Source organism: Streptomyces sp. TLI_053 (genome assembly GCF_900105395.1).
GTDB lineage: Bacteria > Actinomycetota > Actinomycetes > Streptomycetales > Streptomycetaceae > Kitasatospora.
The window spans coordinates 9679906-9795248 of sequence record NZ_LT629775.1 but is presented as its reverse complement, the minus strand read 5'-3'; the positions used below and the strand labels follow the sequence as shown (position 1 = coordinate 9795248).

Below are 115343 nucleotides of genomic sequence, written 5' to 3'. Positions count from 1 at the left end.
CGCTGGTTCCACGGGGTCCGAAGGGCGAGCTGCCACGAGACCGTCTCCAGACCGGCTTTGCCCGGCCAGCAGCCGCCGTACCTCGGTCCCAGTCCAGACCTCGCGCTGGGCGGCCATTCGCCGCCACGCCACGGTCCTCCGTTCTCCGGGCCGAGGACTGTCGTCGTCCTTCGATAGGTGGGCAGCTGGAAGACGGTGGGCCAGTGCGCGTTGGCCTCGAAGAACGCCTTCAGCGGCGGCACGAGGTGGATGCGGGCGTTGTCCCAGACCAGCCAGACCGGCGTGTTCACCCCACCGCTGGGCAGCTTCTCAACCGCCAGGCGGATGACGGTGCCCTCGATGACCGGCAGCTCGTCAGCGTGCTCCAGCCAGGCCCCGCGCCGAGTGAGCCGCGGGTGGAGCCGATCCCAGGCCCGGACGATGGCCGTGCTGTAGAGGCAGGCGCCGGTGACGGTCACCGCCTACTCCTCGCCCCAGGTGGCGGGGTCGCCGAGGACGAACTCACCGCCGTGCTTTCGACGAACAGCTGCTCGCCTTCGCCGTCCCACGGCAGACTGTCGCAGCGGCGGCATAACCATCGGCTGGAGATGCGGAGCTCCGTCAGAACGGAGGTTCGCTGGACCAGGTACCACTCCATTGACCGGTCGGACGAGGGTCGTGCTGCTGGAGAAGTTCCACGGCGTGGTCGGTCATGTAGAGGCTGATGAAGTAGCCAGCCATGTCACTGCGGTTGGCCGGGAGGTGCCGGTCAAGGAGACCGATGGCCTCTTCGGTGCGGCCTGCGTCGTGCAGCACCCGGGCGATGTGCTCGGCGGCGTACGCGCTGTCGCCTTCGGGGTGGGCCGATGCCTGCTGGAGCGCCGCGTCGGGCCCGGAGCTGGCGGCGATCAGCGGCAGGCGGATCCAGAACAGGTCCCACTCTTCCTCACCGCCCCGGGCGGCCTTGAGAGCATCGAGGTGCGCCAGGCCGTCCTGCGGCCTGCCCTGATCGAGGCAGAGACCGGCCAGTGTGTGGAGGATCCAGTCGTCGCCGGGGCGGACATCGGCCTGGGCACGCATCACGGCGACCGCCTCGCCGCCACGTCCGTGCCGGGCCAGGAGCTGCGCGAGGTCGTACGCCGCGTTCGGGCCGCCCGCCACGGCCCCGTCCGCCCGCCGGTAGAGCGCGACCGCGCCTTCGACGTCACCGCGTTCCTCCAGCACCTCGGCCAGGCGCTGAGTGGCGTGCCCGTGGACGTCGGTGGCCGCGTACTCGCGCAGTTCGTCGAGCCGGCCGTGCCGGGCCAGCAGGTCGGCGAGCTGGTCACGGCCGTTGACGGAGGTGATGTGCCGCGTGTGCAGCACGGCGATCGCTTCATCGGTGCGGCCTTGGCGCTCCCGGATCCGGGCAAGCAGACCGAGTGCGGCATCGGCGTCCAGGACGCCGCGGCAACACCACGGGGAATCGCAGCGGTGGTCGGCCGGAATGTGCCCGAACAGCAGGCGGGCGGCTTCTTCGTCCAGGCCGGCGAGCTCGGCGACGTCGACCAGGGCGGTGGCAAGGACCCAGTCCTCGACCCCGGGTCGCAACAGCTGATACGCCTCCGCGGCACCCCCGTGCCGGGCCAGCAGGCGTGCGAAGAACTCCAGCGCCTGTCCCCCGGCCGCCGCGTACGGGCGAGCCAGCGCGATCGCCTCCGACGCCCGGCCCCAGCTCTCGAACAGCTCCGCCTGGACCCGAGTGGCCGGCCACCAACCGGTGGCGACGTACGGAGCCAACACCGCCAGCGCCTCGTCCCGCTGGCCACGCTCGCCAAGAACCCGGGCCCACGCCCGCGCGCAGAACCACTCACCCTGACCGGCTTGCAACGCCACCTCGTGTTCGTGGCCTCGTTCCAGGATCTGCATGACGAACTCGGGCGGGATACAGCCGGACAGAGTCCTGGCCTGACGATCAAGATCAGCAGCGTCCACGGCACCGCACCCTAGACCCCACCACCGACGAGCGGCCTAGAATCGGCACACCGCACGGCCAACACGGCGTACCGCTTGCCCCCTGGCTTCCTGAGATGTCTTCTCCGAATCCGCAGGTGTCCCAGCGGCGGACGAAGGTCGGGACCATCGCCTCACCCCGGTGGATCGCTCCCCGTTCCAGGAGGCAGCGCCCCACCTTCCGCCTCCCGCCCCGGTGCCGGAACCCGTCGCCCCCTGGGCCCCGGCGGCCGGCCGTTCTCCGCCCCCGTCACACCCGACACCGCGCCCGACTGAACGCCCGACGCCCTGCTTCCCAGACCCCGTGCCCGCCCCTTTGGACCGCGTGGGCCAGAACCGCTGCTCAGCCCCCGATGTTGTAGACGGCGTTGTCGAGCCGGGCCTGTACCTCCGGGGGAAGGGGAGGCGTCCGGTAGGCAGGGTCACCGGACTTCGCGGTCTTGGGCCCGTCGTCCTCCGTACTGACCGTGGACAGCCGCTGCACTTCGGTCACCTCATGATCGTGGATCTCCCAAATGGTGTGCCCGGCTCCCACGGCGTCGCCCTCGGTGCGGAACCACATCCAGTCGACCCGCAGAACGCCGCCGTACAAGGCGAGCGCGGTGGTCATCCACTCCACGCTCCGCGGGTCGACCGAGGCCGCCCACCCCTGATCGCCGTGGGGGTGCACCGTGTACTCGAAGTAGGCGGGCCCGCAACCCCCGCGGGCGAGGTCGGGAAGAGGGCCGGAGGCCGGAAGGCGTCCGGAACCGTCGCTGGTCAGGTACTTCTCGCGCGCGGCGCATCCTGGGTCGGAGCACTCGACCTCGGTGTCGGACAGGTGCAGCCACAATGCCACCCTGACGTCCTGGCCCTGCTCGACCAGCAGCGTCAACAGCTTCTGCCGGCACTGTGCGGCCTCGGCGTCCACCTGCTGCCAGTGCCGCGGTTCGTCGTGGGAGAGCTTGTGCAGGTAGTGCCCGACGAGGCGCCAGGCATCATCGACGGTGGGGCAGATGCTGCGGGCCCGGGGCTCGGTCGTCATGGTCCAAAAGTCTAGGGGCAGCCGGGCGGGAACCGGGCCGATCCGCTCAGCGGCCGCAGTGCGTCGCCGTCAGGCCAGCGGCAAGGCGGTCGGTGTGAAGGGCACGGGCGACTTCGTGCTCGCGTCGGACGAACTGCGAAGTCGTGCGGGCCGCACCGAGGAGAACGGGGAGCATGACCAGCCCGAGAAGACGGGTGATGCGCTGGACGACTTGGCCGGGCGGGACGGCGAGCGCGGGGCCCACGACGACGGTGAGCACCAGCACGAGGGTGACCATGGTCCCGAACGCGCCGATCTTCCAGGGCGAGGTGAGGCGGCGGCGAAGCGGCAGCCCCCGGGCAGCGCGCAGGACGTCCTCCTCACCGTGTTCGACCGTCCGGTACCGGGCGGCGGCAACCACCAGGGCCGCGATGGACGCCCTACCTCGCCCGCTGCCGGACCGAAGTCGGCTACGCCGTTCGCTGGTGGCAGTTGCACCGCCGTATCGGCGGGTGGTGGCGCGCCCGGCCTGACCGCGCGGCGGCCCGCCGGCTTCAGCGCGAGGCCGCAGCCGCCGCCTCGTAGATCGGCCACCGCAGTTCACTGTCCGGGGTGTGCAGCCACGCCCACTGGCGTTCGGGGGTGACCGTGACGCCGAAGTCCCAGGGTTCGGGCCGGTCGAGGTCCTCCCACGCGGTCCAGGCGGTCATCAGCTCGTCGCCGATCCGGCGCCCGCCGCCCTGATGGAGCACGGTCGTCCCGTCCCCGACCGCGGAGAACGATGCCCACGAGGAGCGGCCGTCGTGGATCCGGGCGTTGATGCCCTCCTCGTCGCGGCCGGTGGTGATCATCGCGTCCGGTACCGCGACCCGCAGGGCGAAGCGCAGGTTCCAGTCGCCTTCGATCGGTGCGAGGTCGCGGTCGATCCTGTGCTCGCTGGCGGCCGGACCGTCACCGCGTACCGCGTTGTACCCGGCCCGTCCGGCCGTCGGCGGCGCAGGTGCGGTGCGGTCCGCCATGAACTGGGCCATCCCCTGCACCCAGCCGGACGCCGAAAGCCCGTCGGCGGCGACGGTCAGGGCGAGGTGCACGAGCCGGCCCCACGGGCAGACGATCCGCCCGCCCGGCGCGGTCGCCTCGACCCACGTCCACGGCACCCGCTCGACCGCGCCACGCTGCGAGCCCGTATGCGCGCTCGTCGGCCACGAGCTCTGCCCATGAGCACAGCACGATCTCGTGCGACCCGATGCGAAACCGCAGCCGGTCGTCGATGACGAGTTCGCCAACACCCAGCCCGCGGAACGCGGGCACTCGCCAACCGTCGTCCGTGCACACTATGCCCTGACTCATGCCGACACCGTAGCGGCCTGGCGGACCACTACTCGCCGTGAGGCGAGCGTGGGTGCTCGGAAAACCAGTTCTGTCGGTTCTTCGGGTCCGCGGAGGCCAGCGGCCCGGACAGTGGCTCCGTTCCGATGAGCGCGTCGTGAACGACCCCTGTCATACCGTCGGCGGAGACGTCGGTGGCGGTGATCCTGAGGCTGCAGTGCACGCCGGACATGCTGCCGCTCGTGCAGACGAGATCGCCGACGTGGTTGCGGCCGGCGCCGACGACCCGCTTCGCGTAGCCGGCCGTGTTGCTCCACGCCCCGTCGTAGAACCTTCCGGAGACGCCGGTGACGGTGATGACGGTGGCATCCAGGGCGGTGTCGGCGTCGGTGGCATCTCCGACCACCGCGCCCGCGCCGGTCCTGTAGGTGTCGGAGGTGCCGCAGTGCGAGTCCGTCAGCAGCACCGGCACCTTTCCCCGCCAGGCACCGAAACCGGAGGTGCACCAACCGTTGTCCGGAGTGGTGAGTTCGGCTCCGGCCCTCCACGGGCTGGCGTCGGCGTGCCGGGTCGCCGTGGCCACGGAGGCAGCGGCGGCGGGCCGGGCGGTGACCGGCACCCCGGCCAAAGCGGCTGCCCTTCGCGCCACCTCCCGCGCCACCTCCCGCGCCGGCGCGGCGCCGCGCCGCTCGGCGCCCGCCGGGTAGGTGACGCTCCTTACCCGACCACACCCCGGCCCGGCAGGCCGGCAACGACGTTGCGATCCTCGGACGCCCCGAAGGGCCACCGCCACCTGCCACTCCTGCGCGTCCTGCGCCCGCGAGGCCAGGTTGCGATCCTCGGCCGCCCCGAAGGGCGACCGCCACCCCGCGCCTGTCCCCCGGCCAGCGCAGCCCGTTGCCGTTGCGATCCCTCGGACGCCCCGAAGGGCGACCGCCACCGGTGCCTGCCCGCCGCCTCGGCGACGGCGCCGAGGTTGCGATCCTCGGCCGCCCCAAGGGCGACCGCCACCCGAGGAGGCGGCGCCGCTCCTCGCCGCGGAGGCCGAGTTGCGATCCTCGGCCGCCCCGAAGGGCGACCGCCACCAAGGTCTTCGTGTCCGGGCAGTGCTCGATGTACCAGTTGCGATCCTCGGCCGCCCCGAAGGGCGACCGCCACGACCACGTCGGCGGTCGCGTCGTCCATGTCGTCGGCGTTGCGATCCTCGGCCGCCCCGAAGGGCGACCGCCACGAGGCCGCCTCCGGCACACCGTGGCGGCGGGACGACGTTGCGATCCTCGACCGCCCCGAAGGGCGACCGCCACCTGGGAGGCCGGCCGCGACGCCGCCGACCGGAAGGGTTGCGATCCTCGGCCGCCCCGAAGGGCGACCGCCACCGGCACCGACACCAGCGCGGTGGCCTGGCTCATCGTCGTTGCGATCCTCTGCCGCCCCGAAGGGCGACCGCCACCTGCCCGATCTCCTCGGTGGTCTGGTTGGCGCTGTTGCGATCCTCGGCCGCCCCGAAGGGCGACCGCCACCGGTTCGCACTGGGCACTCTTCGGCTGGGCCTGGCAGTTGCGATCCTCGGCCGCCCCGAAGGGCGACCGCCACTGGTGATCCGCGAGCTCCAGGTGGCCGGGATGCCGGAGTTGCGATCCTCGGCCGCCCCGAAGGGCGACCGCCACACGAGGCGCTCGTGCTCCTCGGTGCGGGTGCAACGGTTGCGATCCTCGGCCGCCCCGAAGGGCGACCGCCACCGCCGGCTCGGTGCGCTGTGCCGAGACGGCCTGGGCGTTGCGATCCTCGGCCGCCCCGAAGGGCGACCGCCACCGCCGGCTCGGTGCGCTGTGCCGGGACGGCCTGGGCGTTGCGATCCTCGGCCGCCCCGAAGGGCGACCGCCACTTCAGACACTGAACGGCAGCGCTGTTCAGACACTGTTGCGATCCTCGGCCGCCCCGAAGGGCGACCGCCACCGCGGGAAACACGTTGAGGCGAGCGGTCCCGACGGGTTGCGATCCTCGGCCGCCCCGAAGGGCGACCGCCACCGGTGCGGGTCGAGGGCTTGGCCTCGCTGAGGCGGTTGCGATCCTCGGCCGCCCCGAAGGGCGACCGCCACGGCACCTGACCAGGTCCGGTCCCGGGTCGCGCACCAAGTGTTCGACTGCCTTCCGCCGACAGACCAGCGCAATTCGGGCATCGTGCTTCGGTGCGATCCGCGTGGCGTGTGTGTACTTCGAGTTCCGAAGTAGGGAGTTGTCACAGGACCAGGTCTTCGCGGTGTGGCTGCACCTGGGCTACCCCCAGCGTCTGAACGTCGTTGAAGCCGTTGTGCGGGAGCCGGTAGATCCTGATGCTGTCGGTGTCCGGGTCGATGGTCTTGCAGATGTCGTTCACGAGGTGCAGGAGATCGACATCGGTGGCGACGATCTCGAAGACCGATTTCTGGACTCGTAGGCCGTGTCCTTCGCAGAGTTTGGCGACCTTCCGAAGTCGGCGACGGCCTTCTGGTGTGGTCGTGTCCACGTCGTAGGTGAGCAGGAGGTCCATCAGGCAGCTGTCCAGGGCAGGTATCCGGGAAGGTCGCCGCGGATATGGCGGGCGAGGATGCGGCACTGGACAACGGGAAGGAGCGCCGTGGGGACCGCTCGTCCTGCGATCGGGTGTTCCCAGGTCTGGGTCTTCCAGTCTTGCCAGGCGGAGAGCACGGCTTTGCGCCCGTCCTCGGTGAGGTTGACGGCTCCGCCAGCGAGGCTTTCGAAGTGGTGGGCCCTGAGCTCTCGGCGGTTGAGAAGGGTTAGCGCGAAGCGGTCTGCCAGGACGGGCCGGAACTCCTCCATCAGATCGAGCGCCAAGGCCGGTTTCGCGGGCCGCAGGCCGTGAAGGAAGCCGATGTAGGGGTCGAGTCCGATCTGCTCGATCGCGCCGTGGACGAGGTTGCGCAGCAGTCCGTAGGTGAAGGACAGGAGGGCGTTGACCGGGTCGGTGGGAGGGCGCCGGCTGCGGTGTGTGAACTCGGGGATGCCGTCCGCGGGACGATGCATGTCGTGGAGTGCGCCGAAGTAGGTCCGGGCGGCGTTGCCTTCGATGCCCATCAGGGTGTCCAGCGAGCTGGCGTTCTTGGTTTCGGCCAGTCCCTCGGCGAGTCTGGCGCCCGCTTCACGGATTCGGGCCTGTGCGGCCGGCTGGGCGTCGCGTGCGGCGCGGAGAAGGATCCAGCGGCTGTTGCGGATCTTTCCCGCAACGGTGTTACGCGCGATCTCGAGCCGTCGCTGCGGATCTGCGTGGGTGCAGTGCTGTTGATGGCGCAGGAGGACGTTGCCTCGAACCGGTCCTTCGAGGCGCGCTTGGAACCGACCGCCTCGGGTCATCCAGGTGACCGGCCGTCCGTCCTGTGCGCAGCGGGTGAGGAGTTTGGTGGAGAGGTTGATGTGGCCGTAGACGACGATGGCGTCGAGACGGCGGAGGGGGAGGGTCTTTCGGCCCCGAGTACCCCGGGGTACTCGGTGCCACGCCCTGGTGTGTCGGGGAGGTGGATGCGTAGGGAGTCCTGGTCGAGGCGTAGGTCGGTGCCTTGGGTTTGGACGTAGAGGGTGTTGAGGAGTTCGGTGGTCATGGGTGTGTGGGTTCTTCGTCGGGGGTGGTGTAGAGGGTGGTGAGGGCCTGCTGGTAGCGGCGGGTGTTGGTAAGGATGGTGGGGATGCAGTTGGTGGCCATGGAGCAGCGTCGGCAGCGGTTGTCGGTTGCGGGTGGCGGTAGTTGGCCGGTGGTGAGCAGGGTACGGATGGCGTGGGTGGTGGTGATGACGCGTTGGTGGAGTTCGGGGGTGATGGTGATGGTGTGGCGTCGGCGGTCGGTGGCGGAGTAGATGGCGGCGTGGGGTACGGGTTGTTGGAACATCTGCTGGAGGCAGATGGCTTGGGCTGCTGCTTGGATGTCGGCGGGGCCGTCTGGGTGGTAGCGGCCTGATTTGTGTTCGATGGGCAGGATGGTGCCGTTGTCGTGGAGTTCGACGGTGTCGCAGGTTCCGGTGAGGCCGTAGCCGTCGTGCCACACGGGTAGGGCGTGGAGGGTGCGGGTTGTGGCGCGGCCTCGGTTGCCCGGGGTGTCGACGCGTTGGTGGAGGAGGGTTCCGCGGGTGGTGGCGGCGTCGTCGGTGAAGGCGTCTTCGAGGACGATGAGTGCGCATTGGCGGGGACAGTAGGTGTAGTGCTCGAGCCAGGAGAGGGCGACTTGGGGTTGGTCGCCGTCTCCTGACTGCGGTTGGGGGTGGTTCATCCGATGAGGCGGGTGAGGGTGACGCCGGCGTCTGTGAGGCCGGTGTCGTCGATATCGATGGGACCGTAGTCGGTGATGTTGCGGGCGGTGGCGTCGTGGAGCTGCTTGATGCGGATGCGGTCGAAGAGGGTGTGGGACGGCAGGCGGCCGAAGGCGTCGCTGTGGGTGAAGACGTAGAGGCCGCGCAGGGCGAGGCTGCCGCGGGCCGCCGCGCGGTCGTGTTCGAACATGATCTGGAAGGCGCGCCAGAACATGTCGAGGTCGTTGCTGGTGACGCCGGTGCGGGCGGCGAGCGGGGCGCTGAAGTGGCCGTTTCCGCGGTAGAGGGCGTAGGGGACGATGTGCTTGGTGCCCATCTCGGTCTCCTTGCCCTTCTTGTCGTCGGTGGGGTTGTTGAAGGCGTCGATGTCTTCCTGTTTGGTGGGGGTGACGCGGGTGATGCCGATCTCCAGGGGGGTGATCGGGTCGATGGAGCGGGAGAAGGTGAGCTGCAGGGGCCCTTGGACGCGGCCGGCGGGCTTCTTGCCGGTACTCATGACGGCGCCGAACATGCGGACGTCGTAGAAGGTCTGGCACATCCAGGTGCGGGCGTCGGCTTGCTGGGTTTTGGCGCCGAGGGCGGTGTAGGCGCGTTCGTGTTGGCTGTTGAGGGCGACGCCGGCTTCGACGTAGATGTCGTATCCGGGTTTGGGGTCGTGCTGGTTGAGCATGGCGACGGTGTTGCGGATCTTGCGTTTGATGGCGACGTCGGTGATGAGGCCCTGGCCGGAGACGGGGTCGGTGCGGGGGCTTCCTCCGGCGTCGGGGTCGCCGTTCGGGTTGCTGTCGGTGGCCTCGATCAGGAACACGAAGTCGTGCTTGCGGTCGGGGTCAAGGTGGTCGTCCGTCATCGGGGTCTCTCCTGGTGGCGTCGGTCGATCTGTGGGGTTCGAATGGATCGTCAGGGTGTGAGGGTGAGGATCTTTTCGCTGTTCTGGGTGGCCTTCGCTGCCTTGGCCGCGGCGCGGGCCTGGTTGTCGGCGGCCCGCTGCTGCTCGTAGCCGATGACGAAGCGGGCCTGCTCGCGTGGCGTCAGGTGGGTGGGCAGGTCGTCGGTGAAGGCGGCGAAGACCTGCGACAGCCGTGCGTCCAGGGCGATGTGGGCTGCCTTCTTGTCGCGGCGCAGGCGCTTGAGGTGAGCGTTGGCTCCGCGGCGTAGGTTCGCCAGGACGGCGGCAGGGGCCGTCATCGCGGTGCCGAAGTACTTGTCGCCGATCGTGGCCTTCACGTCGGGCAGGGCTGCCATTTGGATGGCTTCGAGGACGGCGAATGCTCGCCCGCACAGGTAGGCGGGGTCGGTGCTGGCGGGGTCGAGTTGCGGCATCGGGCGGTCCGTTCGGTCGTGGGAGCGGGCAAGGGCCAGGCGCAGCAGGGCGGTGCGCGGGGCGTCGAGGTGGTGGTCGGCGCGGATGCGCTGAAGGAGGTGCGGGAGGAGACGTGCGGGGGGTGGGGTGCGGCGCAGGGCGGCGTGGAGGAGTTCGCGTTCGATGCCGTGGGGTGCGGTGCCTTTGACGTACTGGGTGCCGTTGTGGCGGCCCGCGGCGAGTGCGAGGTGCCACAGGGGCAGGTAGCGGGTGGTACCGCGCCATCCGTCGAAGACGCCGTGGTCTTCGAACCAGGCTCCGAGGTTGGCCTTGACGGCGTCCAGGGGGACGTCTAGCCATTCCCGGACGACCGTGCGGGCGTTGTTCAGCCCCAGGGTGAGAGCGTAGAAGTCGTTGGCGTCGATACGGGTGGCTTCGGCCGGGTCGGGGTGGTGGTGGAGGGCGTCGATGAGGTGGGCGACGGCGGCCGGGTCGGGGTGGGCGTCGTCGATGAGCTCGATGAGCGGCTGTTCCAGGGGCTCGCGCGTCCACCACAGCAGGACCGAGTCGGGCAGCAAGCGGCGGTGGCTGTCGGCGGCCAGCAGACGGTTGAGGGTGGCCATGGCACGACTTCCGCAGCGGTCACACACGGGGGTGTTGACGAGTCTGATGGCGCCACCGCGGCCCTGGGCCGGCGAGTTGATGCTGACGAGCTGGGACTCGTTGCTGCCGCCGGTCGTGGGGACCGCGCCCTTCTTCACCGGCTCGGGGATCGTCGACAGCAGGTCTCCGGGCTGACCGCAGACCAGGCACAGGTCCGGCTCGGCGCGGCCGGAGCCCTTGCGTTCACGCACGATGCGTGCCCACAGCCGGCGTGCGGAGGCCCTCGTGTGCAGCCACTGGCCGTCCATGAGGACGCCGACCGTGTGCCGGGCTTCCAACTCCTGCGGGACATCGATCCTGCCGATCCCGAGGGTGAGGACGTCCAGCAGTCTTCGGACTGCGGGATCTTCGGGCACCTCGTCGGCCCAGCGGCGCAGCAGGCCCAGGTACTCCTCGTGGCGGCGGCAGGCCTCCGACAGGTCCTTCTCGCTTGGGCCGTCCGCCTCGGCGGCGACGCGTGGCCGGGCGAGGACGAACTCGGCGGTGTCCACCAACAGGAACGGCGGAACCCTCGTGCCGGAGCGCTGCACGTAGGGCACCGGCTCGACGACCGCCTGGCCGCGCGACTTGGCCGGGGGCCGCCGATCGGACAAGGACGGGGCAGCACCGTCCGAGGTGATCACCAGTGCCCAGTCGATCTGCCGGCGCCGGTAGAACTCGGGCGGCAGGTCCGCCATCCGCTCGGCCTGTTCGGTCAGCCTCTGCAGCAGCACCGGATCACTCCTCACCCTCGACGCGCCAGGGCGCCGACGGCATCGCAACCGCACCTGCGGACAGCGGCGTGGCCGGCACCTCCATCACCCCCTGCTCCAACCTCGCCCTGAACCACCGGTAGCGCTCGCCGTTCGGCGTGTAGGCGATCGAGTGCAGCATCACCCCCAGTTCCTCGCTCCGCTCGGCCAGCACCGGCGCCTGCGTCGCCGGTCCGAAAGACGCGCTGAACTCCCGGCACCCCAGGAACGGCTGCGAGAAACAAGCACCGCGGTCCACCCTGCGCCGCAACTGCTCCCGGAACTTCTGCTCCGGCGCACCCGCATGCCCGGCAACCACGATCTGCGCGCGGATCCGGTACGCCACATCCGTCAGAGCCATCGTGTTCCGCTGGTCCCGGTCCTCCTCGACGTCGTAGCGCGCGCCCGGAACTGTTTGGAGCTCCTGAACCTTCTTCGCTGTGACGACCGACTTCACCTCGTTGCGTCGTACCTGCAGCCACCTGATCGGCTTCAACACCTCGATCGCCCGGACCACATAGCGGAACTCGGGCTTCCAGTAGATCGCCTCCAGGACACCCGCCGCGGCCGAAGGCGTCATCACCGGGTAACTGACACGCTCCGACTTCAACTCCGGCCTGGTGAAACACGCGAGCGGCCCCCACACCTCCATCACCAGATCCGGAAACACCCAGCCCCCGTTCCCGCGACGCCGCGCAAGACTGAGCCCCTCCTGCTCCATGGCCCCTCTTCCAGCCATCCCCGCCATCCCTTCAGGCACCAGACATGACGCACCGTCATGCACGATCATCGATCGCGACCATAGGCCGCACCACTGACAATCGAAGGCACCGCGCCGCCTACCGGCATCGGCCTCGGTGACCGAAGTTGAGCAAGCGTGATCGACAGTCAGCAAGAGCATCGCGCGCGACGTTGACAGCTTCGCCATGAAGCAAGGAATCGACCAGCCTTGATCAATTCACCACTCAAGATGATCAGCCCAGGTCTGCAGCTGATCTCTGCAGCTTCATGGAAGAAATCCCCCCACGGCCATGGCAGAACACGAATCCGGTCCCGGGCCTGACCGGGGAGCAGCCGCCACCGAGGATCGCGATGTCGCGATAGCCAGCCGCCCAGGAGGGCAACCACCATGCTGCGCACCCGTTCGGCGTCGCGACCCTCGGCGCCCGCGAAGGCGACCGCCACCACCGAAGCCCTCGCCGAGCACCCCGTCCGGGAGGTTGTTGCGTTCCTCGGCCGCCCGGGAGGGCGATCGGCACGCCGGGGATGATCGTGGTCGCGTTGTCGAGCGACATGGTTGCGATCCTCGGCCGCCCGGGAGGGCGACCGCCACCACGTACGGACCCCGAAGGGGCGATCGACTACCTGTTGCGATCCTCGGCCGGGAGGGCGACCGCCACGATCACCGCACCGTCGATGTGGCGCACGGTGTCGTCGTTGCGATCCTCGGCCGCCCGGGAGGGCGACCGCCACCTGCTGCCGTCGTACTTCGCGCTGCTGGAGCGCGTGTTGCGATCCTCGGCCGCCCGGGAGGGCGACCGCCACGGCTCACCAGCGACAACTGGCAATCCGACGCTAGCCAATGGGGTACTCCAGGGACTCGGATGTACTTAATTCGGACATCTTGCTTCGGCGTGAAGCGTGTATCGTCTGTGCACTTCGGGTTCCGAACTATGTCCGTTTGCTGTCGGCCGACAGCCGTATGGTCCAGGTCATGGGAAATCTGATCGGTATAGAGGACTCAAGCAGCGGCGTGACGCCGCTGTGGGCTCACAGCCGGAACCTATCAGGCCGACGTCATACTCTGGAGGAGCACCTACGCGGATCCGCTATGTTAGCAAGGCAGTTCGCCACTGCCTTCGGAGCCGGCCCGATCGCCGAATACCTGGCGTTGGTGCACGACGTCGGCAAGGGGTCCTGTTCCTGGCAACACGGTCTGCACGCCGCCGAGGCCCGTGGCGGGAAGGTCGGCGTTCCTCACAAGGAGGCCGGCGCGTGGCTGGCTGCGGTGCACGCCGGGCGGCCGTTCGCCGCCGTCGTGCAGGGTCATCACGGTGGCCTTCCCAGGTACCAGGACCTGCAGACGCTCATCGACTCGGTGAAGGCGCGGACTCACAAGGACCGTGCGCTGATCGAGGAAGCGATTGCCTGCGTCGCCGCGGTCGTCCCGGAGATCAAGCCCGCCGGCCGGGTACCGGTGCCGCAGTGGCTCATCGGCCCGGCGGCCCCGGCTACCGTACTTGATCGGGACCTGCTCCTGCGGATGCTGTTCAGCTGTGTCGTGGACGCCGACTTCCTCGACACCAGCGCGCACTTCGCCGATCGGCCGGCCGCAGTCCGCGAGGACCCCGACATGTCCGCTCTCGCCGACCTCTTCGAGAAGCGCCGCCGCCACGCCCTTGCCGCGCGCCCGCCTTCTCCGGTCGACGACATCCGCCGGCGCATCTACGAGCAGGCGGTGGACGCCGCCCCGAACAGGCCCGGCATGTACGTGCTCCATGTGCCGACGGGCGGCGGCAAGACCTTCTCCTCGGCCGGGTTCGCGCTGCACCACGCGGCCGCGAACGGCCTGCGGCGGGTCGTGGTCGCCGTACCCTATGTGAGCATCACCCAGCAGAACGCCCAGGTCTACCGGGCCCTCCTCGATCCCGACGACCAGGACCTTCCCCCAACGGTGCTGGAACACCACAGCTCGGTGGACCTCGATGGCCAGGACGCCCGCCGACAGCGCACCGCAGCCGAAAACTGGGACGCCCCGTTCGTCGTGACGACCACGGTCCAACTCTTCGAATCGCTCTTCTCCTACAAGCCCGCCGCCATGCGCAAACTGCACCGCCTGGCGAAGTCGGTCATGGTCCTGGACGAGGTCCAGGCTCTCCCGGACCATCTTCTCGTCCCGATCCTCAGCGCACTACGCGGGCTGGTCGAGCGCTTCGGCACCACCGTCGTCCTCGTTTCCGCGACCCAGCCGGACTTCTGGTCCCTCGCCCAGCTCCACGGCGTGCCCCGCCGCGAACTCATCGACGACCCCGCCGACCTGTTCACCGCACTGCGCCGCGTCAGCTACGACTGGCGCACCGGCCCGCACGTGACGTGGGAGTCGATGGCCGAGGAGATCGCCCACAGCAGTGGCAACCAGACGCTGACGGTGGTGAACACGACCATGGACGCCGCACGTCTGCACCGCCTCGTGGAAGAGCAGGCGCCCGTGCCGGTCCTGCATTTGTCGACGCGGATGACGGCGGAGCACCGGCGTACGATGATCGAGCGGATCAAGGGAATACTCGCCGCAGGCGAGGCTGTCCATGTCGTGTCGACGCAGCTCATCGAGGCCGGCGTCGACCTCGACTTCCCTCACGTCTTCCGGGCCTGGGCCCCGGCGGAATCCCTCCAGCAAGCCGCCGGACGCTGCAACCGCGACGGCCGCCTGCGGGAAGGCACTGTCGTGGTGTTCCAGGTCCACGATGCGGGCCAGCCCCGCGACAACATCTACGAAGCGGCTCTCAAGGCCACCGCGGCACACATCGGTCCCGGCCTCGCGGAACCCGACGACCTCGACGCCCTCAGCCGCTACTACCAGCTCCGCTACAGCCTCCACGGCAGCAGCCGAACCACCATGGGCGGCGAGATCGACGAACTGCGCGCACGCATGGACTTCCCCGCAGTCGACCAGGCATTCCGGATGATCAACGACGAGTACAACCAGCCCGTCATCGTCATCCGGCAGGAGGCCGACAGAGACGCGATCGAAGCCGACATCGCCGCCCTGCGCTCGCCCTACCCCTGTGGCCCCGAGCCCCTGCGCCGACTGCAACCACACACCGCCTCGATCCCCCGCCACGAGGCCAAGGCCGCACTCGGCACCGCACTCGCCGAACCGGTGATCGGTGACCTCCTGCTCTGGCAAGGCGCCTACCACCCCAGCCGCGGACTGGACCCGTCCGAGAAGGAGGACCCCTCAGCATTCGTCCTGTAAACACAGCGCGCCGATTACGCCGGTGAGGGACCCCATCCGGTGGTCTCTCGAGCGCGCCGCTCTCCGCGATGTCCCCGCACCGCTGGTCTCATCCGAACCCGTCAAGGAGCCCGCAACCCGGGCTCAACCGCTTCAGCCCCTGAGGGGGCCTCGTCTCTCACATCTGTCGGGGCCTGTCGGTTGCACCATCCGGATACCTCTGGCGATACGTCAGATTGCTGACTTCGGCCCGTCAGGGTGAACTGCTCCGAATTGCCTGACGGACGTGTTGTGGCGGCTGTATCCGATGGTGTGTGAGGTATGCGGATGGCGGCGGGCTGACCGCCGAGGGACGGCTGCGCCGGGTCGAACGGCATGTGGCACGTGGCCGTCCCGCTGGCCCGGCTCCTGGTCCGGCACGGACGGGCCCGCGAGGTGATCGCGGTGATGCGCGAGCTCGCCGACTCCCCCGGCGGCGCGGAGGACTGGATCGTCGGCACGCTGTGCTACCTGTATGCCGACCACGGCCGGGCCCACGACGCCCTGGCCTACCTCGATGCTCTGAGGGCACGCCGGGGCGGCGAGGAGGGGTGGGAGTTCTTCGGGACGCGGCTTGCGCTCATGGCCGGACTCGGTCTGGTCGACGAGGCGCTCGAACTGGCCCGGGCGCACCCCGAGGGGTCCACCTGGTACGCGGCCTGGGGCATCTCCGAGGTCCTCGCCGGGGCCGGGCGTACCGAGGAAGCGGTAGCCGTCCTCGAACGCGGCGCGCCCGCCAACGGGACGCTGCTCGCGCGGCACTTCATCGACCTCGGCCGCGTCCAGGACGCGGTCCAGGTCCTGCAACGGCCGCCCGCACCCGCCCAGGATCCGGTCTACGGCGCCGAGCCGCCGTTCTGACGGCTCTTCGGGGACTGTGTGCGGGTCGTCATGGGCCGGGGAAACACGGCTGGGCGGTTGCGCACCCTGCGGGTCCGTCGGAGCGCGGCGAGCACGAGCCGGGTGGTTCAGGCCAGCATGAGCAGGCCGTCCCAGGGGCCTTGCCGGCTGGTCGGCTGGCGGTGGGCGGCCAGGGCAAGGGCGGCCCCGGCGCGGCCGGTGAGGAAGCCGGTGACGGGAGCGGCCTCGTGAAAGGCGATGGTGGTGTGCCGGGCGGCCGTGTCGGCGAGCGGGGCGTGGTCCAGGCGCGTGGCGGCCTGCAGGATTCCCGCGCTGCCGTGGCAGAGTCCGGGCCCGGAAGTGTCCCAGGTGGCGGGCGCCCGGCGGACGAGGGCGTCGAGGGCCCGGCGGGCCGCAGCGGTCAGGGTCGGGTCGGCGAGCGCCCGGCCGCTGTGGTGCAGGGCGGCGGCGATCCCGGGGGCGCCGTAGCACCAGGCGTCACGGCGGCCCGCAGCTGCGGCCAGAAGGTCGCCGGTGGGCGGGCGCGCGAGGTCGTCGCCGCTGACGTACGGAGGCCAGGACGGGCCGGGGGCGGCACGGCTGAGGAGCCAGTGGGCTCCGGTGGCGATGGCCTCCTCCTGGTCGGGCACGGAGACGCCGGCCTGGTGTGCGAGGGCGAGCAGGGTGAGGGGCCCGGCAATGCCGTGCGCGGCGCCGGTGCCTGCTGTGCCGGAAGGCGGCAGGGTGCCGGGGACGGTGAGCGTGTGGTCGTCCGCGGCGACCCACCAGCCGGGGCGGCCCGCGTCACCGGTGGTGGTGATCATGCCGGTGAGGGTGGTGAGGGCGGCGGTCAGCCCCGGCGCGGCCTCCGGGAGGCCGAGCTGCAGGGCGGCGAGGAGCGTGCGGCCGATCCCCGCCAGGCCCTTGATGGTGTCGTAGATACCCCACAGGGTTCCGGGCCGGCCCGCTCGCTTCCGGGTGGCCTGGTGTTCGGCCAGTCCCTGGGCGCGGGCGGAGAGCCAGGCGGCGGCGCGGCCGAGGGCTTCGTGCCGGCGCCGGTCGGCGGGCAGGTGGGCGCTGCCGTGGACGAGGGAGGCGGCCAGGGCGCCGGGGCCGGCGTAGATGCCGTCCGGGCGGGAGCCGGCGACCAGGCTGGCGGCGGCGTCCCAGTGCCGGTCGGCAGCGTCGATCAGCGTGGTGTCCCCGTCGGCCAGGACGGCGAGGAGCAGCGCGGTGCCGGGCAGGCCGTCGGCGAGGGTGGCGGCCGCGCCGGGGGTCAGGTTGGCGGTGACCTGGTCGGGGTCGAGCGCGGCGGCGACGGTCTCCTCGACGAGTAGGCAGGGGTCAGGCATGGCGCAGGAGGTCGGTGGCGAGGGAGCGGGCGAGGTGCTCGCGGCCGGGGTCGGTGCCGAGGAGGCGGTTGGCGTGCAGGTGGATGAGGTCGGAGGCGCACAGGGGTGCCGCCTCGGCGGTGAGGAGGGGACGGTAGGCGCTCAGGGCCTCCAGCAGGGTGTTCCACGGACCGGTGAGTTCGGCGGGGACGGTGGCCGTGCGGCACTCGGCCCGCAGCGCCTCGCGGCGGCGGCGCAGGTCGGCGGTGAGAGGGCGGGGGCGGGCGGCGGTAGGGGTGTTGAGGGTGCGGGCGATGGCGGCAATGGAGTGGGCCGCGAGGACGATCCTCCGGTCGTCGCCGTGGTCGGGGAGGGCGGTTCGGACGAGGGCGGAGTCGGCGGCGAACACCGCCTCGGCCGCGTCGATCGCGCCGGGGCCGCCGTAGCGCTGGGTCTCGCGCCGGTACGGCTCGGCAATGAGGTGGCCGTCGGTCAGGTTCTGGTCGGCCAGCCGGGCGGCGAGGTGGGCGAGTTCCTGCTGGATCTCCGCCAGATGGTCGGGGGTGGCGTGGTAGCGCAGGCGCAGGTGGGGGCCGAGGCCGGGGGTGGTGTAGCGGAGCCAGTAGGACAGCGTGCCCTGGGTGTGCGGGAGCTGGGCGAGGATCGCGTCCTGGTGCCGGAAAGGGGCGGGCAGGGCGAGGGAGAGCCAGGTGCCGCCGTGGGGGGTTGTGTCGGCGGCGCGGGGGCGGGCCGCGGTTCGGGGGTCCAGGAGCTCCGGCTGCGCGACCTCGTGCTGTTGACGCAGGCCGATGACGAGTTCGAGATGGTGGCGGCCGTCCCGGCCGTGCACCGGGGGCCAGCCCGGCAGGACCTCGCTGACGGTGCGGCAGCCGCGGCGGACGCTGCGGCGCAGCAGCTCGCGGTGGCCGGCCTCGCGCAGGTCGACGGGCAGGTGCCGGTCGCTCTCCTCGATCACCACCTGCTGCGGCACCGGCATGGTGGGGCGGGCCAGCCACTCCTCCAGCCGGCTGTGCCAGCGGTCGTGGTGGTCCACCAACGTGTGGAGGTCCTGAGGAAGGAGCCAGCGCTGCGGGGCGAGGACGGTGGAGCGGTAGGTGACGCGCGGGGTGTAGGGGGCGTGGACGGCGGGGCCCCAGGACCAGGGGTGCCAGGGCCGCTCGTCCGCGTGCCCGATCAAGTGCAGGAGCTGGGCGACCGGCGGCAGGAGCGCACGGGTGATCCGACTGAGCAGCACAGGTCGGACCGGGCGGCCGAGCTGCGGCGAGCAGAGGGCGAGGTGGCCGGCCGGGGTCGCGGTGAGGAGCAGGGTGCGGGGGTCGAGGTCCCGGGGGCCGGTGAGGGGCAGGCCCACGGGGATGCGGTACGCCGTTCGCCCGCTCTCCACCGCCAGGGCCCCGGTGGCGGCGGTGAGGGGGCGGCAGACGATCTCTGCCGTCACCGGCCCGTCGTCGGCCTGCGGTTCGGGCGTGAGGTCGGGCAGGTAGCGGGCGAGGCGTCCGGCCGCGGAACCCGCGTCCTGCGCCGCGTGGGTGCCGACCGCCAGCGCGAGACGTCCGGCCTCGTCCTCCCGGACGCGGACGTGGACCTCGGCCGTACGCGGCGGCCTCCCCTCGCCGCGGTGGGCCAGCGCGTCCACCATCGCCTCGGTCAGCTCCACCTCCTGTTCGCCGCGCGCTATCGCCGTGGTGAGCAGCGCGAGGAGGAGCTGGGTGCGGTGGTCCTCCAGGTCGGTGCGGGCGCCGATCGCGTCCTGCGGCCCGGGAGGGCCGATGCCGGTGGCCGGGTCGACGGCCTCCGGGAGCGGGACCATGCGGTGCGGCCCGTACACCTCTCGGAACTTCGCCGACCAATCCTGCAGCGGGACCGTGCGGTGGCCGATGCGCCACAACGTGTCGACTGTCCGCGCCGCCTCCCTTCCCACCGTGGCCGGGAGGCGCAGTTCGGCGTCGGCGATGGTGTCGCAGGTCAGAGGGCGGTCGGTGGTGTGGATCGCGTCGGCGGCCCGGCGGGCGGCGCGCAGGATCGGCAGGCGCTCGGAGGCGCCGGGCCGGTGCCGGTCCGCGTCGGCCAGCAGCGCGCGCAGGCCGAGGACGGCGGCGCGCAGACCCGCCGCCGGCGGGAGCTTCGTGGCGAGATGGCCCAGGGGGTCGTCGGTGAGGTCGACTGGCAGGAGATCGGTCAGGAGCAGGCCGGTGCGGACCAGCGCGGTGATCGCGACCCGCGCAACCGCGGTGTCGGCCCCTGGCCAGCGTTCGAGCGCCGCGCACACGACCGGCCCCGCCGCAGCGCCGCCGGTGCGGCCGCACTCGCGCAGCAGCCAGGTGGAGACCTCGGTTGCCCGGGCCGTTCCCAGCTGCGCCGTACCGTCGGGCCCCGGGTGCTCGGCCTCCAGCACCCGGCCGCGCTGCAGCGCGGCCGGGTTGGCGTACAGGTGCAGGAGGTCGAGGACGTTCGGGAGGTCGAGGGCGCGGTCGGCGACGGCCGCGAGCCAGGCGGGGCTGGGGAGCGTGGCGCAGCGGTGTTCCTCGCCGAGCCGAACGACCGGTTCCCCGGGTGTCAGGTGGGCGGTGGTGGTGGCGGCCCAGACGCCGTTGGGGGTGGTGCGGGTGCGGGCCCGCAGGTCGTAGACGGCCCGGGCCGGCGCGCCGTCGGGTGCGCCGTCGAGGTCCCGGGAGGTGAGGAACAGCCCCTCGGTGAGCAGCCCGCCGGCCTTCGTGCCGTCGGCGGCCAGCAGTGGCAGGCGGGCGAGAGCCACCAGGTCCGACACGAGACGACTACGCACGGACAGCTCCCCCTTGTCGAACGGCCGGGTGAGCGGCACCGGAGCCGCCGGTGCCGCCCACCCGCGTGCTGCTACAGCTGGTCCGGGATCAGACAGCCGCTGGTCGGGCCGGCCGGGGGCGATTCCCCGCAGCCGTCACCGGTGGTGTCGCCCTCGGTGTCCGCGTAGTTCTCGCGCACACCGGTCAGCGGCGTGTTCACCGCGTCGAGCGCGAAGGCGTCCAACAGTTCGGTGCCCATGGTGCGTCCTCCTTCCATCGTCCGGGTGGGGATGGTGCGCCCGGACCGCGCGGGCCCGGGAGTGCGGGTGGCCGTCAGTTCTCCGGCCAGGTCAGGACCATCGCCGCGCCGGGCCGCGCCAGCGCCCGGCCGGGGGCCATGGCGGCGGGGTCGGTGCCCTCGGCGTAGACATGGAGGACAGGGCCGGAGCGTCCCCGGTGGTCCCGGTCCCACTCCCGCAGGCTCTCCACCACGGCCTCGCCCAGGACGCGGTCCTCACCGTGGCAGACGACGCCGTACTCGTACCGGCCGCTCTGCCCCTCGACCGGACGCATCGTCACGTAAGCAGCGGCGGTGGAGCCGGTGTTCCAGGTGAGCGGGGCGCCGCCGGGCAACACCCGCAAGGCGGACTTCTGCGGGTCCGTCAGCAGGGTGCCGTAGATGTCGAGCGCGGTGGCGAGCCACAGGTCGACGACGGGCCTGGTGCCCTCGCTCGCGCCCACCTCGACCCCGGACCAGTGCGGGCTGCCCGCACCTTCGAGGGCCCGGGTCAGCGCCTCGGGGTCGAGCGGCTGGGCGCCGTCCACCCGCACGCGGGCCCCGGGGGTGGGCGCGTACATCCGGGTTGAGCTCGCCGCCTCCCCGCGCATGGCCACGAAACCGCAGGGCAGCCAGCCGCCGCCGCTCCAGTGCCCTTCACCGTCGGGGGTGAGGGCCACGAGGCGGCCCAGTCCGCGCACGCGCAGCGGGACGACGAGCACGCCGTCGGGGGCGAGCTGGTTGAGCCATGCCTGCTCGATCGCGGCGGCCTGCACGGTGACCTCGATCCGGTCATACGGGGCCGCGTCCGGGACGCCGTGGGCACCGTCGCCGGTGAGGACGCGGACGGCATCCTCCAGGCCGGCGGCTTGCAGGCAGCGGCGGGCGCGCTCGGTCACCGCCTTGTCGATGTCGATGCTGGTCACCGCGCCGTCGTCACCGACCAGCCGGTGGAGGAGGGCCGCGTTGTAGCCGCCGGAGCCGACCTCCAGAACGCTGTCGCCTGGGCGCGGGCGCAGGTACTCCAGCATCTGCGCGACCAGCCACGGGGCGCTGAGCGAGCTGAGGAGCCGGCCCTCAGTGTCGCGGTCGGTGGGCTGGTAGTCGTCCGTGTACGCCTCGGCCAACCCGGCGCCCGGGACGAAGAGGTGTCGGGGAGTGGCCCGGAATGCCGCTGCGACCGCTGGCGTGGTGATCCTGCCCGCCCGCTCCAGCTCCGATACCAGGCGCTCGTTCAGCTCACCCGCCTCAGCGGTCTGCTCTTCGGTGACGTCCGGGTCACTGAGGGTGCTCATATGGGGGAGCTTAGACACCGGCAGACCTGCAGGAGGGCGGTTCGCAGAAGACCGGGATGCTCACGCAGACCCTTTCGGCCAGTCGCGCGCATGGTCGGGCGGGTCCGGGCCCAGCTGGCCAGCCGGACTTCGAGCATGAACTGCTCGTCCTCGGCGGTGGGAACGAGTAGGACTTGTCCGGCCGATCTTGTCTGGGGGCAAGGGGAGCGAAGCAATCGATCGATCGGCGCCATGCTGCAATATCTGCGTGATACTTGCCACGGCTGATTGAGCATCAATCTTGGGGGCGGATGTGTGGCACAAGAAACGGGTCGCGGGTACGGGGCTCGCCTTGATCCTGGCACTCACGGCCTGTTCAGGCGGAGGCGGAGGATCGGGCGGTGAAACGGTGACCGGAAGCGCCAGCGCAAGCGTCGGCGGTGCCACCTCTGGCAACGCCAGGCCAGTCGACTCGCCGTTCACTTTGTCCCAACTCAACCAGGCCATCCCGAGCCGACTCGCGGCTCCTGACGGCTGGAGCCTCACAGGGCCGTTCGCCGACGACGGCAGCAAGGCTCAGGACAAGTGTGCTCGTCAACCCCTCCCGAGCTGCGTCGGTATCTCGGCCATCGTGTCGGCAGACCTCGTCAAGAGTGATTCGCGGGGCGACACCAACGCGCACTTCGAGCTCTACGCCTTCGACTCCCTCGACAACGCCAAGGTGCGCATGAAGGAGCAGCTCAAGGACCACAAAGCCCAAGAGGGCAACTCTACGCCGCTGACCATCAGCGTGCCCGGGTCCGATGACGCGTACGCCTACGCTCAAAGCGGCGGATCGGGCGAACGGTTCGAGACAACTGTGTTCCGCGTTGGGACAGTCGTGGTTCTCGTGTTCGCCAGGGGGCTGCCCTCGGATCATGATCTGTCGTCCTTCGCCAGGCTCCAGGCCGAGCGCCTCACGATCGCGGCTGCGGGAAGGAATCCGGACGCGTGATCGGCCCCGGCTGGGTTCCATCCGGTCGATCATGTGACTATCGCTGGGGGTGGTCGTTGGTCTGGGCATGGGGCGGGGTGATCTGACTGATGCGGAGTGGGAACGGCTGCGACCGTTCCTGCCTGTCAGTAACAGACGTTGTGGTCGGTGGCGGGACCATCGGCAGGTGATCGACACCACCGGCTGATTCGAACATGTGGTGGAACGAGGGTATGGCCGTGTCCACCCGTATGGGTGAAGCGTTGCGGCAGATGTGACAGACACACAGCTCCGCACAACCGCCGCACCGCACACCCCGGCTCCCCTGAGGGAGCGGATCGGGAACCGGCTGCGCCGCCGACGCCCGGCGCCCGATCCGCTCCCCACCTGGTCCATCGGCAGCGAGCGGCACGAAGACCGCACCGACGGCCTGCGCACCATGGCCCGCACCTTGCCCCGCCTGGCCCGCATCGCCCTCGGCCTGGCCTGGCAGGCCGACCGCACCGCGCTGCTGCGCCTGCTCGGCCTCCAGCTCGCCGCCGGAGCGCTGACCGCGGCCGGCCTCCACCTCACCCGCGCAGCGTTCGCGGTCCTGTTCGCCGCTGGCGCCCCGCTGGAACGGCTCGACCGGGCCGAGACCACCCTGCTGGCCCTGGCCGCCGTCGCCGCCGCCCGCTCCCTGGCCTCGGCCGCCACCGTCGCCCAGGCCGCCCGGCTCGGACCGGCCGTCGACAGCCGCGCCGAACTCGCCTACCTGGAGGCCGCGACCCGCGTCCCCCTCGCCGCCTACGACAACCCCACCTGGCTCGATCACGGCGAAGCGGCCAACCGGGCCGCCAAGGACGCACACCTCATGCTCGAATCCCTCACCACGGTCACCGGAGCGGTCCTCGGCATCACCGCGGCCAGCGCGGTCCTGACCGGCCTGGACCCGCTGCTGCTGCCCCTGCTGCTCCTGGCCGTGCAGCCCCGGGCCTGGGCCGCCGCCCGCGCCGCCCAGGCCGCCCACCGCGCCGACCGGCACGCCGTCGGCGACCGCCGCACCCGCCACATCCTGATGTACCTCGCCTCCGGGCGCAGCACCGCGCTCGACGTGCGCGCCGGCACCATGCGCCCGTGGCTGCTCGACCAGTACCGGGCCGTCAGCCGCCGCCTGGAGGACCACACCGCACGGATCGGCACGGACAACGCGCTGCGCCAGCTCGGCGGCGACGTCCTGGCCGGCGTGGCCGCCCTCGCCGTCTACGGCGCGCTGCTGTGGCTCACCGTCCACGGCCGGATTCCCACCGCGGACGCCGCCACAGCCCTCATCGCCGTCCAGACCAGCCGCGCGCTCCTGAACGGCCTGGCCACCGGGCTGACCACCACCTACCGCATGGGTCTCTACCTGGACGACTGGGCCGACTTCCTCGCCGACGCCAAGGCCCGCACCAGGCTCCCGGCCGCCCCCGCGCCGGTCCCGGCCAACCCCGCCGTCATCCGCGCCGACCGGGTCACCTTCGCCTACGAGGGCGCGGCCGCCCCGGTCCTGAGCGGCATCTGCCTGACCGTCCGCCGCGGGGAGGTCCTGGCGATCGTCGGCCACAACGGCGCCGGGAAGTCCACGCTGGCCAAGGTCCTCGCCGGCCTCTACCCGCCGACCAGCGGCACCGTGACCTGGGACGGCACCGACCTGACCGACGTCGATCCGGACGAGTTGTTCTCCCGGGTGGCGATGCTGCCCCAGGACATCGCCCGCTGGCAGGCCACCCTCCGGGAGAACATCACCCCGGGCCAGGGCGACCAGGGCGACCGGGCCGTTCTCGCCGCGGCCCGCGCCGCGGGCGCCACGGAGGTCATCGACTCGCTGCCGGACGGCCTGGAGACCCTCATCCGCCCTTCCCAGTCCGGCGGCCGGGACCTCTCCGGCGGGCAGTGGCAGCGGATCGCCGCCGCCCGCGCCTACGCCCGCAACGCGCCCCTGCTGATCTGCGACGAACCCACCAGCGCCCTCGATCCGCGGGCCGAGCAGGCCGCCTACGACCGCATCCGCGAACTCGCCGCCGACCGGACCGTCATCCTCATCACGCACCGGCTCGGCTCCACCCAGCACGCGGACCGCATCATCGTCCTCGACCACGGCCGCGTGCGCGAAGAGGGAACCCACCAGGAGCTCCTGGCTGCTGACGGGGAGTACGCGGCGATGTGGACCACCCAGGCCCGCGCCTACGCCCCCGTCCTGTAGCCCGGGCCGGAGTCCGCGGCGCGCCCGGTCGGCAGCCGGCCGGCCCGGTCTGCACTCCGTCGGCCGCCTCGGTCCGGGACTGATCGACGTAGCGGACCGCACCGGCGGGAGTGGTGCGCAACTATCACTGCGGCCTTCGCATCAAGTCCTGCACCCCTTGGTCGAGTTCAGGAGCACGCGAAGCCCACGCCCCCGTCCCGGGAACACCCGAACGAGTGATCACCGGACCCGTCCGTTCGAAGCCGAAGATGAACGACGGGTTCAGGTGGCCGAATTTCCGAAGGATCCGAAGGTCCGGGTCACGTAGCTGTCGAGCTGGTCACCGAACGCCGCAGCCGAGTCGATGTCGGAAGCGGGAAGGGTGCCGACGTCATCGATACCTGCGAAGTAGTCCACGTCCGCCCAGCCGCCACGGAACAGCACGACAGACAGTTCACCTCCCAGGCCGGTGAGCACGACTCCGACGGAGTCCGGGTCCACCACGGCTGCTCGGTCGGACTCAAGCCGCTGCGGCCACTTCCGCTGCTCGTCGCGCCACGTGACCGGTTCGACTGTCAGCCCGGCCTCCTCCCAGCGGCTCCTCCGTCGCTCCACCTCAAGGACAGCTTCGTCAAGATCGACAACTCGTTCCATGTCCCGATCATGCCGCAAGGTCCGCTCGTCGCGGCAGGGGGCTGGAGGGACAGCGGAGCCCGGGGTGAGCGAGCACCTACGTGCCCGTTCGAAGCCGGACGTTAAGACCGTGTCCTATGTGGTGATGGCTCGTTGGTTGTGGCATGGGGCGGGGTACGTGGAGTTGGATTGTTCCGGACGGGTTGTGGGAGTTGGCGAGTCCGCTGATTCCGCCGGAGCGGGTGCGTCCGCAGGGCGGCGGGACGGCGAACACGCCTGATGAGACGCTGTTCGCGGCCATCGTGTACGTGCTGGTCAGCGGCTGTTCCTGGCGCGCTTTGCCGCCGTGTTTCGGGGTCTCCAAGTCCACCGTTCATCGCCGCTTCCTGATCTGGACGCGGGCCGGGGTGTGGGGCCGGCTGCACGAGGTGGTCCTGCAGCGTCTTGACGACGCCGGCCTGCTGGATGTTTCCCGGACCGTGCTCGACTCGGCCCACGTGAGGGCCAAAAAAGGGGCCACCTCACAGGTCCGAGCCCCGTGGACCGGGGCAAGCCGGGTTCCAAGATGCACGTCCTGTCGGACGCGGGTGGACTGCCCCTGGTCGTCGCCGTCACCGCCGGCAACACCCACGACAGCAAAGCCCTGAAGCCGATGGTCGAGGCCCACCTGATGAGACAGCACACTTGGGGCGCCCGCTACCGCAAGCCCGGACGGCTCCACGCAGACAAGGCCTACGACGTGCCCCATCTGCGGAAATGGCTGCGCGGCAAACGGATCGGCGTCCGTATCGCCCGCAAGGGCATCGAGTCCAGCGAACGCCTCGGACGCCGCAGGTGGGTCATCGAACGCACCATGTCATGGCTGACCGGCTACCGCCGACTCAACCACCGCTACGAACGCGACCCCCGCAACTACCTGGCCTTCCTCGGCCTCGCCGCCACCCTCTGCTGCTACAAGCAACTGGCCCGCCACACCACATAGGACACGGTCTAAGTGACAAGCTCACACTTGGGCGGACAGTGGCCGCCGACGGGCAGCGAGAACTCCAGGTCGCACCACTTGGCCTCCGGGCCGGCGACCTCGGCGCGGAGGCGCGCGGGTGGAGCTGCGGTTCGCTCGATCGTGTGGCTGGGGCAGAGGGGGCCCAGGTCCTAGACTGTCGGGCGGCGGCCGTTGGCCGCCGTGCCGGGGTGCCGCTCCCGGCCTTGTGCGGCACCGGGAAGGCAGAACCGCGCGATCCCGCGCACCCTCATCATCTTCAGCAGCACCACGTCCGCGGTCTCCTCCTCGACGTGCTGGCCGGGCAGTGCGCGACAGGACTCCCATGACCACACGACCCTCTTCCTCGCCGGGCCGCCGCCAGCCGGTCGGCCGGCTCGCCCAGGCCCGCGCGCTCGCCACCGGCAAACCGCACCAGCTCGCCCTGGCCGAGCTCACCGAGCACGGGTCCGCGATCCCCGGCCCGCTCCACCCGGAGCAGGAGCTCTGGGAGGCGCGCGTGCTGGCCGCCCTCCTCACCTCCTACGGACCGCACCGGCCCGCCGCCACCGGCGGCCCCTTCGGCATCGGCCGCGTCACCCCGCGCCCCGCCGAGACCCTCGTCCACGTCGCCCGGACCCAGCTCGACCGCTGGGCCCGGGCGCTGCTGCCCGTCCGGCGGGCCGACGGGGCGTTGACCGGGGTGGCCGGGCTGCGGTGGAGCGCCGGGGCGAAGGACATCGTGCTTCATCCCGTCGGTGCCCCTGAGCAGCGGATCGTCCTGGCGAGGACGTTCGCCCGGGACTGGAAGCGGGCGGCGGCGGATGCGATCGACGTCGGCGACGTCCTCCTCGCCGGCGCCGCGGACCTCGCAGCCGCCCCGGAACCCGGGGAGGACACGGCCGGACGGGCGCAGCGGCAGCGGGTGGCGCCGTGCGCGGGGGACCTGTCGGCGCTTCTGCGGCGTGTGGTGCTGCTGGGGCTGCTGGCCGGACTCCCCTTCCGCGACGGGGTGGTGGAGCTGGCGGTGGATTCCGGGCGGTTGGTCGACCTGTCCGGCGGCCGGGCGCGGCTCGCTCTGCCGTGGGCCGCCCTCCACCTGGACCGTGGGCTGTGGCCGGTGCGGCCGGTGCGGGAGCGGGCCGGCGCGAGCAGCGCGGTGCTCCCGTTCCTGGCGAGCTATCCCCCGGCCCCCGGCACGGGGCGGCCCCAGGCGGCGCCGGAGGGACTGTGCGTGCTGGCCGGGATCGAGGCGACGCAGGTGGCGGTGCGGGCGGCCGACTGGGCGCTGGAGATCGCGGACGCCGAGCTCGCCGACCCGCGTACCGGCTACCTGGACGACGAGGGCGGCTGGAGCGCGAACCGCCGCCGGGCCGCGGAGGGCGGCTTCGGGGAGGCCGGTCCGCTGGACCCGCCCGGGTGCACCCGGGCACTGGAAGGCTGCCCCGTCGACTTCGCCGAGCTGGGCCGGCTCGCCTTCCTGCCGGTGATCGACCATGAGGCCGCTCGGGACCTGCGCCCCGATCGGGAGGACCTGGCCGAGGAGGGGCGGCAGATCCTGATCCGCCTGCTGGACTGGGCCCTTGCCGCCGCCACCCACCAGGTCCCCACCCGCGGCCCCTGGCAGCAGGCCGATCCCGCCGAGGGCGCCGACCTGTCCGCGGGACCGGTGCCGCAGGCCCGCTGGAGCGCCACGAAGCCGCTGCCCGACAGCCCCGTCCCGCTGCAGCTGCGCGTCGACCAGCACGAGCGCGGCGGCTTCAAGTACGCCGTCCACCCCGGCCCCGAGGGGGTGCCGGCGTGGGTGCACCACGCGACCTCGCCCCTGCGGTTCGGCTCCGCCGGCTCGCTGCCCGCCGCGATGGCCCTGGCCGAGCAGGCCGGGCGCGAGGTCGCCGCCGGCGCCCGGACCGTGCGCAGCTGCGACCGGCGGCTGCTCGTCCCCCGCCCCGTGCCTGCCGGCGCCGACCCGCAGGTGGCCGAGCTCGTCGCCGCCGCCGACCCCGAGGGGCGGGTCCTGGACCTGTTCGAGCTCACCGCCGGGCTGTGGGCACTGGCCGACCTCGACCACGGCGGCGACCCCTGGCTCTACCACCCGCCCGCCGGCGGGCACTGGCGCCGGGGCGAGCGGTGGCCCGAGGCGGGCACGGTGAGCGCGATGCTGGGTGAGGACCGCGTTCTGGCCGCCACCCGGCCCGGTGAGGAGGCCAACACCGCGCCGGTCGACTCCCCCGCCTACCGGCGCCACCTGGCCGCCCACGCGATCGCCATCGACCCCTCCAGGCCGCCGACCTCGCCGACCTGGTCCGCCAGGACCCCCGGCCACCCGCGCCCGGGGACGACACCGCCGAGATCGTCGTGATTGCCGCGTTCGTGCGCAGCATGCCGGCCGACATCGGGAGCATCGGGGAGTTCTTCGACCGCTGGTGCCCCCGGCACCAGGAGGGCGTACGTCGGTAGAGCGCCCGGCCCGTCCGCCGCCCTCGGCGCCCCGTCCGCACGCCACCGGGCTCCGGCGAATCACCCCGACCGCGATGCGGATTCGGCATGATCGGAGTACGGACGGTCTGCTGATCGGACGCACACAGCCGGTGCTGTCCGTCGGCGCCGTCGTCCCAGATGATGTCGGCCGGGCCGGTGAGGGTACGCGCCCATGCGCGGTCGCGCGGGGTGAGGTGGTCCATCGCTCCGGTGCGGGCGGCGTGGTCGACGGAAGGTCATGTCGACCAGTGGGTGTCCTCGGCATCCGGCCGGAGGGTCTCGCTGGGCCTGACAGAACCCGGCGAGTACTCGACGCCGCCGGCGTGGATGGAGAGCGTGAGGATGAGCGTCCGGTCCGGGCCCGGCACGAGGCTGACGTAGACCGTGACCCCATCGGTAGCTTCGGCGCTGAAGTTGTAGTCCGTGCCCTTCTGCGGATCGCTGGGGGTCCAGATCGGCTCGACCAGCTTGTAGTCGTGCCGGCGCCACTGGTCCTCGATGCCGCTCTTCAGTTCAAGGCGGTGGGAGGCGCTGATCCTGGTTCGGGCGGTGAGCCGGCGGTCGACGAAGGACAGCCGACTTGGCTCACCGGTCGCCCGCGGCTGGTTCCGCTCGACGGAGTAGCCGGTGTCCGTGAGCGCCAGCCCGGGACTCAGCGCACCGACCGTGTCCTCGAGGGCCTGCTCGCTGCGCTGGTGGAAGGCGTCGGCGGTGAAGCGGATCCTCTCGGGCCGGGGCGGTGATGGATGTGCTTCGTCGTAGGCGACCCACCACCACCCGCCCACGGTGAGCGCGAGCATGACCCCGACCAGACAGGCGAGGCCCACCACAACCCCGAGGCACCCCTTCACCAGCCCCTTGTCGAACACTTCGCCTCCTCCGTCCTGCTCCGTCCCGTCACCGTAGACGCGAGGTCTGCAGCTGCGCGTGAGTAGGCGTACTCAACTGCGGTCGGCCTTGTTCCTCAGCCAGCTGCGGAGACGAAGGGCGGGATGGTCCGCCGAATCAGGGACACGACTTCTTCGGGGGCGTCGGCGCTCGCCGTACCCGCGCACCATGCAGGACGAGATGAGCAGGTGCATGATCGCCACCCGGCGGAGCGAGGGCGGGGCCTCCTGCCACAGTGCGGCCCCTGGTCCCGAGGTATGCTCCGGGCTGCTCCAAGACGGTGCTGCGGAGACGCCGCCAGTACGGGGGCGGCCCGCGCGACAGACCGGAGCTCAGCAGCCGGCGTCGGCGGCGGTGGCCGCGGCGCCACACCGGACAGCGACCGTCATCGCCCGATGGGCGGCTTCGGCTTCGGCCGCGGTGGGGGCGAGCACCGGGGACCCCTCCACGGTGTGCCACTCGTCGGCGCCGTCGTACTGGACAGTGAGCAGCGCCTTCGCACAGGCTGTGCAGGTCTCGCACGTGGCGTGCGTCGACGCACAAGGCTTCTTGTTCCCCGGTTCCCCGGCTCCTAGCGTCGTTGTTGCGGTCGAGGACGGGCACCGGTCCCCGGCACCCTGCCCCGGCCGCTCCTGTCCCCTTCCGGCCATTCGGCGCGGGGCCAGGGCGCACCACTCGACACCTTCGAGAGGAGCACCACGTGAGCGTGATGTTGACCGAGCCGACGCAGACCGACGGCGGCACGGGGCCGCGCGACCCCCGCAGCTTCGTGAAGCCCGAGGTGTGGGACCGCGAGATCGAGCTGGCGACGCTGGCCGAGGTGGGTGCCCACGCCGGGTATTCGCCCTCGCGATGTCGCGCATCCTCAACGGCCGGATGACGGTCGGCGACGTCGCGCTGCTGCGCATTGCCCAGTTCCTGGACATCCCGCCCCAGCGGCTTGGCCTGGGCATCGACACCGCCCCAACTTCGCCTGCGCGGCCGATGGTTGCCGCTAGGGTGACGGCAGGTCGAGAGTCGGAGGACGAAGTGCGACGCAGGAGCTTCTTCGCGCTGGGCACCGCGGGCATCGGCGCCGTCGCGGTGGGCAGCGGGCCGGCCGACGCCGCACCGCCGCCCGGCCCCCAGGGCGGCGATCCCCTGGAGCGGGCCCTGTTCGATCCTGCCCCGCCGGTACGTCTGCCCGACCTCGCGGCTGCCCTCACCCGGGCGCGCGCCGACTTCCGCGCCGCCCGCTACGACCGGCTGCGCACCACCCTGCCCGCACTGCTGTCCGGGGCTGCGGCCGAACGCGACGCGACGAGCGGGATCCGCCGGGAGCGGGCGAACGCCGCCCTGGCCCGTGCCCACGTCATCGCCACCGAGGTCGCCGTCAAGGACAGTGCGGACTACGCCTGGGTCACCGCGGACCGTGCGCTGACCGCCGCTCGCGCCTGCGGCTCCCCCGTCGCGGTCGGGGAGGCGGCCCGGGTGCTCGCGATCACGATGCGCCGCTCCGGGCGGATCGCCTCCGCCGTCCACCTGCTCACCACCACCGCCGCGGACTTCGACGGCGACGACAGCGCGAACGCCCTGGCCGTGCGTACCTCCCTGCTGCTGACCGCCGCCTACACCGCCGCCACCGGCGGCACCGCGGGCGCGGCCCACGCTCTGATCGAGCAGGCGCAGGAGAGCGCCGGCCGGATTCCGCACGGCCTGGCGGGCGAGTTGTTCACGGTCGAGGCGACGGCCGAGCAGTGCGCGCTGTACCGCGTCGGCCTGGCCACCGCCCTCGGCGACCCCGACGCCGGCGTGCGCCACGCGCTCGGCCTCAACCCCGCCCGGCTACCGACGGCCGAGCGCCGGGCCCGCTACTACACCGACACCGCTCGCATGTGGGACGCGCTAGGTGAGGACCGGCGCACCTACGAGGCGCTCCGCGCGATGGAACGCGTCGCCCCCGAGGAGGTCCGCCGTCCGTCCGTACGGGCGATCACCGCCCGCCTCGTCCACTCCCCGGTCCGCCTCTCCGGCCTGCGGCCCTTCGCCACCCGCACCGGAGCGTTCACCGCCTGACCTGACGGTGCGCCCGGGACCGGTCGGCCGCAGTGGAGGCACGCTCCGGACAAGGTCGTTCGGCCAACCGGAGCCGACCCGGCTCATCACGGCGGCGCGGCTCCACCACCACACCGTTCTACGAGGCGGCGGCCGCGGCCTCGCGCTGAAGCCGGCGGGCGGCCGCGCGGTCTGGCCGGGCGCGCCACCGGACGCCGATTCGGCGGTGCAGCTGCCACCAGCGGACGGCGTAGCCGACTTCGGCCCGGCACCGCTCGTTATCTGGCGTAAGTGCAAATACTCGCAGATCAGCGGTCATCTGATCCGTTGAGGCACATGAGGCAGTGGGTGCTCCATCCCCTGCTGTGCTTGGTCATGCGACTGACGCCAGGGGCGGCTCGGTTTGGTTGGGGCATTCCGCCGTCGGGCGGGCCTTGAAGGCGCGAGGCGCCTGCTCGCTCGCGGGCGTGAGGGCGCATGCGACCGGCCGGGCCCGGCCGGTTGCCCGGCGGCATGGCGGTTAGGGCTGTCCGCTGGCGTACAGGGCGAGGAAGGGGGTCAGGCGGGGCTGGTTGTTCCCAGGGTTCCCGATGTCGTTCACGGAGCGGTACGTGCGGTTGTTGATCGTCACGCCGGGGTCGACGCGGTGGGCGGCGGTGTTGTGCGCCATGCGGGAAAGGTCGCTCCACCTAGTTTCGAGGTCGGTGCCGAAGGGGCCGAGGTTGGCCGGGGCGCCCTCCTCCTGCCAGTCGCCGCCTTGGTAGATGGTCTGGCCGATGCGGTTCTGGATCCAGCCGAAGCGGGCGGCCTCGGAGGTGGCCTGGATGATGTAGGCCATGGCCTGGTTCGACTGGGTGGTGTTCTGGTCCCCGGGCTCGACGCGGGTGAGGGTCAGCAACCGGGTGAGGATCATGGACGCCGTGTAGACCTGGGCCCCCCGCCACTCCGGCGGGGCCGACATCTGCGCGTAGCTGCCGTCGCCGGTGATCTGGTTGAACATGAGGGGGGTCTGCGAACCGAGGCGGACGCGGAGCCGCTCCGGCAGGTGGTTGGTGTACGCGCGGTCCGCCTGGTTGGGGCGGGGGACGATCCGGTAGTGCCGGGCGGTGGCGGAGTAGCCCAGGAAGTAGAGGTTGTCGACGTTGAAGTACAGCGCGAGGTCGGCCGACCCGTTGCGCCAGACCAGGACCCGGATGACACGGTTGGAGTTGGTGCGGGTCGGGGTGTCCATGTAGGCCGGGCTGTCGCTGACGCCTGGCATCTGGTGGCCGGCGGCGGCGCGCAGCGCGTTCACCATGGCGTTGTAGCCGTTCATGTTGTCTCGCGCCGCGTGGGTATTGGGGGGCGCGTCGTAGTCGTCGATGTGCCAGTCGATGTCGGTGAACATCTGGTTCTCGGGGACCTCGGCGTTGGCGGTGGGGGCGGCGGCCCCGTACAGGAGGCTGAACGCGGAGACCAGGGCGAGCAGCAGGACCGCGAGCTGCCTTCCGGTTCGGCGCATGGTGGACATCGGATGCAGGCGCATCGGGCAGTTCTCCTGAAGGCTGTTGCGGCGCGGGTGTGGGCCACGTGGCGTAGACCCCGCGCGGGCGCCTGCCGCTGCGTCGGGGCAGGGGCGTCCTCGCGGGACGGACGGTTGAGGAAGCGGCCGACGGCCTCGCCCACCAGGTCCCCTCAGGTCCCTGGGGGGAGGAATGGTCGGTGGAGGACTTCCGGGTGGCTCCGGGGCCTTCTTCCTCAGGCTTCGATCCAACCCGGCCAGGTGCGGGCGGACCAGGCAATTTCACCCGCAAAAGTAGGTAGCGCATACTTTTGCGGGTTGGGTTCGGCGTTCGGCCAGGGCCACGTCGAACACGGGAAGAGCATCAGCATGGCCTCGACCATCAGGACCGACCGCTCCTTCGGCACGCTGCTGCACGCGCTGCGCCAGCACGCGGGGCTCAGCCAGGAGGACCTGGCGAACGCGGCGGGGGTGAGCGTGCGTACCCTGTCCTACCTGGAGCAGGGCCGCTCCCGCGGGCCGCAGCGCCGCACCGTCCAGGCCCTCGCCGCGGCGCTGGGCCTGGACGCGGCCGGCGCCCGGGGCCTGGAGGAAGCCGCGAGCGCGGGCCGTCCCCGCCCCGCCCGCGCAGCGAAGGACGTGGTGGTGGCGACCGCCGTCCCGCAGACCGTCACCGCCGCACCCGAGGCCACCCTGACCATGAGCGCACCTGATTTGCTGCCGCGCGCGCCGCGCGGCTTCCACGGCCGGGCCGGTGAGCTCGCCGGCCTGACGCGCGCGACGGCGGGTGAGGCGCCGGTGTGCCTGGTGGTGGGGCCCGCAGGAGTCGGCAAGACCGCCCTCGTCCTGCACTGGGCCCACCACGACCCCGCCGGACTCGCCGACGGGCGCCTCTACGCCGACCTGCTCGGCTTCAGCGACACCAGCGAGCCGGCCGCCGTCGAGGTCCTGCGCGACTTCCTGCTCGCCCTTGGCGTGCCGGCTGAGCGGATCCCGCAGTCGCAGAACGCCGCGGCCGCGATGTTCCGCGCCCTCGCCGCCGACCGGCAGTTCCTCGTCGTCCTGGACAACGCGCGTGACTCCGAGCAGGTCCGCCCCCTGCTGCCGGGCGGTGACCGCTGCGTCACCGTCGTCACCAGCCGCAACAAGCTCCCCGGGCTGATCGTCACCGACAACGCCCGCCCCGTCCCCGTCGACACCCTCACACCCCAAGACGCCACCGCCCTCCTCGCCCGGACCCTCGGCAACGACCGGGTGCGGGCCGAGCCGGCCGCCGCGCTCCGCCTGGCGGAGCTGTGCGACGGACTTCCCCTGGCCCTGCGCGTGGTCGCCGCCCGGCTCGCCGGGAAGCCCGACTGGACCCTGGCCACGCTGGCCGGCGAACTCACCGACGAGACCCGGCGCCTGGGCCTGCTGGACCTGGAGGACACCGGCGTCCGCGCCGCACTCCACCTGACGCTGCGCCAACTCCCCAACCCTGCAGCGGACATGTTCGCCGCGCTCGGCCGCCACCCCGGCAGCCACCTCGACCGCTACACCGCCGCCGCCCTGGCCGGCACCGACCCGGCCACCACCGACAGCGCCCTGGAACACCTGACGGCCGCACACCTACTGAACGAGAGCGCGCCCGGCCGCTGGACCATGCACGACCTCGTGCGGCTCTACGCCCGCAGCCTGGATGCCCACCCCGACACCATCAAGCGCCTCCTCGACCACTACATCACCACCGCCACCGCCGCCGTCGCCGCGGCCGAACCCGGCTCCGAGGACTGCTTCCCCCTCCCCGCCGACTTCCTGCCGCCGGACACGGTGCGGGAGTTCGCGGACCGGGCCGCCGCCGTGGCCTGGTTCACCGCCGAGCGCGGCAACCTCAACCAGGCGGTCGCCGCGGCCGCCGCCGCCCGCCTGCACGAGCGCACCTGGCGCATCGTCATGACCATGTGGCCACTCATCGTGTGGCGCGTGCGCGACGGCTGGACCCCGCTGCTGGAGACCGCCCTCACAGCCGCCCGCGCCGACGCCGACCAGCACGGCGAGGCACGCGTCCTCAACATGCTCGGCTGGGTCCTCACCGAAGAAGAACGCACCAGCGAGGCACTCGTCCACCTCGAAGCGGCCTGCGCGCTCGCAGCCGGAGCCGGCGACGCCTTCGCCGAGGCCAACGCTCTCATCGTCCTGGCCCAGGCCCACGCCGTCCTCGGCGCACTGGACGACGCCGCGACCAGCTGCGAACGCGCCGTCCAGCTCGCCCGCGGCGACGGCGACCGCAGGATCGAACGTCTCGCCACCCAGCACCTCGCCCGCCACCAAGCCGACGCCGGACACTGGCACCAAGCCCTCACCACCGCGACCCACGCACTGGACTTCGACTACCGCCCCGGCACCACCGACATCCCCCGCCTCCTCCTGCTCGCGATCAAGGGCGAGGCACTGCTGGGGCTCGGCAACCACGCCGAGGGCACCGCACAGCTCGACCTCGCGGCCCGGGAAGCGGAGGCAGCCGGGTACGACGACGGCGCGGTACGAGCCCTCGCCGCCCTCCTGCGGGCGGCCCCGGACACGACCGTCCAGGCTCGCTACGACACGGCACTCGCACACCTCACCACCCGGGCCTGACCGCAGCCGCACCCCTACCGCTGACCGGGCCTACTGGAACGCCGGACCCCGACGCTGAACTGGGTCTGGCGGACGGGCTCCTCCTCGCCGCCTACGACCCGACCGCCGTCCGAGGCGCACGGGGCCGTCGGGTGTCGGACTCACGGTTAGCATCCGCTCATGAACCCTGAGCTCCTGTCCGCCGTCGAGACTCCGCTTCCATCCGGCCGGATGATCACGTCGGACGAAGGCGACGGAGACGTCCAAGTTCTCTGGATGAGCGACCGGCCGGCCACCGCCGAGCTCTGGGCACGGGTGCATGCCGAGCGAACCCGCACGGGCCTGTGGCCGCTGCTGCTCGATTCCGGAGACCCCCGTGACAGCGAGTTCAGGCCCTGGGCAAGCGGCGAGTTGTTCCCCGAGCGGATGTCCTCCCCGGACGCCCACAACCCTGCCGGGCTCCTCGTCGGATGGTGGAAGGACTACACCGTGATCGACGAGGACGACGACATGTTGTCGCCGGAAGACCGTCTGGCCGTCACCGCCCCTTTCGGGCTGGTCTGGCCGGGACTTGCCCCGGCTCACCAGCCGACCATTGACCCGGATACTGCGGCCGCGGACCATGCGCAGCACTTCGCCGCCCGGCGACCGCAGTCCCGGCTCGGACTCGTCGCCGCTGACTCAGGCGCCCACGCGCTCACCGCTGCAGGCTGGGACGGGCCGGTGAACTACGACAACGACACCGCCAAGTTCTCCGCCATCGTGGCCAGCTGGGAAGAACGCTTCGGCGCACGCGTCGTCGCGGTCGGCCCCTCCACTCTCCACCTGAGCGTCGCCGCACCCCCGACATCGACAGAGGACGCCCTCCTCGTGGCAGCCGAGCACTTCGCGTTCTGCCCCGACAACATCTGGCAGGGCAGCCACCCGAACACGCTCGCCGCCTACGCCGAACGCCTCGTCCACGACCGCTTCTGGGACTTCTGGTGGGACTGAGCGACAGTACCTGCCGAGCGAAGGCATTGACTCGACCGGTGACAAGCAGCGGGGCGGGGTTCAGCGGCCGACGTCGGCCACCGTGGCCGCACCGCCGCGCCGGACAGCCGCCGTCATCGCCCGGTGAGCGGCATCGGCTACGGCCGCGGTGGGGGCGGGCACCGGAGACCCCTCCACGGTGTACCACTCGTCGGCGCCGTCGTACTGGACAGTGAACAGCGCCTGGCAGCCGTCCCAGACGGTGCGCAGCGTGAGGTCGCCGGTGATGACGCCGACCTCGGTGGTCATCACGCCTCCCGGTCCGGCCGGGATGCCGGTGGTCTGCAGCGGTCCGTCGGCGGGATCGGGGGTAGTCATGATTCCGCCGGGCAGGTGTCGATCATCTGGCCCAGGGCGGTCTTCTCGGGTTCGGTGACGGTCAACTGGTAGTGGGACTTCACGTTGGTCCAGGCCTTCGCGTAGTGGCACCAGGCGGTTGGGGACGGGGGCTTCCACTGGTCGGGCGTCTGGTCCCCTTTCGCGCGGTTGGAGGTGGCGGAGACGGCGAGGAGCTGGGGCCGGGTGAGATCGTTGGCGAAGGCCTTGCGCTGGTCGTCCGTCCAGCTGTCCGCTCCGGCCCGCCACCCTGCGGCGAGGGGCACCAGGTGGTCGATGTCGACCTTCGAGGCGTCGTTGAACTGCTGGTTGTCGTACACCGATGTCCACGCGCCCGCAGTGGCACGGCACTGGGCGTCCGTCACGACGGACTGCCCGTCTCTCTTCAGAACGCTCTCGCGGGTGTCGCAGTTCGCCCCCTGGGAGGACCAGTGGGGGAAGCGGTCACGAGAGTAGCCGGCCATCGGACGTGCCGCGGCGACGGTCAGGGCCGCCAGCTGCGCGCGTGCCGTGGCCGAGTCCGACGGCGGCGGGCCCGGCCAGACGACGGCAGAGGTGGCCGGCGGCGCGGCTCCCGGGGTGGAGTGGTCGGATGCCGCGGGCTCGCCGCAGGCAGTGAGGAGCAGGGCCGTAAGGACCGCCGCTACGGGCCGGGCGGCGGTTCGACGGGCGGATCGTGTGATGGATGGCACGGGGAACAGCCTGCCCGCCCGGGTGCCAGTCACCAAGCCCGAAACACCCTCGGCCGACGCGCCGTCCACTTCACGTTCGGGGCACCGGCGTCTATGCCCTGCGAGACACACCGGCGGTCGCCCGTCGCGGGGTTCGGCCCCGCTGTCGCCTCAGTGCGACCAGTAGGTGTCCTCGGTGTCCGGGCGCAGGGGTGAGAGCGGGCGGGCGTAGTCCGGATCGTAGGCGATGTCGGTGCCGCTGACGGACATGGTGAGGGTCAGCGTCCCGTCCGGCTCCGGCAGGAACGCCAACGAAACCCGGATCCCTTCCGAGGTGGCGGCGCTGAGGTACTCCCGGCCCTCGTCCGCAGCGCTCGAGGTCAAGGCCGGCGGCACCTGCAGGAACCCGTGCAGCCGCCAGTCGGCCTCGATGCCCTCCCGGAGCTCCTGCCGATGCGATGCACCGATCCTCGTACGGACGGTGAACCGGCGCTCGACGGTCGACAACTTGCTCTCCTTGCCGTCCGTGCGCGGCTCGTACCGGTCGACGGTACGGCCCCGGTCGCTCAGCACAAGGGCTGGGCTCAGCCCTCCCACCGTGTCGCGGACAGCCTGGTCACTGAGTGCGTGGAACTGCTCCGGGGTGTGGCGGACGATCTCGGCTGCAGGCTTGGAGTAGGGGTCCTCGGAGCCGAGCTGCCACCACGCCAGGACATAGAGCGCCACCATCGCCCCCAACAGGGCGACCAGGCTCGCCACCACCACCAGAGCCGCCTTCACCCACGTCCTGCCGAACATCCCGATCCCCCTTGTCGTGCCTCGTACCGCCACCGTACGCACACCACCCGGCCCGGCTCCTGAGCATCCGTACTCAGAAAACCCGCTCGCCGCGCCCGGACCGCGATCCGCCGCAGCAGGGACCACACCCTGCAACCGGGCACCTCCGCCCGATCGGGATCCGGCTCGACCCGCGCCCCCTACGCCTCTTCGACCAAGCCACTGGCGATGGGGAACCTCTCCAGGAACTCCCGCCGGCCCGGGTCCTGCTCAGCCTCGACCAGGTCGGCGAGCACGGCCAGGAACCGATCGCGCTGGTCCCGCGGCAGCCGTGTCAGCACCCAGCTCACGCTCTCCATCATCTTCACCGCGCAGTCGGGGTCGACCTCGCCGTCCTCGCAGCTGTCGAGGAACTGGACGACGTCCACGACAAGTCCGGCAAGGACGAGCACCAGCGGGTCCGGGTCAGTCATCCGGGCAACCTATCCGACGCCCGTGACAGCAGATCCACCACCTTGGCGGACGGGTACTCGGCGCCCGCGCCGGAGAACCGACGACCGACGCAGGGACCGGCCGCCACCGGGCTGCCTCTACCCAGTGCCGAATCAAGCAACGTCTGTCCTGGGAAGGGCTCGTGGCGGGGGTAGCCTTGCAGCTAGACGGAGGCGCTTCGCGTGCGAGCTCAGCCGAAGAAGCCGTCGCTCTTCGCACTCTCGAACTCGCCGACGGAGGTGAGACCCTCGACGAAGGAGCGGAAGTCCGGAGAGAGGGCCAACCCCGAGTTGTCGTCCGCGTCGAACCAGGTAACGGACGGTTCCCCCTGCCGGCCACAGGCCCGGTAGTCGAGCCCGATCCAGCAGGTCCCCTCACCCGAGACCAGCACCACAGGAGCGGGGAGGTTCCACTCTTCCACCAGGTACGGACTGTCGAGCAGGGAGATCGTCCCCTCGCGGTGGCCGATGCCCAGCAAGCCGTCGAAGGGGACGTGGTCGGCACTCCACAAGGTCGGCCCGCTCGTGGAGAAGGCATTCCGGCTGCTCGTGACCCGGCCCCCGTTCTGCTGCCGCAGCAGGTCGAGCAGGGAACCGGGGAGCGCGACGTTCAGCAGCCGCTCGGCCTCCAGAATCACCCGGTCGGTCACGGGCGGCTGTACCCCGTAGTCACAATCGGTGTCCCACAGGGACTGCTGGAGATCCTCAAAGCGCACCATGCCCGGCATCGTAGGAGCCCCGCCCGACATCGACCGCCAGACCCCGCCCCAGGAGGGGCGTCAGCTGCTGCGGACCGTCCGGCGGGGCACCGGGACGGTGGTGACGTGGCCCCGGGCCCAGATTGTGCAGCTGCCGGCACGGGGCATGCCCGTGCCGAAGACCGCCGAGGTGACGTTCACCAGCGCGGACCGGTCCGGGACGTCATTTCCCCTCCGGAGGTCGCAGTGCACGTCCTAGGGTGTCCGCATCGACCTGACCTGAGGTCAGGCGAATACCGGGGTGGGTGGGTCCGATGGTGCGGTCAGGTCCAGATGGGAGGGCTGGGCGCGCTGGGCGGGCATGGGCCCAGAGGACCTCGCGGAACACCGGCCCACCGCGAAGCCGGGAAGTTGATCCGAGCGCGTCAACCGCTGTGACGGTCGGAGTGCACTGTGCGCGTCAGCGCGGCCTTGCGGTCGCAACTCCGCTTTCGCGACTTCCGGTCGCGTCCGCGAGGGCGGACCGGCGGCACCACTGACGTGCCGCCTTCGGGCCGCTGCCCTGTCCCGGTGTCGGGCGATCGGTCCGCTGTGGATGCCCCGCGTCCGGACCGGACTGGTTGCGGAAGGGCCTCGCGCACCGATCACGGATGGGCGTGGCGCCCGCGCCGATGCGAGTGCACCAGGTCGCGCGGTGCGCGTCCGGCGCCCGTCGCGAGATCGGTGTCCGCGCATCGGCCAACGGAGGCTTCCACAGCGGACCGGGGCCCGGGTCCTGCGGTTGTAAGCGTCGCGCAGGGACGTACGGGCGATCGCCACCGCCGGTCGCGTCGTCCGCGCGGCAGCTCCCGGGCCTTTCGGCCCGGGAGCTGTCACCGCGCGAGCGGTCTCACAGCGAAGATGCAGCACACCTGTTCCACGAGGCGGCTGCGGCTCCCCGGTGGACAACTGTGCCACGTAGGCGAAGCTTCTTGAAGGGCCGAAGATGTGCGCGCACGCTGCGGTGCGGTGGCGGGTCGGCCGACGTGGGGAGGTGCGTCACCGTGCCGGTGCCCATTCGCCGTTGCCGCAGTGGCCCGTCCGACTCCGGTGGACGTGCCGGGACGGCGCCCGGTGTGCAGCAGCGCGGCACGGTTCCCGCCATCGCGGGACCGTCGGAGGTTCCGTGCGGCCGGCACTGGCCCCGACAGCCATCATTCGCAGCCGACGGTAGGGGCTCGACAGGGGGTCACGCAGTGCGTGCCGGGCGCCCGAGCCGGTCCGCGGCCGGCTGTGGCATCGGCCAGTACGAGGTGTTGCGCTTGCCGGTGAGTGCCTCCAGCAGGACGTCCTCGGACATCTGGAGGACCGGTGCGCAGCGGATGAGGAGGGAGGGGGTGGTCGGTTCGCCGTTGAGCCAGGCGGTGACAAGGGTTTCGGGCAGGATCGCAGCCTGGGCGAGTTGGCCGGGCGTCATGCCGAGGCGGTCGAGGCGGTGGCGCAGGGTTCCGGCGACGGTGAGGTCGCGGCCCAGCTTGCCCAGGCGTTCCTGCAGGAGAGCGGGCAGGCCGGGATCGAGCGGTGGTGCGGGCGGCGCGTCGGGGTCGTGGAACATCTCCAGGGACGGCCGGTCGTAGTTGGCCAGGACGTAGTTGGCGCAGTCGGCCAGCAGGGCGGTGGCCCAGGTGCGGGCGTCGTGGTCGGTGCGGTCCGCGTTCAGCCGCCAGGTGGCCTTCAGTCCCTGGAGTTGGAAGTCGCGGTCGGTGAGGAGCCAGCCGGCGTTGACGGCGCTGGCTCGGGAGTCGATCGGCCAGATCCGGCCGGGCACGACGCAGGGAGTGGCGAAGAGGGAGGTGAGCAGGTTCTCGAGGGATCGGCTCATCGCGATCGCGCACGATTCGTCGAAGAATCGGTGCTGGGCCAGGCCGACGAAGGTCTCGAATTCCTCCAGCAGGCGATCCGGCAGGCCGGCGGGGGCGGTCGCGTCGGGGGCCGGGAGGGCGGGGGTGCTGGCGAAGAAGGCGGCCGGGTCGGCGGTGGCGAGCCGCTCTACCGCCCACGGGGCCAGCGCCCGGGGTTGGCGGGGCGGTGTGTTGCCGAAGGGGACGAACCAGGCGCGGGGGCGCAGGTCGCCGGTCCCGAGGTGCCGGCTGGTCGGGTGGTCCGGGTCGGTGGCGAGGTGGCGCAGGTCCTGGTCGTAGTGCATCAGCACATCGAAATCCTGGAGGTAGACGCTCAAGAAGTGGTCGAAGGTGCGGTGCCGGACGCTGATCCTGTCGGCGGTGGGCAGGCCGTAGGAGTTGGCGTAGTGCTCGTCGTGGAGGTAGTCGATCAGCTCCTTGGCCTTGCCGATGATCAGGTGGAACGCAAGTTCCTCCGCCGTACAGCCGGCGTTCGGCGCCCGGCCGGCGCGCAGGTCGTCGGCGAGGTTGCCGACTGCTTGGACCATGGCGAGGCGCCAGGCTGCGCCCTGGCCGTCGCACAGCGGCGGCAGGCTTCCCAGGAACGAGTCGTCGAGATCCCGGTCGTCCTCGTCGTTCGCCCGTTCGAAGACCCGGTCACCGAACTCGAAGAGGTCGTGTCAGCCCTGCTCGGTGATCTCGTCGGCCGCGGCTGCCAGGATCCGGGCCGCGAGCGGTGTCAGCATGTCGTCCACCCCGGCGAGGAAGTACCGCTCCGTGTCCTCCTGCTGTGCGCCGCCCGGCCTGGGTCCGCTCTCCTCCAGGCGCAGGAGTTCGGCAGCCCTGGCGGCGGTCAGCGGGGCGGGGGCGGCGAGCGGGGCACCGTCCAGGTGCTGCTGCGCCCAGGCCGGGTGGCCGCGCTGCGGGTCGCGGGGATGGGTGATGGCGTACGGCGAGGCCCAGTAGGCGGGAGCGCTCCAGCCTCCGGCGGGTTCGGGGACGTCCTGTTCCTCGTCGCTCTCGGTGCCGTCGTCGGCCGGTGGCCGGGCCTCGGGGATGCTGAACTCGGCTCCCTCGATTACCAGTTGCCATGCCTCGTCCCAGTACGGGGGACGGTAGGAGTGCTCGTCGGGCATGTCGGGCACGGCAATGCCCAGGGCGTGGAGTTCGTCGTCTGTGGCCGCGAACATCGTTGGGGCAGTCTCCAGCATGACCTCCAGTGCCCAGCGTTCGGCGGTGCAGCGAGGCAGCGGGGCCCGGCCCTGGGCGATGTCGTCGGCGAGGTCCCACAGCGCCCGTGCCGCGCCGGTACGGAATGTGCGGTCCTGGTCGTCGCAGGCCGGCGGCAGCATGGCGAGGACGGTGCCGGCCACGCCGGAGGCCTGGCGGTCGAACGGCTTGTCGCCCTGGGCGGCGGCGTCGCGGTAGGCGAGGACGGCAAGGGCGCGGCCGGCGGCCATCACGAGGCCGAGCGCGAACGGGGACAGGATGTCGTCCAGGTCGCCTCCCGGTAGGTCGTAGAGCTCGGCTTCGCCGGTGAGCGCACTGAACGGGTTGTTGTTCTGCTGCATGGAGGGCCTCGCTCCGAACGGCTGAAGGACGCCCCAGTCTTCCAGCTCGGTCGGGGCCGTCGGACACCCCGCGGTGTACGCGACCCTGATGGGTGACGGCAGGTCTGCGCTGCCCCGCTCCCACCAGAGCCGGGTGTTCCGGCGCCGGCACGTCCCTGTCGTGGCGGTCCGCGTCCACCACCAGGGCTCCCGGCCGTGTCGCCATCGGGACTCCCCGATCAAGGTGCGCCCCGACCGGCTGGCGGCGCGCAAGCTCCGCCGGGTCGGCTTCTACCTGTACCGCCAGGACTCCTGGAGCAGCTGGGGTGTCGAGGAGTTCCTGAACTGCCTCGGCGCCACCACTCCACTCGACCGGCTGCGGGCGGAGCTGGCCGAGGCCCTCGGTTCGAAGAGCTCCACCGCGAGGCGGAGAGCCGGCGCGCCGTGCTGTCCCGTAAGGGAGCTGAGCCCGCGTCCACCTTCGGGCGTCCCGGAGCCGGGCCGTCCACCGGCCTTGAGCCCCGGTTGGCCTGGGCGCCTGTGTCGTCGGGAACATCGAGCCAGTGTTCCGGTGCCGAAGCCTGATAGTCGTGTCGTTGTTGGTCGGGCCGTAGGTCGGAACCCCGCCCAGCGTCAGGAACGTCGCGCCCGGGCAGGCCGCCTCCGTCGGCTGTTACACAGGTCGCCTCACCGGGAGGAGACGGGCGGCGAACAGCTGGCCCGGTCGAGCGGCTCGACCGGCGGGCGGCCGGACAGGACCGGCGCTCGACCCGGGCCCGCGCTCGGCGGTGGACCTCGGGCGGCGGCCTCCTTCGCCGTAGACGAGTCGGGCCACCTCTACGCCCTCGACCTCGTCTCGCACCGCGCTGTGCGGCACCCGAGTAGAGCGGTGTCCTCCGCGGTTACGTCGCCGGGTGGCCGATCAGGTCGAGGGGGGCGAACCGACACAATCCCTCGACCTGCAGAGCTTCCCACCCACTAGTAATGCTGTTCCCGCGACTTGAAAGATCACTTCCCAGGTCGCCCAGTATCGAGTCGTGTCGGCGACAGCCTCGGTCAGATCCCAGCAGCAAGAGTGGTCCTGTCCACGGCCCTCGTCACCGGCGCCGCCCAGCCACCATCGCCCACACCCCGCCCCCCGCCGCGCAGCCACGAGGTGGGAGCCCCGACTGCACTCTCACCGTGTGTTTTGGCCAGAGCTCCGCCAAGGTCAACTCCGACGGCTCCCTGCCCCCAGTCGGCCCCTACACGTGAACGGACCCCTCCGGAACGAAGAACGCCCAACTGCGCATCGACCTCACCGCCCAGAACTACGCCGAGGGCACCATCGACCTCACCGGCCCGAGCGGCGTCACCGCCGCCCCCTGGAAGGCCACCATCAATCCCGACGCCGGCTCACCCGACTTCGCCAAGGGCGTGCCGACCGGTGGGCCGTCCGGTGCCCGAGCCCGGCCCTCTCCGGCTCGGAGGGGGAGTGCGCCTTCGGAGGAAGGGCTACCGTCATTCGCGTGGTTCGAGTACATAGCAGTTTGTTGTCAGAGCCTTCGGGGGACGACCGGGGCGCCGCCGCGGACAGGCCCGGCAGCGACAGGCGAACGGGAGTCCTCATGTCCTATCCCAACGAAATCGTCATCGGAGTCACCGCCGAGGGAATCAACAGGTGCATCAGCGCGGTCTACAAGTCGCACCGCGAGCGGTTCAAGGGAAAGACCGAGCAGGGCGGAGTAACGGTGACCTGGGACGTTGGCAAGGCCCCCTCCGTGGCCATCGGGTCGCCGGAAGGAAAGTACTGGAGCGCGGCAATTGACGCCTCGAAGAATTCCCCTCCGAAGGCATCCAACACCGCGGTCGTTCAAGTCCTCCTGTCCGGGCTATCGGCCCAGGTCGGAACCGGTAAGTCCGTCGTCAGCGGGAATGTCCTGGTCCACATGGATGTGGTGGCGGCTGGGAAGGCGTTCAAGCCTGCCGCGATCGCGGCCTATCTGTACCCCGAGAATTTCAGCGACTGGGACGCCGAGGCGATGCGGCAGCTGCTGCCCGTCCTGCTCGACGCCGCCAACAAGGCCATGCCGGAATTCAGCCTCCCCGCACTCTGGGGTACCGCCCTGTCGGCGGCGGGGCGCGGCGTCGCACTGAAGGACAAGGCGCTCCTACTGGGGGCGGACCAGGGGGCTGGGGGCGGCGCGCTCAAGAACATCTCGATCTCGAAGGACGACCACCCCAAGTGGGCCGATCTCCTGGGGAAGTACACGGTCGTCGCCGCTTTCCCGACTACCCTCATCCCTCCCTCTCTCCTCAAGGAGAAGGCGGACGACCTGGGATTCAACCAGTATTATCCGATCAATACGGGTCGAGCAACGGGAGGCTTCACCCCGCACCTCGGCCCTGTCGACCCCGTCCCGGGCGCTGCAGGGCAGTTCAAACTCGGCATCAACCTTGACGGATTCTCTGTCAGCTCCGAAGGCTACCGTTTCAGGGTCGAAACCGAACCGCGGCATATCACGATGAGGGTCGGAATCGACCTCCCGGCCCAGGACCTCAACAAGGCCGCAGTCAAGATTATCGAGGTCGAATGGTTCGCCAGTTACTATGACTGCATTAGTTGCGCCGATGCGGTGACTAAACATATCGTCGACGGGAAAGCCAATACTCCCGAGAACAAGGCCGCGCCATGGAGTGAGGCGAAGAAGATGTTCGAGGGCGTGAGGAAGATCGTCAACCTCATGCCGAAGCTGCAGCTGACGTCCGAGGCGGTCACCGTGGAGGTGAAGCCCGCCACCCTGTTGGCCGACGAAGGCGATTATCTCCTGATGGCCGGAGATCTCGAAGCGAAGTGACGGCAGCCCGTCGGCACGCCGGCGGGACAGACCATTGTGCCGGGCCGGACGGCGTGACCTGATGGGGAAGCTGGCCCAGGCTGTCCGGCAGCTGGTCCAGGAGCAGGGGCACCCGCCCCAGGCCGGTAGCGGTCCGCAGTGGGTCCCGTCGCAGGCCGTGGAGCCGAGCCCCGGACCGCCGTGGGGCCCGCAGCCAGGCCACCGGCCCCGGCCGTGACATGAGGGGCCGCTGGTCCGGGCCGCTGCCACGACCGCCCTCCTCCTACCTCGATCACCCGGGAGATCCCCGTGTCCCAGACACCGACCGTGCTTCGGCTTCCCGACACTCCGAGCTTCCCGTTGGCCGCGGGCGTGGTCCTGCCGACCGGTCACCGCTTCGCACCGACCGCGGTACTGAGCCTGCGCCTGGGAGACATGACGCTCACCCCCCTGGGGGAGCCCGGGCTGGCCGCACCGACCGGGCAGGAGGGCGCTCTCTCCTGCCCGCTGGCGCCGCTGCTACTGCACGGGCGCTACAGCCTGGACGTGCGCCCGGAACGGGAGAACCCGCTCGACACCGGCGGCGCCCTCGCCCCGCTCAGCCAGGCCACGCCCTCCCCCGGCTACCCCTGGGCCCGCACGCTGCGCGAGGACGTCCACAAGGCCCATCTGGCGACGGCCCGTGAGGAACGAACCAAGCTGGTCGCCGCGAGCCCGAACGGGTTTCGACTCGTCAGCAGCTACTACCAGCACAACGAGGAGTTCCACGAGGCGTTCGCCAAGGACTACATGAACAACTGGGACGGTGACGGGGTGACCGCCCAGATGGCGGACGACACCGACACTGCGGTGAGGTCCGACACCCAGGCCGTCAACAGGAGCGCCCCCTACACGGACACGAACGGGAACAAGGTCACCTACAACGAGAACGCGTTCACACAGCACTACAGCCTGCTGACCGCCCTGGCCTCCCTGAAGAGCGAGGCGGACACGGGGGACACGAAGAAGTACGAGCAGGCGATGGACGCCGTCAAGCAGTTCCGGAAGCACGTCGAGGACGACACGGGCAACGAGAAGAAGAAGGTCACGCCGAGGACCGCGCAGCAGATCCGGGACGCCGTCAGATACGCCAAGGCAGAGGGTCAGGCCGCGGTCATCGGTGTCGACGACGACATCTACCTCAACCCCGACCGCTACCTGGAACAGGTGGAACGCGATGGCCCCGACGCGCTGCCGCCGGGCTTGGACCTTGAGGACCTGCACCACATTCAGCGCCAGCGCGCGGCGATCCTCGCCGCGCAGGCTGCTGCCCTTGTCCCGGTCGGCGAGGCCTACTACCAGGGCTCGTTTCAGGCAGTGATCGAGGGCGCCACCCTCATCTGGGCGCCGTCGGACGACGGGAGCGCGGGGCCGGAGTGGGTGCGGGCCGACGTGCCGCAGCCGGCCCTGGAACTGGACGACAGCGCCTGGCAGGGCGAGGCCGGCGACATCGCGCGGGCCCGCATCGCCTCCATGCGCTTCCTCACCGTCCTGCTGCGCGAGGCGATCACCGAACGGGTCGCCGTCGCTGCCCGCACCGCGCACCCCTGCTTCACCCCGCCCGCCCCGGCGGGCGGCGACCAGGCGCGGGACGGCGAGTGATCGTCGATGCCGAGGCCGCCCCCGGGATGGGGACCGGCACGCTGCAGCAGGTGTGGCAGGACCTGCTCGCCGAGGACCTGGTCCGCTACCGGCAGGTCCTGGAGGAGGTCCTGCGCCCGCAGGCCGAGTACCTCACCCCCACCGAGTACGCCCTGCACCGGCGCGGCAAGAAGCTGCGCCCGATGCTCCTGCTGCTGGCCGCCCGCATGGTCCACGGCACCGGACGGCTCCCGGACAAGGTTGTCAACGGCGCCGTGTCGCTGGAGATGCTGCACGTGGCCACCCTCATCCACGACGACGTCGTCGACGACTCCAGCCTGCGCCGCGGCCTGCCCTCCGTCAACGCCGCCCGCGGCACCCACACCGCTGTCCTTATCGGCGACCTGCAGTTCGTCCAGGCGATCCGCGGCTTCGTCGACGGTATCGACGCCCAGCGCGACATCGACCTCGTGCGCACCGTCCTGGACACCGCTTTCCGCGTGTGCTGCGGCGAACTCGACGAACTGCGCACCGACCCCGCCTGGGACACCGAGGCCCTGCTCGCCCACTACTGGCGCACCGTCGAACGCAAGACCGCCGTCCTGTTCGGACTTGCCTGCGAGGCCGGCGTCACCCTCGCCGACGGCCGCACCCGCGACGCCCGCCGGGCCGGTTTCTACGGCCGCCGCCTCGGGCGCGCCTTCCAGGTCATGGACGACATCCTCGACCTCACCCACGACCAGCACACCACCGGCAAACCCCCCTGCACCGACCTCGCCCGCGGCCGCTGGTCCCTGCCGCTGATCCACGCCGCCCACGAACTGGGCCCCGCCCACCCCGCCACCCGGATCCTGCGCGGCGAAGCCCACGACGACGCGCAACTGCGCGCCGCTGCCTGCGCGGTGCGCGCCACCGGCGCCTGCGCCACCGCCTACGCCCAGGCCCGCAACCAGGCCCTGGACGCCCTCACCCACCTGCAGCCCTTCCCGCCGGGCGTCTACCGCGACGCCCTCGCCGAGATCGCCTGGGACGTCGTCGACCGCCCCCCACAGCCCCCGTACCAGCGCCCCGCAACAGATCGGACCCCGGCATGAGCAAGGCCCTCCTCGAGTTCATCGCGGCGACGATGCTCCCGCTCCTGAACGATCCCGCCCACCCCCACAGTCTGCCCAAACTCCTCGCGAAAGCGACCACCAAGGACGGCAAGAACCTCCTTCCCGTCCACGCAACCGACTGGAACCCGGGCACCTTCGACGCAGGCGTGACCTCCGCCAACATCGCCGTGCAGTGGTACCAGGCCGTCGTGCGCGTGGCCAAGAAGGCCGACCCGCCCATCGACACCGGCAAGTACAAAGGGGCCCCGCTGCCCGCCTCCCCGCACGCCACCCTGACGATCCCCTCGGCCACGATCACCGGCCTGGAGAACGCGACGGCCGGCGAGCCGGCCGGCGTGACCCAGACCGTCACCGGCTACAGCATGACCGTGCCCCTGACCTTCGGCACCGTCAAGGACCCGGCGCTGCCCCCACACGTCGTCATCGCCGGCCGCTACCGTCTCGACCAGGACGTGTGTGCCGTCGACAAGAAGACCGGCAAGCAGGCCGACACCGAGAGCAAGCTGCCCGACCTGAAATGGCCCGTCGACCGCGTCACCGGCACCGGCACGTTCAGCCTCACCGCCAAAGAGCTGACCGCCGACATCGCCCTGCACGTGGCCGTCGCCGACACCGGCGCCGACCGCGTCCTCACCGTCACCATCGACAAGATCACCGTGCCCGCCGGAACCGCCAAGGACCCCGTCTACGAGCTCGACCCCGCAACCCTGACCATCGACCAGAACGCCAACGAGGACTTCAAGAACATCTGGCACGACATGGCCCTGGAAGCCTTCGCCGACAAGGAGACCGGCGGCACCAGACTCACCAAAGCGCTCCTCTCCGCCCTCAACACCTCCGACACCCGCGACTCCGTCTCCCGCGCCCTCACCGAACAGCTCGCCAATGCCCTCGACAACGTGATGGGCACCCCCACCGCCCTCGCCCACGACACCACCACCGCCAACCCGCCCGTCGACCAGTACCTTTTCGACCGCCTGCGCACCGCCCTGGCCGACGACAAGTCCCCCCTCTTCCTTCCGGACCTGATCGCCGGCGCGGACGACCCCCTCCTGGAGCCCTACACCCTGGGAAAGGTCGACATCGGTGACATCGCCCTGGGCGGAAACTTCGATCCGCTCAAGAACGTGACCCTGGACGGCACCGTGACCGGCTTCTCCAACGCCGTCGTCCCCGTCCAACAGGCCCATCTCAACAACGGGCACGTCACCGCCACCGTGAAGCTGGCAACCCTGACCGGCACAGCGCACGTGCCCGGCCCGCCATGGAAGGCCAAGGGCGCTCTCACCTGCGACTGGGGCATCCATCACGGCCTCGCCGGAACCTTCGACGCTCAAGCCGCGCCCGCGACCCTGGATATCGGGCTGTCCTTCGGAGGCAAGGACCTCGACCACCTCACCATCACCGTCGACTCCGCGCAGCTGCGGGTCGACGACCACAACCTCAGGGTCACCGTCGACCTCACCGGCTCCCCCTCCATCACCGAGTTCGCCAACAAGGCCCTCGAACAGCCCTCACTCAAGGAGCGCATCCTCAAAGGGCTCAACAAGACCCTCGACACGAAGCGCGCCGACATCGGCCGGGCCCTGGCGAAAGCCGCCCGCACCGGCATCGCCAAACACCTCGACTAGCCCGAACAACCGCCCCACAGGCCCGCACCACCGGTCCCGCACCGTCCGGGTGGCGCCAGCGGACGGGCGCCGCCGCCGGACAGACCACGCTCCGCGAAGGCCGGCACCCAGCCGCCCAGACCGGGCGAGCACGCAAGAGCCGCCACCTCCCGCCGCGCCATCGCCACGCGCCACGGTCTCGCCTCCCGCCGCACGACCGCCAACCGGCTGCACGCTCCGCGAACGCGTGCCGGCCGCGCACCCGCCCGAACGACCCTCCACCCGCCGGACCGGTCCGGCCCGACGGACAGGAACACCATGGACATCAAGGCCCTGCAGGAGCGGATCACGTCGTGCTTCAAGGACGGGACCCTGACCGTGACGGCCGCCAACCTCGACGCCCAGGCCGCCTCCCGGCAGCTGGCCGCCTGGTTCCCCGACAAACTCGTCCTCACCGACGCCACACTGGACAACACCACGACGGGCGTGACCGTCACCGGCACGCTCAAAGGGTGGCCCAGCCCCGATCCGGTCAAGACCACCGTCGAGTTCGGGATCGACCCCGCCGACCAGAGCCCCTCCCTCTACGCGCACCTGCTGCTGCCCGTCGGCTGGACGTTCGGCGCCGCCTTCCCGAAGATCAAGGGCCTCGCGCTCGACCGCCTCACCTACGGCGAACCGCCCCTGCTCCTGCTCACCTCCACCGAACGCGAGGCCGCCGACGGCCTGCCCGACCTGCCGCCCGGGATGACCTTCCACTCCCCCAAGGCCAAACCCCCCACCGACTCGGAAGCACTGGCCTTCCTGCTGCCCCTGACCGACGGCGCCCTCACCCTCACCGGCCCCCTCACGCCTGCCGACAAGAACGGCCGCCCCGGCGTCGACCTGCGATCCCCACGTCAGGCCGGCCAGGACATGCAGGAAGCGTCGTTCCTGCTGTGGACGGGCTCCCGCGACCTGGACACCCCCAGCCCCTACTACGACGTGCAACTGCGTGCCGACGTCCGGATCACCAAGACGCTCACCGTCGAGATCGGCACAACCCTCCAGAGCGGGCCCGCGACCCTCATCCTCACCGGGGCGCCATCGAAGGATCCGGTCGCCGCCTCCGACCTCAAGGACTTCGCCGGCCTGGACAAGGCGCTCACGAAAGCCGACAAGGCCGGCTTCCCCCTCGGCGACACCCTGCAGCTGCGCGACGTCCTGATCACCATCGACTCCGCGAACACCGGCGGAAGCCTGGCCAAGGCCCTGCGGCAGGTTACGGTCGACATCGACTCCGCCCCCGGCCGGACCTGGGACATCGCCGAGGGCAACCTGAAACTGACCGGCGTCGGCGCGGAACTGTCCGTCTTCGAGCCCCTGCAGTCCACCCGCACCGTACAAGTCGTCGTCCGGGCCCGCTTCGAGGTCGCCGACAAGCTCCCCTTCCTCGTCGAGGGCCTTGTTCCGCCCGGCACCCTCACCATCACCGACGACACCCTCAAGCCGGTCCCGCTGAAGGACGTCGTCCAGCACTTCCTGCCCAGCACGGACCTCGGCCACATGCCGGCCATCAACCTCACCGACTTCTGGGGCGAGGTCACCCCCACCAAGGGCACGTTCAGCGTGGCGGCCGACGCCGACACCAACGCCACGCTCGAACTCGGCGCCGCAACCATCACCCTCACCCGGGCCGGCTTCGCCCTCCAACACGACAAGAAAAACACCACCGCAAGCCTGAACGCCACCGCCGTCGTCGCCCCCACCGGCCAGCCCCTCACCGACGGCATCAAGATCACCGCAGCCTGCGCGATCCCCGGATCCTTCCGCCTGAGCGGCCAGTTCCCCACCGTGTCACTGACCGACCTCATCAAACAGCTCGCCGCCGACACCGGACTCTCCCTGCCCTCCGGCATGCCCGCCATCACCCTCAGCAAGACCACCGCGAGCGTGCAGTACGGACAGGGCTGGGAACTCGCCCTCTCCGGAGACGTCACCTACGACAAGTACACGCTGGCCGTCGTCGGCAAGGCCACCCGCCCGGCCGGCGAGACAACCGGCAAGACCACCGTCCTGGTCGCGGGCCTGTGGCAGGACGGCTGGACCTTCTCCCCCCGCGACATCGGTACCTGGGCGAAGGACCTCCCCATCCTCGGCGACCTCACCTTCAACGACTCCGGACTGGTCGTCAGCACCGCCGACCAGCAGAACATCGACACTGGAACCCTCAAGAAGCCCAAGGGCCTGCCCGCCACGGTCGGCAAGGGCCTCACCTTCTTCTCCACCCTCGGCTTCGGCGGCGACCTCGCCTTCCTCACCCAGCTGTTCCCCGGCGCCAGCGGCATCACCGTCACCGCCCGCCTGACCAGCCCGATCAAGAACTCCGAGTTCACCGCCGTCCTCGCCAAGGCCGGCAACGGGTTCGGCGCCCTCACCCTCACCGTCAGACCCGCCACCTACGAGATCGCCCTCGCCACCGCCTTCGTCCTCCAACTCCCCGCCGCGGCCGGCAGCGCCAAGCTCCAGCTCACCGGCCAGGGCGCCGCCAGCAAGCCCTCCGCCGGCGGCTGGGCGCTGTCCCTGAAACTCGTCCTCACACCCGCGAAGGCCAACGGCACCCCCGCCGGAACGGTACTGCCCCACCAGCTCGCCCTGGCCCTGGACGCCCCCGGCTACACCCTCCTCACCCCCGACCCCGAAGCGGCCCCCGCCGGAGCGGGCACGCCCGCCGTCGCCGTCCTCACCCCGGCCCCGCCCGCCCTCGAAGACCTCCTGCGCGACCTCACTGCCCTGGGCCACACCCCCGTACCCGTCCTGTGGACCGCGCCACCCGCTGCCGCCACCGACGCCCCGCCGCCGTGGGCGTACGGCACCGACGTGCCCTGCGCGCTCCTGGTGCCCGCCCCCCACGAGGCGTGGGGCACTGCCCCGCTGCCCGGCCCCGACTTCTACGACAGCCCGCCGGCGTGGAAGAACGCCTTCGGCATCGACGGGTTCACCATCAACGGCTTCTTCGTCGAGATCAGCCTCAAGGACGGCAAGCTCGTCCTGGGCGGCGGCGGAGAACTCACCTTCGGCAGCGGCGGCGACGCCGTCACCCTGGACCTGACCGCCAAGGGCAGCGTGGAGCCGCCCATGGTCACCGTCTTCTACTTCGCCCTGAAACCCGCCGACACGAAGAAGGGTGTCAGCCTCCACGACATCGCGGCCCTCGTCACTACCCCGCCGAGCTGGCTCGACATCCTCAAGAAGATCGTCATCCACCGGCTCGAGGTCTGCCTGGTCACCGACGCGGGCGGCTGGAAGGACGACATCACCAAGACCACATGGCAGCAGGGCCTGTTCGCCTCCGGCGACATCGACTTCTTCGACAACAACTGGCGCTTCAAGGTCGAGATCACCCGCACCGGCATCTACGTCGACAGCGAGATCGAGAAACCGCTGACGATCGCGAAACTCCTCACCCTCTCCAGCGCCACCGACCAGGCCAAAGGCCCCCACTACCTCCTCGACCTGAAGAACCTCACGAGCGGTAACGCCCCCCAGAAGATCCTCGCCCTGTCCGGGAAGGTCGAACTCCTGGGCGCCTCCGCCGCCCTGGACGCCTCCCTGGGCAAGGACGGCTTCGCATTCGACCTCAACGTCAAGGTCGGCGGCTTCACCGCCGACCTCGCCTGCGCCCTCGACCTCGGCTCCGGCCTCACCGCCAAGGCCACCGCCACCCTCGACTTCAGCATCGACGCGCCCAGCAGCTGGAAGCTCACCGGCACCGTCCTGGACGTCAACGCCACCGGCAGCCTCACCCTCACCGTCACCAAGGACAAGGCCACCGTCTCCCTCGCCCTCAAAGCCACCGTCACCCTCACCGGCAGCCACCTGCCCAAGATCGACCTGAGCGTCGACGACCTCGGCATCACCAGCTTCGAGGACATCATCAACCACTTCAAGAACACCCCCAAACTCATCTGGGACCAGCTCGGCACCCTCGGCGACGACATCAAGGACTGCGCCGTCAACACCGCCGAGGGCAAGCTGTAGCACTCGACGGCAGCCGGCCTCCGGGGCCCGGGCCGGGCGTGCACCGCACCGGACCCGGGCCCCGCCGGCTCAGCAGCCGGAAGCAGTCCTCGCGGCCGTCAGATCCTGCGCGAGCTGGCTCCCGTTGCCCGACGGGGCGTCCCACGGGATCCTCCCGGCGGCCCGGGCGGTCCCGGCCTGGCCTGTGAGCCGCACCGCGACATCGAAGGACTGCGGGAAGCGCGGGTCGTGCGCGGCGTCGTTGAAGTAGTTGACGGTGACGGAGTACTCGTCGACGCTGCCCGCCCTGGGCGGAGTGACCGGGGCGAGGCAGGCGCGGGCCGCGTTCTCGAACCGCTTGTACAGCCCCGTGTTCACCCCCTTCAGTTGGGGCACCAGGTTGTAGCGGGTGTCGGGCCCGAAGTAGGTGTAGGCGATCAGATGCCCCCCGTTCCACATCTGCCCGTTGCCGGGAGGCGGGCCCGCGGCGACCGGCGGCAGCGCGGGCTGCCCCCACCGGGTCTCGTAGTAGTGCCCTACCGTCACCTGGCAGGGACCACTGGTCCGCTGGTCACCCTGGTAGCTACCCCGGCTCCTGGGCTGCATGAAGCGAGCCCTGGCGGGGCGGCCGAGACTGTCGAGGTCCCAGCGGACCGCGCGCTGCGTGTCCTGGACGGAGTCGCCCGGCCCGGGCCAGCCCTGGGGAGCAGGAGCGGCATAGTACTCGGGGCAGTTGTACCCCGGCGGCGGAGCCAGCACCGCCCTGACACCCGCCGCAGCGACGGCGTGCGGAGCGGCAGGGACGACCACCGCCACCGCCGCGAGCACCACCACCGCCACCGAGCGCCTCAGCCGACGCGCCGCATGCCCGGCGGAACGGCGCGGTGCCCCGCGGGCGTGGTGCTTGAGGGAGCTGGGGGTCTCGACCCGGCCCGGCCGTACACGGGGAAGGGGCATGGTTCACCTCACCGAAGAGATTCATTGGTATTCGAACTATTTGCTGTGGCGAACCCCCGGCCACGGACCCCCGCACCTGTTCACCCGATGGCAGACGAAAAACCCCTGGGGCGGGCCAATCCCCAGGCCTGGGCAGGCGCTCCGCGCCCGCGGCTACCGCGTGAGGCGGCCGGTGGGCTGCGGAGAAACGCTTGCCCGGACAACCGCCGCAGCCGCACCCCACGCCGACCTCACCGAAGGCGCCCGCCGACGACTGCAGCCCCGCCGCGAGAGCGTCACCCGCACAGACGCCGCCCGCGCCGTACCGAGCGCACCGGCGCCGTCCCCCTCATCACCCACGCCCTCGACCAGCGCCGCAGATCCGCCACCGGGCGCCCGCGCACCGTCACCGTCACCGCCCTGCTCACCGGCATGACGCTGGCCTCTTGACGCGCCAGCGGCTGCGTCATCCTCTCCGACGTCGCCGACCCCCCTGCCCGACCGCACCGGCACCCAGCTCGCCCTGCCCGCCTGGCCCGACACAGCCGACGGCTTCGAGGCCGTCTACCTCGCCGTGCGGCGCACCTTCCACGCCGTCGAGGCCGCCGTGGACCCCGCCCCGCTGCCCAAGCACCGCCTCAAGCGCAGCCACGCCACCGAACTCCACGCCGCCGACCAGGAACAGCTGAAACACCGGCGGGCCCTGCTGGTGAAGGTCACCAGCCGCATCGTCGGATCGTCCCTCGCCCCCGCCCGCACGTTGATCGACGAGTGCTGGGACGGCTCGGTGGCCATCGACGCCACCCCCATGCGCACCTTCTCCGCCGGCCGCCACGCCAGCGACGAACACACCGCCCGACGCCACCTGGTACGTGCGCGACGGCGAGTACTTCGCGATCCTGATCCAGCTCGACGAGGACTGAGGTACGCAGCCCCGCAAGCGCCTCACTCCGCCGTCGCGTCCCTGCGCTGGGCCGTGGCCGGCCCAGCGGAGAGCGTCGTGTGGAGGACCGCCCTCCGCGATTCGGCATCGAGCACGTCTGCAGGACCACCAAGCCGACGCTCGACCTGACCGCCCCAGGACTGCGAACGGCGCGGCACGGTGCGAGGGTGACCGCGACCCCCGCCCGCTCGGACCTGCCTGCCCGTCGCCGACGCCCCGCCCGGGCAGGAAGCGGTGGAGGTGATGAGGCTCGCTGGATTTGGCTCTGACCGGAGTTCCGTGAAGCTCACGGTCGGGTGAGGATTCGGGTCCGCAGGAGTCGGAACGAGGCCCGACCGTACATGGCTCTTTTGAGTGTTTTGACCCGGTTCACGTTGCCTTCGACCTTGCCGGAGCTCCATTCGAGGGTGAGGCCGGCGGTGACGGCCGCGAGGTCCTGGCGGAGGAAGCCAGCGAACGAACGCACCGGCGCCGGGGCATCCTCCTCGGCCTGGCGGATCCAGTCGTGCAGCAGGGTGCCGAGGCAGTTGGTCATGAGGTCGTGGAAGCATCGGGCCAGGTCGTAGGCCCGGGCGATGTCCGGGCAGGCGATCCTGACGTCCAGCAGCCTGTCCTGCTCGCGTTCAGTGAGCGTGCCGGTCGGCCGCATGATCCAGGAGGTGATCCGGCGCGGGCTGGGGATGTCCGCGCGGACGGGTTCGGCGGTGCCCTCGCGCAGGTAGGCGACGTGGCGGCGGACGACCTGGACGCTGCCCCGGTAGCCGCGCTGGCTGATCTCGCGGAACAGCTGCTGGGCGCTGGTGCACCCGGCGGTGAACCGACTGTTCAGGTAGGGCTTGAACGGGTCGATCAGACCCTGCCTGCTGGACCCGAACTCCCGCGCAGAGGAAAGGAGTTCGTCCAGCGATGTGGTCTTGAAGCGGCGGACGGTCTTGCGGTCGAGACCGAGGTGGCGGGCGATCGCGCTGATCGTCCACTTCTGTTCCAGCAGGCGGTGCACGTCCGCGTAGCGGTCGCGGGTCCGCTCGACGATAGGGGTGCGGGGCAGTTGAAGGACCGGAAGGTCGATCGCCGGCGGCTCGGGAGGCACTTCTTGTTCGACGTGTTTACGCAGGCAGGCGCGGTGCTGGTGGCAGGTCTTCTCGACCGCGGCGGACAGGTTCTGCAGCAGGTGCCAGCGGTCGGCGACCTCGATCGCGTCCGGCGCGGCTTCCTTGATCGCCCGGGTGTAGGCGCTGGCGCGGTCGCGGCAGACGATCTCCGCACCGGGGTGCTCGCGCAGCCAGGCGGCGAAGGTCTCCGACGTGCGGTCGGGCAGGACATCGACGACGCGGCCCGTCTCGACGTCGACCAGCAGGGTGCCGTAGGTGCGGCCCCGGCGGAACGCGAACTCGTCGACGCCGAGCACTCGCGGCGCCCGTTCAGGCACGTCGGGGGCCACGAGCAGTCCGAGCAGTCGGGTGCGGCCGACCCCGACGCTGAGCTTGCGGCACAGCCGCTCGCCGGCCCGGCCGCCGAGCTCGACGGCGACAGCCCTCAGCCACTCCTTCGGCCCGCTGCTGGAGCGCAGGTGACGCTCACTCAGTCCCCGGACCTGCTCGACGAACGTCCGCCGCCCGCACCGGACGCGGTCGCAGAAGTACCGGCGCACCCGTAGCCGTATCAGCAACTTCCGGCCCGCCAAAGGGCGCTCGGCCATCGTTCGCCAGTACGTGGAATGGACCCGCCTACCCCGGATCCCGCAGTCCGGGCAGCGGACGGCCGGACCGCACGCGGCGGCCTCGACCAGCACCAGGTCCGAGCCGGCGGTCACCCGCTCCAGCTCAACATCCACTCCGGGGAACAGCACATCTTCGATCGAGTCGAGAGCCACTTGAAGGTCATCCCGCAGCGAAACGATCCTGCATTCACGCCGATGACCTGGTCTTTCACGGAACTCCGGTCAGAGCCGATTTCAACGAGCACCATCAGCCGCCCGGACAAGCACCGCGCCCGCGCCGTCCGCTCCGGGCTCCCGTCGGCCCAGCCCCGCGTGCGCGGCACGAGCGGTGCGGAGAACCTGGCGGTGAAGCATCCGCCTCCGCCAGCCGGCACGGACCAAGTGAAGGAGGCCGCCATGGCGCGACCTGTGTTGACCGGGGTGCCGCCCTTCGGCCTGGTCACGTCTCTGAAGTAGAGCGGGAGGCAGTGAGTGGGCAGCTGGCGACGCGCAGCAGATACGCCCAAGACCTGCCCAGGAAGCCGAAGGTCCTGGTTCAGTGGTTGAACCGAGGACCTTCAGAGTGTCGAAGTGCTGCCAGAGAAGCACCCGGGGTGACGTGCATCCCGCGTCGGTGCGCGTTCCAATAGAAAGAGCGACTCCCCTTACGCCGACAGGCGGGACGTGACCGACCGCCGGCCAACTGCTTCGCATACCCTCCTCAGCACAGGTTCCGCGAAAGGATCAACATTGCAGACTCGCCGCGTGGTGGGCTGCCCGTCCTACATGCCGAACGTCCCGTCGAAGCCACCCGTGCGCCATGGACCATCCAAGATCGGGCCGACAATCCGGTGATCAGCCCTCGGTGCGAGCCGCGTCCGGTGGGCGCCCCAAAATTCTGGAACCTTGCCCAGCAACTTTAGGACGGGTTCGCACCAGAAATTCACCACAGCGAGCAAGGAGCTCCTCATGCCGACACAGAACCGCTGGCGGAACTGCTGGAAATGCCAGAGCCTATACTACAACGGGCATGGTGACGGCAACAGGGGGGTCTGCCCGAGCGACGGAGAAGGCCATGGCGTGGCGGGACCCGACTTCACCCTGACTTACAACCAAGCGCCATCATTTCTCCCCTTTACCTATCAGAACGAGTGGAAGAACTGCCGGGATTGCCAAGTACTCTTTTATGCACCCAACCAAGGCGTCTGCCCTAGCCCGTATTCCGAATTCGGCACCCATACTTCAGGCTTCGGATTCACCTATGACTTCCACCTCGTGCACGAGGATATTTGGGAGGACACGTTCAAGAACCAGCCCGGCTGGCGCAACTGCTGGAACTGTCAGTCCCTCTATTTCGACGGATTCGACGACAAGGGTAGATGCCCTACAGGCGGAGGGCATGACGGCCACGGGATCGATCCGGCTGTCTATAATTTCCGCCTCCCTTACCCGATGAGCCCGTCCATACAATTACTGCAAACGGAAGAACGTGTCGTCAGGGTCCTCGGCGCGGGGTTTACACCGGAAGCGAAAGTGAAGGTGGACCGGGCAGTCCACCTCTTGAGCGACCAGTACAGTTACGGAAACACAGAAGTGGACACTGACCGCGACGGTGAATTTTCGACTGATCTCTCGTGGTCGGGGTTTGCCACCTGGGACAGGATTGACGTAGGCGCCAGGGATACAGGGAGCGAAACAGTAGTCTCGAGTTATCTAGTTCCGTGACGCCTCGATCACCGAACAATCCCTCGATCGCCGGTAGGGCGTGTCCGGGCGCCGGCGACGGCGACTCGGGGCGGCCGGGCCGGCGGCGGCAGGCCGGAGGGGCGAGGGCCGCACCTGCTGGAGGCAGCGAGGATGCGTCCCGTCCGGATCGGGCGTACCCGCGAGCTCGGAGGGCACCATGATCGCATCACGCCACATCCCGTGGAGCGGCGCCCGGACCGGCGGCCAGCACTCGGGCTCGGACAGCGGGCGCACGGCCCTCCCGTCGAACACGTTCCCTGCCAAGTCGGCATGTTGAGAGAGAACAGGTGCCCCCGCCTGCCGCCGGGCAGACACTTCGGGTTCGCGGGCCCACCGGGAGGAACTCGAACAGTGGACCGCAGATGCCGAGGCCAGTTGCCTACCCGAACTGCGCGGCTTCGCCTCGAGCCTGCGCAAGGACTGGGACGCGGTCATGGCCGACCTCACGCTCCGCAGGAACTCCGGCCCGGTCGAGGGACACGTCAACTGCTGGAGCATCGCCTGCGGCCCAGGCACGGATGCAAGGGGAACTGCCGCCGGAGTGGCAGCGGCGAGCGGCTCACTTGCGCGTCCACCGCATTGCAGGAGGCGGGCATCACCGCCCGCGCGCCGTGACCCATCGGCCACGAGGTCGTGGCCGCCCTCGAAGCGGTCGGCCTCCCCGTCGAGTGGGACCGCGACCCCGACCGGACCATCACCCTCACGCCCCTGGACTGCCGCCGCCTGGCCGAGTGGAGAGCGCCTTCCAGGCTGTACCGGCGTCCCAGCCTGTGGGACCGGTAGTCCAGGCTCCCGGGGGCGGCCTCCTACTCGATACTCTTCGCCAGCGGCGCTGCCAGCTGCAGGAAGTTCGGCAGCCGGCCCACGATGTTGTCGCCGCTGAGGAACAGCACCCGGTCGCCGAGCCGGGTCATCACGATCTCCGCCGTCCTGTAGGGGCCGGTGGGGACCTGCTTGATGTCCACGGCCTCGTCGCCGAGCCCCGGAACGGGGTGTGCCGTCACGGCCATCGGGATCGGGTCGCCTTCCACGGTCCTCGCGGTGAAGGTCTGGCAGCGCTCCGCGTACGCCCGGAGATCGCTGAGCAGCATGGCCGCGTCACCGGGGCGGTAGGCGGCCAGGTAGACCTGGACCGCGGCCTTTCCGTCGTAGACCTCGTTCATCGCGCCCGACACCTTGTAGCCCTGGGAGAAGACGGTGCCTGCGATGCACATCCGGTCGCACGGTTCGGTGATCTGGGGCGGGTCGGCCCGGTACTCGTTGATGGTGGTGCCGGTGTCGACCGGGTTGCCGGTGCCCTTGATCGTCCACCCGGCGGGCAGCACCGCGGCGCTCGGAAGGAAGGCGCGCAGGTCCGCTCCGCCACCCACTCAGCCACCCGCCGCATGGCACGACGCGGCCAGCGCGTGTACTCCTTGACCCGGCCGCTCGCCCACGACAGCAGAACGTTCACCGGCACCGACAGGACCTGGCGCTGGCCTTGGGCCGAGACGCTCGGGCCGACCCCAGCCGTCGCGGCCGCCGCCCGGCTGCGCCGGTGGGCCCACGACCGGGCTGCGGACGACGCCGACCTGTCCGAACTCGCGCAGCAGGTCATCGGTTGCGGGACCAGCATCGCGCTGGTGGCCATCACCGTGGAAGTGCTCACCCTGCACGCCGGACGCCTCGACGGCGAACTCGACGCCCTGCTCGGCCAACCTGACTTGTGGGAGCTGCCGCCCTCGCCAGCCGCTCCTTCGCCAGCCCCGACGAGATCACTCGGGCCACGCGAACCGCAACAGCCCAGCTCAATGCACTTGCCAGACCCTGGATCTGGGGCAGACCCGCCCCGCCAACGCGACAACTCCGACGTCGTTACATCTACTGCCTTTGAGGAATCCAGCACTAGATGTTGCGGGTCATGACGTTGTTGACGCTCATGCGATGGGTGCGGGGGTGTGAGTTCCGGTAGCGCCTTGTGCGAGTGCCTGTTCTGCCCGCGCGAGTCTGCGGATCGCCTGGATCAGTTGACTCGAAGGGAGCGTGTACGGCAGTCGTATGTTGCGTTCGAACGCACCCCCGACCCCAAATCGTGGTCCGGCCGCGATGGTCACTCCGTGGTCAGGCGCCATGGCTGCCAGCCGCGAGCTGACGGGCTCGGAGAAGGTTGCCCATAGAGTCACACCGCCGGCTGGTTGCAGGACGTGGACGTCCGGTAGGTGTTCGGTGAGTGCTTGCCGCAGGGCGTCACGTTGCGATCTGAGCTGCTGGAGTGCGCCCGGACGCTGGGTTTGCCGCTCGTTCAGGAGGATGGCTGTGGCGAGCTGTTCGACGACGGGAGTGCCGAGATCTGTGGCGGGACGGGCTTGTTCGACGCGCTTCAGGAGAGAGGGCAGCGCGCGAATCCAGCCTATACGCAGGCCGCCCCAAACGCTCTTGGACACAGAGCCGATGCTGATGGCTGCTGGCATGTACAGCGCGAGGGGTTCGGGGCTCGGAACGTCCAGAGCCAGATCGGTCATGGTCTCGTCGACGACTGTGGGACACGCGAGCCGGAGCTGTTGACGCACGCTGGCGGGCATGCACATCCCGGTCGGGTTGTGAAAGTCAGGTATCAGGTAGGCCAGGTGCGCGGCCCGCCCCGCTGCTTGGACTTGCTCGGCGTCCCAGCCGGAAGACGTCACGCCGACGGGCAGAAGTCGGGCGCGCGCTTGAGTGAATGTCGTGATCGCGTGTGGGTAGGTCGGGTGGTCGATGAGGACTTTGTCGCGTGGCGACAGGAGTATTCGCGCCAGAAGAGCAAGCGCGTGTTGTGCGCCGTTGGTGATCAGGATGTGATCGGGCCGGGTGGCCAGTCCTCGCCGCTGATACCAGTGGGCGACTGCTTCGCGCAGCTCCGCGGTGCCGTATCGGTCGTAGCCGTGCCGCTCGAAATGTCGTGGCAGCTGTTCGAGAGCGGTCGCGAACGCAGCGTGGAGGATTTCGACGGGCGCGGGCGGCGCGGCAAAGGACAGGTCGATGGTCTCTGCGTCCGCGCCGACTGGGTGGACGGGCGTGGTGTCATCAGGCAGCCGTACCGTCGCCCTGGTGCGCGGCTGTGTGGCGAGGTATCCGTGCTCGGCCAGCGTGCGGAATGCGGTACCGACTGTGGTTCTGCTGATGCCGAGCACGACAGCGAGGTCACGCTCGCTCGGCAGGGCCGCACCCAGGGAGAGGCGTCCGTCCAGGATGAGCAGACGTAGCCTGTCGGAGAGGCGTTGATGCGCTGGCCCCGGCCCCTCCTGCCAGGTCCCCAACATCCGTGCTGCCGCGTGCGAGCTGATTTTCACCAAACCAGCCTAGCCAATCTGGCTATGGAATACAGGGCCAGATCACCCAGAGACTCACCATATGGCACCTCAGGCTTCCACGACACACACCTCCGTCCCGGCTCATCACAGCCCACCCGTACTACCGCGCATGAACGCATGTGCCCAGGTGCGGGCGGCCCGAAAGGCACGCCGGATCCCCCAGCTCTTGCTCGGCTTGATGGGATACGGGGCCGCCGTCATGCTGCTCGTACGGTCCGGGCTCGGGGCGGCCAGCTGGAACGTGCTCACAGAAGGCATCGCCAAATCCCTTGATATCTCGTTCGGTTGGGCGACAAACCTGATCTCGCTGCTTGTGCTCATTGCATGGATCCCCCTGCGAGAACTGCCCGGGCTTGGCACCCTCCTCAACGTCGCGATCGTCGGCTTCGCCGCAGATGCCACCGCCACTGTGCTCCCCAACCCACAGGGGCCACTCGCCGAGATCGGATACCTCGCCCTCGGTCTCGTCGCACTGGCATTCTTCGACGCGCTCTACCTCGGCGCGCAGTTCGGGTCGGGACCACGCGACGGCATCATGACCGGACTAGTTCGGCTCACCCACCTACCCCTCGCCCTTGTGCGCACCGGCATCGAAGTCGCCGTCGCTGGCGCCGGCTGGCTCTTGGGCGGAACCGTCGGGGTCGGCACCGTGCTGATCGCACTGTGCATGGGGCCCCTCGTCGGCTGCTTCCTACCGCTGGTAGCAGTTCGCCTGCCTGTCGTTGCTGCGCCCACACGGCACCCCCGATGATCGTGAGGAGACCGTCGCTCCACCGCGACGCCCCACTGTCCGAGCGTGCGGCGGGATTCCTCGCCCAGGTCCTCACGAACGAGCCGGACCCTACGAACGCGAACGTCAGCCGGGCCCGGCGGCTCCTCGACGCCCTGGCCACGCACGGCCATCAGCAGGCACTGAAACTCCAGCGCCATCTTAAGGATGCCCCGACCCCGGCTGACACGGCACGGGCACACCGGCCCGACGCTCCCGTCGCCCGGCGGGAGCGGCCGCGCCGCGCGGCCGGCTTCCCGGACGGTACCGGGCTGCGGAGCTGATCGTGCTGTCCGCTCACCGGCGTGCCGTCGGCTCTCGCCGGTCGGGCACCGGCGGCTCGAACGTCTCGCCGTGTGCACCGACAGGCGTCCGATGCACGTGAGCGCTCCGGCCCGCCGGCTCAGCAGCAGCGCCGGTTCGCTGACCGGCTCTACCCGCTCGTACACTACGGCCCCAGTCCCTCACTCCGGCGCGATCGTGTACCCGCCCTGCGCGCACACGTCCACTTGCCTGCAAGGCCCTCGCCCCCCTGCGTCGCCGCCTCGGCACCGAGCACCACAGCCCGGCCCGGCCCGGCAGACGGTCCCGCCGGCGACCCCCGGACAGCTGGCCGCCGATGTCCGCGCCGACGCCGCGCAGCGCGCCGCCTCCGGTGCCTCCCGCCTCGACCACAGCGACGGTGCCCTCACCAAGGCGGAGAACTGGAGCGGCATGGAGGACGGTTCCGCGACGTGCGAGATCACCTCGACCGCGAGCCTGCTCGCCGTCCCCCGGCCGACCGACCGCGACGGCTACAACAGCCGCACCTATCTCTTCAGCCGGGCCGGCGAGGAGGCGGTGCAGATCCACACCGTCGCCGAGCTGGCCGCGCTCCTGGACGGCTCCGCCCCGGCCACGGCACAGCCCGCCGGTACCGACAGCGAGGACGGCGACCCGTGGGCAGTCCTCGGCCAGGACCTCGCCATCGCCGAACTCCTCCCCGCCGTCCCCACCGACGAGGACCAGGCCGACGCGGACGAGGCCGACGACGTCGACCAGGAGGCGCAGGCTCATGCCGCCGGCCTCCTGTAGCCATCGCCCCGGCGGCGGGCCACCCCTCCCCCGAGGGCCGGCCCGCCCGCAGACCTGACCACCCGCCACCACCCGGCCCCGGCCCGCACCCCAGCGGGCCGGGGCCGACCCCTCGAAGGAGACACCCGGACATGACGACCACCCCCGCCCTCACCCCAGTCGGCCGCCGCGGCCTCCTCACCGCAGACCCCGACCAGCGGCTGCACCCCGGCACCCCGGAGAAGTCCTGGGAGCTCCGGCTCACCGGCCCCGACGCCGTCCTCGAGATGCCCGACCTCGACGACGGCTCCCCCCTCCAGCCCGCCAACCACGCCCTGGTCCTCCACCACGGCTACGCCTGGCGCCGTGAGGCGCCGCCCGCCCGGGCACCGGCATCGCCGTCCCCTCACTGTGCTGGACCACCTGCTGTTCGGTCTGCGGCGACCTGGTCGAGGACGAGTACATCCCCCACCACACCACCCCCGAGACCGCCGCCGACGACGCGCTCGGCAGCCCCGAATGGGACGAGCTCCCCGACGGCCGACTGGTGTGCGACCGCGCCGACGACGCCCACCACGAGGCCCGCGCCCAGGCCTGACCCGGCACAGTGAAGGGCCCGATCGCTCCGGCTTCGACCGGAGCGATCAGGCCCTTCTGCATTTCCGGGGAGCCCGCTCAAGACCGCCTGGACATCGCCGCGCACTCGCGGACGACCCGCAGGCAGCCGCAGCGGCACTGAGGGCGGCGGGCCGGCGGGCCGGAACGTCGGCGACCCAGGGAGCGCGGTCGTCCCCCGCCGTCCTGACCGCACCTCGACTTCCCGACTGGGCCGACCACCAGCTGCCCCCACAGCGGGCCGGGCGCACCTGGGTCGGCGACTGGGCCGCCCAGGTGTTGAACGCCGAGCCGGTCGCCGACCGCTCCCCCACGGTGCGGCTGGCCGCCGTGGCTCTCGCCGCGCACTGCTCCGCATCCCGTGTCGGGGTTGTCCCGCTCGGGCTCCCCGGCCCGTGCCGGGACGCGCCGGCGGAGCTCGCCGAGAGCGGCTTCGGGGTCGAGCTGCCGAAGGACCGCTGGCTCCTCGACGTCGACTTCGAGCAGCGCCAGGCCCCGATCGAGCGGGCCCTGGTCGAGCACGCCGCCCACCGCGCCGCCGTCCAGGTGGAGACCCGTCGGCGGGCGCGCGAGGAGGCCGTCTGCTGGGAGGCGCAGCGGCCGGAGCGGGAGGCGCGGGCAGCGGAGGCTGGGCGTGCCCGGCTGGCGGTGCCGTGTGCGGACCGCGGCGTGGAGCAGGCCGGCGGGCTGTGCCGTGGCTGCGCGCGGGGCCGGGAGATGGCCGAGGTGGAGCGAGACTGCCTGGTGGTGGCGCTGGCGTTCCTGGCCGACCTGGCCGACGAGCGGTCGGTGCGTCAGGTGCGGGAGCACCTGGTGCAGCAGCTCGCGACCTCGCGCACGCAGGCGGTGACGGCGGGGACGATCCGCGGGGCTTTCGGGCGTCGGGGTCGTTGAAGTGGTCGGTGCGGCTCACGGGCCGCTGGTGCTCCTCGTGAGCGGCTCGACTGTCCGCGGAGCCTCCGACAGGTCACCCCTGCGGTCTCCTCGGCTGTCCGCAAGATGTCTGTTCGCCAACCGAATGGGCGGGGCCGCCACGCCTGTGTGCGTGGCGGCCCCGCCCATTCAGCAGCAAGCAGAGCTTTCCAGTGTCGAGGGTGGGCTGCCGACCGGGCCGCTCCAGGGCAATCGTCAAGGGCTACCGCAGGGTGGGGATATAGCTGCGGCAAAAGCCGAACAGGACACCGTCAGAGATCTCGTTGTCAAGATAGTTGCCGGTACGCGGACCGACGACCCCATCGGCGTCCAGACCGTTGAGGTCCTGGAAGTACTTGACCTCCTTGAGTGTGTTGGCCCCGAACACAGAGTCCACCTCCAAGGAGTGACCGTAACGGCGGGTCTCCTCGAAGTACATGTTCAGGGCGAGCTGCACGCACCTGACAGCTGTACCTGAGTCTCCGTAACGGATGTTGCGAGCGTTGGGATTGGCCGTCGCCGCTGGTGCGCAGAGGCCGATCAGCAGTCCGGCAACGGCGGTCAGAATGCTGCCGCGAACGGCAATCCTTCGTCCGATCCTCACAGTGTTCCTCCATCGGGTTGCAATCCGGCGGGCTTCTGTACCCGCCCATTACCGAGGTTTTCCCTCAGCTTGGTCAAACCCTAGAGCCGACCTCGACCGTCAAGAGGAGCTGTTTCCCGTCCGGAGAACTCGGATCGTCTCAGTCCGCTGACCAGGGATTTGAGACACCGGCAGACACGAAAATGGAGACGTCCCACACTTCATCTTCCGACGCCAGAACAACCAGAACGCTTCGTTGGCCAACCTGTAGCCGAGTGCAGGTGTCGAAGCCATTGATTCAGCGCCCGCCTTCTTCGGCTCGGTGAAGGGACTGGCCGATGATGTGCTTGCGGCCCGCCGGAGCCCGACGGCATTTGCACTGGTGACATCGGCCCCGTCGATTCCGGCAGGGTTGGTCGACTCGGGGGTGCTGCCCCAGACCCGCTCCGGGTGGAGCGAGCAGCCTGACCAGGGACGGGCCGGTGGTGCGGGAGGGTTCCCTTCCCGTCGATCAGCCGCGTTGCAGGGCTATTTGCGGGCGTCACGCCCTGCGCTTCCGGGCCCGGTCGCGGCGGTGCCGCGGACACCTCGGCTGGTGCCGTGCCCGTCGATGGGCTCGGCAGGCCGGTCCTCGCCGGCGACCGGTGTCGTAGGGTCCGTCTACGGTGACGGGATGAGTAGCACGGGATTCTGGGTCGTGATGCCGGTGCCGTCGAGTGTGATCGACGACGTCGCGCCGGTGCTCGTGCCCCTGATCGACGCGCAGGCCTCGTCCGCCGCCGGACAGGCAGGGCTGGAACGCTGGAGGAGCGGTGGACCGGGCGGCCCCGACGTCTGGGAGTTCCACGACATGGCCGCGCCGTACCTGATGGACGAGCACCTGGACGTGCTGTTCGACATCTGGGGCACCTACGAGAAGCCGGGCCGGTTCCTGAAGGCCGCGTGCCGCAAGGGGTACCCGGCCGTCGGACTCGCTCACGCGCTGGGGCCCGAGCGGTGGGCCGCCCTGCCCGGCTGGTTCGGCAACTTCGTCCTCACGCCGGGCGAGGTCCGTTCCTCGCTGCCCGCCGTGGAAGCGGCTCTCGGCTTCGGCCCGGGCGAGCGCGCCGCCGCTGAACTCCGGCTCCACGACGTTCTGGACGAAGTGTCGGACCACGATGCCACTGCCCTGCTCGACGACCTCGTACCTGTCTGGAGGCGGGCCGCCGACACCGGGCAGGGCCTGATCGGTGCCCAGGCCGTTCCCTGCTGAACCGGCATGCTGCCAGGCCGGGAGCGCGTGGGGCGGGGACGGCGGCGGTGCGCAGCGGTGTGCGCCGGCACGCCCTGGCCCGGCCGGGCCCGGAGGATCCGGGGACGGGTGCCGATGCCCTGCACCGGATCCTGTCGTACCGGGAAGGCACAATCGGCGGATGTCTGAGGCTTTCGTCGACCTCGGAACCGTCAATGTGCCGTCCGGAGTGCTGGTGCTCGGCATGGCCGGGTGGATCGACCACTGGCGGGAACTGGGCCGGCCCCTGTCCGAGCGTGCCAGGACGGCCGTGTCCTCGGGAGGAGGCCATCTTCGTGAGTGGCTGTGCGAGGCGGTCGCCGTCCCGGCCGCCGAGGACCGGCCGTTGAGGGTGAGGGCGAGCACCTCGCCGTCACCGTTCGACGGGGAGCCGACGATCGCGACCCTGGAGATCGGCCTGGGCGGCAGGTGGCCCGGGGCTGCGGACCGGTCGGTGCCGATCCTGCTGGGGGACCTGCCCGTCGACCGGTGCGGCATGGTCGTCGGCGACTGCGCGGGGTTGGACGCCTGGACGGGGATGAACGACGAGCCGGTCGACGGGCTCGCCGACGTCACCTTCTGGGGCCGGTACGCGGACGACGCGCACGCCGAGTTCGGTGGCCAGCGGATCGCGCGGTACGGCGTCGACGGGCCGCACGGGTGGCTCGGCCTCCCGCTGGCCGAGGCGGCCGCGCGCGGCCGAACTCACCGCCTGGCGCGAGCGCCTCTACGGCCAGGGCCTCATGGTCTCGGTCGACAAGCACACCGACCACCACCGTTTCAGGCGGGCCGGGTGGCACCACCCGCTCCGCGCCGGGGCGATCGAGGTCGGCGGCTGCCGGGTGCTCGGCATCGGCTGGGACGAGGGCGACCACTCGATGAGGCACCGTGGTGAGCGGGCCGCCGGCCAGGTCTATCCGGTCACGCTCGAAGCCGACGAGGCGGGCGGGACGGTGATGCGCTGGACCGTCCCGCCCTACGACCTCGACGACGAGTAGGGAGCTCGGTCCTGGGGATCCGCCACCGCGGTGGCGGCGGCGGGCGGCTCGTCACCGCGAGGTGGTTGACCTGTCAAACTGGCGAACATGAGTTCTGACCGGCGCCCGCTGTGGCAGCCCTTCTCCGAGCCGGCCACCGACACGGCCGCCCAGCCGCCCAGCGGTGCCCGGCTTCTCGCGGTCGAGCGGGCACCCTTCCTGGAGCCCGCCGCCAAGGCGGCCGAAACACCTGCGACGCCTGCCTCCCGCCGCCCGCTCGGCTGCGGCGGCCTGGCGCCCGCAGTCGTGCCGGACGGCCGGCACTGACCCTGCCGGGTGCGGGTCGGAGGCGCACTCGATCGGGTCCGCGCGATCACGGCAGCGCGCCCTGGTTGACTTCGGCAGGTACCGGGTCGAGCTGATGAGCGCCACTTCGGTGACGGTCCCGGTCCGGTGGCCCCGGTCGAGGGCGTGCCGGACGACCACGCCGATGTTCGCGCCGTCGGCGACGTCCCGCACGCGCAGCACCCCACGGCGCAGCAGGTCCTGTACGACGACGGCCAGGCCGCGGCCGTAGGCGCAGCGGATCCGGGCGGCGGTGCTCGACTCCCGGCGCCGCTCGGTCCGCGTACCACCACCAGCACCGTGCCCGTGCTGCCCGTCCCGGCCCCGGCCCCACCGTGAGGGGCTTGCCCACGTTGTCGTCCACACCGCCGGCCGTACCCACGACCAAGGGCGGCAACTCGGCCGCGCCGGTCGTTCACGGTCGAGGCGGCCTCCGGCCGTCGCGTGCCTCGCCGGGGCCGCCGGCGGCCGATGCGGCTTCTCCGGCCCCCTACGCCGGGGAGCGGGCGGGCCCTACCATCGGCTCATGACCGTAGAGCTGACGACCCGGCTGGACGACGATCTGGTCCGCGACCTGAGGGAGCGGGCCGCGAGTGCGGGCATCGACGTCGACACGCTGATCGGCCGGGTCCTCACCGCGGACCACCTGGCCGCCAGCGGCACCCGCGAGGATCGGATCGCCCGCGCCACCGCCCTGGCCGCCGCCGCGGTCCACGACTGGAACCGCGCCGGCCGCCCCGAGGACGACGGCGTCGACTTCGACGACCTCTTTCCCCGGTGACCGCCGCCCCTACCGGGCCCGGCTGTCCGCCGAGGCCGCCGCCCTGGTGCGCACCGTCCTGACCGACGACCAGGTCAAGCAGCTCCAGGATGCCCTGGAGCGGGCCATGACCGATCCGTGGTCCTGGCCGGCCGGCGACGGCGACGACCTCGACGACAGCACCCGGCAGATCGTCCTGCCCGACCTGATCGCCCACTACGTGATCCTGCCCGACCCGTCCGACCCGCACCTGTGGGTGATCACGCTCACCGTGCTCTAGCCCCGCGCGGGGCCTGCCACCAGTGCTGCGGTTCGGCACCCGAACAGGCCTGCCGGACCGGGGCGAACTCCTTCGGCCAGCGGGGCCCCCACGCGTCGAGCACCGCCTCGCCGGTGTGCCGGAACAGGAGTTCCACTACCGACCGTCCAGCAGGGCCCAACGCTGCGGTCGGCCGGAATCCGGGGTCGCCATCGTCCTGCCTCCGCCCGAACAGGGCGCCGTTGCACCGGTCGCGGGACGGCCGACGGTCCACCGGTCAGAACCGGGGATCCTCCGCACCTTCGCCGCTATCGCCACATCCGCCGGAGCCGTCTGCCCGCTGTCGGAGCTTCCTCGCCTCCGCCCGGAAACGCTCCTGCTCCTGCCGCTGCGCAGCCACACCGGGAATGACGGCTATCGCCTCGACGTAGCGTCCCTGGCCGACCAGCAGGACGGCGAGATCGATCGCGGCCGCTCTCGCGGGCAGCAGCGGGCGCAGGCGCGCGATGGCCTCGTCGGGTCGGCCGTCGTGGGCGAGCAGCCACGCGACGGTGATTTCGCGGTCGTCGACCTGGTGCGGTGGAAGCGCCTCCAGTTCGGCGAGTGCCTGCCGGCTGCGGCCCGACTCGCCCATGAGCCACCATCGGTTGGAGCGTAGCCAGCACCGGTCGTTCTCGGCGAGGAATTCGGGGCTGCGTCCCTCGGTGAGTGCGAGGGCCCTGTCGTGCTGGCCCTGTTCGGCCAGGAGGATCATCGTGCCCTGGAGCAGGTTGCTCTGGTGGAGGCCGTCGAAGGTGCGGGCGACCGCCTCGACGGCGTCGTCGAACCGGTGCTGGCGTACGAGCAGTTCCAGCAGTGCGTTGTTGTAGTGGTCCGGATACGTCTCGGTGGCGACGAGCCGGCGCAGGTGGGCCTCGGCCTCGTCCGTTCGCCCCAGGTTCTCCAGCGCTCTCGTGTAGAGGAGGGCGGCGGAGGATTTCTGGGTGGCGGCCAGTTCGCGCAGTTCCTCGAGCCGGCCGTGGCGCGCGAGCAGCTTCGCCCAGTCGCCCGTGGTCGACCAGCCGCGTTGCTCGGCCGCGTCGTCCGCGGCCAGCCGGATTGCCGCGTCGACGCGGCCGGACCGTTCCAGGACGCGGACCTGCGCGGACAGCGCATCCTCGAGGGATCGGACCTCGGGCTGCTGCGGGTCGCGTCGGAACCGCTCGGCGATCGGGCCCAGCAGGTCCAGCACTCGCTCGTCGCGCCCGTGCCCGTCGGTCGCCGAGACCAGGGCCCACCGAGCCCACTTCTCGTGCAGGCGCGGGGCGAGCAGGTCGATCGCCTCGTCCACCTGTCCGGCCCCGACCAGTACCTCGGCGTAGTCCCGCCACTGGTCGGGCCCGTTGGCGTCCTGGCTCTTCGGGCGTGCCAGTTCCAGGGCCTGCGCGTTACGGCCCCACCCCAGCAGGACATCGGCACCGAGCCGTACCGCGGGCTGCCAGCCGGTGTCCGCGAACGGCTCGACCACCGCCCAGGCCCGCCCCCACTCCCCCGCCGCCCGTAGTACGCGCACCGCACCCTGCGCGCAGGACCAGTCGGCACGTTCGTGCGCCGCCTGCACCAGCAGGTCGAGGCAGCCGTGCTCGAGCAACAGATCGACCACTCGTGGTGGGACGCCACCGTTGTGGCCCCACTGCCATTCGAGATCGTCAAGGTTCACGGGGGCACCCTAGAACCCGAGACCGACATCCCGGGCAGCAGGCCACCCGGTCCCGACCGGCGCCTCGGTCGAAGAAGGCGGTCGGATCAGACCTCAGGCAGCAGCTCCTACGCGTCCTCGGACTCCGTCGACCCCCGGCAACCGGCACCGCAGGTACGTGCCGCAGTACTCCGGCGGGCGGTTCGGCGCGGTGGATCGTCCCCGCGGGCCCGGTGCGAGTCCGTCCGGTGCTTTCCGACAGCGTGGTCGGGGCGATGGTCCCGGTGTCCCGGGCGCCGGCGGAACTCGTCTCCGGCGGCACCGATGCGGGCTCCGGGGACGGGGCAGCCGGCATGGCCTTCCAGCGTGCCGTCACCGTTGCCCGCGGCCAGACGGCGCTCCGTCTCGGCCGGTCACGGCTCGCGGCGCGGCATTTCGACCGGTTCACGGATTCGCTGTCCGCCGTGGGTGCTGTGCCGTCACCCCAGACTGCGGTGTGGCTGCTCGACGTCGTCGAGGCGCGCCTTGCGCTCGGTGAGATCGACGGTGCCGTTCGAGCCGTCAGACGTGCCGTCGACATCCTGGGGACGGTTCCGCCGGGCCTGACCGCGAAGTTCCGGCAACGGATGGCCGGGTACGGAAGCGAGCCGGCTGTCCGGCAGGCCGTGGAACTCCTTCGCGACAGTGTGTCCTGACACTGATCCGCCGCTGTAGCGGGTGAGGACAGTGCTGCCCACCCATTGTGTCGATGAGGTCCACGAAGGGCACCCGACCTTCCGGTACGCGCCGGACAGCGACGGCGACCGGATCCTCCACGTCCACACGCATTCCTGCCCCGATCCTCCGTTCTGAGCAGCGTCCGGCCCCTGCAGCGCCCTGGCGCGGTCCGATCGTGGCAGGCCGACACCCGCGACCGGGCGTTCGCGGGCGGCGCCGCCGGCCTCGGCCGGGGCCGCGCCGTCACCGCGGCGTCCTTCACCCGGTCAGCGCGCGGGTCGGGCTCACGAGCGCCCTGCCCTCCAGTGCCTGGTCGCCCGGTGTGGAGGCGACCAGTGCGCGGGCCTTGCTGTCCGGGGCCTGTCGGTGCCGGCCGACAGGTTGCTGGACATGAGCCCCGAGGACGCCAGGACCAACCAGCCGCGCACGATCCGGCCGGCCGGCACCACCGGACGTGCTGCCGGTGCGCGCACGTACGACGGCACTGCTTCCGTTCGCGTTGTTCCCCTGTGGCAGGCGCCCTGCGCGCTCACTGCCCAGGGGCCGTCGCGGCGTTGAGGCACACGGCCGGCACCGGACGTCGTCGGCCCGCACGGCCTGGCCAGCCTCGCCGTCATGGTCCTCGACAGCCCGTGCCGAGGTCGCCTCACGGCGCTGCCCCGCGTCGTCGCCCAGGCAGCACCAGCAGGCGCCGACGTCGAGAACGACGGTGCGCGGACGTCGAGGCGCGACGCCGCAGGGGCGCCGGAGCTCATGACATCAGTTCACCGATTCGAGGTCGGCCAACTCGTTGCCTGTCAGGCTGAGCACCGATACGTCTTCGCCCGCACGCCGGAATCCGTCGAGCAGCCGGCGCTGGTGTGCCGAGGACAACCGCCGCCACCAGTTGAAGGGAATGAAGTTGTCGAAGACGTTGGACGGCACCGATCCGAGAGCGATCCGCTCCTGGTCGTGCCGACGCACGTAGAAGTTGTTCAATCCGTCGAAGAGGGTGCGCACATAGCCGGCGTCCAGGAGCAGCGGTTCCCACGGCGCGTGGTATATCGGGCTGTTGGGGAGCGTTGCTTCGACCACCACGACGGTTGGCATCCAGCGGGAGAGGTCGAAGCTGCTCAGCACGGCACCCTCCGCACCTTCGGCGTCCACTTTGAGGAAGTCAACGGGAAGGTCGCAGTGTTCGTCCAGTACTGACTCCAGTCTCCGAACGGGCACCTCGGAGCGGACGGTGCGCAAACCGGCGGCCTGGTGGGAGGAGGCCACGTCCTCGACCGTCGTAGCCCACCCCCAGTGCGTCGGAAAGTGGGTCAGTACACCGTCTCCGTCCTGCGTTCCGATGGCACATTTCACGTTCCGGTCGCGTGGCCGCTCCTGACACAGCCGACGGTGGAGGTCAGTCTGCGGCTCGACGTTGATGCCCGACCAACCCCGGTCGTAGAACCATTTGGTGATCGAGTGCTCAACCGGGTGGCCCGCCCCGATGTCGACGTACCGGCCCTCGGCCCGGTCGGCGAACAGGCGGCGGAGAATCACGTCCTCGGTCTGCTGTGCGAAGGAAATCATCAACGGGTAGGGAGGGTTCATCATCCACCGGTTTCGGTATCGGATCGGCTGGAGCTCTCTGGTAGATCGTTTACGTCGAGGACGGGCCCGGGCGGCGTACGGGTCAGCGCGGAAGGGGTTCTCGGCGCGTCCGAAGACGCGACGCGGCCGTGGGCCGGGGGCGCCGCCTCGGGAATCGGACCGTGGGTCGTCATATGTCCGCCTCGGTGTGCTGCACGGCGCAGAGTCCGATCAGGGCACGCAGAGGCCACGGTCCCAGCAGATCGTCCGGAGTGGGACCCGCGTATCCCAGCCGTTCCAACCGCTGGATCACTGCTGGCGCCATGACTGCCCTGCCTCCCTGCTGGGCGTAGGAGGAGTCCAGGTCGACCGCAGTGCCGTCGAGCGCGACCGACAGGGCTCTGCAGAGTGCCAGTTCGCCTGCCTCGCGTTCCTCTTCGTCCGGGACACCGGATTGGCCTGGAGCGACGGGGCCGGCGGGCGAAGGGTGCGCTCCCGTGGAGGCCCGGGGTTCCTCGAGCCCGTCGCGCCAGAGGAACTCGTGCGGGCAGACGAGGTCGGGTTCTGCGCGCAGCATGGTCAGGACGTGTGCCCGGATCTCTGCCCGACGATTCGGTTCCCCGATGATGTGGGCCACCAGGGACGAGTTCTGGGGGGTGCGTGCGAGGACGCTGAAGGCGACGGCCTCGACCCCTTCGACCGAGCGCATGATCCGGGCCAGCTTTGCCGTGTTCACCCAGGTGTGGTCGACGTAGATCCAATCGTCGCCGTACCGCGTGACCGGCAGGCCGAATCGTGCCGTCACCTCCAAGACGGTGTCCGCGTCGAGGCCGGGATCACGTGCCCACGCAACGAGGAATCGCTCCATCCCGATCAGCAGGCGGTCGACCGTGTCCTCGTCGGCCACGGATTTGTGTGCGACGAGTTGCAGCACCGCCTCGTCGCCGTCCGGAAAGCTGTTGAGGAACAGGTCGTTGTAATCATCACGCCAGGCGCACTCCGCCCGGACCAGCGAGGTGCCGCGGCCGTCCTGCGCGAGGCCGACCGGCGCCTGCGACGTCCGCAGACTGACGTCGAACTTGTCGCTGCAGTTGAAGGATGTGGCCAGTCGGAGTGAGACTCCTCGCTCCGACTCGATGCGCGCCCTCGCATCCCGGCCGGCCAGGTAGGAGTGACGGGAGTTCAAGGCTCCCCCGAGAAATCGCCGATCGGTCGTCGCGGCCACATCTGCGACGGTGTCCTGCGGGTGGGAGTCCACCGCCACCAGCGCTTCCTGGAAGAAGCATCCGACGGAATCCCTGACCTCGGGATAGCGGTTGGAGAAGTTGACTTTGAAGGCTACCTTCGGATTGCCCGACAGGGCCGAAATGGCAATTGAGAAGGCGACGCCGATTCGGGACGCCGCACTTCTGTTCTGGTCGCCATGGAGTTTCCGCAATGCTGCCAGCAGTTGCGTGGACCTCAGGGTCACCTCTCGGTAGTTGCCGAGCGGCACCGTGTCGGCCTGAGTTTCGCTGCAGGCCCGGAACCAGGGGAACTGCGCGGCCGGCACCGAGCGCAGAGTCCTGTCCAGGTTCCGCAGCGATCGGGCGCCCAGAGACCGGTAGGGCCCGGACGTCTGTTGCATCGCGAGCATGGGCGGCTGAATTCCCGGCGGCTGATCACCGACCTGTGCTGCCGACAGCGCCGCGTCCGGGGAACGCAGGAAACGCAGCACATCGTCCCGAAGAATTCGATTGCTGGGCGCATCAACGGCGATATGGTTCAGCAGCAGGACGATCGTGGCGACACGGCCGCCGTCGAGTGCGAACCCGACGCGCAGCGGGAGCTCCGTCGCTTGATCCATGGGCGGGCCGGCGAGAAGATCGATGACGGCCTGGACTTCCTGCGGCCTGTTACCGTTCCGGCAGAGCGGGACCGGCTCCTCGAACCGGCTCAGTACCAGCTGGAAGGGAATCCCCGACGCATCCGTCGGACAGACCGTACGGAGCGCCTCGTGTCGATTCACGAGGGCCCGGACGGCGGCGAGCGCGGAGCGCTCCGGGACGCCCCGGCCCGGAATCGGTATGCGCACCGCGATCTTCACGCTGTCCACGACGGGAAGCGGCATGTGATACATGTACCAATACATTTCCTGGGACCACGTCAGGGGAAACCTGGAGGAGCCGCCGGGAACGGGAAGAACCGGATCAATGCTCATGCCATGCATACCCTCGGGATCGGGGAGGCCGGAGTTCGTCTTCGGCACCGCTTGAATACCTGGTCAACACATCAGTCGCATTCGTACACTGTCAGAATTTGCGCAAGGGCGGGACGTGGCCACCCTCCGAGCGTGGGCGGCGAGCCTCGCCACCGGCCCGGAGACGCTCTCGGGCAGCCCGAAGAGCGGGACGGCGTACCAGCTGAAATGCCAGAACGAAATTCCCAGGGTGGCCTTGGTCGAGCCGTGGAAGGCGAGCGAGGCCAGGCCGAGCAGCCGCCGGTGCGGGCCGGGTACCAGCAGAGCCGGGACGAAGCCGAGTTCGAGAACAAGGGCGGCGGTGGACGCCGCGGACGCCCACCGCAGGTCCCGCCGGCCGAGCCACTCCCCCAGCGGCGACCGGGACTCGGCCCAGCTCGCCCGCAGGGTCCGGCCGTCGGCCCACCTCACCCCCGTGTTCCGCAGCTTCGACGCCCCGGCCTGGAGGTAGGCCCAGGCGTAGCACAGTTGGAGGGCCTCCAGCAGTACCGCGGCGGAGTCCGGCGTCGTGCGCTCCCCGACCGGGAACAGCGTCAGGAGCACGAGGAAGAAGTGCAGGTGACTCGCGTAGTTCCAGCTCTCGGGCAGCAGGGCGGCGTTCTGCCCGTGCACCGCGAGGCTGCTCGCGTTGGCGAGCACGCGCACCGCCCAGTGGTCGCACCCCAGGGTCCAGCCGGCCAGGGACGCCAACGCGACGGCCCGCAGGGCCTCGTACTGTCGGGCCGACAGGCGCTTCGCGGACGTGTGCCCCAACCGCTCCAGGACGACGGCCTCGCGTTCGAGGACGTCCCCGGGCGGCAGGTGCCAGGTCGTGCGCAACAGCGCGGCACCGGTGAGAGCCTTGACCACGGCCAGGTCGTCGACCGGGTCCTTCGCCGCAGGCAGCCAGGGAAGCAGTCTCATCGGTCCTCCGGGTCGGTCGGGCCGGACTGCCCGGGGCCGGACAGCACGCGGTCGGGGTCGTGGGTGTGGATCAGTCGCGTGCCACGGATCCGCGGTCGTCCTTGTGCGTCGGTGGTGACGAGGTCGAGTTCGACGGTGCAGAGCTCCATCGCGACGATCCGCTGCCCGGCGGGCGGGACCGGGGGTCGTTTGACCTCGTCCCACCCGCGCCAGGGCCGGGTGTTCAGCCGGACCAGGACGGACTCGCAGAAGGAGGTCCGCAGATCGGGGTCCACGTTCTGCAAGAACACCTTCTTGATGATCGCGTCGACGCGGAAGAATTCCAGCGGCAGCAGTCCCCAGGCGCTGACCGGCCCCAGGACCAGACCTCCGTCAGTGACCAGCTTGACGTGCCACCGGGTCTGCACGCCCTTGGCATGAAAACTGAACATGTTGTACGAGCAGTAGGGCCAGGTGTTCCGGTCGGTCAGGGTGTGGAACAGTTGCAGGGCCAGGTGTCCGGTCAGTGCGGCGGCGAGCGCGATGACGTGGCGTCGCCTCATTCGGTGTCCCCGGAGCACCGGTCACGGTGCTGCGCTCGGACCGACGCCGCCCAGTTCGACACCTCGTGGCGGCCGGCCAACCGGACCAGTCGCAGATGGGCATAGCCGGGCTGCGCCAGAAGCTCGGGAACGACAACCCGGTTGCAGGCGGGCTCGCGCCACGCGGTGGCGAAGAGTCCGTCACGCCAGGCCGCCCACAGGCTCTGTCGGCAGCCGGGGAACAGCTCCTCCCGACGGACGGCCTGCAGCACGGTGCGCCGTACCACTCTGGCGAAGGTCACCCGCCTCGGGAGGTCGAGCCACACGACGGTGTCGGCCGCAGTCCACACCGGATCGACGACGGAGGCGAAGAAGTTTCCGGCCACGAGCCAGCCGGGAGCCGCCGCCACACGTTCCACCTCGACCCGGAACCGGTCCGCGGGAACCCGTTGCCAGCCCGGTGCCCAGAAGAGGGCGTCCAGGTCGGTGAACGGTACCTCCAGTGCTGCGGAGAGTCGGCGGGCGAGCGTGGTCTTGCCCGCACCGGCCGCCCCGACCACCACCACGCGCTTCATTCCGCGCCTCCCCAGGACCGGTCGGGGCGCAGCTCCAGGAACCTGTCCCACACCCCGGAGTCGCTCGCCGCCCGGAAGAGTTCCGACCCGGACTCCTTTCGGTGCCAGGAGGCCGGGAAATAGGGGAATTCCTCGGCCGGGTAGGGGATCGTGTACTCGTAGAACTCGGCCAGGTGCAGTGCGGTCTCGTCGACCGTGCCCGGGTCCCGCGGAACGGCGAGGTAGGTCACGGCCCACTGGAGGCGCCGGTCGGCCGAGAGGTTCGCGTGCCAGAGCCCGAGGTCGAACATCAGGAGCTGTCCGGGCTCCAGGTGGACGGTGTGCACCGGGACGCCGGGGGGCAGCACCCGGGTCGGATCGCGGTCGCTGCTGCTGGGGCGGCGTACCGTCGTTCGTCCGAAGAGGCGGTCGACGTAGCGGCGGGCCGGACCGCGGTGGGATCCGGGCACCAGGTGGAAGGGGGTCGTTCCGTGGTCTCCGAAGTACGTCGCGACCTTGACGCCCCGCAGCGGCATGTAGCAGTCCCGGTGCCAGTTGGTGGGCACCGCGAAGCGGGTGATCTTCGGTGGTTTCACCAGGACCCGGTCGCCGAGCAGCCGCTCGGCGGTGCCGGTCAGGCGCGGGTCGTGCAGCACCGAGAGGCTGTGGCGCGAGTGTTCCTCGGACATCGCCGGCAGGAGAAGCGTTCTTCCCGGATCGAGCGGATACGCCCTGGCGATCGCGCGCTCCGACTCCACCCTCAGCTGCGGCAGCGCGTCACCCAGGACGCCGCTGTCCGCGACGACGAACCCGAAGGCGGCGAAGAACTCCTCAGAACTCTCGGTCAGCATGGCAGAACGTCTCCCGTCTCGTGCTCCCACGGTTGCGCGAGGTGGTCCAGAACCTGGTCGAGGTGGTCGATGCTCCGGACATCGGCACCGGCGGGCGGGCCGCCGCGGTACCAGAGCACCCGCATGCCCGCCGCGCGGGCGGCCGCCACTCCCGCCATGCTGTCCTCGACCACGAGTACCCGCCCTGGCTCGACGCCGAAGGTCGAGGCGGCGAGAAGAAACAGATCCGGTGCCGGCTTGCCCCGGGCGACGTCGTCGATGCTGAGAAGCCGCTCCGCCACGCCGTACCGGTCCAGCCCGGCGGCCGCGAGCTTGTGCAGGGTGGACTCCCGGGTCCCGCTGGTCGCGACGCACCACGGCCGGCCCTGCGCGGCGAGGCGCTCCAGCAAACGGGCCGCCCCGGCGTTCGCCGACAGGTGCGCGGTGTAGGCGTCCAGGACTTTGCGGTGGAGCGCATCCTTCCAGGCCCGCGTCGGCCGGAAGCCGTAGGTCTCGGCGAGGACCGCATAGCCTTCCGCGCGGCTGCGGCCGACCATCAGCGCGGCGTACTCCTCGTCCCCGAGGGGAATCCCGGCCGTACGCAGCGCCTCGGCCTGGATCGGGGACGCGATGGCTTCACTGTCGACCAGGACACCGTCGCAGTCGAGAACGACCGGTCGTTCCTGGGCGTCTGCCCGCGCCGCCCGCTGTCCGGCGCGGCACCGGGTTCTCAGGATGTCCTGCATGCCTGTAACTCCCTCAGGTAGGCGGCAGCCGTACGGGCGCCGAAGTCGACCGCGTCGGCCACCGTCCGGTCGGTGAGCAGTCGGGAGACGACGCCCGCGAAGAACGCCTCTCCCGCGCCGTTGGAATTCATTACCCGGTCGTCGAGTCGGGCCGGCTCGTGATGGCTCCAGGCGCGGCCCTGTCGCACGGAGCAACCCTTTTCCCCGCGAGTGACGATGAGCAGGGTCGTCGGTGCGAAGACCTCCTCCAGACGGGGCGTGAGGTCGGCCTCGTTGACCGAGACCGCGGTGGTGACCTGCCCCAGCAGTCCTCGCGCCGCAGCGGGCAGGTCCAGGATCTCGGCCACCTGCCGGGAGTGCGGCGCGAGGAACAGCGGTGGCAGCGCACCCCCACCACGGTGCAGGGTCCGGACCGCGGTGACCAGCGTGCCGATCCGGGTGGGCGAGGCGACGAGCACCGGAACGCCCGCGGCCAGCGTCGCCGGAGTGCACTCGATCCGGCCGGCCAGGTGATAGCCGTTCAGAGCGAGTTTGCGGCCCAGTGGATCGATCACCACCGTGGCAACGTCCAGCGTCCTGCCTGTCTGCTGTTCCGTCGCGCAGGCGACGCCGTGACGGTGCAGGAGGCCCAGACCCGCCCGGCTGTGCGCGCAGTCGCCCAGTGCCGTCTCCAACCTGACGTCCAGCCCGTGACCGGCGAGCCGTCTCGCGTAGCAGAACCCCGGGCCGCCGAGGGACGTCGTCCGGTGCGCGACGGTCAGCGACACGTCGTGCCGGATCGGCTCCGTCACCAGGAGCTCCTCGTCGAGATAGGTTCCCCCGACGACGGTGATGGCCGTGGTTCGCGCAGTCATGGTCCGCTCCGACTCCTCGCCGGTCAGCGGACGCCCCGCCCCGGCACCACCGGCCGGAGCGCCTCCGCCTCGGTCCGCCTCTGCGAGACCGGGTCCCGCGTGATCAGAGCCTCGGAGATGGCCGGGATTCCCGCGATCACCTGAGCCGCTATCACCTCCGCGGCCTCGGCCTCGGCCGCGCCGCCGTCGAAATCGACATGGACGTAGGCGGGCTCGGTCAGCGGGGCGCCGTTGCGTGCCACCACGGCCACCGCACTGTCCCTGGCGAGCGTGCGGTGGATGTCGTCGGCGATCCGCTGCGCCGCGAGTGTGTAGAGCTTTCCGGCGTGGTGCAGCGGATTCTTGCCCGCGGGGGCCTCGACGTTGGCCGGGCGGAAAGCGGCGATGAAGCCCTCGTGCCGGTTTCCCCGCCCGACCGCGCCGCAGTCGCTCTTCCCGAAAGAGGTCCCGAACGGCGCCAGATAGAGGCCACCGTCGACGTCCTTGGTGTTGACGTGAAGTCGTGCGACCGGAAACCCCGAGCCGGCCACCACCTCGGTCAGCGCCTCCGTCACGACGCCAAGGGCCTTCTCGTAGTCCGCCCGCTCGGTGACGGCCCTCGGGTCGACCGGGACGCACATCGTGACATCGACGTCGTCGCCGCAACGGACCGCCATCACCTTGACATCCGTCCCCACCGAGGACCAGGCGCTGCGGGCGGCGGGCGCGGTGACCGCGAGTTCCAGCCGGAGCACGAGTTCCTCCAGCGGGGACCTGCCGGCACTCCCTGTGCAGAACACCGTGTCGTTGGCGCCGAGTTCCTCGGTGCCGATCCGGTGCGCCTGCGTCCGGGAGTCCGGGAGGTAGAAGTTCTCGGGCCGGTCGACCGCAGAGCTGAAGGTGTTGCGGACGACCAGGTTGGTGTGCCGAAGGATCTCGTCGTCCGGCAGGCTGAACCGGACGACCTGGTCGACCGCCGTCCGAAGGAGGTCGTGGACGGGCACTCGTTCCGAGGCGACACCGGGTGTGATCTTTCCGATCAGCAGGATCTCGGCCGGCTCGATCACGGTGAACCCGCCGAGGCGCACCTTGGTGCTCGCGCCGATCAGGGTGACCTTGTCGACCGCATGGTTGAGGACCTGTCCGAACGCGGTGCGGCAGTAGCTGCTGTAAAGGTAGGAGAACTGTTCGGCGATCAGATCCGCCATGGTGTCGGGGTGACCGATGCCCTTGCGCTCGACGACCTCGAACCGTCGCCTGGCCGGGCTGACGAACTGGTCGGTGGTGGAGGAGAACACGTAAAGACCTTTCCTTCTGGTGTACAGGGTGGGGTTCTGCTCGCCGGCGGGAGGGCGGCACGCCGGGTTCAGGAGGTAACGAGGTCCGCCACGATGCGGCCCACCGCATGGATGTCACCCGTTCGGTGACCGTAGATCACCTCGTAGGCGAGGGTGTCCGCCGCCATCGCGGCGAGTCGTTCTGCCGCTGCCAGCCGGAGCCGGCCGGCATCGCGGTGGCGCCCCAGCAGCCATGGCGCCACCCAGGTGTCGTCGTCCGGGGTCAGGCACTGCGACAGGAGCCTGGCCCGGGCGGACTCCGAGGTGAGCGGGGCTGTACGAACGCCCGTCCGCGCCGCGTCGAAACGGGGGAAGAGCAGACAGCGCACCGTCGAGCGATCCGTTGTCGCGACCCCGAGGTGCGTGGTCATCTCGACCGTGGTGAGTTCCAGTTTGGTGCCCGGGGCCGCCAGCTCGCGGAGGACGTCGATGTCCTGGTGACCCTCGTGGAACAGACCGTGCTGCGGCCGGACGAGACGTTCTGGACGCAGTGCCAACCCGGTCAGCTCCGGGAACCGGCTGATCGTTCCGGGGTGGACCCGGCAGACCATCGGGAACCCGACGGCCCGCCAGCTCTTCTCGTCCGGCGGCACGATGACGCGGTCGTTCGCGATGTAGTCCGCCCCGCCCACGAGGCATCCCGCCAGCAGCGTGGTCGTTTTCCCCGCGCCCTTCTCGCCCACGATCAGCGCGCCGGCCTGCCCGATCGAGCAGGCCGCGGCGTGCATCACGATGCTCCCGCGTTCCTCCTCCGAGCGGTGGAAGAGTTCCCGAAGGACCCGCATTCCGTACCTGGCGAGGCCGGCCGAGGCGTCCCGCAGGAGCACGGTCACAGCCTGGCCGTCCCGGAGCACCGCGTACCCGTCGTACCGGGACTCCGTGAACAACTCCTGGCCCCGGAGCCGGTGACACCGCATCCAGGACTCGCCCGCGAAGCTCTCCACGGTCTCGGCCGGTTCTCGGGCGGCGGCCTGTCGAAGGTCCGCCAGACGGAGGGGGTCGACGAGTACGGTGATCGACCACTCGGTGTCCACCGGCCTCTCGGCCTCCCAGGGGACGAAGTGGCGGACGGCCTCGTCGACGAGCCGTGTCGGTGTGCTCGTCGTGCAGCGGAAATCGCCGATACGCCGGATACGTGTGACAGTCTCTCCCACAGGTTCCTCTCTCGCTGTCGGTGTGTGTCCGGCGCGCTGCCTGGGCACCGGGAGCGGGCTGCCGTGGCCCCCGCCAGGACCTAGGAGCGGGGCACGGTGGAAGCCCCCTCGACCTCGTCCCGACGGCTCGGTGCGAAGAGCCTCTCCCCGAAGGACGTCCGCCACCGGCGGGCCCGTCCGTCCACCGCCCCGTACTCGTGGAGCGGTTCCGCTCCCGCGTCGCCCAACGCGTCGACGGCTTCGGGCGGGACCGCCTCGGGGTAGAGCAGCGCGGTGTGGTGCAGGGCGTAGTGGACGCTCGGTGCGGCGCCGCAGGCGCGGGCACAGTCCACCAGTGGGCCCCAGCCGGCGACGGCGGTCAGCCCGTCGGCGGCGAGTGCGATGTCGAGGAATTTCAGGACCTGAAGATCCGTCCCGGCCTCCACATAATATCGGGAGGTCGCTTCCTTGTGGAGATGCAGACACAGATCAATTAGTTGGTGAGTCGGCGACAGTGCATGGGCGGGCACACCGAAGAGCGTCATGGGAATGCGTTCTTCGAGAATCTCCGGGACACCCAGGCGGACGGTCGCGTGCTTCTGGGAGACATCCAGGCACAGGTCCACGCAGAACGTACTGACCAACGGGTGTGCCGATAATTTGAGGTACGGGATCTCGTTGTTCACATGGAGTTTCCAGTAGATCCTGGATTCCCGGGCGAACGGTTCGACGGAACGGCCGTCGGCCGCGACCCTGCCCTGGTCGAAGCCACGTGCTCGCAGCACGTCGCCCACGCGGCCGGAATCGGCGCGGCCGATCAGGATGTCCAGGTCGTACATCGGCCGAAGTCCCGGGTCCCGGTAGAGCCCCTCCCCCAGGACCGGACCTTTCCGCACGGCGTACCTGACACCGTCCTCGTTCAGCGCTCCCAGTAGAGGGCCGAATTCCTCGCCGAGCGCCTGGTAGCGCTGTGCGGTGGCGAAGTAGGCACTGTCGAAGAGCCACCGGTAGGGAACGAGCGGGACTCCGTCCGGAGCGTGGTGCAGTCGGTTCCGGGCGATATTCCTGCCCACCAGCGGCAGAATTCGGTGGCGCGCCGCCCGATCAACGAAGAATCCCCAGTCGAATTCCGCGCTCCGGCCGGACAGGAGGGTGCGGCATTCGGCCACCTGTTCCTCGGTCAGCTCCGGGCGGGCCAGCGCGAGCAACAGCCGCTCCTCGGCGCGTGCCGGCTTGAAAGTCGATTCCTCGCCCGCCATTGGGGCCTCTCCTCGAAGGTTCGGACTCATCGGACGGATCTCCCGTGGGGTCAGGTGGCTACGGCGGTCGCGAGTTCGGCCGGCCAGGAACCAGGATCGGGACCATGGGCGTGGACGACGGCCAGGAGCAGACGGTCCAGACCGAACGCCGCGCAGGCGCTGTGCAGTTCCGAGCCGGAGCCCGGCCGGATCGAGAACGCCCGGCCGAAGTGGTCGCGGTGGTGGTTGAAGGACGCCACGGCCTGGTCCAGGCCGGGCCCGACCGGCATCTGCAGTTCCCATTTCGCCCGGTCCTCCCGCTGAAGCCTGCCCAGGAGTGCGCCTGTGCGGCCGAAGAACGGGTCGTTCGCGAGCACTTGCCGGTGCCCCAGACCGATCTCCGCGAACCAGTCGGCCGCACGGCGCAGGGCTTCGTCCAGCCAGTTCGAGACGGACTCGGGGGCCCCGAGGAACACCAGCTCGTACATCCGGAAGCTGCGGAGTCGGCCCGTCTCGGTCCTGGACTCGTCGCGGAAGCAGGTTCCCTCGATCCCGAGGCAGAGGGGAAGGGTGACCAGCCGGCCTTCGAGCAGGGAGAAGGCGTGGTGACAGGCCGCGGGTGTCAGCGTCAGCTCCCGGGTCGCCGTCGTCTCGTCCGGAAGCCGGACCGAGCCCACCAGGTGGGGAAAGGCTTCGGCGAACCCGGCCCGGGACACCACGTCGTAGGGAACCACCGGGGGTGCTTGGAGGAGGGTGATCACCTGGTCGGCGAAGAGGCCGGCGATACCGGCGCGCAGAGCGGCGAGAAGCCGGTGGCCGAGCGGCAATGTCAGAGGGATGCCCGGTGTCCCGGTGCTCGCGAAGAGGGCCGTGGTATCGAGGCCCAGGGAATCGTGGACGGGTGTCATGCGGTGCTCCTCGTGAGGAGTGCCAGCTCGCCGTTGGCCGCCAGCAACCGGTCGTTGTTGATCATCAGCGGGGCGGAGTGGAGATCGCGCAGGATACGGGCGATCGAGTACTCGCCGGTCTCCGCGTAGCCCGGCATTCCACACACCCGCAGCGCTTCGAGCGCGGCGGTCAGCGCGCGCTCGGAGACCGCGATCTTCAGCGTGTTCATCCTCATGGCGAAGGCCGTGGTGGGTGCGGCCCGGCCCGCCAGAACCTCGTCGGCGCGCCGGACGCCGTCGTCGAGGTGGGTGTCGACGACGGCGAGCGAGCGGTGGGCCGCTGCCAGGGACCACCGGTCGAAGCCCGGCCCGCCACCGTGGTGGCGTCGGCGGGCGAGCCGCGTGGCCCGTTCGACGGCCTCCGTCGCCAGTCCGGCCCAGACCGCCGCCCACAGCACGTGGGACAGCGGAGTCATGGCGTTGGAGGCGATCTCGTGGAACGGGGTGTCCATGATCTGCCACGTACCGAAACCCGCGCGCACGCGGTAGCCGGGGCTGCGGGTCGCCCGCATGCCCAGCGGCTGCCAGGGGCCCTCGTCCGACAGGACGACATCCTCGCGCCGGAGCAGCACAGCCACCTGGTCGCCCGGCGCCGCATGCGGTGATCGGCGGGCGGACAGCAGGTAGGCACCCGCGTCGGCGCCGTAGGAGAGAGTCGTGGCCTCCTTCTCGACACGCGCGTCCGCGTCGGAGGTGACCTCGACCGCGGCGTAGCTGCGGCCGATGTCGCCACCGGTGGCCCGCTCGCTGGTGACCGAGGCGATCAGCCACTGGTCCTCGACGGCGCCGCGCAGCAGTTCCCGGAGCAGCGGCGAGGAGGCGCCGTACCGGCAGGCGCAGTGGAGCTGCACCTGATGCATGGCCCAGATCATCGCCGTCGAGCCGCAGCTTCGGGCGAGCGCCCGGGCGATTCCGACAAGCGTCTCCAGCGATGCTCCGGAGCCTCCGAGTTCCACCGGGGCCGATGCCCCGAGCAGTTTCGCGTCGCGCAGGGCCGCGACGGACTCCGAGGGGAACCGCGCGTCCCGGTCCGCGGCGCCGGCGTGACGGGCCAGCACGGTGGCGGCCAGTTCCCGGGCGGTGCCGACCAGAGGATCCGTTGTGACGGCCGTCATCCCGCAGCCCCCGATGCCGGCCCGGCCAGGTCCCGCAGGGCGGTGGCGATCGCGGTCACGCTGGCGAGCGTCTCCCTGGTGAGCGCCTCCTCCGGGAACTCGATCCCGAAGGTCTCCTCGACAGCCAGCATCACCCGGACACTGGCCATCGAGTCCATCCCCGCCGTCCAGAGGTCCTGGTCTGGCCGGAGGTCGGTCAGCGGAACGTCCGGCGCCAGCGCGGCGACGACAACGGTCCGCACACGGTCGAGCAGGTCCTCGTTCACTTGATCGTCGTGCCTTTCGTCATGAACTGCCTTCTGTCGGTGACATGGGCGGGCGAGGGCCCGAACCCTGGCGGCGCCGCGACCCGGTACCGTCCGCGGTCGGACCTTCGTCACTGGTAGGCCGCCCTCTGCCGTCCGTAGAGCCGGGCGTACCGTCCGCCCGCCGCGAGCAGCTCGGTGTGACTGCCGCGTTCGACGATCCGCCCTGCGGACAGCACGAGGATCAGGTCGGCGGCCCGCACGGTGGAGAAGCGGTGCGAGACGATCAGGGTGATCGTGCCGCCGCGCTCGGCCAGGGTCCGCGCCAGGGCGATCTGCCGTCGGTAGACCTCGTACTCCCCCCGCGGGTCGAGTGCCGCCGTCGGCTCGTCCAGGACCATGAGCAGGGGTGCCTCTCGCATGCAGGTCCGGGCCAGGGCCAGCCGTTGCCACTGACCGCCCGACAGGCCGACGCCGCCGAACAGGGTGCCGAGCCGGGTTTCCAGGCCATGGTCGAGCGCGTCGACGACGTCCTCGGCAGCCCCGTGGCGGACCGCCTGCCGGATCCGGTCCAGGTCGTCGATCCGTGGTAGATCACCCACGCCGACCGATTCGTGAACCGAGGTCTGGAAGCGGACGAAGTCCTGGAAGCCACAGGAGATGCGGTTCCTCCATCGCACGGGGTCGTACCCGGTCAGGGGGCGCCCGTCGAGTCTGATACTCCCGGCCGACGGTGGGTACATGCCCGTCAGCAGCTTGACCAGCGAGGTCTTGCCCGAACCGTGCTCCCCCACCAGCGCCACCACCGTTCCGGGCCGCAGTTCCACCGCGACGTCCCTCAGGACAGTGCGCTCCGTGCCGGGGTAGCCGAAGGAGACACCGGACAGGGAGATCCCGGACGTCAGTCGCTCCGGCACCGCTGCGTATGCGCCTGACGGCGCTCCTGCGGTGGCCAGCTCGGTCAGCCAGATGTACGAGCGCATGGCGTAGGCGGCCTCGGCGATCCGTGACAGGCCGGCCGCGCTCGCCTGCACCAGTCCCTGTTGCTGCCGGGCTACGGCCAGCAGCAGGACGAGGTCGCCGACCGTGGCCTCGCCTGCCCGCATCCGCCACGCCACTACGGCAAGCGCACAGCCGATCCCGGCCACCGAGAGGGCGTAGCCGGCCGCCATCAGTATCGCGTACTCCGTGCGGGCTCGTGCCCTCAGGCGGGTGGCCCGTCGCCAACGGTTCTGGTAACGGTCCAGGAGTACCGGCCCGGCGCCGGTGACCCGCAGCTCGGTGGCGGTGACCGGGTCCAGCACCGTTTCCAGCAGGGCGTCAGCGGTTCGTTGTTCCTCCGCGATCAGCTCCTGCGCCCGACGCCGTCTGGCTCGGCCGATCCGCTCGAACCACAGGACCGGGAAGGCCAACGGCAGCAGCAGGATCAGGTATCCGGACACCGAGGACAGGACCGCCATCGTTGCGGCGAGTCCGAGGACCGACCCGGCGGTCTCGACCATGGCGACCACCCGATCGACCACTGTGACCCCACGGGCGGCATTGATCCGGTCGAGGCTCCGCGGGTCCTCCAGATGTGAGATGCCCGGGATCCGGGTGGTCAGCCGGATCACGTCCTCGTCGATCGCCAGACCTGCCAGGGCCCGGATGTCGTTGAGCAACAGGCCACGGATGCCATGGAGCTGATGAGTGATCCCCCACAGCACGGCGGCGAACAGGGCGTCGCGAAGGGCCGAGCGCTGGTCGCCCTCGACCACGGCGTTCGCCAGGTTCCTCAGGAGGAGCCCCAGTCCGGGCTGGCCGACGACACCGATTCCCACCAGGAGGAGTACGAGCAGGCAGCGGACGCGATCAGTGCGCCAGCACAGTCGGGCGACGGCGCGCGATCCCCCTGCGGCGGGGCCGCGTCCTCCCACCGTGTCCTCGGTGCGGGGCCTCATGCGTCCGCCTCCGTGAACTGCCGTGTCTGAAGGGCGAAGAGCCGTGCGTAGTCGCCGTCCTCCGCGATCAGCCGCTCGTGCGGTGCGGGCTCGCCGATGCACCCGTCACGCAGGACGGCGATCCGGTCGGCCAACCGGACCGTGGACAACCGGTGCGAGATGAGGATGACCGTGGCTCCACGAGCCGCGGCGCAGAGCCGTCGGAACACAGCGATCTCGGCGTCGGTGTCCAGATGCGCGGTCGGCTCGTCCAGCAGCAGGACCTTCCGGCCGGCGCGAAGCGCGTACTGGGCGCGGGCCGCGGCGACGCGTTGCCACTGCCCTCCGGACAGATCGCTGCCCCCGCTCCGGGTCCTGGACAATGGCGTGTCCCATCCGGCGGGGAGGCCGGCCACGATGTCGTCCAGATCGAGTTCGGGACGGACCTCGGCAAAGAAGGCGTCGTCGCCCAGCCGTTCGGGTGCGCCGATCTCGACGTTCTCCCGCAGGGAGAGGTCAAGGCGCAGGAAGTCCTGCCCAACCATGGCGATGTCCCCACGCCACGCCTCGACGTCCCGGTCCGCGATCCCGACGCCGTCGGTCGTGATCCGGCCTGACTGCGGCTCGTGGGCCCGGGTCAACAGTTTTACCAGCGTCGTCTTGCCGGCTCCGTTGACTCCGACGATCGCCAGGACCTCTCCGGGGCGGACCTCCAGGGTCGCCTCGACCAGTACGGGAGCGGCGGAGGCGGGATATCCGAAGGTCACACGCTCAAGGCACAGCCGCGGCGGTCGGCCGGTCGTGCCGGGTTCGTCCCGACGTCCGTGCGTACCGGCGGTGGGCAGTTCGGCACGGAGCCGGTGGAAAGCCTCGACGATCGGCCTGCCGTGCTCGACGGCGAATCCGCCCGTCCCTATGTCGCCGAGCGCAAGGGCCCCGAGGAGCACGGTGATGTTCTGCGCGACGGCGGCGGGGTCTCCCCCGCCCCCCAGGGCGACGGCAACCAACCCCGCGACCATGGCGACCGCTCCCGCCACCACCGGCCGCCAGGTCCTGGTGAGCGCCACTCTGCGGGCCCGGATCACCGGGCTCTCCTGCGCCAGCGCCGCCGTCCGGAAGCGGTCGGCGACCCAGTCCCCCAGACCGTAGACCCGAACCTCCTTGGCGTTCTGGATACTTCGCGCGAAGTAGCCCCAGTAGCGGGTCCGCCTGGCGAGCTCTGCGCCGTGCACCCAGACCCAGTTCACCCTGACGTAGATCCCGACGGTCTCGGACCGGCTGATCAGCAGGGCCGCGAGGCACGCGAGCGCGAGCCACGGTGCCGACACGCCGATGACGACGAGGCAGGCGACGGCTCCCAGCATTTGGAAGAACATCCCGACGTGACCGACCGCCGCAAGTCCGGCCGTGAAGATCTGCAGGTCATTGCTCGCCATGGTGAGACGCCCGGCGATCGCCGCGTCCTCCAGATGACCCGTCCCGCTGGGGCTGATCGCGAGTTCGCCGACCTCGCGGCGCAATCGCTCGTCGACGGCCCGCGCGGCCACGAGGCGGATCGGGTCGAGCATCAGGTCCGCGGACTGCTGCAGGAACAACACCAGACAGGTCACCACGAGGGCCGAAACGACAGCCCCGCCGGACGGATCGTCCTGGTCGAGGACAGAGACCATCCGGTGCGACACCAGACCCGCAAGGGCGGGAAGGACACTGACGAAAGCCGAGACGACGACCAGGGCGGCGAGGATGCCCGACGGTACGAATCGCAGCATTGCGACCGCCGACATCCTGGTGGCTACCCGTGCACCTAACCTCGAGACGGTCACGCGAGCCCCCTCGGATCCGCCGATGGGGGATCGAACGGCGGACACGGGCGCCGACCGCGAGATCTGCGCCCGGAATCGATGAAATAGAGCGAAGAGCCCGGGTCCGCCCGCTCGCCGGAGCCCCTTCCGACAGATTTCAGAAACGCAGGATAAAGCACATTCCATAAGGCATACAAATCCGACTCCCTATATCTTCTTCAATTCGGCAGGCATGGTCGAACGGCCCGATAAACCAGCACGGGAGCCGTCCGACTCTCTCGCGACAGAGCAGTCCGGCGAGCGGACACGAACGGTCCTGGAGGTCATACCGCCGCTTCCACCGGGCCGCGTTCCAAGATCCCGACGGTCACCGGGGAAGGGTTCCCCCGCCCAGCTCCGCAGAAGGCACGGTCGAGTGTCGAGCCGATCCCGCACCGCGTCGACCAGGCAGAACGATCAGCAGGGCACCGCCGGCACACACCCGTCCGGATCAGCTGCGAATCCCGGCACCGGACCCCACCCTCCGCGCGCACGACACAGCGACCTCCACCGTTGGCGGGAAGCCGTGTTCGACCCGCCCAAGAGGGCAATCGGCGGAAATCGCCGGAACGTCAGCCAGAAGTACCGAAACACCTCCAAGGGAACTCTTGCACGGTCACCACAACCCCCGTGCCCGCCGCCGCCCTTGCAGCGCACCGGCACCAGAGCCACATCGTCAGGGCCATGACAGTCGATCACTAAACCAGTTTAGTGTCAAGTGATTTCAACATTCCTCGACCGATCACCCAGCAGACCCTGTGCCTAGGTTTGCGACCTTCGTGCACGATGATCAACTGCTGGCGTGCGCTGCGATCTGCACCTTCGCCCCCCGATCGCAACAACGAGTCACTAAACAGGTTTAGTGAAGATATTGGGAAGTTCGCACACCGTACACACCCGGCGATGGGCAACGGCCCGGGCTGCGGTGCGAGCTGTCGGTGCGGTACCGGAACGATCCGTCCGCGCCCTCTTCGGGCACGAGCGCGCACCGGCCCACATCCACCGCAGTCGACCAGGTGTGCCGGCGGCCCCGCGTTGCACGAAGTCCTCCGCCCCCAGGACTACCACTGCCGGGCAGCACGGCTGCGAGGAAGGACGAGCACGGGGTGGCGCTCGGCGCCGCCCGGGCCTCCTTGGCCGACCAACTCCCGCTGCCCCCAACACCGGTGGAGGCAACCGGGAGGACATGCGGCGAGCCATTGAATGGACCGTGTCGTACACCCGTCCGGATCGCCTGGTTCCGGCGCCCGGTCCGCCTCCCGCCGTTCAAGCAGAACCACCGCTGCCACCGCAAGGTGACGGTGGTGGACGGCCGGACCGCGTTCACCGGCGGAGTCGGCATCGCCCAGGAGTGGTGCGGCGACGCCCGCCACCCGGGAGAGTGGCGCGACACCCACGTCCGGGTGGTCGGCCCCGCGGTCGACGGCATCGCCGCCGCCTTCGCGCAGAACCGGGCCGAGTGCGCCCCCGGAACGCTCTACGACGGGGCCGACCGGTTCGAGGAGCACGAGCAGCCCGGCGGCGCGGTGGTCCAGGTCGTCCGGGGCTCGGCCGCCGTCGGGTGGCAGGACCTGCAGACCCTGATGCGGGTGGTGATCTCCTCCGCCGAGCACCGGCTCCGCGTGGCCACCGCGTACTTCGCCCCCGACGACTACTTCGTCGACCTGCTCTGCCAGGCGGCACGGCGCGGCGTCACCGTCGAGCTTCTCGTACCGGGGCGCCACACCGACAAGCGGGTCTGCCAGCTGGCGGGCGAGCGCCACTTCGGGCGGATGACGGCCTGCGGGGTGACGGTCTGGCAGTACGAGCCGACGATGATGCACGCCAAGGTCCTCACACTGGACAGCACGATGTCCGTGATCGGTTCGGCGAACTTCAACCGCCGCTCGCTCGACCACGACGAGGAGGTGGTGCTGGCCGTCGTCGACGAGGAATTCACCGCCCGGCTCGACCAGGACTTCGACCGGGACCTGACACGCAGCCAGGCCCTCACACCGTCCCGCCGGCACCGCCGCAGCCCGGCCCGGCGCGCGATGGAGGCGGCAACCGCCCCGATCCGGCACTTCCTCTGAGCTCGCCGTTCAACTGCTTGCAGCGGTTCACCGGTTCGGTGTGCCCTTCTGGTGCCGGGCGGGCCGGGCGTACGCCTCGCCACTGGCGGGGCGTACACCCACCTCGTAGCGGGCCGCGGGCCGTTGGTTCCTCGAGCCGGGTGGGCGGCCCGGCCCGAGGCGGGTGGATTTCGTACCGCCATGGGCGCCCGCCCGCTCCGCGTACCACCGGGGGCCACGCTCACGAACGGGCACGCGAACGTGGTGCGGTGACCGGCGCACGACCGCCAAGGCGCGCGCCCCGGAGTGCACTGCCGGGCGGACAGGCCGAAGCACACGCCGTGCCCTCGCTCCGCGCAACGACGCTCACGCCAGCGCGCTCCGGTGACGGGGGACTCCCTCTGTGGGACAGTTCCCCCGGGTCCGCACGACCGGCGCCGCCCTCCTCGGGCCGGCGGTGACCGGCCGGGCCCGGGTACCTCGCACCACCGCCCGACGAACGCCCCGAACCTCCTCCTGTGCCCGACCGCCGCGCGCGGTCGGCCGCACCGGTCCGGGCTCCTCGGCGCACGGCAACCGGACTGCGGCCTCCTGGGCCGGCACGCCCGGGCCGCGCCGACGCGGTCACCGCGCACGGCCAGGACCACACACCCCTGTTCCTCGTCCCGGGACGAGGAACAGCGGCATCGAGCCACCGGCCGTGCCCCGGCACGGCCCCGCACCGGACGCCGACCGCTGCAGCAGGCTCACGTCATCGTCCCGGCCCCACGCGGAGCCACCCCGGCCTCCGCCCCTCACGACCCGCCGCGCCGCCGTCCCGCACGGACCTGCCGCGCCCCCGCACAGCCGTTGGAACCGTTATGACGCACCAGGATCCGCACCCCGCCGACGACGACGCCGAATCCCTTCGGCCCGCCACTTCCACCGTCCTCTACGGCCTTCCCTTTCGCAGCCGCACGAGCCCGCTCGCAGCGACGGCCGCGCAGGCCAACGGCCGCTGGGCGTCCGCCGTCGGCCTGGTCCGCGCCGACCGGGCGTCGTGGCTGGCCGACTGCGCGCCGCACCTGGCCGCCGCCCGCATGTACCCGGACGCCCAGAGCCCCCGGCTCGCGCTGGTCACCGCCTACCTCACCTGGCTCTTCGTCCTCGACGACCGGCTCGACCACGACCCGGCCGACAGCACCGCGGGCTCGCGCACCCTCGCCGAGCTGGCCACGGTCCTCGGCTGCCCGCCGTCGACCGCACCGCCCGAACCGCTCCTCCGCGCCCTGGCCGACATCCGCCGACGCACCCGCGAACTCGTTCCGCGAACCCTGTCGCAGCGGCTCGACACACACCTGCGCCAGACCGTGGACGCCTTCGCCACCGAAGCGGAGCACCGCCGCGACGGCCGGCCGCCGTCCGAGAACCAGTACATCGACCTGCGCCGACGGACCAGCTGCGCATGGATCTTCGCCGACCTCGCCGAACTCGCGCACGACACCGAGACGCTGCCCCTGCTCCACACCAGCGCCGAGTACCACGCCCAGGTCGCGTGCGCGGCGGACATCGCGGGCTGGGACAACGACCTCGTCTCCCTCGCCCGGGAGACGGCCAGCGACGAGAGCGACAACCTCGTCACGGTCCTCGCCCGCAGGCGCGGCTGGACCCCCGAACGCGCGGGCGAGGAGGTCGCCCGGCGGATCGGGCAGCGGGTGCGCGAGTACCCGGCCGCGGAGCGGCGCACCCTCGCACACATCGCGGCTTCCGGCCTGCGCGGCCCCGAACGCACCCGCCACGAGGACGTGATCGTCTCCTTCCGCGACGTGCTCGCCGGTGTCCTGGCCTGGAACCACGGCGACACCCTGCGCTTCGCCGACCCCCCGACCGCCGCGCCCCGTCCCCACCGCACGGGAGGAACACCCGATGCCGAACCACGGCTCTGACCACCCGCGCCCTCCCGGCCGCCTGCCGCTGCTGGGCGACGCGCTCTCGCTGCGGCGCGACCCCCTCGGATTCCTGGAGTCCCTGCGCGGACTGGCGGATCTCGCCGAGCTGCGTATCGGCCCCCAACGGGTGTACCTGCCCACCACGGCCGCACTCACCAGCGCCGTCCTGACGGAACAGGCACGCCACTTCCACAAGGGCGCCCAGTTCGAGAAGCTGCGCCCCGTCATCGGCGACGGCCTGGCCTCGGCGGAGGGCCGCGCCCACCGGCGCCAGCGCGCCCTGGTCCAGCCCGCCTTCCACCGCTCCCGCTTCCCCGCCTACCTCCAGGTCGCCGCCCGCACGACCGCCGAGCGCACGGACACCTGGCAGGACCGCCGGACCCTGGAGATGGACCGCCAGATGTACCGCCTCGCCGCCGCGATCGGCACCCGGATCCTCTACCACAGCCACCTCGACGACGGATCGGAGGCCGTCATCGACGACGCCGGGCTGACCGTCGTGCGAGGCATCGGGAAACGGGTCACCGCGCCGTTCGGCCTGGCGGAACGGCTGCCGACCCCCGCCAACCGGCGCTACCGCACGGCGGTGGTGAGCCTGCACGAGGTCGTCTCGCACATCGTCAAGGCCCGCCGCGACGACGGGCACGACCACCAGGACCTGCTGTCCGTGCTCCTGTACTCCCAGGACCGCGCGAGCGGGGACCGGCTGACCGACCGGCAGGTCCACGACGAGGTGATCACCATGCTCGGCGGCGCCACCGAGTCCACCGCGGTCAGCCTCTCCTGGACCCTGTACGAACTCGCCCGACACCCCGACGTCGAACGCCGCGTCGTCGAGGAACTGGACACCGCCCTCGGAACACGCGACATCACGGTCGACGATCTCGACGCCCTTCCCGTCCTGCGCCGGGTCGTCGACGAGACGCTGCGCCTGGAGGGACCGGCCTGGATGCTCACCCGCCGGGTCGCCGAGGCCGTCGACGTCGGCGGCCGCACCCTGCCCGCAGGCACCGCCCTCTGGTACTCCCCCTACCTGCTCCACCACGACCCGGGCGCCTTCCCCGACCCGCACCGGTTCGACCCCGACCGCTGGCTGACCGCGCGCCGGGGAACGGACGCCGCCGGCCTGTTCATCCCCTTCGGCGCCGGCATCCGCGCCTGCATCGGGGAGAGCCTCGCCCGCGCAGAACTCCTCGTCGTGCTGGCGACCCTCCTGCAACGGTGGCGCTTTCGCCTCGTTCCCGGCGCGCGGGTGCACAAGGTCGCCGGCTTCGTCCTGAGCCCCAGCAGCCTGCCGATGACCGTGACCCGCCGTCACCGCTGAAACCGGCCACACACTCGCCACCCCCGGAAGGGCACACCCGTGTTCCACGTCTTCTTCGTCACCGGCGGCGCGGCCTGGGTCATCACCTACGCGCTGATGATCCGTCTCGGCTTCCGCCAGAAGACCTACTGCATGCCGCTCGTGGCGCTCTGCGCCAACATCTCCTGGGAGTTCGCCTACTCCTTCGTCACCCCGTACCCGGGAGCCCTGCGCCTCGCGATCATCGCGTGGTTCACGCTCGACGTCGTGCTGCTGTACCAGCTGCTGCGCTTCGGCCCGGCCGAGTTCCCCCACCTCCCGCGACCGGTCTTCCACGCCATGGTCCTTCTCACCCTGGCCATCGCCTTCCCCACCGTCCTGACCGTCAACTCCTTCTTCCACGACCCGTGGGGCGTCTACTCGGCCTACGCGATGGAGATCCTGATGAATGGGCTCTTCCTCGCCATGCTCATCGCCCGCCCCTCCGCGCGCGGGCAGACCGTCCCGATCACCGTCCTCAGGGTCCTGGGCACCGCCTCGATCACCCTCGCCTTCACCCGCTGGACCCCCGACTTCCCCAACGCGCACACCCACCTGCTGACCTGGCTCTACATCGGCACCACCGTGCTCGACCTGGTCTGCCTCGGCGCAGTGGCCTACGTGACCACGCGAGCCACCCAACGGCTCACCACCTCCGCCGCCGGGTCGACCGCCTGAATCGCGGACCGGCCGCAACCGGGCCCACAACGCATCGGCAGGGTCGTGTACCGGCCCGGCGTCCAGCCCTTCGCACCGTGGGCGGACGACTTGGCACCGGCCGTCCGGGAAGCCGATCGAGCCGTGCCCGGCCGCGGCCGCCGGAACCGCGGCCGACAGTCCGGCATCAGCCCTGTTCCGAGTGAACGTCAGACCGTGAAGGAGTTGTCCTGTTGTCCTCACACCCGACGGACCGTGGACCGGTGACCGGCAAACCGGTCTCCGCCCGGGACGGCCGCGCCTGGGCCAAGGTGATCCTGGCAGGTGAGCACGCGGTCGTTCACGGAGCTCCGGCGCTCGTCCTTCCGTTCCCGCAACTGTCCGTCACAGCCACAGCGCAGCACGCCGGCTCCTCGCGCACGCGCCGCGACACCTTCTCGTTCACCATGGAAGGCTCCCGGCGACAGGCACCGGGGGCCGCCGAGGGCGGCAACGATGCCATGTGCGCGCTGGCCTCGGCCTTTCGCGCCGCCGTGGGAGTAGCGGAAGAACACAGGGTCGTGGTGGAGATCGACTGCACCGTCCCGCCCGGACGCGGTCTGGGATCGAGCGCGGCGTGCGCGCAGGCGGCCCTGGGCGCGATGGCTCAGCTCTTCCGGGTCGAACTGACCAGTCGGCTGGCATTCGGCCTGGTCCAGGTCGCCGAGCAGGTGACCCACGGTCGCGCCAGCGGTGTCGACGCCATGGCTGTCGCGACGAGCACCCCGCTGCTGTTCCGAGCGGGAACGGCCCGTGAACTGGTGCCCCGCTGCGAGGGGTTGCTCATCGTGGCGGACAGCGGCACCACCGGCCACACCCGGGAAGCCGTGGAGCTGCTGGCGCGCGGCTTCGCGAGCCGCTCCGGATCACGTGAGGCGTTCGTCCGGGAGGCCACCGACCTGACCGAGGCAGCCGAGCGGGCGTTCACCGGGGGACGGATCCAAGACCTGGGTACGAACATGAACAGCTACCACGTACTACTGAGAAATGCCGGCCTCAGTACCGACGCCATCGACGCAATGGTTCGGGCCGCAGTCGCCGCCGGGAGTCCCGGTGCGAAGATCACCGGCGGCGGCATGGGCGGCTGCGTGATCGCGCTCGCCCACGCCGGACAGGCGCAGGAGGTCGCCCGCGCGCTGGCATCGGCCGGCGCGGTGCGCACTTGGACTGCACCTCTGGGAACGGTGGAGCTGCCATGAGCGCCGAGGACCCGCCCCCTGCCGCCCACCGGACGACCGAAGACCGGTCGGACGCGGGCGAGGATGCAGCCGCGCTCGCGTACCCGAACATCGCACTGGTCAAGTACTGGGGAAAACGTGACGAGCGACTGGTCCTGCCGTGGACCAGCAGCCTGTCCATGACTCTGGACACCTTCCCGACCACCACCCGGGTTCGACTCACCCCCCGCCACCGGCAGGACACCGTGACCCTCAACGGCAAACCCCTCGACGGCGAACCGCTTCGACGGGTCGTCGCGTTCCTCGACCTGGTCAGGGAGACGTCCGGCCGACCGGCGCGGGCCGTAGTAGAAAGCCACAACACCGTTCCGACCGGAGCCGGACTGGCGTCCTCGGCAAGCGGCTTCGCCGCACTGGCCACCGCCGCCTGCGCCGCCTACGGCCTCCACCTCGACGCGCGGGCCCTGTCCCGGCTGGCCCGACGCGGCTCCGGCTCGGCCGCACGCTCGGTCTTCGGTGCCTTCGCCGTCTGGCACGCCGCACGAACCGGACACCAGGACCCGGATCTCGACTCCTTCGCCGAACCGGTACCGGTGCGCCTGGACGTGCTCGATCCCGCACTGGTCATCGCCGTGGTCGACCCACGCCCCAAACCGGTGTCCAGCCGGGAGGCCATGCAGCACACCGTGAACACCTCACCGCTGTTCCGGGCCTGGATGGCATCCAGCCGCGCCGACCTGGTGGAAATGCGGGCGGCACTGCACGGCTGCGACCTCGACGCGGTGGGCGAGATAGCCGAGCGCAACGCACTCGGAATGCACGCCGTGATGCTCGCGGCGCGTCCGGCCGTCCGCTACCTGTCACCGGCCTCGTTGACCGTCCTGGACGCGGTACTGGAACTGCGCCGTGACGGGGTGTCGGCATGGGCGACGATGGACGCCGGACCGAACGTCAAGGTCCTGTGCCACCGGGCCGAGGCCGGTCGAGTGGCGGGCGTGGTGCGCGCGGCCGTGACGGCCGACTCGGTGCATGTGGCCGGCCCCGGGCCGGGAGCTCGGCTGCTGGGGGATTCGTCATGAGCGCGCTTCCGACGCCGGTGACACGTCGCGCGCCGGGAAAGCTGTTCGTCGCCGGAGAGTACGCGGTCACGGAGGCCGGCACCCCGGCGCTGCTGATGGCGGTGGACCGCCACGTCACCGTCACCGTGGCGGGGCCGAGCGGCGCCCAGGTCACGATCTCCTCGGATCTGACCGCCGGTCCGGCGCGCCTGCGCTGGGACGCCGGACGACTCGTCCTCGCAGACTCCGGAAGGCCGGTCGGGCCGAGCCTCGCCCATGTGGTGGCCACCGTCGAGACCGTCGCGAGGCTCCTGAACGAACAGGGCTTCGTCCTCCCGGAGATCACCGTCTCCGTCAGCAGCCGACTGCACAACGACGGGGTGAAGCTGGGCCTGGGCTCCAGCGGCGCCGTCGGTGTGGCGACCGTTGACGCCGTGACAGCGTACTGCGGGCTCGCCCCGTCGGCCGAGCAGCGCTACCGCTTGGCCCTTCTGGCCGCGGCGGCGATCGGTGCGGCCGGGTCCGGAGGCGACCTCGCCGCCGCGACGTGGGGTGGCTGGATCGAGTACCGGGCACCCGACCGGTCGGCCGTGCTGGCCCTGGCCCGCCGACGGGGCGTGACCGCAGCATTGGAGGAGGCGTGGCCGGGCTTCGCCGTAACCCGGCTTCCGGCACCGGCGGACCTGGTACTGGAGACCGGATGGACCGGGGCCCCGGCCTCCACCACCCTGATGCTCTCCGACCTGCACCGCAGCGCATGGCGTGGCACACCGTCCCACCGACGATTCGTGGCCGCTACCACGGAGTGCGTGCGGTCCTGTGTCAGTGCACTCACGCGCGGGGACGGCCACGCCCTGCTGGAGCCGATCCGGCGTGCCCGCGCGGAGCTGGCCAGGCTGGACAACGAGACGGGGATCGGCATCTTCACCCCCTCGCTGACAGCGCTGTGCGACATCGCGCAGGAACTCGGCGGCGCAGCCAAGCCCTCCGGTGCCGGGGGCGGCGACTGCGGCATAGCCCTCCTGGACGACCCGAACCTCGTCCAGGAGCTGCGGCATCGTTGGGCCGCGGCCGGAGTTCAGCCGGTCCATCTGCACGCCGCCTCGGAAAGGGGCAGCCGAGATCGGCTCCCCGGCCCGTCTACTCCCCCCTCCGACGCTCCATGAGCGCCGGCCCTCCCATCAGCCGCACACGGCAGCACCGAAGTCCCCTCACACCGTCCACCTCTCCTGCCCGCGCCCTCCGTCCGGACAACCGGCAGACCGACGCACACATGTCAGCGACGACAACCCTGCCGCCTCGTAACCGGCCCAGTCGGCCGGCTCACCCACTGGAGCGACTCATGACCCACGCCCCCGCCACAGCCGGCGTCCCGATGCGCTGGGTCGGCCCGGTACGCATCTCGGGCAACACGGCCACTACCGAGACGCACGTCCCGCTGGCCACCTACGAGTCCCCGCTGTGGCCCTCCGTGGGCCGCGGTGCGAAGGTCTCGATGCTCTGCGAACAGGGCATCGTCGCCACCCTGGTCGACGAGCGGATGACCCGCTCCGTCCTGCTGGAGGCGACCGACGCACAGACCGCGCTCACCGCCGCCCGCAGCATCGACGAACACCTCGAAGACCTGAGAACAGTGGTTCACGGCTGCAGCCGGTTCGCCGAACTCGTCGGCGTCCGCCACGAGATCAACGCCAACCTGCTGTTCGTCCGCTTCGAGTTCACCACCGGCGACGCGGCGGGCCACAACATGGCGACCCTCGCCGGCGATGCTCTCCTGTTGCATCTGCTGCGGACCGTCCCCGGCATCGCCTACGGGTCGATCTCCGGCAACTACTGCACCGACAAGAAGGCCACCGCGATCAACGGCATCCTGGGCCGCGGCAAGAACGTGGTGACCGAGCTGCTGGTGCCGCGCGAGGTCGTCACCGGCGTGCTCCGCACCACCGCGGCGAAGATCGTCCGCCTGAACATCCGCAAGAACATGCTCGGCACCCTGCTCGCCGGCGGCATCCGCTCGGCGAACGCCCACTTCGCGAACATGCTGCTCGGCTTCTACCTGGCCACCGGCCAGGACGCGGCCAACATCGTCGAGGGCTCGCAGGGCACCGTCATGGCCGAGGACCGCGACGGCGACCTGTACTTCGCCTGCACCCTGCCGAACCTCATCGTCGGCACGGTCGGCAACGGCAAGAGCCTGGACTTCGTGGAGACCAACCTCAGCAGACTCGGCTGCCGGGCCGACCGCGAGCCCGGGGAGAACGCCCGCCGGCTCGCCGTGATCGCGGCCGCGACCGTGCTCTGCGGCGAACTGTCGCTGCTCGCCGCACAGACCAACCCGGGCGAACTGATGCGCGCCCACCTCCACCTCGAACGCGGCAGACCCGCGCGAGAAGCGGACGCGGCAACCTGAGCGCTCTCCTCCCCTCGCTGCGAGGCACTGCCCCTACCCCCGGATTCCCCCGGATCCGCCTCGGGACCGTCGCACCCACAGAAGCCGAGGCACCGGTCGCGAACGGCGCCGGCATCGCTCTTCACCGGGGGACGCCCCCTGCCCCCGTAACGACCACACAGCCGTCATACAGCGCACAAACCACCAAGGCTGCGCCACGCACACCGATCGGAAGCCTCCGGCCATGACCAGCACCCCCGACGACCTCTCAGCGGCCCTGGACCTGCCCACAGTCCGAGCGGCCGTCGAACAGTGCCTCCACGAATTCCTCACCGCCAAGGAACGGACAGCGGCGCAGCACGGCCTCCCTCCGACGGCCGCCCGAAGCCTGCGTTCCTTCCTCGACGCCGGCGGCAAGCGGCTGCGTCCGCTGCTGTGCGCCATCGGATGGTACGCCGCCGGCTCCCGCGGCCCCCTGCCCGAAGCCGTCGTCCGCACCGCGAGCGCGCTGGAGGTCTTCCACGCCTTCGCGCTCATCCACGACGACGTCATGGACCGCTCCGAGACCCGCCGCGGCCGCCCGACCGTCCACCGCGCGTTCGCCCTGCGGTACGCCGACCGGACGCCCGACGCCGCAGCGGAGCACCTCGGCACCGGCGCGGCCATCCTCGTCGGCGACCTCGCCCTGTGCTGGTCCGACGAACTCCTCCACTCCGCCGACATCCCCGCCGACCGCCTCGAGGCGGTCCGGCACCTGAGCGAGCTCATGCGCGAGGAGGCGATGTACGGCCAGTACCTCGACCTCCTGGCCCCCACCACCCCGGCCCACGACATCCGCACCCCGCTCACCGTCATCCGCTACAAGACCGCCAAGTACACCTGCGAACGCCCCCTGCACATCGGCGCGGCCCTGGCCGGCGCTGGCCCGACGGTCCTCCGGGCCTGCACCGCCTTCGCCCTCCCCCTGGGAGAGGCGTTCCAGCTGCGCGACGACCTCCTCGGCGTCTTCGGCGAACCCGACCGGACCGGCAAGTCCCGCCTGGACGACCTGCGTGAAGGCAAACGCACCGTCCTCCTGGCGCTCACCCACCAACGCGCGAATCCCGCACAGTTGGAGACCCTGCGCGAGTTCGTGGGCCGTCCTGCTCTCACCGACCACGACGCCGATCGCGTCCGGGCCGTCATCGTCGACACAGGAGCACGGGACGAAGCCGAACGCATGATCCGCCACCGCCACGACCGGGCCCAACGCACCCTGGACCGGGCGCCGTTCCCGCCCTCCGCCGTCCAGGCCCTGCGCCACATCGCCCACCGGGCCACCCATCGGGACCTGTGACCGCCCCGGGGCGGAGGGTTCCTCCTTCCGAGGCGGCGATCCCGCAGGAGCCCGAGGCACCGAGAAGACCGTCGAGCAGCCGACGGCACGCACCGCGCCACGGGCGCGGGCCCGGCCGGGCGGCACCGGGCGCGCGTGGGGACGGCGCCGGCGGCGTTCTCCGCCACGATGCCGTCACCGTGGCCGGCGGGGCACCTGCCGCGGTGCGTTCCCCTGCCGGTGCCTGGTGCGGACGGTGCCGTCGGGCGGCGTGAACGTCCAGGTCCGGCAGGAGCGCGGAACGTCCCCGGTCCGCACCTCGCGTCCCCGGTACCCGTCCGGTCCGGTGCCGCCGCTCCGGCCCCGGGCGGAAGCAGTCACGCGGATGGGCCTTGCGGGTGACCTGGCGCGTGGGTGTCCGGCCTGTCGCGTCAGGAGGGTGGGCGGTGTCCGGTACTCCCTGTAGCGGGGCCGTCGGGGCCCGGACGAATCCCTTGCAGCCGGGCCGGCCCGAAGATCGTGACAGGGCTGACGGCTTCGCGCCCTCCGTCGAAAGGATCTCCCGTGCCGCGCAGCCTTGTCCCCCTGAGCCGCCTCCGCTTCGCCACCGTCCTCCCGCTGCTGTCGGCCGTCGCCGCGACGAGCGTCGTGGCGGCGACGCCGGCGCAGGCTGCGACAGTCACCTGCCGGGTCAACGGGGTCGAGGTCGCGGGGTCGCGCATCGACGGCACAGAGGGCGACGACGAGATCGTCTGTCGCGCGGTCCCGTCCGGTGTCGTCGTGAACGGCCGCGGCGGAAACGACACCATCACCGTCAACGCGACGCCGTTCTTCGTGACGGCGAACGTGGTCGGAAACCGGGGCGAGGTCAACGGCGGGACCGGCGACGACACCATCACGGTGCAAGGGGGCGTGGGCTCTCCCCTCGGCACGTCGGGCCGGGCCGGCAATACCGGGGAGATCTACGGCGGCGGAGGGGACGACAGGGTGACGGTGCGCGGGGGAGACGGCGCGCTGGGGAATCCGCATGACGGTTCGATCTTCGGGTGCGGCAACGGCGGCCGGGGCGGCGACGGCAACGACGGGCGCATCAGCGCCGGCGGTGAGATCAGTGTCTTCGGCGGCCAGGGCGGAGAGGGGGGGTCGCCGGGCGGCAGCGTCAGTGACTGCGACGGGGGCAAGGGCGGGGACGGCAAGGTCAACACCACCCCGAAGGGGAACTACGAAGCGCCCGGCGGCACCCCCGGAACGGCGACCTGACACCCGTTTCGGCACCCGTCCCGGCGGCGGTACCGGCGGCGGTCGGAGCACGCAGCAGCCACGCCCCGTCGAACGGGCAGGCCCGCTCGACGGGGCCGGTACCGCAACGACCGGTCCACGAGGTGCCGGCCGCGCGGCCGGACAGGCCGTACGGTCTGCACCGGCGCGGCGGATCCGACGCCCGGGCCCGCCTGTGAACCCCGCGGGCGTGGTCTGCGGTTCGCCGCAGCCGCCGTCAGCGCCTGCGGGTACTGGCGGCGTACTGGCGGGCGTTGCGCGCGGCGCACTCCATCGGCACGGTCCAGCCGGCATCGTCCTCGTCCGCCACGGAGGTCTCGGACCCACTCTCGGAGGCATCGACCTGGCCGCCGACCCCCTGTCCTGACAGGCTGCCGCGTCCTCCCCCGGGGCCGCGGCGCCCGGACCCGGCAGCCTGCGGGCAAGGGCTGCAGGCCATGCCGACGACGGTCGTCACCCTTCGTTACCGCCGAATACAAGGCAGAACCGACGACCGCAAGGCCCTCGCCCGGCCACTCTCAGGAATCTTGCAAAAGTCGCACACTTTCATTTCATTGCTATTGGATGCCGACAGTTTGGATGCTGCGGCCGCTGCACCGCCTTAGTCTCGTATCTGTTCCCACGGAATCCGCGATCAACCCGACAGATACGCTCTCGAAAGATTACGGGAGGTCTGTGCGGCAGTCATCCGTGATCCAATCCTCGCGAAACGGTGGCCCCACCATGCCTGACACCATCAGCATTGGCGACCCGACCAGTCCCACCCTTTACCACGGATACAAGCCGAATAACCTCCCCTCGCTCCTGGATGCAATCCGTCGAAAGTCCAGTGAAAATACCGATTGGAATGGCTTCTATCTCGCCGAAACTCCTTACCACGCCGCCGAGTACAGCCACGGAGAGATTCAAGGGGAACTAAGGACTCGCGCGGGAGGCGTCGTGAAGGTGAGCTTCGAAAAGAGTGTGAAGATTGCGATCGTCGACATTTCCCAGGGCCGCACCGAGCACCTTGAAGAGTTCCGGAATCGTCGAATAAGGGATATAAAAAACTATTTCAAGATACCCTCGGGCGAGAATCTGATGGACGCCCTGGCAGAGGACCGGACCATACTGAAGATTCTCGACGACGGAACCGGAAGGCCTGAGTACATCGTCCCGTGGAAGATTGCCGAAAAGCAATGCCGCGCCGAACCGCACAAGTCGTTCGAGCAGTACCGGAATTCCGCGGACGAAGCCTATGCCTACAGCGCAGAAGACGCACGCCTTACCGGCTGCGTCCCAGGCGGTCGCGCCAAGAGGTCTGCGGGAAGCTGCATCCCTGCCGCATCATGGGAAGCCATCGAACACAGGTCCAAGGAGATGGCTTCGGCGGTGGCGCGAGACACCGAGTACACGAAAAGCCTGCCGAACCGGCACCCCAAAGGCCCGACCTGGAGCGAGGCCCACACCACCTCGACGTCCACCCATGCCCGGGTCAGCGCGAAAAGCGGTGCGCACGTGGCTGTCGGCGCCTTCGCCGTCGGCTCCTGGATCTACGGCATGTCGGAGACCTTCGCCAACAAAAACGTCACAACCCTCGACAAGGCCGCCGCGACCGTCGCCATTGTTCCGGGGATCGGCCATGCTTTGGGGATCGCCGCCGCGCTCGAACACCACGACATCGAAGGCGTGGTCGTCAATGCCATCTCCATCGCCGCCCTGGCAGCCGCCCAGGTCGTGCCCGTCGTCGGCGAGATCGTCGATGCCGCCCTACTCGCCGAACAACTCGTCGAAGTCCTTGTGCACGTCTTCCGCGCGTCCACGACCGAGCCACCGGCCGCGCACCTGGAAACGGGAGTCCTGCCCGTTCTGCCGGCACCGCGGGCTTGGATCGACGCGACCGCCTGGCGTGGGAAGATGGAAATCCGCTGGAAAACCGACCGGAGCGACAAGGATCTGCCTCCCGGAGAGTACGTCCCGGCCGGTACCCGAGTGATCGTCCGAGAGCGCGGGGACGCGGAATACGAATTTCCGATGGCCGAAGGAGTTTCCCCGGACTGGGAAGCCGTTCGAACGATCGGAAACTCCCGAACATTCGATGTTTTCTATCGTTTCAAACTGGACGGCGGCCCCTACCGTTTCCTGGAATCGGAGAAGCTGGCGGTCGTCCGGGCAACGGGCAAGTTCAGCATGATCGACACTACGGCCTGGTACGAGGACTGGACTCCGTAGCCGCCTTCCCCAAGGACCCGTCGGCTCGTCGGCGGGCCCCACATCGGAGCTGTCGCGTTGGCGCCCCCTCAGGCGATCACACACCCGCCAACGTGACAGCTCCTCTTGCCCTTGTCCATCACGGTCGCGAGGGCCTCGCGGGACGGGCAGGTGCAGACGCAGTGCTTGTTGGTGCCTCGGAGGGGGACCGGTCGGGAGCAGCCGGTCGGCCGGTCGGGAGCAGCGGGTCGGGGGGTTACGGATCGGTGCGGTGCGGGAGAGGCTGGGTGTCTCCTCGCGATCATCGGCGAGGGCCGCACGGGGCATCGGCCCCTTGCGTCCGTTCTGCCTGGAAGCGGCTCCAGGCCGCGTCGAAGAAGTCGAGCGAGCAGGCGGTTCTCGGAGCGGTGGGCGGATGTGTCGTCGGCTCGATCGGAGCCCGCGCGGGCTGCGGCCCGGGCGCGGCGACCGGAGCCGTCGGCGGGGCGGTCAAGGGTGGACTCTAAGGATTGATCAAGGGCAAGTGACTCCACGGAACGGAAACATCATGAAAGACGAGCAGCACCGGCCCGCGCCGCCGCGCCTCGGGCTCGAGGGGAGTCTGTGGGCCCTCGTCACGTGCGCGCTCCTCGCCGCCTGGGGCATTCACCGCCTTCTCGTCCTCGTCCTCCCCGGGGAAGGGCTCGCGGGTCTCGCGGTGGGTCTGCTCGCAGCACTCCTGGGGGGTCTGACGATCGGCGGCCCCGCCCGCCTGCTGCGGGCGCGCCGACGAGGTGACCGGTAACGAGGGCACCGGTGTTGTTGCCGCCCGGGACCCGGGAGGCAACAACACCTCCTCCGTCGGCACGCCGTGACCGCGCCCGGCGACGGCCCCGCCACACGCCGGCGGGCCGTTCGCCGGGTTCAGTCCTTGGGTGAGGCGAAGCGCTTGAACGCCGCACGGGTGTCCGGTCCTGCGACGCCGTCGATCGGACCGTGGTAGCTCTCCTCCGCCGTCAGCCGGCGCTGCAGGGCCTTGACGGTCCCGGTACCGACGATCCCGTCGATCGCACCGAGGTAACCCCATTTGGCCTGGAGGAAGCGCTGGAGCGCCTTCCAGCTCTCGGTGTCCAACTGACCGTCGGCCGCGCCCGGGTAACCCCAGTACAGCGCCAGCCAGTCCTGGAGGTAGGCGGCTTCGGAAGCGTTCAGGCCGAGGTTCTCGACGGTTGTGAGCCGTACGCCGGCCTGGGCGCCCGCCGCCTCCCGGGCGACGGACGCGGGCGTCGCGGAGGCCGTACCCGCCGTTCCGCCGACAGCGATGGCGGCGGCGACGGTGAGGACGGCGAGGGACCTCGTCATCGAGCTGGACCGCATGTGCTCCCCCCTCAGGATCATGGACAGCCTACGGGCCATCGAAGGTCCGATCGCCCACGTACCAGTGTCGCCCGCGCCCGCCCCGGCGAACAGCAGCGAATCGGGCTCCTGCCCGCCGGATCGCGCCACCTCGACACGGGCCGCAACCCACCCGCCGTGACTCCGACGAGCGAGCCGGGGTCCGGCCGGCCACGGGGTCACGACCGCCGGTCGACAACGACAGGACTCCCCCACTCCGCCGGGCACCGCCGTGGCGCTTGCGGCGCCACCGCGCGATACCCAGACGGCCCGCAACCGGAGCCGCCGGACCGTCTGTGCAACGAGGCGGGCGTACTCGGGATGGGAAGGGCCCGGTGTCGCACGCAGCAGACCGAGAGGGTGTGCCGTGGTGTGCTCTTGATCGTTCTTCTGGGGCAGCCCGGAGCTGCGCAGGCGCTCGGGCGCGCAGCCTGCGGGGGCGCGAGAACCGTCAGGACACCTCCGGAAGCACGCCCGTGCCACCGGGCGGTTCTCGGCTGCGACTCGCCTGTCCGGCAGGTGTGGACCCCGGCCCCGCGGTCGCTGTCGGGGCTGTCGGGGCGGCGTACGGGACAGCAGGAAGCGTCGGCCCGGGCGGCGCCCGTGGATCCTGTCGCCCAGCCGTGCGGGTGACGCGCGGCCGAAGGGTTCCAGCCGCGCGTCACCCGGGGCGAGGGTCTAGAAAGGCAATCCCCCGTGTCCGATGACGGACTTCAGAACGCCCGGGGATCCCACTCCGTAGGCGCCGACGAGCACGTATCCGAGTGCGGCCTCGTCGGGGGTGCAGGCAACGTCCGGCGACCAGGAGGCCCCGATCCCGCCCGTGGCGGTCCGCTCGAAGACGGCCAGCTCGACCCCGTTCCGGGTGAAGCGGGTGAGATGTTTCGCGACGGGGTCGAACCCGTAGGAGACACCGCGGAATTCAACACCTACCCGGTAGGACCGGCGGGTGGCGAACCCCGTCCCCGGAGACACCCGCCCCGATTCGCCGCCCACTGTCAGAACTGTCCGGCTGCCGTCACGGGTCCCGATCGGCGAAACATCGCCGGCCACGGATCCTTCCCGACGCGTTACGGTCGCGTGCGGCAGAGAGGGCGACCTGACCTCGACCACTCCGCGCTCGCGGTCGGCGGAGATCTCCACCTGCCCGTGGTGCGGGTCAGCGACCACCAGGTTCATCACCCGGCTCCTTTCCTTGCGCCCATTTCCCCGCGTTCGCGCACCGCACGAGCGGACCCGTCGTTGTCCGGCCGGAGAGCGCATTGTTCCGTCAACGCACAATTGGCTGCGCGTTCTTCTGTTCCCACCCGAAATCACGGAGGAAGCGGTTCGGCTTCCGCTCCCCGGAGGCGACGACCGAATGTTCCGCACAATGTAGGAGACCGCGGCCCGCCGGGGCAAAAACGGGAGACACTCCGAAGGCGCCGATCATTTCCTTGACAAATCGGGTTTCGATCGGACCCGGGAGCGACTCGCGGATTCGGGCGTCCCGCGCTCCTGTTCCGGCCCTGCGGCGCCTGAACATCCACCAGCGTGTCGGCCTGTGTCTCCGTTGGCTGGTCCACGACCGCCGCACACCCGGTGCGCCCCGGCGTACCGGCTGGCTGGCCGGTACGTAGCCGCAGCCCCGGCCGTGCGGGGACGGCCGGAGCTGCGGACGGGCTCAGTCCCAGATGCCTGCGGCCGCCGCCGCGGCAGCGAAGGACTCGAAGGAGCGGGCCGGGCGGCCGAGGGCCTGTTCGACACCGTCGGAGACGTCGGCGGCGTGGCCGTCGCGGATGTTGACCAGCAGGCCGGTGAGCACGCCGGCGACGACCTCGGGCGTGCCGTGGGCGACCAGCTGGGCGATGAAGTCCTCGGGGGCGATGTCGAGGTGGCGGACCTCGCGTCCGGTGGCGGCGGTGATCACGTCGGCCGCCTCGCCGAGGCTGAGCGAGCGGGGACCGGTCAGCCGGTAGGTCCGGCCGCTGTGGCCGTCCTCGGTGAGGGCGGCCACGGCGACGTCGGCGATGTCCTCGGCGTCGACGAAGGGGACCCGGCCGTCCCCGGTGGGCAGGGTGAGAGTGCCGGAGCGCACGCCCTCCCGCCAGAAGGACTCGCTGAAGTTCTGGGCGAACCACTCGGGCTGCAGGACGGTCCAGTCGACGCCGCTCCCGCGCACGGCCGCTTCGGCGGCCCTGAGCGGGTGGCTGTCGTCGGCGTGGTCGACGCCGTGGGCGGAGAGCAGTACCAGGCGCTTCACGCCCGCGGCGACCGCTGCTTCGACCAGACGCGGGGTGCGGGACTGCCCGGCGGGCTCCAGGAGATAGGCGGCGGTGACGCCGTCGAGCGCGGGCGCCCAGGTCGTGGGGTCGTCCAGGTCGAGGCGGACGTCGGCGCCGGTACGGGCGGCGGTCCGCACCGCCAGGCCCTGGGCGGCGAGGCGGCGGGCGATGCGGCGGCCGGTGGTACCGGTGCCGCCGAGAATCAGGATGTTCTTCGTCATGCCCTCCAGACAACCGTGCCGGATCCGGATGATCCATGGGTGATCGTCGACGATCCCTTTGTCGTCGTCCAGCTCCGGCATCGTCTAGCCTGGGGCGCATGGACGTCCTGAGCGATCTGCTGCACCGGGCCCGCGCGAGCAGCGCACTGGTGCGGCAGATGATCCAGCGCCCGCCCTGGGCGATGACCTTCGCCGACGCCCCCACCCTCACCGTCCTCGCCGCACTCGACGGTGCGGCCTGGGTGCGCCTCGACGACGACCCCCGGGCCGCCCCGGTGCGGCTGGCCGCCGGCGACATCGCGCTGATCAGCGGCACCCCCCGCTGCACCGTCGCCGACGCCCCGGACACCCCGCCCCAGGTGATCATCCGCAGCGGCACCACGCCCGCCTTCGAACCCCTCGGACCGTGCCGGCGCAGCCTGGCCCCCCGCACCTACGGCGACGGGCTGCCCGGCGCCACCGTCCTGCTCCGCGGCGCCTACGACCTGCGCGGCGACGTCGGCGAGCGCCTGCTCGCCGCGCTCCCGCCCCTGGCCGTCGTCCCGGCCGGCCCCCGTACCAGAGGCGCCCTGGACCTGCTCGCCACCGAGACCGCACAGGAGGAACCCGGCCAGGACGCCGTCCTCAGCCGCCTCCTCGACCTCGTCCTGGTGCTCGCCCTGCGCGCCTGGTGCGCCCGACCGAACGCCACCGAACTCCCCTCCTGGCACGCGGCGTTGACGACGCCGGCGGTCGGCGACGCACTGCGCCTGCTGCACGAGGACCCGGCCCGCCGCTGGACCGTCGCCGAACTCGCCGGCCAGGTCGGCCAGTCCCGGGCCACCTTCGCCGCCCACTTCACCACCGCCGTCGGCGAACCCCCGCTCACCTACCTCACCACCTGGCGGATGACCCTGGCCGCCGATCTGCTGCGCGACACCGACGACACCGTCGCCGCCGTCGCCCGCGCGGTCGGCTACGCGGACGCCTTCGCGTTCAGCGTCGCCTTCAAACGCGCCCGCGGACACACCCCCTCCGACTGGCGGCGACAGGCCGCCTGAACCCGGGAGCGTACTCGCTGACCTGACGACCTGTGACGCCGCGCGCCCGCCGGCAGGCCGCGATCAAGATCTAGGTGGCACTGGGTTCACCATGAAATCGGGTACAGGATTCATGGCACCTTCCTCCTGCGGTGCCCTAGCGTCGTGCCATGACGATTCCAGCTGGACTGAGACGCACGGTGCTCCGGGCGCGGCGGGACACCGGCTTTCTTGCCGCTGGTGTGCTGCCGCACCTGGCGCTGGTGCCTGTGTGGGCGTGGGCGGCGGCGACCACCGCCAGGACGGGGAACTGGCTCTTCACGGTTCCCGTGTCGGCCGCCCTGGTCCTGCTCGGCAGCCCGGTGCTGACGGATGTTCAGCGGGCCCGCTACCGGCTGCTCGTCGGCGTGGACGTCCCCCGGCTCACCTCCACCGTGCCGGAACGATGGACGTGGGCCTCCGCCGCCCGGTGGCTCGCGGCGGCGCGGCCTTGGCGCAGGATCGGCTACCACCTCGTGCTGGGCCCGCTGCTCGCGCTGCTGGAGTTGCTGGTGCTCGCGGTGGCGGTGGCGGCTCTGGCCGGTGTCGCCGCCTTCGCCTGGTCGTGGGCGCTGTCGGCCGGGATCCGTCAGGGCTGGTTGGGCTACCTGGCCGTGCTGCTGGCCGCCACGGCGAGCGGACTCCTCCTCCTGTTCGCCCTGCCCCGGGCCGCGCGGGTTGTGGCCCGGGCGGAGGCGCGGCTGGTGTCGGGCCTGCTCGGGCCCAGCCGGGCGCAGCGGCTCCAGGAGCGGGTCGACCAGCTGGCCGTGAGCCGGTCCGACCTGATCGAGGCCGTCGACGCGGAGCGTCGTCGGATCGAGCGCGACCTGCACGACGGCACCCAGCAGCGGTTGGTGTCGCTCGCGGTCAACCTGGGTCTCGCCATGGCCACCCGCCCGGACCTGCCGGGCGATGCCCGCGAGGTGATCGCGAAAGCGCACCTGGAGGCGAAGGAGGCGATCGCCGAACTCGACGACCTGGTGCGGGGGCTGCACCCGGCCGTGCTCGAGGACCGGGGTCTGGACGCAGCGTTGTCCGGGCTGGCCGCCCGCACTCCCCTGCCGGTGCGGCTGCGGGTCGATCTGGAGGGGCGGGTGGCGCCCGGCGTGGAGTCGGTCGCGTACTTCGTGATCTCGGAGGCGCTGACCAATGCGACCAAGCACGCCGACGCGGTGCGTGCGGAGGTCGTGGTCCGCAGGGTCGGCGAGGTGCTGCGCGTGCGCGTCACCGACGACGGTCTGGGCGGCGCCGACGCCGCCGCCGGCACGGGGCTGACCGGGCTGGCCAAGCGGGTCGGCTCCCTGGACGGGACCTTCCGGGTCAGCAGCCCCGTCGGGGGGCCCACCACCGTCACCGCGGAGCTGCCGTGCGCGCGGTGATCGCCGAGGACTCGGTACTGTTGCGGGTCGGCCTGATCAAGGTGCTGGAGATGGGCGGGTTCCAGGTCGTGGCCGAAGTGGGCGACGCGGAGGGACTGTTGGCGGCGGTGGCGGAGCACCGGCCCGAACTCGCCCTGATCGACGTCCGGATGCCCCCCGGCTTCACCGACGAGGGGGTCCGGGCGGCGCTGGAGATCCGCCGGCGCTGGCCGGGCACGGCGGTGGTGCTGCTGTCGCAGTACGTGGAGGAGCGGTACGCGGCCGACCTGCTGTCCGCGAACACCAGCGGTGTTGGCTACCTGCTCAAGCAGCGGGTCGCCGATGTCACCGACTTCGTGGCGGCGGTCCGGCGAGTGGCGGACGGGGGCACGGCCCTGGACCCGCAGGTCGTCGCCCAGTTGCTGCTGCGGCGCGACAGCGATCCGCTCGCCCGGCTGACCCCCCGCGAACGGGAGGTGCTCGGCCTGATGGCCGAGGGGCGCTCCAATGCCGGTATCGCGCAGGCGCTGGTGATCGGTGAGAGCGCGGTGGCGAAGCACATCAACAACATCCTGGCCAAGCTGGACCTGCCCGTGGTCGAGGTGGACCACCGCCGCGTCCTCGCCGTGCTGCGGTTCCTCGCGGCGTCCCCGGCCTGACCGTCCGGTCCGTGACCACGATCCGCGGCCGGCCGTCAGCGGCGGGTCTCGATCCGCAGGCCGCCCGTGGTCACCCGGCGGATGGGCTCGCTCGCCAGCAGGTCGTGCGGCTGGCCGAGGGTGACCGCGCCCGCCGCGTCGAGCCGCGCCAGCTGGGCGTCCGTCAGCTCGACCGCCAAGGCGCCCAGGTTGTCCTCCAACTGGGCAGGGGTGCGGGCGCCGAGCAGCGTGCTCGTCACGCCCGGCTTCCGCAGCGTCCAGGCCAGCGCCACCTGGGCGGCGGTGTGCCCCAGCTCGCCGGCCAGCTCCCGGACCGCCCCGGCCACGCCGAGGCTGCGTTCGGTGAGGGTGCCCAGGGCGAGGTTGTGGCTTCGACGGGTGCTCCCGTCGGGGCCGGCGCCCGTCGCGCCCACGTCCTGAGGGCCGTACTTGCCGCTGAGCACCCCGCCGCCGAGCGGCGAGTACGGGACCACGCCCAGGCCCAGCTCCCGGGCCATCGGGATCAGGTCGCGCTCCGCGGTGCGTTCGATCAGGCTGTACTCGAGCTGCAGCGCGACCAGCGGCGACCAGCCGCGAAGGTCGGCGATCGCCTGCATCCGGGACACCTGCCAGGCCGGGGTGTTGGAGATCGCCACGTACAGCACCTTTCCCTGCCGCACCAGGTCGTCCAGGCCTCGCAGCACCTCCTCCACCGGCGTGCGGAAGTCCCAGACGTGCAGGTACAGCAGGTCGAGGTAGTCGGTGTCCAGCCGGCGCAGGCTGCCCTCCACCGAGCCGAACAGCGCCTTGCGGTGCCCGCCCCCGGAGTTGGGGTCGCCGGGGCGGCGCAGGGTCGAGTACTTGGTCGCCAGCACCAGACGCTCGCGCTCCTCGTGGGCGAACTCGCCGAGCAGACGCTCGGAGCTGCCGTCGGTGTAGGTGTCGGCGGTGTCGAGGAGGTTGCCGCCGAGCCCGACGTAGCGGTCGAACAGCTTGCGGGCCTCGGCCCGTTCGGCGCCCCACCCCCATTCGGTGCCGAAGGTCGCGGTGCCCAGGGCCAGCGGTGAGACCCGCAGTCCCGAGCGGCCCAGCAGCCGGTAGTCGTCCAGGGCCAGTGCCATCGGTTTCTCCTGTGTTCGCGTGTGCTCGTGTTCGCGTGTTCGGGTGTGCTCGTGTTCCGTTGCCGGGACCGAGTCTGCGGCGGCGGCCGACCCCGGATAAGGGAGGGACTTTCCTGGGAAGAGCGGTCCCACCCTGACGGTTGGACCGGTCATGACGACACCGACCGTGGACACCACCGAGGAGCTGGCCGCCTTCCTGCGCAGCAGGCGCGAGCGGCTGGACCCGGTCCGGCTGGGCCTGCCCGCGCACCGGCGGGCCCGGCGCACACCCGGACTGCGCCGCGAAGAGGTCGCCGAGCTGGCCGGGGTCAGCACCGACTACGTGGTCCGGCTGGAGCAGGGCCGGGGGCTGCGGCCCTCTGCGGAGGTGCTGGCGGCGCTGGCCGGGGCACTGCGGCTGGACGCGAGCGAACGCGACTATCTGTTCGACCTGGCCGGCCGCCGCCGCCCCGGCACCACCGGTGGGCCGTCCGCCGCCGGCCCGGCGCCGTCGCTGGCGCGCCTGGTCGAGGAGCTCTCCCCGCTGCCGGCCATGCTGATGGACCACCGCTACGACCTGCTGGCCTGGAACCCCGAAATGGCCCGGCTGCTACCGGACTTCGACGCCGTGCCGGCGACCCGGCGCAACGCCATGTGGCTCTGCCTGCTGCACC

General features: G+C 71.0%; 92 protein-coding genes, 5 pseudogenes and 1 CRISPR repeat array (1 of these 98 running past the window's edge). Of the genes and pseudogenes, 44 read left to right on the top strand and 53 right to left on the bottom strand.

The features are described from left to right. Nucleotides 1-269: 269 nt before the first annotated feature. The 12 genes and pseudogenes from BLU95_RS45405 to cas5c all read right to left on the bottom strand — a co-directional run. Nucleotides 270-572: pseudogene (locus tag BLU95_RS45405) on the bottom strand (NF041680 family putative transposase); the annotation flags it as partial. A 28-nt stretch (nt 573-600) separates the two neighbouring features. Then, nucleotides 601-1953: a tetratricopeptide repeat protein gene (locus BLU95_RS40695; RefSeq protein WP_093864470.1), complete on the bottom strand. Its 1353-nt coding sequence runs from the start codon at nt 1951-1953 to the stop codon at nt 601-603. A gap of 361 nt (nt 1954-2314) precedes the next feature. Next, on the bottom strand, nt 2315-2995 hold the full coding sequence (locus BLU95_RS40690; RefSeq protein ID WP_093864469.1) for a hypothetical protein: 681 nt from the start codon (nt 2993-2995) through the stop codon (nt 2315-2317). A gap of 46 nt (nt 2996-3041) precedes the next feature. Continuing rightward, nucleotides 3042-3395, bottom strand: a complete 354-nt coding sequence (locus tag BLU95_RS40685) for a hypothetical protein (protein ID WP_093864468.1) — start codon at nt 3393-3395, stop codon at nt 3042-3044. Between the two features lie 133 nt (nt 3396-3528). Beyond that, nucleotides 3529-4131: a methyltransferase domain-containing protein gene (locus BLU95_RS40680; protein WP_093864467.1), complete on the bottom strand. Its 603-nt coding sequence runs from the start codon at nt 4129-4131 to the stop codon at nt 3529-3531. Nucleotides 4132-4352: 221 nt separating this feature from the next. Next, nucleotides 4353-4769 (bottom strand): chymotrypsin family serine protease, encoded by a 417-nt coding sequence (locus BLU95_RS40675; protein WP_159425269.1) that lies wholly within the window; start codon nt 4767-4769, stop codon nt 4353-4355. A gap of 581 nt (nt 4770-5350) precedes the next feature. Beyond that, nucleotides 5351-6402: direct repeats of the CRISPR family, unit length 37 nt; unit sequence GTTGCGATCCTCGGCCGCCCCGAAGGGCGACCGCCAC. 140 nt (nt 6403-6542) lie between these two features. Further along, the gene (cas2, locus tag BLU95_RS40670; protein ID WP_173862211.1) at nt 6543-6833 is read right to left on the bottom strand and encodes a CRISPR-associated endonuclease Cas2; all 291 of its coding nucleotides are present in this window, start codon (nt 6831-6833) and stop codon (nt 6543-6545) included. Further along, complete coding sequence (cas1, locus tag BLU95_RS40665) at nt 6833-7714, bottom strand: CRISPR-associated endonuclease Cas1 (RefSeq protein WP_231978948.1); 882 nt, start codon at nt 7712-7714, stop codon at nt 6833-6835. The genes cas2 and cas1 overlap by 1 nt, the downstream gene beginning before the upstream one ends. Before the next feature lie 181 nt (nt 7715-7895). Beyond that, on the bottom strand, nt 7896-8561 hold the full coding sequence (gene cas4 / locus BLU95_RS40660) for a CRISPR-associated protein Cas4 (protein ID WP_093864465.1): 666 nt from the start codon (nt 8559-8561) through the stop codon (nt 7896-7898). Further along, on the bottom strand, nt 8558-9451 hold the full coding sequence (gene cas7c, locus BLU95_RS40655; protein ID WP_093864464.1) for a type I-C CRISPR-associated protein Cas7/Csd2: 894 nt from the start codon (nt 9449-9451) through the stop codon (nt 8558-8560). Before cas7c ends, cas4 begins: the two co-directional genes overlap by 4 nt. 50 nt (nt 9452-9501) lie before the next feature. Further along, on the bottom strand, nt 9502-11280 hold the full coding sequence (cas8c, locus tag BLU95_RS40650; protein WP_093864463.1) for a type I-C CRISPR-associated protein Cas8c/Csd1: 1779 nt from the start codon (nt 11278-11280) through the stop codon (nt 9502-9504). A gap of 4 nt (nt 11281-11284) precedes the next feature. Continuing rightward, nucleotides 11285-12088, bottom strand: a complete 804-nt coding sequence (cas5c, locus tag BLU95_RS40645) for a type I-C CRISPR-associated protein Cas5c (protein WP_231978144.1) — start codon at nt 12086-12088, stop codon at nt 11285-11287. Between the two features lie 924 nt (nt 12089-13012). Between cas5c and BLU95_RS40635 the strand changes: the two genes are divergently transcribed. After that, a complete protein-coding gene (locus tag BLU95_RS40635) occupies nt 13013-15274 on the top strand; it encodes a CRISPR-associated helicase/endonuclease Cas3 (RefSeq protein ID WP_093865480.1) in 2262 nt (753 codons plus the stop codon). 354 nt (nt 15275-15628) lie between these two features. Then, nucleotides 15629-16153: a tetratricopeptide repeat protein gene (locus BLU95_RS42825; protein ID WP_159425268.1), complete on the top strand. Its 525-nt coding sequence runs from the start codon at nt 15629-15631 to the stop codon at nt 16151-16153. A 107-nt stretch (nt 16154-16260) separates the two neighbouring features. Here the strand turns inward: BLU95_RS42825 and BLU95_RS40625 are convergent, their stop codons facing one another. The 4 genes from BLU95_RS40625 to fxlM all read right to left on the bottom strand — a co-directional run bounded on the left by BLU95_RS40625 (nt 16261) and on the right by fxlM (nt 21818). Continuing rightward, nucleotides 16261-17484, bottom strand: coding sequence for a lanthionine synthetase LanC family protein (locus BLU95_RS40625; protein ID WP_093864461.1), 1224 nt, complete (start codon nt 17482-17484; stop codon nt 16261-16263). Further along, nucleotides 17477-20266 (bottom strand): lantibiotic dehydratase, encoded by a 2790-nt coding sequence (locus BLU95_RS40620; protein ID WP_159425267.1) that lies wholly within the window; start codon nt 20264-20266, stop codon nt 17477-17479. Before BLU95_RS40620 ends, BLU95_RS40625 begins: the two co-directional genes overlap by 8 nt. Before the next feature lie 71 nt (nt 20267-20337). Continuing rightward, nucleotides 20338-20505 carry a hypothetical protein gene (locus BLU95_RS43170; RefSeq protein ID WP_173862210.1) on the bottom strand — a complete coding sequence of 56 codons (168 nt, stop codon included), beginning with the start codon at nt 20503-20505 and terminating at the stop codon, nt 20338-20340. Nucleotides 20506-20579: 74 nt separating this feature from the next. Next, nucleotides 20580-21818, bottom strand: coding sequence for a methyltransferase, FxLD system (gene fxlM / locus BLU95_RS40615; RefSeq protein WP_093864459.1), 1239 nt, complete (start codon nt 21816-21818; stop codon nt 20580-20582). Nucleotides 21819-22149: 331 nt separating this feature from the next. Between fxlM and BLU95_RS40610 the strand changes: the two genes are divergently transcribed. From BLU95_RS40610 to BLU95_RS45400, 3 genes and pseudogenes are all read left to right on the top strand, one after another. Further along, nucleotides 22150-22791, top strand: a complete 642-nt coding sequence (locus BLU95_RS40610; RefSeq protein ID WP_159425266.1) for a hypothetical protein — start codon at nt 22150-22152, stop codon at nt 22789-22791. A gap of 67 nt (nt 22792-22858) precedes the next feature. Further along, nucleotides 22859-22966 (top strand): annotated as a pseudogene (locus tag BLU95_RS44850) (IS5/IS1182 family transposase); the annotation flags it as partial. 78 nt (nt 22967-23044) lie between these two features. Further along, a complete protein-coding gene (locus BLU95_RS45400; protein ID WP_093864456.1) occupies nt 23045-24994 on the top strand; it encodes an ABC transporter ATP-binding protein in 1950 nt (649 codons plus the stop codon). 261 nt (nt 24995-25255) lie between these two features. On the opposite strand, the gene BLU95_RS40595 is transcribed toward BLU95_RS45400, so the two are convergent. Then, nucleotides 25256-25627: a hypothetical protein gene (locus BLU95_RS40595; RefSeq protein ID WP_093864455.1), complete on the bottom strand. Its 372-nt coding sequence runs from the start codon at nt 25625-25627 to the stop codon at nt 25256-25258. A 143-nt stretch (nt 25628-25770) separates the two neighbouring features. Here BLU95_RS40595 and BLU95_RS40590 point away from each other — a divergent pair. Continuing rightward, nucleotides 25771-26588, top strand: a protein-coding gene (locus BLU95_RS40590) for an IS5 family transposase (protein WP_093864004.1) whose coding sequence is annotated in 2 segments (ribosomal slippage) — nt 25771-26128 and nt 26128-26588 — 819 coding nt in all. Because the reading frame shifts where the segments join, the coding sequence is not laid out codon by codon here. A gap of 170 nt (nt 26589-26758) precedes the next feature. Here the strand turns inward: BLU95_RS40590 and BLU95_RS42820 are convergent. Further along, nucleotides 26759-26941 carry a hypothetical protein gene (locus BLU95_RS42820; RefSeq protein WP_159425265.1) on the bottom strand — a complete coding sequence of 61 codons (183 nt, stop codon included), beginning with the start codon at nt 26939-26941 and terminating at the stop codon, nt 26759-26761. On the opposite strand from BLU95_RS42820, the gene BLU95_RS40585 reads away from it, so the two are divergent. Beyond that, entirely contained in the window at nt 26932-28947 is a 2016-nt protein-coding gene (locus BLU95_RS40585) for a hypothetical protein (protein WP_093864454.1), read from the top strand. The two genes, BLU95_RS42820 and BLU95_RS40585, sit on opposite strands and share 10 nt — an antisense overlap. 355 nt (nt 28948-29302) lie before the next feature. Here the strand turns inward: BLU95_RS40585 and BLU95_RS40580 are convergent, their stop codons facing one another. After that, nucleotides 29303-29935 (bottom strand): hypothetical protein, encoded by a 633-nt coding sequence (locus BLU95_RS40580; protein WP_093864453.1) that lies wholly within the window; start codon nt 29933-29935, stop codon nt 29303-29305. Between the two features lie 719 nt (nt 29936-30654). Between BLU95_RS40580 and BLU95_RS40575 the strand changes: the two genes are divergently transcribed. Both BLU95_RS40575 and BLU95_RS40570 read left to right on the top strand, forming a co-directional pair. Beyond that, complete coding sequence (locus BLU95_RS40575; protein WP_093864452.1) at nt 30655-30834, top strand: hypothetical protein; 180 nt, start codon at nt 30655-30657, stop codon at nt 30832-30834. Nucleotides 30835-30983: 149 nt separating this feature from the next. Further along, nucleotides 30984-32009 (top strand): XRE family transcriptional regulator, encoded by a 1026-nt coding sequence (locus BLU95_RS40570; protein WP_231978143.1) that lies wholly within the window; start codon nt 30984-30986, stop codon nt 32007-32009. Nucleotides 32010-32508: 499 nt separating this feature from the next. Here the strand turns inward: BLU95_RS40570 and BLU95_RS40565 are convergent, their stop codons facing one another. After that, complete coding sequence (locus BLU95_RS40565) at nt 32509-33513, bottom strand: ribosome-inactivating family protein (protein ID WP_093864451.1); 1005 nt, start codon at nt 33511-33513, stop codon at nt 32509-32511. Between the two features lie 345 nt (nt 33514-33858). Here BLU95_RS40565 and BLU95_RS40560 point away from each other — a divergent pair, with 345 nt between their 5' ends. Beyond that, on the top strand, nt 33859-36105 hold the full coding sequence (locus BLU95_RS40560; protein ID WP_159425264.1) for a helix-turn-helix domain-containing protein: 2247 nt from the start codon (nt 33859-33861) through the stop codon (nt 36103-36105). 159 nt (nt 36106-36264) lie between these two features. After that, nucleotides 36265-37077, top strand: a complete 813-nt coding sequence (locus tag BLU95_RS40555) for a DUF4253 domain-containing protein (RefSeq protein ID WP_093864449.1) — start codon at nt 36265-36267, stop codon at nt 37075-37077. Between the two features lie 60 nt (nt 37078-37137). Here the strand turns inward: BLU95_RS40555 and BLU95_RS40550 are convergent, their stop codons facing one another. The 5 genes from BLU95_RS40550 to BLU95_RS40530 form a co-directional block, all read right to left on the bottom strand. Further along, a complete protein-coding gene (locus tag BLU95_RS40550) occupies nt 37138-37434 on the bottom strand; it encodes a hypothetical protein (protein WP_093864448.1) in 297 nt (98 codons plus the stop codon). Beyond that, nucleotides 37431-37817 carry a GmrSD restriction endonuclease domain-containing protein gene (locus tag BLU95_RS45725; protein WP_353653527.1) on the bottom strand — a complete coding sequence of 129 codons (387 nt, stop codon included), beginning with the start codon at nt 37815-37817 and terminating at the stop codon, nt 37431-37433. Before BLU95_RS45725 ends, BLU95_RS40550 begins: the two co-directional genes overlap by 4 nt. 477 nt (nt 37818-38294) lie before the next feature. Then, complete coding sequence (locus BLU95_RS40540) at nt 38295-38921, bottom strand: hypothetical protein (RefSeq protein WP_093864447.1); 627 nt, start codon at nt 38919-38921, stop codon at nt 38295-38297. A gap of 179 nt (nt 38922-39100) precedes the next feature. Beyond that, nucleotides 39101-39373 carry a hypothetical protein gene (locus BLU95_RS40535; protein WP_093864446.1) on the bottom strand — a complete coding sequence of 91 codons (273 nt, stop codon included), beginning with the start codon at nt 39371-39373 and terminating at the stop codon, nt 39101-39103. A gap of 209 nt (nt 39374-39582) precedes the next feature. Further along, complete coding sequence (locus tag BLU95_RS40530; RefSeq protein WP_197698683.1) at nt 39583-40110, bottom strand: SMI1/KNR4 family protein; 528 nt, start codon at nt 40108-40110, stop codon at nt 39583-39585. On the opposite strand from BLU95_RS40530, the pseudogene BLU95_RS45720 reads away from it, so the two are divergent. Then, a pseudogene (locus BLU95_RS45720) lies at nt 40109-40303 on the top strand (IS630 family transposase); the annotation flags it as partial. The gene BLU95_RS40530 and the pseudogene BLU95_RS45720 sit on opposite strands and share 2 nt — an antisense overlap. Nucleotides 40304-41317: 1014 nt before the next feature. Here the strand turns inward: BLU95_RS45720 and BLU95_RS40520 are convergent. Both BLU95_RS40520 and BLU95_RS43525 read right to left on the bottom strand, forming a co-directional pair. Beyond that, on the bottom strand, nt 41318-42517 hold the full coding sequence (locus tag BLU95_RS40520) for a hypothetical protein (protein ID WP_093864444.1): 1200 nt from the start codon (nt 42515-42517) through the stop codon (nt 41318-41320). A gap of 132 nt (nt 42518-42649) precedes the next feature. Further along, nucleotides 42650-43540 (bottom strand): hypothetical protein, encoded by an 891-nt coding sequence (locus BLU95_RS43525; protein ID WP_197698682.1) that lies wholly within the window; start codon nt 43538-43540, stop codon nt 42650-42652. Nucleotides 43541-45126: 1586 nt separating this feature from the next. On the opposite strand from BLU95_RS43525, the gene BLU95_RS40510 reads away from it, so the two are divergent. The 5 genes from BLU95_RS40510 to BLU95_RS40490 all read left to right on the top strand — a co-directional run bounded on the left by BLU95_RS40510 (nt 45127) and on the right by BLU95_RS40490 (nt 54700). Next, complete coding sequence (locus BLU95_RS40510; RefSeq protein ID WP_093864443.1) at nt 45127-46356, top strand: hypothetical protein; 1230 nt, start codon at nt 45127-45129, stop codon at nt 46354-46356. Between the two features lie 288 nt (nt 46357-46644). After that, nucleotides 46645-47976, top strand: coding sequence for a hypothetical protein (locus BLU95_RS40505; RefSeq protein ID WP_159425263.1), 1332 nt, complete (start codon nt 46645-46647; stop codon nt 47974-47976). Next, nucleotides 47973-49049 carry a polyprenyl synthetase family protein gene (locus tag BLU95_RS40500; protein WP_231978142.1) on the top strand — a complete coding sequence of 359 codons (1077 nt, stop codon included), beginning with the start codon at nt 47973-47975 and terminating at the stop codon, nt 49047-49049. Before BLU95_RS40505 ends, BLU95_RS40500 begins: the two co-directional genes overlap by 4 nt. Then, on the top strand, nt 49046-50701 hold the full coding sequence (locus tag BLU95_RS40495) for a hypothetical protein (protein WP_093864441.1): 1656 nt from the start codon (nt 49046-49048) through the stop codon (nt 50699-50701). Before BLU95_RS40500 ends, BLU95_RS40495 begins: the two co-directional genes overlap by 4 nt. 297 nt (nt 50702-50998) lie before the next feature. Beyond that, the gene (locus BLU95_RS40490; protein ID WP_093864440.1) at nt 50999-54700 is read left to right on the top strand and encodes an AsmA family protein; all 3702 of its coding nucleotides are present in this window, start codon (nt 50999-51001) and stop codon (nt 54698-54700) included. 69 nt (nt 54701-54769) lie between these two features. On the opposite strand, the gene BLU95_RS40485 is transcribed toward BLU95_RS40490, so the two are convergent. Continuing rightward, on the bottom strand, nt 54770-55636 hold the full coding sequence (locus BLU95_RS40485) for a DNA/RNA non-specific endonuclease (protein ID WP_093864439.1): 867 nt from the start codon (nt 55634-55636) through the stop codon (nt 54770-54772). 1208 nt (nt 55637-56844) lie between these two features. Continuing rightward, on the bottom strand, nt 56845-58431 hold the full coding sequence (locus BLU95_RS40475) for an ISL3 family transposase (RefSeq protein WP_093864437.1): 1587 nt from the start codon (nt 58429-58431) through the stop codon (nt 56845-56847). A 795-nt stretch (nt 58432-59226) separates the two neighbouring features. On the opposite strand from BLU95_RS40475, the gene BLU95_RS42815 reads away from it, so the two are divergent. After that, nucleotides 59227-59982: a hypothetical protein gene (locus BLU95_RS42815; protein WP_159425262.1), complete on the top strand. Its 756-nt coding sequence runs from the start codon at nt 59227-59229 to the stop codon at nt 59980-59982. A gap of 639 nt (nt 59983-60621) precedes the next feature. After that, nucleotides 60622-60786: pseudogene (locus tag BLU95_RS45920) on the top strand (DUF6891 domain-containing protein); the annotation flags it as partial. 23 nt (nt 60787-60809) lie between these two features. Here BLU95_RS45920 and BLU95_RS40465 read toward each other — a convergent pair. Together BLU95_RS40465 and yczR are read right to left on the bottom strand one after the other, a co-directional pair. Beyond that, nucleotides 60810-61373, bottom strand: coding sequence for a hypothetical protein (locus BLU95_RS40465; protein WP_093864435.1), 564 nt, complete (start codon nt 61371-61373; stop codon nt 60810-60812). Nucleotides 61374-61919: 546 nt separating this feature from the next. After that, on the bottom strand, nt 61920-63311 hold the full coding sequence (yczR, locus tag BLU95_RS40455; protein ID WP_093864434.1) for a MocR-like transcription factor YczR: 1392 nt from the start codon (nt 63309-63311) through the stop codon (nt 61920-61922). A 130-nt stretch (nt 63312-63441) separates the two neighbouring features. Between yczR and yczE the strand changes: the two genes are divergently transcribed. The 3 genes from yczE to BLU95_RS40440 all read left to right on the top strand — a co-directional run bounded on the left by yczE (nt 63442) and on the right by BLU95_RS40440 (nt 66663). Next, entirely contained in the window at nt 63442-64083 is a 642-nt protein-coding gene (gene yczE, locus BLU95_RS40450; RefSeq protein ID WP_093864433.1) for a membrane protein YczE, read from the top strand. Between the two features lie 732 nt (nt 64084-64815). Then, nucleotides 64816-65175: a hypothetical protein gene (locus BLU95_RS40445; protein ID WP_093864432.1), complete on the top strand. Its 360-nt coding sequence runs from the start codon at nt 64816-64818 to the stop codon at nt 65173-65175. An 873-nt stretch (nt 65176-66048) separates the two neighbouring features. Next, the gene (locus BLU95_RS40440) at nt 66049-66663 is read left to right on the top strand and encodes a hypothetical protein (RefSeq protein WP_159425261.1); all 615 of its coding nucleotides are present in this window, start codon (nt 66049-66051) and stop codon (nt 66661-66663) included. 241 nt (nt 66664-66904) lie between these two features. On the opposite strand, the gene BLU95_RS44835 is transcribed toward BLU95_RS40440, so the two are convergent. Beyond that, a complete protein-coding gene (locus BLU95_RS44835; protein WP_159425260.1) occupies nt 66905-67285 on the bottom strand; it encodes a peptidoglycan-binding domain-containing protein in 381 nt (126 codons plus the stop codon). 652 nt (nt 67286-67937) lie between these two features. On the opposite strand from BLU95_RS44835, the gene BLU95_RS40430 reads away from it, so the two are divergent. The 6 genes from BLU95_RS40430 to BLU95_RS40405 all read left to right on the top strand — a co-directional run bounded on the left by BLU95_RS40430 (nt 67938) and on the right by BLU95_RS40405 (nt 70896). Then, nucleotides 67938-68516 (top strand): hypothetical protein, encoded by a 579-nt coding sequence (locus BLU95_RS40430; protein ID WP_159425259.1) that lies wholly within the window; start codon nt 67938-67940, stop codon nt 68514-68516. 635 nt (nt 68517-69151) lie between these two features. Beyond that, nucleotides 69152-69532: a hypothetical protein gene (locus BLU95_RS44830; RefSeq protein ID WP_231978141.1), complete on the top strand. Its 381-nt coding sequence runs from the start codon at nt 69152-69154 to the stop codon at nt 69530-69532. An 87-nt stretch (nt 69533-69619) separates the two neighbouring features. Then, nucleotides 69620-69838 carry a hypothetical protein gene (locus BLU95_RS40420; RefSeq protein ID WP_093864428.1) on the top strand — a complete coding sequence of 73 codons (219 nt, stop codon included), beginning with the start codon at nt 69620-69622 and terminating at the stop codon, nt 69836-69838. A 126-nt stretch (nt 69839-69964) separates the two neighbouring features. Beyond that, nucleotides 69965-70195, top strand: coding sequence for a hypothetical protein (locus BLU95_RS40415; RefSeq protein ID WP_093864427.1), 231 nt, complete (start codon nt 69965-69967; stop codon nt 70193-70195). 187 nt (nt 70196-70382) lie between these two features. Then, on the top strand, nt 70383-70637 hold the full coding sequence (locus tag BLU95_RS40410) for a hypothetical protein (protein WP_093864426.1): 255 nt from the start codon (nt 70383-70385) through the stop codon (nt 70635-70637). Between the two features lie 46 nt (nt 70638-70683). Further along, on the top strand, nt 70684-70896 hold the full coding sequence (locus BLU95_RS40405) for a hypothetical protein (protein ID WP_093864425.1): 213 nt from the start codon (nt 70684-70686) through the stop codon (nt 70894-70896). A gap of 256 nt (nt 70897-71152) precedes the next feature. Here the strand turns inward: BLU95_RS40405 and BLU95_RS40400 are convergent, their stop codons facing one another. After that, nucleotides 71153-72574 (bottom strand): tetratricopeptide repeat protein, encoded by a 1422-nt coding sequence (locus BLU95_RS40400; protein WP_159425258.1) that lies wholly within the window; start codon nt 72572-72574, stop codon nt 71153-71155. A gap of 227 nt (nt 72575-72801) precedes the next feature. On the opposite strand from BLU95_RS40400, the gene BLU95_RS40395 reads away from it, so the two are divergent. Then, nucleotides 72802-73248 (top strand): hypothetical protein, encoded by a 447-nt coding sequence (locus BLU95_RS40395; protein ID WP_093864423.1) that lies wholly within the window; start codon nt 72802-72804, stop codon nt 73246-73248. 781 nt (nt 73249-74029) lie between these two features. On the opposite strand, the gene BLU95_RS40390 is transcribed toward BLU95_RS40395, so the two are convergent. The 16 genes from BLU95_RS40390 to BLU95_RS40315 all read right to left on the bottom strand — a co-directional run bounded on the left by BLU95_RS40390 (nt 74030) and on the right by BLU95_RS40315 (nt 91159). Beyond that, a complete protein-coding gene (locus BLU95_RS40390; RefSeq protein WP_093864422.1) occupies nt 74030-74854 on the bottom strand; it encodes an FkbM family methyltransferase in 825 nt (274 codons plus the stop codon). 166 nt (nt 74855-75020) lie between these two features. Then, entirely contained in the window at nt 75021-77078 is a 2058-nt protein-coding gene (locus tag BLU95_RS40385) for a condensation domain-containing protein (RefSeq protein WP_159425257.1), read from the bottom strand. A gap of 15 nt (nt 77079-77093) precedes the next feature. After that, a complete protein-coding gene (locus tag BLU95_RS40380; protein WP_093864420.1) occupies nt 77094-77972 on the bottom strand; it encodes a hypothetical protein in 879 nt (292 codons plus the stop codon). Further along, a complete protein-coding gene (locus BLU95_RS40375; RefSeq protein ID WP_093864419.1) occupies nt 77969-78514 on the bottom strand; it encodes a hypothetical protein in 546 nt (181 codons plus the stop codon). The genes BLU95_RS40380 and BLU95_RS40375 overlap by 4 nt, the downstream gene beginning before the upstream one ends. Next, nucleotides 78511-79068, bottom strand: a complete 558-nt coding sequence (locus BLU95_RS40370; protein ID WP_093864418.1) for a shikimate kinase — start codon at nt 79066-79068, stop codon at nt 78511-78513. The genes BLU95_RS40375 and BLU95_RS40370 overlap by 4 nt, the downstream gene beginning before the upstream one ends. Beyond that, complete coding sequence (locus tag BLU95_RS40365; RefSeq protein WP_093864417.1) at nt 79065-79898, bottom strand: phytanoyl-CoA dioxygenase family protein; 834 nt, start codon at nt 79896-79898, stop codon at nt 79065-79067. Before BLU95_RS40365 ends, BLU95_RS40370 begins: the two co-directional genes overlap by 4 nt. After that, nucleotides 79892-80623 carry an HAD family hydrolase gene (locus tag BLU95_RS40360; protein WP_093864416.1) on the bottom strand — a complete coding sequence of 244 codons (732 nt, stop codon included), beginning with the start codon at nt 80621-80623 and terminating at the stop codon, nt 79892-79894. The genes BLU95_RS40365 and BLU95_RS40360 overlap by 7 nt, the downstream gene beginning before the upstream one ends. After that, on the bottom strand, nt 80608-81477 hold the full coding sequence (locus tag BLU95_RS40355; RefSeq protein WP_093864415.1) for a carbohydrate kinase family protein: 870 nt from the start codon (nt 81475-81477) through the stop codon (nt 80608-80610). The genes BLU95_RS40360 and BLU95_RS40355 overlap by 16 nt, the downstream gene beginning before the upstream one ends. 23 nt (nt 81478-81500) lie before the next feature. Continuing rightward, nucleotides 81501-82754, bottom strand: a complete 1254-nt coding sequence (locus tag BLU95_RS40350; protein ID WP_159425256.1) for a methionine adenosyltransferase — start codon at nt 82752-82754, stop codon at nt 81501-81503. A 68-nt stretch (nt 82755-82822) separates the two neighbouring features. After that, complete coding sequence (locus BLU95_RS40345) at nt 82823-83827, bottom strand: hypothetical protein (protein ID WP_159425255.1); 1005 nt, start codon at nt 83825-83827, stop codon at nt 82823-82825. A gap of 200 nt (nt 83828-84027) precedes the next feature. Then, the gene (locus tag BLU95_RS40340) at nt 84028-85185 is read right to left on the bottom strand and encodes a nucleotidyltransferase domain-containing protein (RefSeq protein WP_159425254.1); all 1158 of its coding nucleotides are present in this window, start codon (nt 85183-85185) and stop codon (nt 84028-84030) included. Nucleotides 85186-85235: 50 nt separating this feature from the next. Further along, on the bottom strand, nt 85236-86072 hold the full coding sequence (locus BLU95_RS40335) for an aminoacyl--tRNA ligase-related protein (RefSeq protein ID WP_093864411.1): 837 nt from the start codon (nt 86070-86072) through the stop codon (nt 85236-85238). Next, nucleotides 86069-87226, bottom strand: coding sequence for an acyl-CoA dehydrogenase family protein (locus BLU95_RS40330; protein ID WP_093864410.1), 1158 nt, complete (start codon nt 87224-87226; stop codon nt 86069-86071). The genes BLU95_RS40335 and BLU95_RS40330 overlap by 4 nt, the downstream gene beginning before the upstream one ends. Beyond that, nucleotides 87223-87492, bottom strand: a complete 270-nt coding sequence (locus tag BLU95_RS40325) for a phosphopantetheine-binding protein (RefSeq protein WP_231978140.1) — start codon at nt 87490-87492, stop codon at nt 87223-87225. The genes BLU95_RS40330 and BLU95_RS40325 overlap by 4 nt, the downstream gene beginning before the upstream one ends. 110 nt (nt 87493-87602) lie before the next feature. Continuing rightward, nucleotides 87603-89411: an ABC transporter ATP-binding protein gene (locus tag BLU95_RS40320; protein WP_093864409.1), complete on the bottom strand. Its 1809-nt coding sequence runs from the start codon at nt 89409-89411 to the stop codon at nt 87603-87605. Beyond that, entirely contained in the window at nt 89408-91159 is a 1752-nt protein-coding gene (locus tag BLU95_RS40315; protein ID WP_107452658.1) for an ATP-binding cassette domain-containing protein, read from the bottom strand. Before BLU95_RS40315 ends, BLU95_RS40320 begins: the two co-directional genes overlap by 4 nt. 1295 nt (nt 91160-92454) lie before the next feature. On the opposite strand from BLU95_RS40315, the pseudogene BLU95_RS40310 reads away from it, so the two are divergent. From BLU95_RS40310 to BLU95_RS40255, 11 genes and pseudogenes are all read left to right on the top strand, one after another. Then, nucleotides 92455-93303, top strand: a pseudogene (locus BLU95_RS40310) (phospholipase D-like domain-containing protein); the annotation flags it as partial. An 839-nt stretch (nt 93304-94142) separates the two neighbouring features. Beyond that, nucleotides 94143-95207 carry a terpene synthase family protein gene (locus BLU95_RS40305; RefSeq protein ID WP_093864407.1) on the top strand — a complete coding sequence of 355 codons (1065 nt, stop codon included), beginning with the start codon at nt 94143-94145 and terminating at the stop codon, nt 95205-95207. Then, nucleotides 95188-96534 carry a cytochrome P450 gene (locus BLU95_RS40300; RefSeq protein WP_093864406.1) on the top strand — a complete coding sequence of 449 codons (1347 nt, stop codon included), beginning with the start codon at nt 95188-95190 and terminating at the stop codon, nt 96532-96534. The genes BLU95_RS40305 and BLU95_RS40300 overlap by 20 nt, the downstream gene beginning before the upstream one ends. 39 nt (nt 96535-96573) lie before the next feature. Beyond that, nucleotides 96574-97230, top strand: coding sequence for a transmembrane-type terpene cyclase (locus BLU95_RS40295; protein WP_093864405.1), 657 nt, complete (start codon nt 96574-96576; stop codon nt 97228-97230). Nucleotides 97231-97472: 242 nt separating this feature from the next. After that, nucleotides 97473-98447, top strand: coding sequence for a mevalonate kinase (gene mvk / locus BLU95_RS40290; RefSeq protein WP_231978139.1), 975 nt, complete (start codon nt 97473-97475; stop codon nt 98445-98447). Then, the gene (gene mvaD, locus BLU95_RS40285; protein ID WP_093864404.1) at nt 98444-99505 is read left to right on the top strand and encodes a diphosphomevalonate decarboxylase; all 1062 of its coding nucleotides are present in this window, start codon (nt 98444-98446) and stop codon (nt 99503-99505) included. The genes mvk and mvaD overlap by 4 nt, the downstream gene beginning before the upstream one ends. Beyond that, nucleotides 99502-100650 carry a phosphomevalonate kinase gene (locus tag BLU95_RS40280; RefSeq protein WP_093864403.1) on the top strand — a complete coding sequence of 383 codons (1149 nt, stop codon included), beginning with the start codon at nt 99502-99504 and terminating at the stop codon, nt 100648-100650. The genes mvaD and BLU95_RS40280 overlap by 4 nt, the downstream gene beginning before the upstream one ends. A gap of 176 nt (nt 100651-100826) precedes the next feature. Then, a complete protein-coding gene (locus tag BLU95_RS40275; RefSeq protein WP_159425253.1) occupies nt 100827-101894 on the top strand; it encodes a hydroxymethylglutaryl-coenzyme A reductase family protein in 1068 nt (355 codons plus the stop codon). Nucleotides 101895-102117: 223 nt separating this feature from the next. Beyond that, a complete protein-coding gene (locus tag BLU95_RS40270) occupies nt 102118-103209 on the top strand; it encodes a polyprenyl synthetase family protein (protein ID WP_093864402.1) in 1092 nt (363 codons plus the stop codon). A gap of 543 nt (nt 103210-103752) precedes the next feature. Then, nucleotides 103753-104448 (top strand): hypothetical protein, encoded by a 696-nt coding sequence (locus BLU95_RS40265; RefSeq protein WP_093864401.1) that lies wholly within the window; start codon nt 103753-103755, stop codon nt 104446-104448. A 741-nt stretch (nt 104449-105189) separates the two neighbouring features. Beyond that, nucleotides 105190-106677: a hypothetical protein gene (locus BLU95_RS40255; protein WP_159425252.1), complete on the top strand. Its 1488-nt coding sequence runs from the start codon at nt 105190-105192 to the stop codon at nt 106675-106677. Nucleotides 106678-107559: 882 nt separating this feature from the next. On the opposite strand, the gene BLU95_RS40245 is transcribed toward BLU95_RS40255, so the two are convergent. The 3 genes from BLU95_RS40245 to BLU95_RS40235 form a co-directional block, all read right to left on the bottom strand. Continuing rightward, nucleotides 107560-108012, bottom strand: a complete 453-nt coding sequence (locus BLU95_RS40245) for a peptidoglycan-binding domain-containing protein (RefSeq protein WP_093864397.1) — start codon at nt 108010-108012, stop codon at nt 107560-107562. 696 nt (nt 108013-108708) lie between these two features. Then, on the bottom strand, nt 108709-109209 hold the full coding sequence (locus BLU95_RS40240) for a hypothetical protein (RefSeq protein WP_093864396.1): 501 nt from the start codon (nt 109207-109209) through the stop codon (nt 108709-108711). Between the two features lie 484 nt (nt 109210-109693). Beyond that, the gene (locus tag BLU95_RS40235; protein WP_093865473.1) at nt 109694-110515 is read right to left on the bottom strand and encodes an SDR family oxidoreductase; all 822 of its coding nucleotides are present in this window, start codon (nt 110513-110515) and stop codon (nt 109694-109696) included. A gap of 98 nt (nt 110516-110613) precedes the next feature. On the opposite strand from BLU95_RS40235, the gene BLU95_RS40230 reads away from it, so the two are divergent. From BLU95_RS40230 to BLU95_RS40220, 3 genes are all read left to right on the top strand, one after another. After that, nucleotides 110614-111555, top strand: a complete 942-nt coding sequence (locus BLU95_RS40230) for an AraC family transcriptional regulator (protein WP_093864395.1) — start codon at nt 110614-110616, stop codon at nt 111553-111555. A gap of 149 nt (nt 111556-111704) precedes the next feature. Next, on the top strand, nt 111705-112952 hold the full coding sequence (locus BLU95_RS40225; RefSeq protein ID WP_093864394.1) for a sensor histidine kinase: 1248 nt from the start codon (nt 111705-111707) through the stop codon (nt 112950-112952). After that, on the top strand, nt 112940-113590 hold the full coding sequence (locus BLU95_RS40220; RefSeq protein ID WP_093864393.1) for a response regulator: 651 nt from the start codon (nt 112940-112942) through the stop codon (nt 113588-113590). The genes BLU95_RS40225 and BLU95_RS40220 overlap by 13 nt, the downstream gene beginning before the upstream one ends. A 35-nt stretch (nt 113591-113625) precedes the next feature. Here the strand turns inward: BLU95_RS40220 and BLU95_RS40215 are convergent, their stop codons facing one another. Further along, the gene (locus tag BLU95_RS40215; RefSeq protein WP_093864392.1) at nt 113626-114690 is read right to left on the bottom strand and encodes an aldo/keto reductase; all 1065 of its coding nucleotides are present in this window, start codon (nt 114688-114690) and stop codon (nt 113626-113628) included. A 151-nt stretch (nt 114691-114841) separates the two neighbouring features. Between BLU95_RS40215 and BLU95_RS40210 the strand changes: the two genes are divergently transcribed. Then, on the top strand, nt 114842-115343 hold the 5' portion of the coding sequence (locus BLU95_RS40210) for a helix-turn-helix domain-containing protein (protein WP_093864391.1). It continues 338 nt past the right edge of the window; 502 of the gene's 840 nt are visible here — the first part of the coding sequence; the start codon lies at nt 114842-114844; its stop codon lies off the right edge, out of view.

What these genes read in the sequence shown, in the direction of transcription:
- BLU95_RS40690 (WP_093864469.1), bottom strand. Translation starts at nt 2,995, where the DNA reads ATGACGACCGAGCCCCGGGCCCGCAGCATCTGCCCCACCGTCGATGAT.
- cas2 (WP_173862211.1), bottom strand. Translation starts at nt 6,833, where the DNA reads ATGGACCTCCTGCTCACCTACGACGTGGACACGACCACACCAGAAGGC.
- cas4 (WP_093864465.1), bottom strand. Translation starts at nt 8,561, where the DNA reads ATGAACCACCCCCAACCGCAGTCAGGAGACGGCGACCAACCCCAAGTC.
- cas7c (WP_093864464.1), bottom strand. Translation starts at nt 9,451, where the DNA reads ATGACGGACGACCACCTTGACCCCGACCGCAAGCACGACTTCGTGTTC.
- cas5c (WP_231978144.1), bottom strand. Translation starts at nt 12,088, where the DNA reads ATGATCGTGCATGACGGTGCGTCATGTCTGGTGCCTGAAGGGATGGCG.
- BLU95_RS40635 (WP_093865480.1), top strand. Translation starts at nt 13,013, where the DNA reads ATGGGAAATCTGATCGGTATAGAGGACTCAAGCAGCGGCGTGACGCCG.
- BLU95_RS42825 (WP_159425268.1), top strand. Translation starts at nt 15,629, where the DNA reads ATGTGGCACGTGGCCGTCCCGCTGGCCCGGCTCCTGGTCCGGCACGGA.
- BLU95_RS40625 (WP_093864461.1), bottom strand. Translation starts at nt 17,484, where the DNA reads ATGCCTGACCCCTGCCTACTCGTCGAGGAGACCGTCGCCGCCGCGCTC.
- BLU95_RS43170 (WP_173862210.1), bottom strand. Translation starts at nt 20,505, where the DNA reads ATGGGCACCGAACTGTTGGACGCCTTCGCGCTCGACGCGGTGAACACG.
- fxlM (WP_093864459.1), bottom strand. Translation starts at nt 21,818, where the DNA reads ATGAGCACCCTCAGTGACCCGGACGTCACCGAAGAGCAGACCGCTGAG.
- BLU95_RS40595 (WP_093864455.1), bottom strand. Translation starts at nt 25,627, where the DNA reads ATGGAACGAGTTGTCGATCTTGACGAAGCTGTCCTTGAGGTGGAGCGA.
- BLU95_RS40585 (WP_093864454.1), top strand. Translation starts at nt 26,932, where the DNA reads ATGACCACACGACCCTCTTCCTCGCCGGGCCGCCGCCAGCCGGTCGGC.
- BLU95_RS40565 (WP_093864451.1), bottom strand. Translation starts at nt 33,513, where the DNA reads ATGCGCCTGCATCCGATGTCCACCATGCGCCGAACCGGAAGGCAGCTC.
- BLU95_RS40560 (WP_159425264.1), top strand. Translation starts at nt 33,859, where the DNA reads ATGGCCTCGACCATCAGGACCGACCGCTCCTTCGGCACGCTGCTGCAC.
- BLU95_RS40555 (WP_093864449.1), top strand. Translation starts at nt 36,265, where the DNA reads ATGAACCCTGAGCTCCTGTCCGCCGTCGAGACTCCGCTTCCATCCGGC.
- BLU95_RS40550 (WP_093864448.1), bottom strand. Translation starts at nt 37,434, where the DNA reads ATGACTACCCCCGATCCCGCCGACGGACCGCTGCAGACCACCGGCATC.
- BLU95_RS40540 (WP_093864447.1), bottom strand. Translation starts at nt 38,921, where the DNA reads ATGTTCGGCAGGACGTGGGTGAAGGCGGCTCTGGTGGTGGTGGCGAGC.
- BLU95_RS40535 (WP_093864446.1), bottom strand. Translation starts at nt 39,373, where the DNA reads ATGACTGACCCGGACCCGCTGGTGCTCGTCCTTGCCGGACTTGTCGTG.
- BLU95_RS40530 (WP_197698683.1), bottom strand. Translation starts at nt 40,110, where the DNA reads ATGGTGCGCTTTGAGGATCTCCAGCAGTCCCTGTGGGACACCGATTGT.
- BLU95_RS40520 (WP_093864444.1), bottom strand. Translation starts at nt 42,517, where the DNA reads ATGGTCCAAGCAGTCGGCAACCTCGCCGACGACCTGCGCGCCGGCCGG.
- BLU95_RS43525 (WP_197698682.1), bottom strand. Translation starts at nt 43,540, where the DNA reads ATGCAGCAGAACAACAACCCGTTCAGTGCGCTCACCGGCGAAGCCGAG.
- BLU95_RS40510 (WP_093864443.1), top strand. Translation starts at nt 45,127, where the DNA reads ATGTCCTATCCCAACGAAATCGTCATCGGAGTCACCGCCGAGGGAATC.
- BLU95_RS40495 (WP_093864441.1), top strand. Translation starts at nt 49,046, where the DNA reads ATGAGCAAGGCCCTCCTCGAGTTCATCGCGGCGACGATGCTCCCGCTC.
- BLU95_RS40490 (WP_093864440.1), top strand. Translation starts at nt 50,999, where the DNA reads ATGGACATCAAGGCCCTGCAGGAGCGGATCACGTCGTGCTTCAAGGAC.
- BLU95_RS40485 (WP_093864439.1), bottom strand. Translation starts at nt 55,636, where the DNA reads ATGCCCCTTCCCCGTGTACGGCCGGGCCGGGTCGAGACCCCCAGCTCC.
- BLU95_RS42815 (WP_159425262.1), top strand. Translation starts at nt 59,227, where the DNA reads ATGCCGACACAGAACCGCTGGCGGAACTGCTGGAAATGCCAGAGCCTA.
- yczE (WP_093864433.1), top strand. Translation starts at nt 63,442, where the DNA reads ATGAACGCATGTGCCCAGGTGCGGGCGGCCCGAAAGGCACGCCGGATC.
- BLU95_RS40445 (WP_093864432.1), top strand. Translation starts at nt 64,816, where the DNA reads ATGGAGGACGGTTCCGCGACGTGCGAGATCACCTCGACCGCGAGCCTG.
- BLU95_RS40430 (WP_159425259.1), top strand. Translation starts at nt 67,938, where the DNA reads ATGAGTAGCACGGGATTCTGGGTCGTGATGCCGGTGCCGTCGAGTGTG.
- BLU95_RS40420 (WP_093864428.1), top strand. Translation starts at nt 69,620, where the DNA reads ATGAGTTCTGACCGGCGCCCGCTGTGGCAGCCCTTCTCCGAGCCGGCC.
- BLU95_RS40410 (WP_093864426.1), top strand. Translation starts at nt 70,383, where the DNA reads ATGACCGTAGAGCTGACGACCCGGCTGGACGACGATCTGGTCCGCGAC.
- BLU95_RS40390 (WP_093864422.1), bottom strand. Translation starts at nt 74,854, where the DNA reads ATGATGAACCCTCCCTACCCGTTGATGATTTCCTTCGCACAGCAGACC.
- BLU95_RS40380 (WP_093864420.1), bottom strand. Translation starts at nt 77,972, where the DNA reads ATGAGACTGCTTCCCTGGCTGCCTGCGGCGAAGGACCCGGTCGACGAC.
- BLU95_RS40375 (WP_093864419.1), bottom strand. Translation starts at nt 78,514, where the DNA reads ATGAGGCGACGCCACGTCATCGCGCTCGCCGCCGCACTGACCGGACAC.
- BLU95_RS40370 (WP_093864418.1), bottom strand. Translation starts at nt 79,068, where the DNA reads ATGAAGCGCGTGGTGGTGGTCGGGGCGGCCGGTGCGGGCAAGACCACG.
- BLU95_RS40365 (WP_093864417.1), bottom strand. Translation starts at nt 79,898, where the DNA reads ATGCTGACCGAGAGTTCTGAGGAGTTCTTCGCCGCCTTCGGGTTCGTC.
- BLU95_RS40360 (WP_093864416.1), bottom strand. Translation starts at nt 80,623, where the DNA reads ATGCAGGACATCCTGAGAACCCGGTGCCGCGCCGGACAGCGGGCGGCG.
- BLU95_RS40355 (WP_093864415.1), bottom strand. Translation starts at nt 81,477, where the DNA reads ATGACTGCGCGAACCACGGCCATCACCGTCGTCGGGGGAACCTATCTC.
- BLU95_RS40340 (WP_159425254.1), bottom strand. Translation starts at nt 85,185, where the DNA reads ATGGCGGGCGAGGAATCGACTTTCAAGCCGGCACGCGCCGAGGAGCGG.
- BLU95_RS40335 (WP_093864411.1), bottom strand. Translation starts at nt 86,072, where the DNA reads ATGACACCCGTCCACGATTCCCTGGGCCTCGATACCACGGCCCTCTTC.
- BLU95_RS40330 (WP_093864410.1), bottom strand. Translation starts at nt 87,226, where the DNA reads ATGACGGCCGTCACAACGGATCCTCTGGTCGGCACCGCCCGGGAACTG.
- BLU95_RS40320 (WP_093864409.1), bottom strand. Translation starts at nt 89,411, where the DNA reads ATGAGGCCCCGCACCGAGGACACGGTGGGAGGACGCGGCCCCGCCGCA.
- BLU95_RS40315 (WP_107452658.1), bottom strand. Translation starts at nt 91,159, where the DNA reads ATGCTGCGATTCGTACCGTCGGGCATCCTCGCCGCCCTGGTCGTCGTC.
- BLU95_RS40305 (WP_093864407.1), top strand. Translation starts at nt 94,143, where the DNA reads ATGACGCACCAGGATCCGCACCCCGCCGACGACGACGCCGAATCCCTT.
- BLU95_RS40300 (WP_093864406.1), top strand. Translation starts at nt 95,188, where the DNA reads ATGCCGAACCACGGCTCTGACCACCCGCGCCCTCCCGGCCGCCTGCCG.
- mvaD (WP_093864404.1), top strand. Translation starts at nt 98,444, where the DNA reads ATGAGCGCCGAGGACCCGCCCCCTGCCGCCCACCGGACGACCGAAGAC.
- BLU95_RS40280 (WP_093864403.1), top strand. Translation starts at nt 99,502, where the DNA reads ATGAGCGCGCTTCCGACGCCGGTGACACGTCGCGCGCCGGGAAAGCTG.
- BLU95_RS40275 (WP_159425253.1), top strand. Translation starts at nt 100,827, where the DNA reads ATGACCCACGCCCCCGCCACAGCCGGCGTCCCGATGCGCTGGGTCGGC.
- BLU95_RS40270 (WP_093864402.1), top strand. Translation starts at nt 102,118, where the DNA reads ATGACCAGCACCCCCGACGACCTCTCAGCGGCCCTGGACCTGCCCACA.
- BLU95_RS40255 (WP_159425252.1), top strand. Translation starts at nt 105,190, where the DNA reads ATGCCTGACACCATCAGCATTGGCGACCCGACCAGTCCCACCCTTTAC.
- BLU95_RS40245 (WP_093864397.1), bottom strand. Translation starts at nt 108,012, where the DNA reads ATGCGGTCCAGCTCGATGACGAGGTCCCTCGCCGTCCTCACCGTCGCC.
- BLU95_RS40240 (WP_093864396.1), bottom strand. Translation starts at nt 109,209, where the DNA reads ATGAACCTGGTGGTCGCTGACCCGCACCACGGGCAGGTGGAGATCTCC.
- BLU95_RS40235 (WP_093865473.1), bottom strand. Translation starts at nt 110,515, where the DNA reads ATGACGAAGAACATCCTGATTCTCGGCGGCACCGGTACCACCGGCCGC.
- BLU95_RS40230 (WP_093864395.1), top strand. Translation starts at nt 110,614, where the DNA reads ATGGACGTCCTGAGCGATCTGCTGCACCGGGCCCGCGCGAGCAGCGCA.
- BLU95_RS40225 (WP_093864394.1), top strand. Translation starts at nt 111,705, where the DNA reads ATGACGATTCCAGCTGGACTGAGACGCACGGTGCTCCGGGCGCGGCGG.
- BLU95_RS40215 (WP_093864392.1), bottom strand. Translation starts at nt 114,690, where the DNA reads ATGGCACTGGCCCTGGACGACTACCGGCTGCTGGGCCGCTCGGGACTG.